At 33.0% G+C, this 100130-nt stretch carries 100 protein-coding genes, 1 tRNA gene, 3 pseudogenes and 1 CRISPR repeat array (1 of these 105 cut by a window edge); of the genes and pseudogenes, 18 read left to right on the top strand and 86 right to left on the bottom strand.

The features are described 5' to 3' along the window. From ACTHPI_RS03150 to treR, 4 genes are all read right to left on the bottom strand, one after another. A partial coding sequence (locus ACTHPI_RS03150) for a YSIRK-type signal peptide-containing protein (RefSeq protein ID WP_445352726.1) occupies window positions 1–2866 on the bottom strand: 2866 nt, incomplete at its 3' end. A gap of 244 nt (window positions 2867–3110) precedes the next feature. Continuing rightward, window positions 3111–14978, bottom strand: a complete 11868-nt coding sequence (locus tag ACTHPI_RS03145) for a mucin-binding protein (protein ID WP_445352725.1) — start codon at window positions 14976–14978, stop codon at window positions 3111–3113. Between the two features lie 199 nt (window positions 14979–15177). After that, window positions 15178–16842, bottom strand: a complete 1665-nt coding sequence (gene treC, locus ACTHPI_RS03140) for an alpha,alpha-phosphotrehalase (protein WP_445352724.1) — start codon at window positions 16840–16842, stop codon at window positions 15178–15180. Between the two features lie 10 nt (window positions 16843–16852). Then, window positions 16853–17578: a trehalose operon repressor gene (gene treR, locus ACTHPI_RS03135; RefSeq protein ID WP_445352723.1), complete on the bottom strand. Its 726-nt coding sequence runs from the start codon at window positions 17576–17578 to the stop codon at window positions 16853–16855. Window positions 17579–17765: 187 nt separating this feature from the next. Here treR and ACTHPI_RS03130 point away from each other — a divergent pair, with 187 nt between their 5' ends. Then, window positions 17766–19694, top strand: a complete 1929-nt coding sequence (locus ACTHPI_RS03130) for a glucose PTS transporter subunit IIA (RefSeq protein WP_445352722.1) — start codon at window positions 17766–17768, stop codon at window positions 19692–19694. Between the two features lie 262 nt (window positions 19695–19956). Here the strand turns inward: ACTHPI_RS03130 and ACTHPI_RS03125 are convergent, their stop codons facing one another. The 57 genes and pseudogenes from ACTHPI_RS03125 to ACTHPI_RS02845 form a co-directional block, all read right to left on the bottom strand. Continuing rightward, entirely contained in the window at window positions 19957–20481 is a 525-nt protein-coding gene (locus tag ACTHPI_RS03125) for a DUF2335 domain-containing protein (RefSeq protein ID WP_445352721.1), read from the bottom strand. Then, complete coding sequence (locus ACTHPI_RS03120; RefSeq protein WP_445352720.1) at window positions 20465–20665, bottom strand: hypothetical protein; 201 nt, start codon at window positions 20663–20665, stop codon at window positions 20465–20467. The genes ACTHPI_RS03125 and ACTHPI_RS03120 overlap by 17 nt, the downstream gene beginning before the upstream one ends. Before the next feature lie 1135 nt (window positions 20666–21800). Further along, entirely contained in the window at window positions 21801–22688 is an 888-nt protein-coding gene (locus ACTHPI_RS03115; protein WP_445352719.1) for a GH25 family lysozyme, read from the bottom strand. Window positions 22689–22690: 2 nt separating this feature from the next. Next, complete coding sequence (locus ACTHPI_RS03110; RefSeq protein ID WP_445352718.1) at window positions 22691–23035, bottom strand: phage holin; 345 nt, start codon at window positions 23033–23035, stop codon at window positions 22691–22693. Further along, window positions 23028–23300: a hypothetical protein gene (locus ACTHPI_RS03105; protein WP_445352717.1), complete on the bottom strand. Its 273-nt coding sequence runs from the start codon at window positions 23298–23300 to the stop codon at window positions 23028–23030. Before ACTHPI_RS03105 ends, ACTHPI_RS03110 begins: the two co-directional genes overlap by 8 nt. Before the next feature lie 6 nt (window positions 23301–23306). Then, window positions 23307–23714: a hypothetical protein gene (locus ACTHPI_RS03100; RefSeq protein WP_445352716.1), complete on the bottom strand. Its 408-nt coding sequence runs from the start codon at window positions 23712–23714 to the stop codon at window positions 23307–23309. A gap of 1 nt (window position 23715) precedes the next feature. Next, on the bottom strand, window positions 23716–25533 hold the full coding sequence (locus ACTHPI_RS03095; RefSeq protein WP_445352715.1) for a hypothetical protein: 1818 nt from the start codon (window positions 25531–25533) through the stop codon (window positions 23716–23718). Continuing rightward, window positions 25534–26085: a putative phage tail protein gene (locus tag ACTHPI_RS03090; protein ID WP_445352714.1), complete on the bottom strand. Its 552-nt coding sequence runs from the start codon at window positions 26083–26085 to the stop codon at window positions 25534–25536. It abuts the gene before it with no gap. Next, window positions 26078–27229 carry a baseplate J/gp47 family protein gene (locus ACTHPI_RS03085; protein ID WP_445352713.1) on the bottom strand — a complete coding sequence of 384 codons (1152 nt, stop codon included), beginning with the start codon at window positions 27227–27229 and terminating at the stop codon, window positions 26078–26080. Before ACTHPI_RS03085 ends, ACTHPI_RS03090 begins: the two co-directional genes overlap by 8 nt. Further along, window positions 27216–27662 carry a DUF2634 domain-containing protein gene (locus ACTHPI_RS03080; protein ID WP_445352712.1) on the bottom strand — a complete coding sequence of 149 codons (447 nt, stop codon included), beginning with the start codon at window positions 27660–27662 and terminating at the stop codon, window positions 27216–27218. Before ACTHPI_RS03080 ends, ACTHPI_RS03085 begins: the two co-directional genes overlap by 14 nt. Then, the gene (locus ACTHPI_RS03075) at window positions 27662–27985 is read right to left on the bottom strand and encodes a DUF2577 family protein (protein ID WP_445352711.1); all 324 of its coding nucleotides are present in this window, start codon (window positions 27983–27985) and stop codon (window positions 27662–27664) included. The genes ACTHPI_RS03080 and ACTHPI_RS03075 overlap by 1 nt, the downstream gene beginning before the upstream one ends. After that, window positions 27964–29043 carry an XkdQ/YqbQ family protein gene (locus ACTHPI_RS03070; RefSeq protein ID WP_445352710.1) on the bottom strand — a complete coding sequence of 360 codons (1080 nt, stop codon included), beginning with the start codon at window positions 29041–29043 and terminating at the stop codon, window positions 27964–27966. Before ACTHPI_RS03070 ends, ACTHPI_RS03075 begins: the two co-directional genes overlap by 22 nt. Then, on the bottom strand, window positions 29040–29726 hold the full coding sequence (locus ACTHPI_RS03065) for a hypothetical protein (RefSeq protein WP_445352709.1): 687 nt from the start codon (window positions 29724–29726) through the stop codon (window positions 29040–29042). The genes ACTHPI_RS03070 and ACTHPI_RS03065 overlap by 4 nt, the downstream gene beginning before the upstream one ends. Before the next feature lie 12 nt (window positions 29727–29738). Continuing rightward, window positions 29739–33188, bottom strand: coding sequence for a tape measure protein (locus ACTHPI_RS03060; RefSeq protein WP_445352708.1), 3450 nt, complete (start codon window positions 33186–33188; stop codon window positions 29739–29741). A gap of 258 nt (window positions 33189–33446) precedes the next feature. Continuing rightward, window positions 33447–33869: a phage tail assembly chaperone gene (locus tag ACTHPI_RS03055; RefSeq protein ID WP_445352707.1), complete on the bottom strand. Its 423-nt coding sequence runs from the start codon at window positions 33867–33869 to the stop codon at window positions 33447–33449. A 14-nt stretch (window positions 33870–33883) separates the two neighbouring features. Further along, window positions 33884–34354 (bottom strand): phage tail tube protein, encoded by a 471-nt coding sequence (locus tag ACTHPI_RS03050; protein WP_445352706.1) that lies wholly within the window; start codon window positions 34352–34354, stop codon window positions 33884–33886. A gap of 11 nt (window positions 34355–34365) precedes the next feature. Next, window positions 34366–35727, bottom strand: a complete 1362-nt coding sequence (locus ACTHPI_RS03045) for a phage tail sheath family protein (RefSeq protein WP_445352705.1) — start codon at window positions 35725–35727, stop codon at window positions 34366–34368. Then, window positions 35728–35919 carry a hypothetical protein gene (locus tag ACTHPI_RS03040; RefSeq protein WP_445352704.1) on the bottom strand — a complete coding sequence of 64 codons (192 nt, stop codon included), beginning with the start codon at window positions 35917–35919 and terminating at the stop codon, window positions 35728–35730. Beyond that, window positions 35894–36313 (bottom strand): phage tail terminator family protein, encoded by a 420-nt coding sequence (locus tag ACTHPI_RS03035; protein WP_445352703.1) that lies wholly within the window; start codon window positions 36311–36313, stop codon window positions 35894–35896. Before ACTHPI_RS03035 ends, ACTHPI_RS03040 begins: the two co-directional genes overlap by 26 nt. Beyond that, window positions 36310–36744: an HK97 gp10 family phage protein gene (locus tag ACTHPI_RS03030; protein ID WP_445352702.1), complete on the bottom strand. Its 435-nt coding sequence runs from the start codon at window positions 36742–36744 to the stop codon at window positions 36310–36312. Before ACTHPI_RS03030 ends, ACTHPI_RS03035 begins: the two co-directional genes overlap by 4 nt. Beyond that, window positions 36741–37103 (bottom strand): hypothetical protein, encoded by a 363-nt coding sequence (locus tag ACTHPI_RS03025; RefSeq protein WP_445352701.1) that lies wholly within the window; start codon window positions 37101–37103, stop codon window positions 36741–36743. The genes ACTHPI_RS03030 and ACTHPI_RS03025 overlap by 4 nt, the downstream gene beginning before the upstream one ends. Beyond that, window positions 37100–37492, bottom strand: coding sequence for a hypothetical protein (locus tag ACTHPI_RS03020; RefSeq protein ID WP_445352700.1), 393 nt, complete (start codon window positions 37490–37492; stop codon window positions 37100–37102). Before ACTHPI_RS03020 ends, ACTHPI_RS03025 begins: the two co-directional genes overlap by 4 nt. Window positions 37493–37502: 10 nt before the next feature. Continuing rightward, a complete protein-coding gene (locus tag ACTHPI_RS03015; RefSeq protein WP_445352699.1) occupies window positions 37503–38549 on the bottom strand; it encodes a capsid protein in 1047 nt (348 codons plus the stop codon). Between the two features lie 14 nt (window positions 38550–38563). Beyond that, window positions 38564–39103, bottom strand: coding sequence for a phage scaffolding protein (locus ACTHPI_RS03010; protein WP_445352698.1), 540 nt, complete (start codon window positions 39101–39103; stop codon window positions 38564–38566). Window positions 39104–39201: 98 nt separating this feature from the next. Next, on the bottom strand, window positions 39202–39546 hold the full coding sequence (locus tag ACTHPI_RS03005) for a YjcQ family protein (RefSeq protein WP_445352697.1): 345 nt from the start codon (window positions 39544–39546) through the stop codon (window positions 39202–39204). Window positions 39547–39591: 45 nt separating this feature from the next. Further along, window positions 39592–39858, bottom strand: coding sequence for a hypothetical protein (locus ACTHPI_RS03000; protein ID WP_445352696.1), 267 nt, complete (start codon window positions 39856–39858; stop codon window positions 39592–39594). Then, window positions 39855–41351, bottom strand: coding sequence for a minor capsid protein (locus ACTHPI_RS02995; RefSeq protein WP_445352695.1), 1497 nt, complete (start codon window positions 41349–41351; stop codon window positions 39855–39857). Before ACTHPI_RS02995 ends, ACTHPI_RS03000 begins: the two co-directional genes overlap by 4 nt. Next, window positions 41344–42726 (bottom strand): phage portal protein, encoded by a 1383-nt coding sequence (locus tag ACTHPI_RS02990; protein ID WP_445352694.1) that lies wholly within the window; start codon window positions 42724–42726, stop codon window positions 41344–41346. Before ACTHPI_RS02990 ends, ACTHPI_RS02995 begins: the two co-directional genes overlap by 8 nt. Next, window positions 42717–43925 (bottom strand): PBSX family phage terminase large subunit, encoded by a 1209-nt coding sequence (locus ACTHPI_RS02985; protein WP_445352693.1) that lies wholly within the window; start codon window positions 43923–43925, stop codon window positions 42717–42719. Before ACTHPI_RS02985 ends, ACTHPI_RS02990 begins: the two co-directional genes overlap by 10 nt. Continuing rightward, window positions 43906–44427, bottom strand: a complete 522-nt coding sequence (locus ACTHPI_RS02980) for a terminase small subunit (protein ID WP_445352692.1) — start codon at window positions 44425–44427, stop codon at window positions 43906–43908. Before ACTHPI_RS02980 ends, ACTHPI_RS02985 begins: the two co-directional genes overlap by 20 nt. 32 nt (window positions 44428–44459) lie before the next feature. Next, window positions 44460–44530: transfer RNA gene (locus ACTHPI_RS02975), tRNA-Trp, on the bottom strand. Between the two features lie 298 nt (window positions 44531–44828). Beyond that, entirely contained in the window at window positions 44829–45236 is a 408-nt protein-coding gene (locus ACTHPI_RS02970; RefSeq protein WP_445352691.1) for a hypothetical protein, read from the bottom strand. Then, window positions 45217–45693, bottom strand: a complete 477-nt coding sequence (locus ACTHPI_RS02965) for a hypothetical protein (RefSeq protein WP_445352690.1) — start codon at window positions 45691–45693, stop codon at window positions 45217–45219. Before ACTHPI_RS02965 ends, ACTHPI_RS02970 begins: the two co-directional genes overlap by 20 nt. 1 nt (window position 45694) lies before the next feature. Beyond that, window positions 45695–46039, bottom strand: coding sequence for a VRR-NUC domain-containing protein (locus ACTHPI_RS02960; RefSeq protein ID WP_445352689.1), 345 nt, complete (start codon window positions 46037–46039; stop codon window positions 45695–45697). Continuing rightward, a complete protein-coding gene (locus tag ACTHPI_RS02955) occupies window positions 46029–46334 on the bottom strand; it encodes a hypothetical protein (RefSeq protein ID WP_445352688.1) in 306 nt (101 codons plus the stop codon). The genes ACTHPI_RS02960 and ACTHPI_RS02955 overlap by 11 nt, the downstream gene beginning before the upstream one ends. Window positions 46335–46572: 238 nt before the next feature. Continuing rightward, window positions 46573–46935, bottom strand: a complete 363-nt coding sequence (locus tag ACTHPI_RS02950; RefSeq protein ID WP_445352687.1) for a helix-turn-helix domain-containing protein — start codon at window positions 46933–46935, stop codon at window positions 46573–46575. A 456-nt stretch (window positions 46936–47391) separates the two neighbouring features. Further along, a pseudogene (locus ACTHPI_RS02945) lies at window positions 47392–49780 on the bottom strand (phage/plasmid primase, P4 family). Window positions 49781–49798: 18 nt separating this feature from the next. Next, entirely contained in the window at window positions 49799–50323 is a 525-nt protein-coding gene (locus tag ACTHPI_RS02940; protein ID WP_445352686.1) for a DUF669 domain-containing protein, read from the bottom strand. Between the two features lie 20 nt (window positions 50324–50343). After that, a complete protein-coding gene (locus ACTHPI_RS02935; RefSeq protein ID WP_445352685.1) occupies window positions 50344–51702 on the bottom strand; it encodes a DEAD/DEAH box helicase family protein in 1359 nt (452 codons plus the stop codon). Further along, on the bottom strand, window positions 51695–51949 hold the full coding sequence (locus ACTHPI_RS02930) for a hypothetical protein (protein WP_445352684.1): 255 nt from the start codon (window positions 51947–51949) through the stop codon (window positions 51695–51697). Before ACTHPI_RS02930 ends, ACTHPI_RS02935 begins: the two co-directional genes overlap by 8 nt. Beyond that, the gene (locus tag ACTHPI_RS02925) at window positions 51936–52637 is read right to left on the bottom strand and encodes an AAA family ATPase (RefSeq protein WP_445352683.1); all 702 of its coding nucleotides are present in this window, start codon (window positions 52635–52637) and stop codon (window positions 51936–51938) included. The genes ACTHPI_RS02930 and ACTHPI_RS02925 overlap by 14 nt, the downstream gene beginning before the upstream one ends. A gap of 3 nt (window positions 52638–52640) precedes the next feature. Continuing rightward, window positions 52641–52892 (bottom strand): hypothetical protein, encoded by a 252-nt coding sequence (locus ACTHPI_RS02920; RefSeq protein WP_445352682.1) that lies wholly within the window; start codon window positions 52890–52892, stop codon window positions 52641–52643. Next, on the bottom strand, window positions 52885–53046 hold the full coding sequence (locus tag ACTHPI_RS02915) for a hypothetical protein (RefSeq protein ID WP_445352681.1): 162 nt from the start codon (window positions 53044–53046) through the stop codon (window positions 52885–52887). The genes ACTHPI_RS02920 and ACTHPI_RS02915 overlap by 8 nt, the downstream gene beginning before the upstream one ends. After that, complete coding sequence (locus tag ACTHPI_RS02910; RefSeq protein WP_445352680.1) at window positions 53036–53329, bottom strand: hypothetical protein; 294 nt, start codon at window positions 53327–53329, stop codon at window positions 53036–53038. The genes ACTHPI_RS02915 and ACTHPI_RS02910 overlap by 11 nt, the downstream gene beginning before the upstream one ends. Before the next feature lie 165 nt (window positions 53330–53494). Beyond that, entirely contained in the window at window positions 53495–53749 is a 255-nt protein-coding gene (locus ACTHPI_RS02905; protein WP_445352679.1) for a hypothetical protein, read from the bottom strand. Window positions 53750–53759: 10 nt separating this feature from the next. Beyond that, window positions 53760–54053 (bottom strand): hypothetical protein, encoded by a 294-nt coding sequence (locus tag ACTHPI_RS02900; RefSeq protein WP_445352678.1) that lies wholly within the window; start codon window positions 54051–54053, stop codon window positions 53760–53762. After that, on the bottom strand, window positions 54050–54277 hold the full coding sequence (locus tag ACTHPI_RS02895; protein ID WP_445352677.1) for a hypothetical protein: 228 nt from the start codon (window positions 54275–54277) through the stop codon (window positions 54050–54052). The genes ACTHPI_RS02900 and ACTHPI_RS02895 overlap by 4 nt, the downstream gene beginning before the upstream one ends. Beyond that, window positions 54274–54789: a nucleotide modification associated domain-containing protein gene (locus tag ACTHPI_RS02890; RefSeq protein ID WP_445352676.1), complete on the bottom strand. Its 516-nt coding sequence runs from the start codon at window positions 54787–54789 to the stop codon at window positions 54274–54276. Before ACTHPI_RS02890 ends, ACTHPI_RS02895 begins: the two co-directional genes overlap by 4 nt. A 64-nt stretch (window positions 54790–54853) precedes the next feature. Then, window positions 54854–55045, bottom strand: a complete 192-nt coding sequence (locus ACTHPI_RS02885; protein WP_445352675.1) for a hypothetical protein — start codon at window positions 55043–55045, stop codon at window positions 54854–54856. Next, window positions 55039–55308, bottom strand: coding sequence for a hypothetical protein (locus ACTHPI_RS02880; protein WP_445352674.1), 270 nt, complete (start codon window positions 55306–55308; stop codon window positions 55039–55041). The genes ACTHPI_RS02885 and ACTHPI_RS02880 overlap by 7 nt, the downstream gene beginning before the upstream one ends. Beyond that, window positions 55298–55717 carry a hypothetical protein gene (locus ACTHPI_RS02875; protein ID WP_445352673.1) on the bottom strand — a complete coding sequence of 140 codons (420 nt, stop codon included), beginning with the start codon at window positions 55715–55717 and terminating at the stop codon, window positions 55298–55300. The genes ACTHPI_RS02880 and ACTHPI_RS02875 overlap by 11 nt, the downstream gene beginning before the upstream one ends. A gap of 13 nt (window positions 55718–55730) precedes the next feature. Then, a complete protein-coding gene (locus ACTHPI_RS02870; RefSeq protein ID WP_445352672.1) occupies window positions 55731–55943 on the bottom strand; it encodes a hypothetical protein in 213 nt (70 codons plus the stop codon). Continuing rightward, window positions 55944–56234: a hypothetical protein gene (locus ACTHPI_RS02865; RefSeq protein ID WP_445352671.1), complete on the bottom strand. Its 291-nt coding sequence runs from the start codon at window positions 56232–56234 to the stop codon at window positions 55944–55946. Beyond that, on the bottom strand, window positions 56231–56539 hold the full coding sequence (locus tag ACTHPI_RS02860; protein ID WP_445352670.1) for a hypothetical protein: 309 nt from the start codon (window positions 56537–56539) through the stop codon (window positions 56231–56233). The genes ACTHPI_RS02865 and ACTHPI_RS02860 overlap by 4 nt, the downstream gene beginning before the upstream one ends. Next, complete coding sequence (locus tag ACTHPI_RS02855; protein ID WP_445352669.1) at window positions 56526–56816, bottom strand: hypothetical protein; 291 nt, start codon at window positions 56814–56816, stop codon at window positions 56526–56528. The genes ACTHPI_RS02860 and ACTHPI_RS02855 overlap by 14 nt, the downstream gene beginning before the upstream one ends. Next, a complete protein-coding gene (locus tag ACTHPI_RS02850; RefSeq protein WP_445352668.1) occupies window positions 56813–57541 on the bottom strand; it encodes an ORF6N domain-containing protein in 729 nt (242 codons plus the stop codon). Before ACTHPI_RS02850 ends, ACTHPI_RS02855 begins: the two co-directional genes overlap by 4 nt. A gap of 17 nt (window positions 57542–57558) precedes the next feature. Then, window positions 57559–57771: a helix-turn-helix domain-containing protein gene (locus tag ACTHPI_RS02845; protein WP_445352667.1), complete on the bottom strand. Its 213-nt coding sequence runs from the start codon at window positions 57769–57771 to the stop codon at window positions 57559–57561. A 331-nt stretch (window positions 57772–58102) separates the two neighbouring features. On the opposite strand from ACTHPI_RS02845, the gene ACTHPI_RS02840 reads away from it, so the two are divergent. The 4 genes from ACTHPI_RS02840 (at window position 58103) to ACTHPI_RS02825 (ending at window position 60802) form a co-directional block, all read left to right on the top strand. Continuing rightward, window positions 58103–58465: a helix-turn-helix domain-containing protein gene (locus tag ACTHPI_RS02840; RefSeq protein ID WP_445352666.1), complete on the top strand. Its 363-nt coding sequence runs from the start codon at window positions 58103–58105 to the stop codon at window positions 58463–58465. A 1-nt stretch (window position 58466) separates the two neighbouring features. Continuing rightward, window positions 58467–58898 (top strand): ImmA/IrrE family metallo-endopeptidase, encoded by a 432-nt coding sequence (locus ACTHPI_RS02835; RefSeq protein WP_445352665.1) that lies wholly within the window; start codon window positions 58467–58469, stop codon window positions 58896–58898. Between the two features lie 18 nt (window positions 58899–58916). Beyond that, window positions 58917–59540, top strand: a complete 624-nt coding sequence (locus ACTHPI_RS02830; RefSeq protein ID WP_445352664.1) for a DUF3862 domain-containing protein — start codon at window positions 58917–58919, stop codon at window positions 59538–59540. A gap of 116 nt (window positions 59541–59656) precedes the next feature. Next, complete coding sequence (locus tag ACTHPI_RS02825) at window positions 59657–60802, top strand: tyrosine-type recombinase/integrase (RefSeq protein WP_445352663.1); 1146 nt, start codon at window positions 59657–59659, stop codon at window positions 60800–60802. Between the two features lie 459 nt (window positions 60803–61261). Here ACTHPI_RS02825 and ACTHPI_RS02820 read toward each other — a convergent pair. Continuing rightward, window positions 61262–61875, bottom strand: a pseudogene (locus tag ACTHPI_RS02820) (NUDIX hydrolase). Between the two features lie 73 nt (window positions 61876–61948). After that, window positions 61949–63280 (bottom strand): FAD-dependent oxidoreductase, encoded by a 1332-nt coding sequence (locus tag ACTHPI_RS02815; RefSeq protein WP_445352662.1) that lies wholly within the window; start codon window positions 63278–63280, stop codon window positions 61949–61951. Window positions 63281–63467: 187 nt separating this feature from the next. Here ACTHPI_RS02815 and ACTHPI_RS02810 point away from each other — a divergent pair, with 187 nt between their 5' ends. After that, the gene (locus tag ACTHPI_RS02810; RefSeq protein WP_445352661.1) at window positions 63468–66116 is read left to right on the top strand and encodes a cation-translocating P-type ATPase; all 2649 of its coding nucleotides are present in this window, start codon (window positions 63468–63470) and stop codon (window positions 66114–66116) included. A 113-nt stretch (window positions 66117–66229) separates the two neighbouring features. Continuing rightward, window positions 66230–67099 carry an SPFH domain-containing protein gene (locus ACTHPI_RS02805; protein ID WP_445352660.1) on the top strand — a complete coding sequence of 290 codons (870 nt, stop codon included), beginning with the start codon at window positions 66230–66232 and terminating at the stop codon, window positions 67097–67099. 358 nt (window positions 67100–67457) lie between these two features. On the opposite strand, the gene ACTHPI_RS02800 is transcribed toward ACTHPI_RS02805, so the two are convergent. Continuing rightward, window positions 67458–68675, bottom strand: coding sequence for a DUF2075 domain-containing protein (locus ACTHPI_RS02800; RefSeq protein ID WP_445352659.1), 1218 nt, complete (start codon window positions 68673–68675; stop codon window positions 67458–67460). A 944-nt stretch (window positions 68676–69619) separates the two neighbouring features. Between ACTHPI_RS02800 and ACTHPI_RS02795 the strand changes: the two genes are divergently transcribed. Continuing rightward, a complete protein-coding gene (locus ACTHPI_RS02795; RefSeq protein ID WP_445352658.1) occupies window positions 69620–70195 on the top strand; it encodes a hypothetical protein in 576 nt (191 codons plus the stop codon). A gap of 318 nt (window positions 70196–70513) precedes the next feature. Further along, entirely contained in the window at window positions 70514–70657 is a 144-nt protein-coding gene (locus ACTHPI_RS02790) for a hypothetical protein (protein WP_445352657.1), read from the top strand. Between the two features lie 257 nt (window positions 70658–70914). Here ACTHPI_RS02790 and ACTHPI_RS02785 read toward each other — a convergent pair whose 3' ends face one another. The 9 genes from ACTHPI_RS02785 to ACTHPI_RS02745 form a co-directional block, all read right to left on the bottom strand. Continuing rightward, window positions 70915–72183: a hypothetical protein gene (locus ACTHPI_RS02785; protein WP_445352656.1), complete on the bottom strand. Its 1269-nt coding sequence runs from the start codon at window positions 72181–72183 to the stop codon at window positions 70915–70917. A 59-nt stretch (window positions 72184–72242) separates the two neighbouring features. Continuing rightward, a complete protein-coding gene (locus tag ACTHPI_RS02780; RefSeq protein WP_445352655.1) occupies window positions 72243–73295 on the bottom strand; it encodes a restriction endonuclease subunit S in 1053 nt (350 codons plus the stop codon). Beyond that, the gene (locus ACTHPI_RS02775) at window positions 73259–73531 is read right to left on the bottom strand and encodes a hypothetical protein (protein WP_445352654.1); all 273 of its coding nucleotides are present in this window, start codon (window positions 73529–73531) and stop codon (window positions 73259–73261) included. The genes ACTHPI_RS02780 and ACTHPI_RS02775 overlap by 37 nt, the downstream gene beginning before the upstream one ends. Next, a complete protein-coding gene (locus ACTHPI_RS02770) occupies window positions 73521–74978 on the bottom strand; it encodes an N-6 DNA methylase (protein ID WP_445352735.1) in 1458 nt (485 codons plus the stop codon). Before ACTHPI_RS02770 ends, ACTHPI_RS02775 begins: the two co-directional genes overlap by 11 nt. An 18-nt stretch (window positions 74979–74996) precedes the next feature. Then, window positions 74997–78218, bottom strand: a complete 3222-nt coding sequence (hsdR, locus tag ACTHPI_RS02765; protein WP_445352653.1) for a type I restriction-modification system endonuclease — start codon at window positions 78216–78218, stop codon at window positions 74997–74999. A 155-nt stretch (window positions 78219–78373) separates the two neighbouring features. Beyond that, window positions 78374–79333 (bottom strand): beta-galactosidase small subunit, encoded by a 960-nt coding sequence (locus ACTHPI_RS02760; protein ID WP_445352652.1) that lies wholly within the window; start codon window positions 79331–79333, stop codon window positions 78374–78376. Then, window positions 79317–81200, bottom strand: a complete 1884-nt coding sequence (locus ACTHPI_RS02755; RefSeq protein WP_445352651.1) for a glycoside hydrolase family 2 TIM barrel-domain containing protein — start codon at window positions 81198–81200, stop codon at window positions 79317–79319. The genes ACTHPI_RS02760 and ACTHPI_RS02755 overlap by 17 nt, the downstream gene beginning before the upstream one ends. A 132-nt stretch (window positions 81201–81332) precedes the next feature. After that, the gene (gene proC / locus ACTHPI_RS02750) at window positions 81333–82097 is read right to left on the bottom strand and encodes a pyrroline-5-carboxylate reductase (RefSeq protein WP_445352650.1); all 765 of its coding nucleotides are present in this window, start codon (window positions 82095–82097) and stop codon (window positions 81333–81335) included. Window positions 82098–82100: 3 nt separating this feature from the next. Then, window positions 82101–82550: a GNAT family N-acetyltransferase gene (locus tag ACTHPI_RS02745; protein WP_445352649.1), complete on the bottom strand. Its 450-nt coding sequence runs from the start codon at window positions 82548–82550 to the stop codon at window positions 82101–82103. A gap of 240 nt (window positions 82551–82790) precedes the next feature. On the opposite strand from ACTHPI_RS02745, the gene ACTHPI_RS02740 reads away from it, so the two are divergent. Further along, window positions 82791–83072, top strand: coding sequence for an HU family DNA-binding protein (locus ACTHPI_RS02740; RefSeq protein WP_445352648.1), 282 nt, complete (start codon window positions 82791–82793; stop codon window positions 83070–83072). Between the two features lie 77 nt (window positions 83073–83149). Here the strand turns inward: ACTHPI_RS02740 and ACTHPI_RS02735 are convergent, their stop codons facing one another. Then, the gene (locus ACTHPI_RS02735; protein ID WP_445352647.1) at window positions 83150–83389 is read right to left on the bottom strand and encodes a hypothetical protein; all 240 of its coding nucleotides are present in this window, start codon (window positions 83387–83389) and stop codon (window positions 83150–83152) included. Between the two features lie 232 nt (window positions 83390–83621). On the opposite strand from ACTHPI_RS02735, the gene ACTHPI_RS02730 reads away from it, so the two are divergent. Then, on the top strand, window positions 83622–84170 hold the full coding sequence (locus ACTHPI_RS02730; protein ID WP_445352646.1) for a TetR/AcrR family transcriptional regulator: 549 nt from the start codon (window positions 83622–83624) through the stop codon (window positions 84168–84170). 76 nt (window positions 84171–84246) lie between these two features. Further along, window positions 84247–84480 (top strand): hypothetical protein, encoded by a 234-nt coding sequence (locus tag ACTHPI_RS02725; RefSeq protein WP_445352645.1) that lies wholly within the window; start codon window positions 84247–84249, stop codon window positions 84478–84480. 52 nt (window positions 84481–84532) lie between these two features. On the opposite strand, the gene ACTHPI_RS02720 is transcribed toward ACTHPI_RS02725, so the two are convergent. Further along, window positions 84533–85090 (bottom strand): ECF transporter S component, encoded by a 558-nt coding sequence (locus ACTHPI_RS02720; protein ID WP_445352644.1) that lies wholly within the window; start codon window positions 85088–85090, stop codon window positions 84533–84535. Then, entirely contained in the window at window positions 85090–85911 is an 822-nt protein-coding gene (locus tag ACTHPI_RS02715; protein ID WP_445352643.1) for a pyridoxamine kinase, read from the bottom strand. The genes ACTHPI_RS02720 and ACTHPI_RS02715 overlap by 1 nt, the downstream gene beginning before the upstream one ends. Window positions 85912–86046: 135 nt before the next feature. Here ACTHPI_RS02715 and ACTHPI_RS02710 point away from each other — a divergent pair, with 135 nt between their 5' ends. Continuing rightward, window positions 86047–86850, top strand: a complete 804-nt coding sequence (locus tag ACTHPI_RS02710; protein ID WP_445352642.1) for an integrase — start codon at window positions 86047–86049, stop codon at window positions 86848–86850. Between the two features lie 157 nt (window positions 86851–87007). Next, entirely contained in the window at window positions 87008–88159 is a 1152-nt protein-coding gene (locus ACTHPI_RS02705; protein WP_445352734.1) for an MFS transporter, read from the top strand. Window positions 88160–88448: 289 nt separating this feature from the next. Here ACTHPI_RS02705 and ACTHPI_RS02700 read toward each other — a convergent pair whose 3' ends face one another. The 4 genes from ACTHPI_RS02700 to ACTHPI_RS02685 form a co-directional block, all read right to left on the bottom strand. Beyond that, window positions 88449–89117 carry an LPXTG cell wall anchor domain-containing protein gene (locus ACTHPI_RS02700; protein WP_445352641.1) on the bottom strand — a complete coding sequence of 223 codons (669 nt, stop codon included), beginning with the start codon at window positions 89115–89117 and terminating at the stop codon, window positions 88449–88451. Between the two features lie 119 nt (window positions 89118–89236). Continuing rightward, the gene (locus ACTHPI_RS02695) at window positions 89237–89530 is read right to left on the bottom strand and encodes a hypothetical protein (RefSeq protein ID WP_445352640.1); all 294 of its coding nucleotides are present in this window, start codon (window positions 89528–89530) and stop codon (window positions 89237–89239) included. Window positions 89531–89653: 123 nt separating this feature from the next. Further along, window positions 89654–90061 carry a hypothetical protein gene (locus tag ACTHPI_RS02690; RefSeq protein WP_445352639.1) on the bottom strand — a complete coding sequence of 136 codons (408 nt, stop codon included), beginning with the start codon at window positions 90059–90061 and terminating at the stop codon, window positions 89654–89656. A 140-nt stretch (window positions 90062–90201) separates the two neighbouring features. Continuing rightward, the gene (locus ACTHPI_RS02685) at window positions 90202–90813 is read right to left on the bottom strand and encodes a sugar O-acetyltransferase (protein WP_445352638.1); all 612 of its coding nucleotides are present in this window, start codon (window positions 90811–90813) and stop codon (window positions 90202–90204) included. A gap of 135 nt (window positions 90814–90948) precedes the next feature. Here ACTHPI_RS02685 and ACTHPI_RS02680 point away from each other — a divergent pair, with 135 nt between their 5' ends. After that, the gene (locus tag ACTHPI_RS02680; protein WP_445352637.1) at window positions 90949–91635 is read left to right on the top strand and encodes a hypothetical protein; all 687 of its coding nucleotides are present in this window, start codon (window positions 90949–90951) and stop codon (window positions 91633–91635) included. Between the two features lie 9 nt (window positions 91636–91644). Then, window positions 91645–92751, top strand: a complete 1107-nt coding sequence (locus ACTHPI_RS02675) for a glycosyltransferase (RefSeq protein ID WP_445352636.1) — start codon at window positions 91645–91647, stop codon at window positions 92749–92751. A gap of 31 nt (window positions 92752–92782) precedes the next feature. On the opposite strand, the gene ACTHPI_RS02670 is transcribed toward ACTHPI_RS02675, so the two are convergent. Continuing rightward, window positions 92783–93346: a hypothetical protein gene (locus ACTHPI_RS02670; protein WP_445352635.1), complete on the bottom strand. Its 564-nt coding sequence runs from the start codon at window positions 93344–93346 to the stop codon at window positions 92783–92785. A 224-nt stretch (window positions 93347–93570) separates the two neighbouring features. Between ACTHPI_RS02670 and ACTHPI_RS02665 the strand changes: the two genes are divergently transcribed. Both ACTHPI_RS02665 and ACTHPI_RS02660 read left to right on the top strand, forming a co-directional pair. Beyond that, entirely contained in the window at window positions 93571–94074 is a 504-nt protein-coding gene (locus ACTHPI_RS02665; RefSeq protein ID WP_445352634.1) for a hypothetical protein, read from the top strand. 107 nt (window positions 94075–94181) lie between these two features. Then, window positions 94182–94592 (top strand): hypothetical protein, encoded by a 411-nt coding sequence (locus ACTHPI_RS02660; protein WP_445352633.1) that lies wholly within the window; start codon window positions 94182–94184, stop codon window positions 94590–94592. Between the two features lie 219 nt (window positions 94593–94811). Next, a CRISPR array of direct repeats spans window positions 94812–96059; the repeat unit is 28 nt; unit sequence GGATCACCTCCACATACGTGGAGAATAC. Between the two features lie 13 nt (window positions 96060–96072). Here ACTHPI_RS02660 and cas2e read toward each other — a convergent pair. The 5 genes and pseudogenes from cas2e to cas7e all read right to left on the bottom strand — a co-directional run. Next, window positions 96073–96906 (bottom strand): annotated as a pseudogene (gene cas2e / locus ACTHPI_RS02655) (type I-E CRISPR-associated endoribonuclease Cas2e); the annotation flags it as partial. 3 nt (window positions 96907–96909) lie between these two features. Next, window positions 96910–97842, bottom strand: coding sequence for a type I-E CRISPR-associated endonuclease Cas1e (gene cas1e, locus ACTHPI_RS02650; protein ID WP_445352632.1), 933 nt, complete (start codon window positions 97840–97842; stop codon window positions 96910–96912). After that, on the bottom strand, window positions 97832–98488 hold the full coding sequence (gene cas6e, locus ACTHPI_RS02645; RefSeq protein WP_445352631.1) for a type I-E CRISPR-associated protein Cas6/Cse3/CasE: 657 nt from the start codon (window positions 98486–98488) through the stop codon (window positions 97832–97834). The genes cas1e and cas6e overlap by 11 nt, the downstream gene beginning before the upstream one ends. A 17-nt stretch (window positions 98489–98505) precedes the next feature. Next, window positions 98506–99231: a type I-E CRISPR-associated protein Cas5/CasD gene (gene cas5e, locus ACTHPI_RS02640; protein ID WP_445352733.1), complete on the bottom strand. Its 726-nt coding sequence runs from the start codon at window positions 99229–99231 to the stop codon at window positions 98506–98508. Beyond that, window positions 99212–100130, bottom strand: the 3' portion of a protein-coding gene (gene cas7e / locus ACTHPI_RS02635; protein WP_445352630.1) for a type I-E CRISPR-associated protein Cas7/Cse4/CasC. The gene runs 185 nt beyond the window's last position; the window shows 919 of its 1104 coding nt (coding positions 186–1104); the start codon falls outside the window, past its right edge; it ends in the stop codon at window positions 99212–99214. Before cas7e ends, cas5e begins: the two co-directional genes overlap by 20 nt.

Genomic DNA, 100130 nt, shown 5'->3' with positions numbered 1-100130 from the left:
AGGTTACAGTTTGAGGAGCCTTAGAGTAGGTTTGAGTAGAACCATTGCCTGGCTTGCCTTCTACATCTGAATCAGTAAAAATGTAGTGGAAGTTACGTTCTACTGTTTCAGTCTTGTGGATTGGTTGAGTTTCGTGACCGTAGTAAATGTTGTATACACGACTAGTACCAAGATCTTCTGGAGTAATCTTCCAACTTTCAACTTCAGAACCATCATCTGGAGTCTCAGCTGTCGCATTCAATCCACCAGTTGGAGCAGTGTAATGTTGAGCGGTTAAATCTGGTGAATTTTGAATTGCAAATCTAGTCTTACCATTTTCAACAGTCCAGCCATCACCAATATCACCGTTGTTATCAATAGTATAACTCTTACCATCATTAGTTACAGTACCATAGCCAATAAACTTACCGTTGCTATCAGTAATAGTACTACGAGTAAATGTGGCAGTTTCAGTTACAGGGTTAGAAACCTTAACATCACTCTTATCAATTACACTTTGAGGGATACGTTGTCCAGTTACCTTGTCGTAGTAGTTAATAGTACGAGTAACTGATTTTTCTTCAGTAGTAGCCTTGTAAGTAGGTGTAGTTGGTTTGGTAGTTTTGTACCAAACAGTTACTTCTACATTATTCGAATTATGATTTATATTTGGTACTTCTTTAACATTACCATTACCATCATTATATGAAGAATCTTCAACACGGGTAATCTTAAAATTATCAATTGCTGGAGAATTTACTGAATTAAAAGTACCATTATCACTATTAGTTCCTTTAAGAACCCAAGTATATGGGTCGCTTTGATTAGTGACTTCAGTTGTACCATCTGGACCAGTTACATACTTCCCAGTAGTTTCATCTAGGTATGCTGTACCTATAAAAGTTAAACTAGCATGGTAACTTTCATGAGCAGTATCACCTGGATTATAACCACTGCCATCATTTCCCTCATATTTGTAGTTAACTGTTTCAGTAACAGTCTTCCTAGTTGTTTGAGAGGTAATGATATGTTTAGGCGTATTCTTCTTATATAAAATAACTAAATTATCATTTGCAGGTGAACTACCGTTAGTAATGGCAGTATGGTTCTTATCATTTACATGATAATCTTCACCTACCATTAAAGTTTTTTGCCCTACTAGTTCTTGTTTAGGGTTAGCTGGCGTCCCATAATAAACCTTTACATATTGATTTCCTTTTTTATCAATATATTTACGCTCTACAGTAGTAATGGTTTTTCCATAAAGATAATCAGTCATCAATACCCCAATTTGGTATTTACCAACAACTGTACTACTTAAACTACCAGAATATGGTGCATTAATTTCATCTTTATTTTGTTGTACTACTGAAGAATTAGCATACTTACTCATTGCTTCTTCAGGAGAAACATAAGTATAGTCTGGAATATCAAGAACTGCATTTTTAATATTATAGCGCTGTGAAGAAAGACCTGTTTGACTATATTCAGGATGAACTTCTTTACCAGTATCTATATCAAGATAACGAATATGTTGAGTTACTTTGATTGGAGTGTGAGTAGCCCAAATTGCACCTTTACCGTCATCTGAATATAAGTCTTTTTCATAAAGTTCAGTAGATAAATTACCTATTAAGCCAGCAGAACTTTGATTGACACTATTAGGATCTGTTATACGGTAATTAACAATTGTACCTTCGTCCATCCAGTGACTATCAAGCATTCCTTTATAACCATCACCAGTACCATGTATTACTCCAGATGCTCCTTTGTCTTTTACATAGTAGTAAACATTGTCCCCTGGATTATCCCGATCTGTCCAAAAAGTGACGATTCCACCATGTGCCGTTTGAAATTGAGCAAATGTAATTAAATCTTTAGATACATTTTTTCCTGAAATCGTAGCTGGAGCGCCACTTGGAACAGCATACTTATAAACTGGATCAGTATAAGTAATACTTGGATTATCAGCATTAGCACTAGTTTGAACAGCTAATGAGGCTTTAAGTAATTGAGAAACTTGCTTTTGACTTAACTTTTGAACATCAATTTGATTATCTTTATTAGTTAAGCTATTTACAGTAGTTTTAAGTAAATTAGTTTCAGCAGTTGATAAGTTAGTTTTTTCAGTTTTTCCTTCCAAACCTGTTTTAAAAAGATCAACTTGCTTATCTGTTACTGTATTTTTATCCGAATTTATATTTTTCTTAGTTATATTACCAGCGGTTCCTTTAGATGAAAGAGTGTCTTCTGGCAATGCAGCTTTAGTTGTAGAAGTTGAATCCTTAGCAATTTGTATATCACTTTGATTTTGTTGTTCAACAGCTTTGGCTTTTTGCTTTTGTATTTCAAGCGCAGTTTGAGTATTTTGATTTACTTCATTATTATTTATAGTGTTTTTTGATACAGGATTATTACTTTTTTCAGTATCTGCAGCAACACTTTCTTGATTATTATTTAATTTTTCAGATTGTGGTGTATTTAGTGTTGTAGTATTTTTATTATTTTCAACATTATTACTTTTTTTGTTTACTTTTTTATTATCAGAATTTTTTTCAACAGTACCTGCTTCAACATTAATATTTTGATTTACATTAGCAGCATCAGAATCAGCAACTTGATTGTCGCTTTGAACTTGAACAACTGCCTTTTTAGCAATAGAAGTATCTACAGATGAATTTACTTTTTGACTATGACTTTCATCGGTAATATCCTTATCTTCATTGTTACTTGTATCAGCATGAACAGTTGCAGAGTTTGTACCCATCCATAAAGTTGTACCTAATAAAACAGAAGCAGCACCTACTGTCAGCTTCCTAATTCCAAAATGGGATTGGCGCTCAGCAGCCTCCTCCATTCTTTTAATATGATTATTTTTTGAAACCATATTCAGCCTCCAAAAATCTTAGTTTCCTTATTTTTCTATACTTTAATCATAACACTTTATCATGTTAAAAAACATGAAACAATAAAATTAGCAATGTCAACTAAACGCTATAATTTTAGCATGTTTACTTAAAAAATACTATTGTGAAACACTAAAAAAACAAGTTATCTATTAATCAATTTTTACTATTGATTTTCGATAACTTGTCTTTTTTTTAATTAAAATTTTTACTTTATTTTATCACTTATCTCTTTCTACGTTTTTTAACACCTGCAAGTCCTAACATGGTAAGTCCAGCTGCTGTCAATCCAATAGCTGTAGCTATTTCGCTTTGATTTTGGTTTGAACCAGTTTTTGGAAGAGTCTTTGTGTAATGAGCTTTACCATTTTTATCAATATAGCCAATAATCGTACCACTTGCAGAAATAATATCACCATTTGCATCTACATGTTCACCATGGGGTCCAATATTATTGTTCCAGCCATTTACACTTTGACCATGTGGTGCAACATTATTGCTCCATTGACCGTGAGGCCCGACATTATTCCAATAACCACTTTGAGAATGTGGTGCATTATTGTAATTATAATTATTCTTTGGAGTTGATGGTTTTGGTTTATTGTTTTCGTGGTGTTTCTTTGGTGGCTTCGGATTTTCTGGTTCATCAGAAGTATCATCCGGTTCATTTGGTTCATCCGGCTCATCTGGGGTTGTCTTCTTAGTATAAACAACTTCAGTATTTTTAGTCGGATTATCTGGTGTTACTGTACTTTGACTTGGTGTATAACCATCAATTGATGGTACTGGTTCATTTGGCTCTACCTTAGTTGGATCATTTGGATCATTTTCATATTGTGGAGTATCTGCTCCTGGAATTGGATTATGATCTGGATCTACTGGCACAATTTTACCAATCTTATGATAAATTACTACAACACTTGCATCAGGATCTTGTGGTGTTACGGTTTTACCACCTGCAGTCTTAATTTCTGCAACATAACCTTTAATTACTGGGACAGTAATTTTACCAAATGTGTAACTATTTTGATCTGGAACTCCATTAGTAATAGTAAATGTGTGAGTTTGAACATCTGCTTCTTTTAATGGAGTATTGTTATCACCATCTATAAAGGTTATTGTTTGTTTACCTATTACTGTAGTTACTGATGGCTCAGGTGTTGGTGTTACTGGAGTAACTGGAGTCTCATCTTTAGTATAAGTTACAGTGTAATGACGATTGATATTAGATTCGGTAGCTTTCACAGTATCTCCACCTACTACACTTTGATTTGGAGTATAGCCAGCAATAGTTGGTGAAGTAATCTTTTGATAAGTTTGAGAAGCTGGAGTCCAACCATTATCTTTAACAATCTTACCTGTTACTTTATCTATTACTAAGTGATGTTCAAAACTAACAGTTGTCACACTCTCTTTAGGAGTTTGACTACCGGCTCCTTGATAAGTAATAGTTTGAGTACCAGTCTTAGTCAAAGCATCTTTTCCAGTATCTTCTGGCCACTTAGGTCCATTTGGATCGTTAGGATTGATTGGTTGACCTGGTTGACCTGGATTATCTGGGTTTACAGGTACTAAATCATGTTCTACATAAATAGTTATCTTTTGTGGGCCCTTTGTAATTTTATCTGGAATTGTAACATCAGGATTAATTACTTTATAACCTTGATTTTCAAGATCAGTAATAACCTTGGTCTTGTCGTAATCAACTTTATCGCCAACTTTTTGTTCACCAGAGTCATAACCATACTTTGGAATATCAGTATTAGTTGTATTATCATGAACAATAATTATTATTTGACCCTTATCTTTTGGATTTGGAGTGTAAATAACTGTAGTATCTTTGCCCGGATTCTTTGGAGTTACTGTTGGTACTTCTGGAGTATAGCCTGGAATTGATGGTACTGGCTCATTTGGTGTTACTTTTGTAGGGTTATCTGGATTAGTTGGATATTGTGGAGTTGGAGCATTTGGAATCTTATTTCCTTCTGGGTCAACTGGAACAATATGACCATTTGGTTCATAAGTAACTACTACTTTATAACTCGTTTCATCATGAGTAATAGTTACAGCCTTAACTTCAGTATTATTATCATTACCATCTTTACTAATAGTAGTTACGTGGTAATTTTGAACAAATGGTACATTTTGACTATCAACAGTCTGAGCTGGACTCCAAGTAAGAGGAGTAATCCATTTACCAGTTACATTATCAATTACACCATGAGCTGTAAAGTGAACAGTTTGTTCTACCGGAGCATGAACTTCTTTACCTTCACTATTTACAAAAGTTATAGTTCTAGTAATATCTTTACTTATATTATCTTTTCCAGTATTATCTGGCCACTTAGGTCCATCTGGATCGTTAGGATTAATTGGTTGACCTGGTTTGCCTGGATTATCTGGATTTACTGGTGTTGTTCCATGTTCTACATAAATTACAACTTTTTGTGAACCCTTTGTAATTTCACTTGGAATTGTAACATCAGGATTAATTACTTTATAACCTTGATTTTCAAGATCAGTAATAACCTTAGTCTTATCATAATCAATTTTATCGCCAACTTTTTGTTCACCAGAGTCATAACCATACTTTGGAATGTCAGTATTAGTTGTATTGTCATGAACAACGACAATTATTTGACCCTTATCTTTTGGAATTGGAGTGTAAATAACGGTTGTGTCTTTACCAGGATTCTTTGGAGTTACTGTTGGTACTTCTGGAGTATAGCCTGGAATTGATGGTACTGGCTCATTTGGTGTTACTTTTGTAGGGTTATCTGGATTAGTTGGATATTGTGGAGTTGGAGCATTTGGGATCTTGTTTCCTTCTGGGTCAACTGGAACAATATGACCATTTGGCATATAAGTTACAGTTTCCTCTGCTTTAAGCTTATCAGGAGTAACTGTCAATCCACCAGCAATCTCTTTATCAGCATGGTACCCTTCAATTACTGGAGTAGCTACTGTACCAAATTTATGATCACTAGGTGTCCAGCCATTATCTTTAACAATCTTACCTGTTACCTTATCAATTACCATATCATGGTTAAACTCAGTAGTCTCTACATTATCTTTAGGTGTTTGACTGCCAGCACCTTCATAATGAATAATTTGTGTACCAGTCTTAATCAAGGCATCTTTTCCAGTATCATCTGGCCATTTTGGTCCATCTGGATCGTTTGGATTAATTGGTTGACCAGGCTGACCTGGATTATCTGGAGTTACAGGTATCAAACCATGTTCTACATAAATAGTTACTTTTTGTGTACCTTTAGTAATTTCACCTGGAATCGTGACATCTGGGTTGATTACTTTATAACCTTGATTTTCAAGGTTAGTAATAACTTTAGTCTTATCATAATCAACCTTATCGCCAACTTTTTGTTCACCAGAATCATATCCATACTGTGGAATATCAGTATTAGTTGTATTATCGTGAACAATAACTATTACTTGACCTTGATCATTTACATTTGGAGTATAAGGTACATGAGTATCTTTAGTTGGATTATCTGGAGTTATATTTGGAACATTTGGAGTGTAACCTGGAATTGATGGTACTGGTTCATTTGGAACTACCTTAGTTGGATCATTTGGATCATTCTTATAATTTGGTGTTGGTGCATCTGGAATATCTTTACCTTCTGGATCAACTGGAACGATTTTACCAATTTTAGCATAAACTACAGTTGCTACAACATCTGGATTTTCGTGAGTTGCAGTTAAACCACCTGCCACAAATTTTCCATCTTGATTAATGTAGCCACTAATAGCTACATAGCCATCAATTACTGGCACAGAAACTGTATCATAGGTATGAGTTTGTTCATTCCATTTACCTTGATCGATAATTGCTCCTGTTGTTTCATCTATAGTATCACCACTATAAACGAAAGTATAAGTTTGTTTATTTTGTTGATAAATTTCTTTACCACTTTCATCAACAAACTTGACAATCTGGCTGGATGGAACAGTTTGATTATTTTTAACGGTTGTACCATTCGGTGCATAAGTTACAATTACCTTATAACTGCTATCGGTATTTTTAATAGTAGCTGCTCCAACATTATTACCATCAGCATCCCTACTTACACTTACTACATGGTAACCCTTAATAGTTGGTGAAACTTGAGATGGAACTTCCTCACTAGTCTTATTCCAAGTCAATGGGGTAATCCATTTACCAGTTACTTTATCTAAAGTACCACTTTCAGTAAACTTGACTGTTTGTACAACAGGTGAAGCAATTGTTTTACCAGTATTATTAATGTAATCAATAGTACGAGTAATTGTCTTAGTTAAACTATCTTCTCCAGTATTATCTGGCCACTTTGGTCCATCTGGATCATTTGGATTAATTGGTTCACCTGGCTTGCCTGGGTTGTCCGGATTTACTGGAGTGGTTCCATGTTCTACATAAATTGTTACAGTCTGATTACCTTTGGCTATTTCATTTGGAATTGTCACATTTGGATTAATTACTCTATAACCTTTATTTTCAAGATCAGTGATTGTTGTAGCTTTATCATATGTAAACTTAGTTCCAACATCTTCACTACCACTTGATTTACCGTATTCTGGCAAGTCTTTGTTATCAGTTACATCATAAACAGTAACCGTAATTGATCCTTTATCTGTTGTAGGAGTTGGTGTTACTGGCTTAAATGGAACTTCTACATTCTTAGATGGATCATTTGGATTTGGATCCACTGGATCTCCTGGTTTTTCATTTGGATTTTCAGGAGTCCAAGTATCAGGAACATTAGGTACAATTCCTGTGTCTACCTTAGTTGGATCATCTGGATCAGTTGGGAAGCTTGGTGTATTAGTACCAGGAATATGGTTGCCTTCTGGATCAACTGGTACAATTTTACCATTTGGATAGTAAATGACTTCATCTTTAACATTTGGATCTTGAGGAGTTGCAGTTAGTCCACCAGCTTCTTTTTTATTTGCATGATAGTCTTGAACTACTGGAGTTGGTACTTTTTCAAACGTCGTATTATTTGGTGTCCAATCAGTAGTTGTAATAATTTTACCAGTTACATTGTCAAAAGTAATGGTCCTAGTAAATGCTTTATCTTTAGTGATTACTTTAGTAGTGTCAGGTCTAGAATTATCACTATAGTGATAAGTTATAGTTTGAGTAGCATTTTCTACTACATCACTTTCAGAAGTTCCAGCTGGATACTTTGGCCCATCAGGATTATCTGGATTTACTGGGTCTCCTGGATGACCAGGCTTATTTGGAGTAACTTCTGTTGTGGTGTGAACTAGATAAAGAATAAATTTTTGTTCAACTTTACTATCATTATCATAATTACCAAACTTAATCTCACTATAGGTCTTTGGATTGCTTTCTTGACCTGTATCTGAAACAAAACCATCTAACTTGTATCCCATAGTAATTAATTGATTTACATAAGCTTGAGAACCACTAAATGAAATTGGAGTATCAGACTTACCATTTGCATCATAAGTATTTAAAGTGATTAAATTCTTTGGATCATTTCTATCAATAATAGTAAGTTGAGCTGATTGATTTTCTTGAGTTGGAGTTGGTGGCGTTTCATTCTTAGAATATACAACCGTTACGACGCTATCATTATCAGCAGGAGTTACAACTTCTGCACCAACTGTAGGAATATTTACTGAGTCATAACCAACTTCTTTTGGAGCTTTTGACTTTACTGCATCAAATGTTGATGAAACTGGTGTCCACGCACGGTCTCCTTCATTTACACCAAGATCAGCTTTGCCATCATTATTTGTATCATAACCAAGTAACTTACCAGTTACTTTATCGACAATTGCAGTACGAGTAAAGGTGACTTCCTGCTTATAAGTATCTTTACCATCTGGAGCACCATCAACTTTGTCACCATTAGTATTTACATAGTTAATAGTACGAGTAATTGTCTTGTTCAATTGATTCTTATCAACGCCGTCTGGGTACTTCGGTCCATTAGGATCCTGCGGATTAATTGGATCAGTTGGTGTCTTTGGATTATTTGGCTGTACTGGAATAGTTTCATGACCATAGTAAACTATCACTTTACTATTTTCAGTAGCTCCTGTTACTGTTACTTTTGGAACTATCTTAATGTCAGGTGCAGTGTAGCCATAATTCTCCAAGTTCGGAGAAGTTACTTCTGTCCATTTTCCTGTATTCCATCCAGCTGGATTATTAGGATTAATAGTATAACTTTTACCATCTTCAGAAACAGTTCCATACCCAATAAAGTTACCATTACTATCGTTGATTCTATATCTAATAAGGTTTACAGTTTGAATTTGCGGTTTTGCTAAATTTTCTGGAATAGCAGTATTAGTTACGCTATCCATATAAGTAATATTACGAACTACTTCTTTTTCTTCTTTAGTTCCCTTATAAGTTACCGTAGGAGTTGTACCAGTATTACGATAAGTTACTGTAATATCGCTAAACTTGCTTGTTGGTAAAACGCTAGTTGCTGGAACAACTGGTATATCAACTGAATTAAATGGCTTGCCCTCTTTATCAAGAACACTTGCTGGCGACTTAGAATCTACCGCTTTAAATTCCGTGCTATATGGAATCCATGCACGACTTGAATCTTCAATGTCAACTTTGTCATCATTATTAATATCATATCCCAAAATCTTACCAGTTACCTTGTCAACAATTGCATGTTTAGTAAAGGTTGCTGTTTGTACATAGTCACTCTTACCATCAGGAGCTCCATCAACTGGAGTAGTTGTTCCATCACTGTTAACTCCAACATAATGAATTGTACGAGTTACAGTTTCTTCAAGATCTTGCTTCGTTAAGCCTTCTGGATACTTAGGCCCGTCTGGATCATCTGGATTAATTGGAACATTAGGATTTTCTGGATTATCTGGAGTTACCGGAATAGTTTCATGACCATAGTAAACATTAATGGTCTGATCTTTAGTAGAGGAATCAACAGTTACATGAGCAACTTCTTTAACATCAGGAGCTGTATAACCATATTTAGTTAAATCTGGTGAAACAACCTCACTCCAAGACTTATCATCAGTTGTCCAGCTATCATTTGGAGTAAAGGTCTTACCATCTTCAGAAATCTTACCGTATCCTACAACATTACCTTTATTATCTAATACAATTTGACGAGTAATTGTAGCATTTTGAACTACTGGGTTATCTTTAATTAAACTAGCAGGAATCGGCTCACCTGTTACTTTATCATAATAGTTAATAGTACGAGTTACTGTCTTTTCTTCTGGATTCTTACCGTAATGATAAGTAGTTCCTTCCTGTACTGGATTATAAACTACATTAACAGTTAAGTTGTTCACATCATTTGGTGCAGTAACTGTATACTCTTTAACACTACCGTCTCCTCCATCATAGCTTGCATTATCAACATGGTTGTAATTATAAGTAATACTATTGTAATCAATGGTTGGACGCTTTTGAGTTGCTGGGAAAGTATAGGTGTTGCCATCTTCACTTGAACCGCCGTCAACTTTATAAGTCCATGTTAATTTACCACCTTCATTAACAATATTGCCATTCTTGTCAAGGTTTACAAGTTTATTAGTTACTTTATCTCTAACGCCTTGTCCAATGAAGACTACATTTGAATTAATTGAATCGGCAATCTTAGTACCATTTTCATCAACATAGTTAATAATGCGATTTACTGTTTTTTCTAAATCTGCTTTAGTATAGCCAGCACCTGGATTATCTGGATTTACTGGAGCTGTAGCATGTACTAAGTAAATAGTAAAGTCTTGGCTCTTTTCTGGATCATTATCAAAAACAGGGAACTTAATACTATCAGCTGACGTACCAATTGAAGAGTTAGTTTCATCATTAATTGCACTGTCGAACTTATAACCATTATTAAGGAAAGTTTCTACAATACTTTGTTCACTTGGAAAGACAATTTGAGTTCCTGCATCCCCTTGATCAGTCAAACCAGAAACTAAAACTTTGTTTTCTGTCTTGTCAACAATCTTCAAATTAGCATGTTGAAGTGCTTGAGATTCTGGAGTATAAATAACATTTACTAATTGATCTTGTCCAGCAATTGGTGCTGAGAAGGTTACTGTTTCTTGACTTGGAGTATAACCGGAAACTTTTGGAGAATTTACTGGGGTAAAACTAGTCTTATCAGGAACAGATTTTTCAACTTCTCCAGTTACAGCGTCAACAGTATTAGTAAAGATAATGGTTTGCTTAGGACTATCGGCAGGAGCTTTAGTACCATCTGACATAATATAGTGAACTTGGGCAGTAGATGGAATTTTTTCTTCTTTTGTACCATGGACTAAGTAAATCTTAAACTTTTGAACATTGTCTTTGATATCATCAAAGTCTGGCAACTTCCAACTATCTTTACCATCTTGAATAGAAGTGCCTGGTTCACCATCTGTAACATTAAAGGCACTATTAAATACATATCCATTATTAATGTAAGCCTGAACTGTAGGATCTAATCCTTGGAAAGTAATTTGAGTTCCTGCAACACCATCGTCATTATTAAAGGTACCTAAAACCTTGTTTTCAGTTTTATCAATTACTTCAATAGTAGCTTTTTGAGCAGTTACTTCAGATGGAGTATTTGGTGTATAAGTTACAATAGTGTAAGGATTTTTACCATATTCTGTCTTTTCGCCGGGAACATTATCAAGAGATGGAGTGTAATCTTTGATAGGAGGTGTTGGAACATCCTTATATTGCTTAATATCAGTAGTCCAATCACCGTAAGTAGTTTCACCAGTTACTAAATCAGTAGTATCTGTCTTAGTCCAGTTAACTGTTTGAACGTTATCTTCCGGAGCTTTTGGCTTGTTTTCAGCATTTCCTTCAACTAAGTAGTGAACTGTTGATGTAGTTGTACCCTTTTCAACGTGTTCACTCTTGCCATGCTTTAGATAAATAGTGAAGTACTGAATTTCTGGCTTATTCCAGAAGTCACCATAAGAAACTGTGACATTCTTACCACTACCGCTTGAAATACTTGTACCTGTAATTTGGGCTGCAGTTGTTGCATCTTGAATTACATTTCCTTCTACAGCCTTAACAAATACATATCCAGAATTCAAATAAGAAGTAAGGGCTTGTTGTGAACCATCAATATTAGAATTATTTACAGTAAACTTAATTGGTTCACCTGCTTCACCATTATAGTTGGTAAAGTGGGTAAGCTCCTTATTATGCTCATCCATATCAACAATAGTTACACGTGCTTTTTGAATAGTTGGATCTGGATCATAGATAAAGGTTGCAGAGTGATTTTGAGAATTTGGTGTTACAGTAACTTCAACCGCACCATCTTTAACTGGAGTTGATTCACCATCATTGTAAACATACTTAAGTTTATAACCTGGAATTTCTTGCGGAATAAATTGTGCTAAAGTACCACTTTCTGGAGTCCAAGTTACATCTTCTTGACCAGTTAATAAGTCCTTAGTGCCAGTTTCTTTGAAGGTAACGGTTTGCGGAGCTTTAGAATAAGTCTTATCACTACCATTACCAGGTTTCCCTTCAACATCAGAGTCTGTGAAAATATAGTGGAAAATACGTTTAACAGTTTCTGTCTTATTAATTGGTTCAGTTTGGTGACCGTAATAAATATTATAAACACGGTTAGAATCTGTTGGCATTACAGTCCATGAAGGAACTTCGGAACCATTTTCGGTGCTAGAAGCTGTTGCATCAAGACCACCAGTTGGAGCAGTGTAATATTGAGAAGTTAAGTTTGGTGAAATAACTTCGCCTAAAGTGTTAGATTGAGTAGTCCAACCATCTGCAAACTTAGTGCTAGTTGGAACATACTTACCGTCTACAACTGTACCATATCCTACAAACTTATTATCTTGATCATATACCTTGCTTCTAGTAAAGGTTACATCACCTAATGTTGGGTTAGTAACGTTTGAACCAGCTTTTCTAATTACATCAGCAGGAATTGGTTGACCGGTTACTTTATCATAGTAATTAATAGTACGATGGATTACTTTTGATTCAGTTTCTGCATGATAAGTATCAATTGGAGTTGGAGGAGTTGGGGTTGACGGTGCGCGGTAAAAGAATACGAAGTCTTGGTGACCATCATGAGCACCATTTACACCGATGGCATCTTTATAATCATTAGGGCTTGTAATACGTGGAATTCCATACTCTCCTCCGAAGGGAGACTTTGAAGAAATATTTAACCCGCTAAGTCCATACCTATTTGGACCTTTAAATAATGGATCAGAGGATTTAAAATTCATTAAATATACATTTTGTATAATATATTTATCCGGTGTAAATTGGTCACCAGTGTTCAAAAGAAAAGTATTAAGATCCACACTTCCTTCATTATTTATTTGCTGAGTTATATAAACTAATAAGTAACCATAATCAGTAGATGACATTGTAATATCGCCTTTACGACTATTACTTACTGTTCCTGTTAAAGGTTCATTCCAAATATCACCTGCTTTAATCTCTAAACCATTATTAGTAGCAATAACTTTGTTAATTGCTGCATCAGAGATATTAGATGAAGTATATGTTTGATCATATATCTTATCACCTGTAGACTTAACATTTTCAGGTATTACACGATCATAAATCTTACCATCAAAGTTTATCTTATTAAGTGCAGCATCAGTAATATTATAATTACTACCTGAACTGGCATTTTTTGAAGTAAACTGCTTCATAATTTCTCCAGTATCAGCATTAATATATGTAATAGTTTGACTAGCTGTTCCTACAACAGGACTACCTTGAGCTGGCCAATTATTTTCTGGGGCATAATTAGCGGGTATTCCATCCATAGCCAAAGCATTAAATTTACCATGTCCACTCGTCGCTCTTACTTCACCAGCATAATAAACTTTTTTTGTTTTTAAGTCCGTATATTTAAATCTACTATATGTATATGCTCCAACGGTTAAACTTGACTGAAGTATATTATACTCCCCACCCTGATAACTACTTCCAGGAAGTACATCATTTGGATAAACAGTAAAGTTTCTTTTAGTAAGATGTCTTGAATCTCCATCTGGAGCTGCATCTGATAATGTAACTTGTAATTTACCATTTTTATAGAAGTATAAATTTTTACCTGGGTCATCTATATCAGTAGTGTAGTTAAAAGTAGAATTAGTTGCACCATCTTTAGCTATAGAATATTGTAATTGACCATTATATAAAGCGTTTGGATTTTGACTATAATGAAAATCAGGCGTAAAAGTATTCAAATCTACAGGCGTATCGCTTGAACTATCATCTTTAACAAATGAAGCATTGAATAATTTCTTTAATTGAGCTGCACTATATTTAGACAAATCAGCTTGCTTATTTGTTTGGTCATTTTTTGCAACAATAGCCTTAAGGATATTTAGTTCAGCTGGAGAAAGTTCACTTTTTTCTGTTATACCACTTTGTCCAGCTTTAGAGATATCATTTTTAGTATTCGAAATATTTTTACTAGATTGTGCTTTTTCTTCAATATTTGCTGCTTGTTTAGAAGTATCAGCAGTATTTAAAGCATCCCTTGTGGCACTTTTAGTAATTTTATTATTAATATCTTTATCTATATTAGTTTGATTTGTAGTATTTTGTTCAGCTTTTGCTGCTTTTTGCTTTTGAACTTGCAAAGCAGTATCATTAGCTTGTTTATTTGTTTGATTTAAATTTTGCTTTTGAGCAGAATTAGTAGTCTTAGCTGCAGCATTTTCTACTTTTTGAGTAGTATCAACATTAGCTGCAGCTTGCTTGTTACTAGGTGTCTTTGTTGTATTATTCGCTTTTTGATTTTGATCAACATTTTGCTTAGAAGTATTTTGGTTAGTTTGAGATGTTGAATTTTGTATAGTTTTATTATTAACTTCAACTACTGCTTTTTTAGGAGTAGTTGAATCTACGTTTTGACTATGGTTTTCATCAACAGATTTATCATTTTCATCCTTTGCATCAGCATGTGTAACATTTGCACTTGTACTCATCCATAAAGTTGTTCCTAAAAGAACGGAAACAGCTCCTATCGTTAATTTACGAATACCGAAGTGTGATTGACGATTAGAAGTTTCCTCCATTCTTTCAGCATAATTATTTTTTGAAACCATGTTTCAGCCTCCCATATTATATTCACTGGAGTAATAATTTTCTTATTTGACACCTTCATGGTAACACTTTCATTTAATAAACCATTAACAAAAGCACTTAATAGACAGCTGATTTGATAATAAATCGTATATTATATTTATAACTTTGATATTTGTAAATAAAAAATCAATGCCATTATATTGACATTGATTTTTTATCTTACTTAACTTTTATTGCCAGTGCTTCATATGGTCTAAGATTAATTTGCTTTGATAAAGATTCTAAGTGAGAATCATAATTAGATAATAACAATTCAACTTCCTTATTTTGATATTCTTCAGGCAAGTCTGCTACTGCATCTTTACCATAGAAATTAGTAAACACCAGTAGCTTTTCATCAGAATCTTCTAAATATCTTTCATAAGCAAAGATTTGTTTATCATCTTTCAAGAACATCTTAATATGTCCATCAGAAATTAGCTTTTCATCTTTACGAAGCTTAATTAGCTTTTGATAGTAATTAAAGATTTCACCACTTGTTAATTCTTTTTCAATATTAATTCTTTCTTCATCAGTTGGCTTAAGCCAAGGTGTTACATTACTAAAGCCAGCGTTTTTTTCGCTATTCCAATGCATCGGTACACGAGAATTATCACGAGACTTAGTTTTAATTATTTCAAATGCTTCACTTTCGCTCATTCCCTTAGCAGTCAATTCTTCAAAAGCGTTTTTACTTTCAATATCAACATAATCACGAATTGAAGAATAATTAGGATCAATCATTCCAATTTCTTCACCCATATATATGTAAGGGGTCCCACGCATTAAGTGAGTAGCAGTTGCTAGCATTTCGGCAGATTTTTCACGAAATTTACCCGTATCGCCAAAACGATTTAATGCCCAAGGCTGGTCATGATTATTCCAAAAGAGGGCATTCCAACCGCCACCTTTATCCATCTTTTCTTGCCATTCAGTAAATAGTTCTTTAAGCTTCATAAAATCAAATGGCATTTTTGACCATTTTTCTCCATTTTTATAGTCAACTTTTAAATGATGGAAAGTAAAGACCATAGATAATTCATGTTCATTTGGATTAGAATATTCAATCGAATTAGGAATTGTAGTTGAAGACATTTCTCCTACTGTTACACTATCTGGATCTTGACCAAAAGTTGCTTGATTCATTTCTTTCAAATATTGATGAACAATTGGAGTATCTGTATAAAGGCTCTTTTCTTGAACTGGGTCAGTTGAATCAACAAGTTTTTCATCCTTACCAGTAACATTAATAACGTCAAATCTAAAGCCCTTCACTCCCTTACTACGCCAAAAGTTAATTACTTTAAAGACTTCTTCACGTACTTCAGGATTATGCCAATCAAGATCAGCTTGACTTGGATCATATAAGTGCAAGTAATAATAATCTGTATCACCAAATTTAGCCCAAGCTGGTCCACCAAACTTACTTTGCCAATTAGTTGGCAGACTTCCATCTGGTTTAGCCTTTCTTAAATAGAAAAACTTCCGATACTTTTCATCCCCTGCCAATGCTTTTTTGAACCAAATATTGTCAGTAGAACAGTGATTAAACACCATATCTAACATTACACCGACGCCAATTTCTTTAAGCTTTTTAACTAATAATTCAAAATCAGCCATCGTTCCAAAGCGAGGATCAATTTCATAATAATTAGCTATATCATATCCGTTATCTTTTTGTGGTGATACAAAAAATGGATTGAACCAAATCATATCAACATTTAATTTCTTAATATAGTCAATTTTTTTAATGATTCCTGGAATATCTCCTACACCATCTCCATTTGAATCATAAAATGACTTGGGATAAATTTGATAAATTACTTTTTTGCCTAAATCGTTCATTATGTTCTCCTTAAAGTTGAATTTTTTGTCTTCTAGCAAAATCCACAAATTTAAATTTAGCTGGATTATGGAATGATAAAGTTAATTGGAACAATGTTGTATCATTTAAGAAATTATGACTAGCAACTAATACTGCAACATCATCAGGAATCTTCAGCTTATCTTGCAATTCGTTATTAACTTTTTCAACTGTAATTTCTTTAGTTGCATAAGAAATATTTAAACCTACTTTATTTTCTAAATAATCATAAATAGAACTTTCTGCAACTTCTTTTGGCAACTCCTCAATTGGCGGAGTAAACAAATAATCACAATCTAATACTTGTGGCTGATTATCAATTAAGCGTAAACGCTCAACATAAATTCCCGCTTGCTTTTCTTGATTGGGAAATTTCTCCTTAAAAAGACCTGGTAAATCTTCCATCTTATCTAATTTAAGGACTTGAGTTTTTGCATTCATACCTAAAGATTTATTAAGTTCAGAAAAACTTGTAATTCCTGATAAAGGAAAAGAGTACTTTTCTAAGTCCAAAACTATTGAACCTTTACCTTTTATTTTTTGAATCATTCCTAAAGAATTTAACTGCTCTAATGCCTTTCTAACAGTTTCTCTAGACGAGCCATATAAGGTCGTTAATTGACTCTCACTTGGTAAATATTCGCCTGGACAATACTGCTTGAAACGAATCTTTGATGCAATATCTTGTGCAATAAGATCAGATTTTGATTGAGTCATAATTGTTCCTTTCTAACTTGATTTCAGGTTTATTATATCTATCATGTATGGATATGTAAAGTAAAAAAATAATTCTAATTTATAAGCAATGTAAGCGATTATAAAATAATCATTGACAACTTGTCTAGACATGTTTATTATAATAATTGAATTAAATGAAAACGCTTAATAAAGGGGAGACAATAATATGCAGAGTAAAGAAGTAGCACTACTTGCCCCAGCAGATGGGACTGTAGTAGCTTTAGAAAAAACTAGCGATCCTATTTTTAGTAAAGGCGCGATGGGAGAAGGATTTGGTTTAACACCAAATGATAATAAAGTTGTAGCTCCAGTTGGTGGAACTATTTCGATGATTGCTGATACTAAGCACGCAATCGGAATTACCACAGAAGATGGGCTTGAAGTTTTAGTTCATATGGGAGTGGACACAGTTAGTCTTAAAGGAGAACCATTTAGTGTTTTAGTTGAAAATGGTCAAACAATTAAGCCTGGTCAAGATATTGCTAATATGGATATTGACTTTATTAAAAATAAAGGCTTAGATACAACTATCATGACATTGATCACTAACTCTTTTGATAAAATTTCAGGAATCGACTTAACTGAAGGAATAGCTAAAGCTGGTCAAGTCGTTGCTCATGCTTATCTTAAGAGTGAAGATACAGAAGACACTTCTGATAAAAAATTATCTTATGATGAACTTGCAACTTTTATTATTAAAAATGTTGGCGGTAAAGATAATATCAATAACTTAATTCACTGTATTACTAGATTACGTTTTTATTTAAAAGATGAATCTAAGGCTAATGATGAAGCTTTAAAGAATCAACGTGGAATTTTAGACGTAATGCACGCTGGAGGCCAATATCAAGTTGTAATTGGTAATGAAGTAACTAATGTCTTTGATGCAGTGATGAAGCAATTGCCAAATTTAGATTCAGATTCGGCTCCAGCTCCAGAAAATGATAATCGAAATCCTATTTCAAAAGCATTCGGTAACTTGATTGGTTTTATTACCGGTTCTATGAGTCCGGTAATTGGAGTAATTGCTGCTTCTGGTATTATCAAAGGACTTTTAGCTTTATTAACATTGCCACAGCTTGGTGCATTACTAAATGTTAAAAGTCCAATTTACATTACAGTCAGTGCCATGGCTGATGCAGCCTTTTTCTTCCTACCTGTTTTAGTAGGATTCAGTGCCGCTAAACGTCTTAATAGTGATCCAATGATTGCTGCAGTTATTGGTGGGTTCCTTACTTATCCGCAAATCATCACATGGGGGCAAGCTACTAAGAATATGTTTAGTATTGGAAGTTGGAATTTCCAATTTTTAAACTATAGCTATTCTATTTTCCCTATGATTTTAGCAGCATGGCTTGCAGCAAAATGTGAGCAATGGCTTAAAAAGATATTGCCAGCATATTTGCAAATGATCTTTACACCACTTATTACAATTTTAGCAGTTTCTACAATTACTTTAGTCATTACAGGTCCGGTAATTCAAGGTGCAGCTAATGGAATTGCTGTCTTTATTAACTGGCTCGTATCATCATCAGGCTGGGTTGGCGGTCTTGTTATTGGTGCATTTTACCAACTTCTTGTTATCTTTGGTCTTCATTGGGGTGTTGTACCACTTATTGCTCAACAAATTGCCGGTAGTGGTCAAAGTGCATTGAATGCTATCGTCTGCTCAACTATGGTAGCTCAAGGTGCAGCAGTTTTGGCAGTAGCTATCAAGTCAAAGAAAGCTGACATGAAAGAATTAGGTATCGCTGCGGCAATTAGTGCTTTTTGTGGAGTTACTGAACCAGCTATTTATGGTATTAACTTAAGATTTAAGAAAGTATTTGCATCAGGTTGTATCGGTTCAGCCTTTGGTGGCCTTGTAACAGGTCTTATGCATGGAACTATGTATGGTTTTACAGGTGGCCTTATCGGATTTTCAAGTTTCTTCAATCCACAACATCCAACTCAATTAAATAGCTTCTACGCATTCCTTATTTCAAGTGCAGTGTCAATTATTGTAGCCTTCATTGCGGTTTGGGTATGGGGTTACAACGACAACATGACCATGGGCAAGAAAGTTGAAAAGAAAAAGCGTCCTGGTAGTAAGTAAATCAAGCGTTTTATTAAATTTTAAAAAGTAAAATTTTACTTGTTGTGCAACTTTTGTGCAACAAAAATCTTACTTCAGAAATCAATTGATATAAAACCAAAAATTAAGATATTTTATTGATTAGTACAAATTTAGAATCACATTCCAAATATTTAATTGGAATGTGATTTTTTATACCTTTAATTAAGAAAAGTTATCACATACGTTTAAAATTAAAAAGCACTCTCCCAACTACATAATAAAAAGCCAGCTTACGCTGACTTTATTTGCTATTATCTTTATCTGTATCTTCTATGGTCTTATTAACAGAAATATCATTATTAGATGTTAGCTTATCAATATAATTAAAGAAATAGCCCACGAAAATCAAAAATGAACTTCCACCAAAAATCCCACCAATAATTTTATGATCATTCAAAATTAAATAAAATGAACCTAACATAAATATTAAACAAACAAGAGCTAATATTATCATCGATGCCCAGGCTAAATGACCACGTCTCTTTTGCCTTGCAGTTTCTAACTTACGTCTATGCTTAGATTCTTCTATCCCATTATCAATAATTTCTTTTGCAGCCCCATGGTCTAAAGCTTCATAACCTGCTAAAATTTTAGGATGAGGAATTGGACCACTATACATATCAATAGTTGCAATAATATTATTTTTTTCATCATTTGATAATGGGAGTTTCTTCACTTGATTGATTATTTCTTGATTATTTTTATCATCAATTTCTTTCTCAGTTTTCTCTGCTTCAGCAGGTAACTTCTTATCTTGATTTTTCAAAGGTAATTAATCCCCGCTTCATATCAGTTCCCACGTTTTTCCAATCTTCTGCAATAAATCCACCATAGTTAATTGGATGGCTTGTTTTTTTTACTTTTTTGGCTTTAGAACCAAACAATACTTTTGGGATTTCTGCAATGTTGTCTATAACAGCTTTTATACTTACATCAATAAACTTTTGCATAAAAATCCTCTCCTTTATAAATTTCCTGTTTTACAATTATAATAACGTATATTTACCTAAAATGATACTAAATAAAAAAACTTTAAGAAAAACTTTCAGTATCATTAATTTAAACTACTAAAAATTTTACGAAGTATAATTTTATATTGATAATAAATTAACTATTCCCCATTCATTAAAATAATAAAAATTATAGAGATTAATATTTATATTAAACACCAGTTTTAGGACAATTTGGGGACAAAAATTTTGGAAAAACGCAAAAATCAACGGAAAACATTGGACTAAATTCCAAAAACAAAAACTGCCTGAACCCTTGATATAAAGGCTAAGCAAGCAAAAAACGCCGACTAGAAAAGTCAGCGTTTTTTTCTGGAGTTATAAAATGATGGTTTAAATATAAATATTCATAAATACCGATAATACAAGGGATTTAAGCCATATCTTTGAATCTTATTTAGACCTTAGGACAATTTTAGGACAATAAAAATAATTTTATATTAATATTTTTCATCATAAAATCTAAAATATTATTTAATATAATCATATCTATTATGACTTGTTTCTTTTTAATCCACACTTATTATAGCATAGCGTATCATTTATATTTATTTTAAATTTTATACAGTTAATCCCTCTAGAGTGTAGTTAGGTGTAGTTACCTAAATTACACCCTTTAAACCTTGTTAAATCAACGTTCAAGCTTCAAAATGACACAGATTCACTACTTTAATCCCTATCTTTTCTATATATTTTTATATTATTTTATTTATTTACTATTTACTAAAAAGTAATTACATCAATTGGTATAAAAAGTGCCATAAATACTATTATATCAATGATAATAAGATTTTTAGTAACTACACTAATACCCCAAGTAGCTACACCTTTTATTACACCATAACTACACTCGTTAGCTGAAACACTTATTACTCAAGCACTTTTAAAACTACACCGTTTTTACTAGACCAATTCCCTATAAGAAGTGTGGACTAAAAAGAAAAAAGCAGCGCTGCAAACGTTGCAACACTGCTTAGACTTAATATTTATCAGGAGTGCGGAAGACCCGCGTGGAAGTTAATTATAACACAAAAATAGACCGCTTAGAGGGATGCACCTCCAAACGGTCTAAATTTTATTTACCAAATTCTTTGCCAGTCTTTAAATTTTTAACTGGTAAATAAGCATATTGCCCATTACTTCTAGGCTGTCTAATCCATCTGTAACCATCATGATCACTGTAAGCGTCGTATTTAACTACGCTACCTACCGGTAATGTGACTATAACGCTAGATTTATCTTTAGCGCCCCATCTTAAATTTAATCTTTGTGTGGTTTTAAAGGTACCATTCTTTTTGTGCCACGTATCACCCACAGAATCTACCCAAGAATCACTTTTAGCAGTTTTAGGTATAGTTATACTAGAATTACTTTTATTGTCTCCTAGAGCTATTTTTTGCCAACCTGAGCGAGAAACATTTACTACGTTTCTATCCATGTCGTCCCCTGTAAATTGCCATACCGTATAAGTAGACCACGGAGAAACATTAAAATTAGCACTAGGAAGCTTCCAAGAATACCAATTCATAGAAGCATACCAAGCTACCCATAAACCGCACATAGAAGCACAATTAGCTACTTGAGCAATTGCAGATTGCTGAACGTAAATCAGTGGATACACTCCACTAAGTGTGTGGTATCTCTGTACAAAACGCTTAACATAATTGTAGTCACCCCAACTAGAATTTTGCATTTCTTCCCAGTCTACAGCAGGAACAGCTTCTTTTGTATAGTTTTTAGTATTTTTATAAAAGTACTCTGCTTCATTTTCAGGATTACCGCCACCACAATAATGATAAAATCCTAATAATTTACCAGCTTTTTTAGCCGCCTGATAGTCTACATCGCAATTAGGGTTTACATACCCTGTACCTTGTGTGGCTTTAACCATAACAATATCAACATCTTTTAACATTGCATAACTTCTAGGCGAACCACTATAAACATCAACCATTTTAAGCATTCTTATTTTCCCCCCTGTTTTTCAGCTAATTTCATAGTAGTAACAGCTTTTTCAATTGCCCCAGAAATTTCTGCATCACTAGGAATAGGAAGTTTTGCATCTGCTAGAGCTGTTTTTACTTTTACCATTACATCTTTTTTCTTGTTTGCGCCCTTTTCATTATCATCTTTAAGATCATAAACAAAATTGGTAACCATTTTACCTAAAATATCAATTGTGAACGCTAAAGCATTACCTTCTTCTACCTGTTTATCAATCTTAGTCTTGTGGTTTTTAAACCAAAATACACCATAAGAAATAGCGATGGCAATTACCACCGCTGAAATATCTAAAATCAAACTATTCATTTCTATTTTTAATCTCCTGTCTCAAAAAATAAATTTCATCTTTCAGTTTACGGTTATCATCACGAAGATGATCTATTTCATCTTCATCTTCTAACCATTTTTTTCGATAAAATTCCACATCACTTTTCTTTTTATTTTCATTGTCTTTGGCTCTATCATCTTTATATTTGAGATACCACTGCCAAGCAGCGATTATGGCAGAAACTAAAGCTCCAAATGTACCACTAGTTAAGACAATGACCCAATCTCTCTCAATAGTAACCACTCCCTTTTATTTCTTACCTGCTCCAGTATCACTAGTTCGAACCATAGCAAACGCTAATAACAAATAGCCAAAATCTTCAATAGCTAATGCAAACATTCGCCCTGGCTCTGGTGTAATGATTCCATGAACTGTTTCCATAAAAGTTTCAAATCCTAGAAAAGCACATGCTGATATTAACCAAATCAAATTAGCTTTAACTGGTATTCTTTTTTGTAATCCAACATAAATTATTCCAAGTCCAGTAAACAATGCCCAAGTTCCTAAAAAGTCACTATTAGCTTCTTCTAAAGCATAAGGTGGCCAAAAAAAGAACCGGTCATTAAGAATTAAATCTATACCGATTCCAATTAAAACTAATCCTAAAATAATGTGCATTGGATTTTTACCAATGCGTTGAATCCATTTTTTAAGCATTCTATTGCACCTCTGTTCCTTCAAATTTGTACCATGTATTATTTCCTACATCTGTATTACGTATTAATTTACATCTGTAAAAACATTCAGGGTGCCATAAAGAACTTAAGGTTGCAATCATACCACCTGAAAAATTTTCGATTCTCAACACTGCTAATCCTTCAAATTTATAATCATTTGGAATATCTTGTGGTGAAGGTGGTAAATATGCTTGATTTATTAGGTACAATCCTGGAGTTGGTCCGTTTGAATTTGCTTCTGTCTTAGTTCGCAATCTATCTAAATGGTATTTCCTTCGTTTTTCATCACTCAAAATATGAATAGCATTGAAAATATCAGATTTTTTAGCCAAAGGAGTACCAATATTTTCCGAGCTTAAAGCATTTACCACTTTTTCGGAATCCATAAACATCATATTATTATCATAAGTTGCATCCCCAAAATCACCATAAATAGCTCCATTTTTTCCTAAAACCACTTTGGTTATATGTGCATCTACATTACCATTCACATCGGGATGTATATCATTAACAGTTTTTACTGTACCAAAAGTATTATTAGCTTCTTGTTTAGTGTAAACATCTAGCTGAACATTACCAATGTTGTCTGCCTTTTTTCCATTTACGCTTTTTACATTTCCAAATGATTGAATTTCAGATTTTCTTACCAATCTGTCACCAATGTTATCTGTAGTTAATCCTTTAAGCACATCATTGGGCTTTAAATATATTTTTTTATCCAGATATTGTACAGTTCCTAATGAAGCATATTCATAACTATTTTCACCCAAAACTACTTCATTAATGTGGGTATCAACGTTACCTGAATTATCAGGACTAATACCATTTACTGTTTTAATTTTTCCAGCTTCTTTAAGTTTAGCGTCTATTTCTTGGTCAGTATAAGTAGATCTATTTACAATATTTTTCCAATCACTCCAACCACCACTATTACGACCTGAATACCAAACTTTTTCTAAGTCGGTAGTAGTAAAGCATAATTGCCAACCATCACCAGAATTACCTAAACCGTCCCTTCTAAAAGTTTTAATAAAAGCATATTTATCAATACCTTGAGGCTTATTTCTTAAATTATTAAATTGTGCATCTGATAAATTAGTAAATCTAAAATTACCAGCAGGCAGCTCATGCACATCAGTAATATTAGCTGGAAAATCTTGCGTTATAGTATCAGTCACATCAACATTGCCATTGTTATCACGCTTAACACTATTCACCGATTGGATATATTTTTTATCTGCCTCTTCAATGTGCTTATTTAGGTCTACTTTTTTAGCGTAAGTATTTTCAGCTTCTTCTTTATGCTTATTTAAATCCGCCCATTTTACATATCCATTATAGTTAAACTTAACAGTAACATTTTCAGTAGAATTAATATCTAACAGTATATGAGCTGTAAAAGTATAAGTTAAATCATTATCTTTTCTAGCAGGAATAGTTTCTGTTTCATCAATAGTTCTGGTGTTTGTTACTAAAAACAGCTTTTCTTCCCCAGATTCATTATGTCCATATAGTCCAATTGCTGTAACTATTAAGTCATCTTTAAGAAGCTTTAAATTATCGAACTTTACATTAAATGAATAAGCATTTTCGTTATCATATACAGATTCAATTGAACCTTCATAAAGATTACCATTCAACTCTGTAAGTTTTCTTAAGTATTCACTATCTTTCCTAACATATTCTGCTCTATTAGTTGCAACCACTTTATCAATATAAAAAGTTCCGTTTGATTGAGCATGTTGTCGTAAAGCCTTCAACCCCACATCAGTTATTACAGGAGTATTATATTTCGACATCTACAATTCAATCCTTTCTGTTTTCATTACACATTCAGTTTCACTAACCATACCAGCACCAATATAGTAAGGTGTTTTTTTATTTATTTCTGGTAGTGCAATATAAATTTGTCGTCCCATATTAGCAGGTAGATAAATATTAAGTAAAAATTTTAGTCTATAAACCTGACCATCTTTTAAATCTTCATTTTTAGTATTAACCAAGGCAATTCGATTGGGGTAATCTACACTAAATATCGCTTTAATCCCCATCTTATTGAAAATATTCTGCATAAACCTAACTGTTATTGGCTGTGGCGGCATAAGCCTTAGTAGTACGTTTTCTTGCCTAGTTTTTAAATCTAGGCTTGGGTCTGGTTTAATTCCTACTTGATCTTCAAAAATAGAAATACCCTTAATATCAGTTTGAATTACAAACTCATTTAGTAGCGTTCTTCTTTCTTCATTAGAAAACTTACTTAAACTAAAACCTTGTGCTTTTAACAATTCTTCCATTTCATATACACCATCATAATAATCAGGCATGTAATTCAATAAATAATCTTTATCCATTTTCTAAGACCACCTCACCTAATACTGGTAATTGTGATTTTTCATTAGTAAAAACTAAGTTAATATCTTCATCTTTACCGTTCATTTCTGGCAAACTTGCGTTAACTACCCCATCCACAAGCATGATTGTAGATAATACTTTAGAACGATAAATAGTTTGTGAGTACCCTCTTCCCAATGTGGAGTTAATAGAAGACCAAGCTTGACGCTCTTTTTTAAAGTAATTTTCAAGCGCTGATTTAATTGCTGAACTTACTGCTTCAAAACTAACTTGACCATCTAAAACAATGTGGGCTGTGATGTTTACTCTTAAAACTTCAGGCGCTACTACACTAACTCTATGGTCAATTGGTGCTAATCCCACACCTAAACTTTCTGATTCTTCAGGATCAATTATTTCTTTAACTTTATGAGTCAATGTAGAACTAGCTGGCATTAAATCATTGTTTAAAATAACCAGTTTAACTGTTCCAGGTCCATTCCACACAGGATATACTTGCGCTGCTCCAATTTCACTAATTTTGCTACACATCTTTAAGTAATCTGCTACATTACCACCATAAGCAATCCAGTTATTAGAATTTAATAATCTTGCTCTTAAGTGTTCATCTGTTTCTACATCCCTAGCAGGAGCTGTAACTTCAATAATTTCAGCCCAACTTAAAGCATCATTTGGTGTTACTGGTAAAATCTGCCCTAAATAACTATTAGGTCCAGTACCTAAAATGTCTGCAGTCATTTCTCCAGTTAAATCATCATTAATCTTAGTTACTGTATAAAAAATAGGCGTTTCACCAATACTTGCGAATTGGTCGCCTACATTAACTGTATCAATTGGATTACCATCATCATCTAAAAACTTGGCTTTAACTTCTGTTTGAGTAGCAGGATAACGAGCAGTGCCATATTCCACAGCTCTATAATCCAAAAATTCATCTTGAGCTGTTTTTACATAAGTTTGCCTTACTATATTAGCCATTGCTAAAGATTGTTCTGCCATTGTCATTGCAGCAGGAGCAACCGCATCATAAATAATTGACCCCTCACGTTTATCAATGTTTTCAGGAACTCTATCTAGCATTTGATTCAAAAAATAATCATAATCTTTAGCTTCAAATTCCTGTGCTAACTCATTCGGTGTCATTGTCTACCTCCACTTCTTCATCAATGTTTACATCTCCATAAATAGTATTACATACGCCTTTTACTTGTAAGGTATGCTTATTAATTCTAGTTAATTCTTCAATTTCGACTTCTGTTACTCTGTCATCTTCCATTAACGCATCAATAATCATTTGTTCTGATTCAGTTTCAGCATAATCAAACGATTCACCAAACAACTCAGGTAAATCATTACCGTATTGATCATCATAAATAGGATAAACAAACCGTTCAGTTTTTAAAATCTTATCTGTAGCCTGAACCATTGCTTCAAAGTCATCACACTTACTTCTAATTCTTCCATTTTCAACTTTAAAAGTTAAAGTAGGGTCTGCTTCTTCTTCAGCGTCATCATCTTCTTCAAACTCGGCACCTTCCAGAACAGCACCAAAATCTAAATCCTCATCATTATTCACTAAAGTTCACCCTCTCTTTCCCATAAGTAAAATTTTTGACCACCATGTGAGCGAATCATAGTTACTTTATCGCCTTCTTTTAAAGAATTATCAAATTCATATTCAGCTTTACCATTGTATTCTGTGGTTTTAAGATTACCTTTTAATTTAAATTTTCCAATGTGCTTACCTAAAACAATAAAATTATCATCTAAAACCATTGAATTAGATAATTGAATTTGTAAAGGGCTAGTTGAAATAACAATTCCATATACCACATCGGCATAATCACTATCTGAACCACCTTGACTGTTAATTAATTCTAAGAGCCGTTCTCCTGCCATCCTAAACCTGCTTTCATTTGTATCTGACAGGTATAATTGTTATCAAAATTATGCACTGCCTTAATAATCGGACAATCTTTTAAGGTCTTCTTCATATCAGTAATTTTAATCGTTACTGCATTACCTGGAATTAAGTTTAAGTTACCAATGCAATCAATGGTTAATGTTTTATTAGCCATATTTTTTTGCCTTAAGGTGTCCCTAGCTTGCTTAAGCATTTGAGCTTGATTAGCTTTATCTTTAGCATTTACAATAACCTGCAAGTTTCCCCACTGTTGGGGACTTCTTCCAGCTGCAGAAGCCATAGTTCTGAAACTAGTATTAGCAGGTGTTTCTTTAGTAGATTTTGCTTTGGCTTTAGCAGTAGCTGACTTGGTTTTAGATTTTTTGCTGTCTTTTTTAATAACTTTTACTACATTAGCTGTGTTATTAATGTCAACACTATAAGTAAAGCCTGTCATTCCTGATTTACTACCTACATAAAACTTAAGCTTTCGGTTAGGTACTCTTCTTAATTCCACAGTGTCATATTTAGTAAATAAGAAATATTTATGATTAGTTGCGGTATAGGTCTTATCCATTGCACTTTTAAGCATGTCAAAATAAGTTTTTCCTTCACAAATTTCTGCAGCTACTTTATGTGTGGAATTTTTAACAACTCTATGCTTAATACCTGCTCTATTGCATACATCGTTAAATCTATCTGTAATAGTTCCTGTTTTAAATACTATTGAATCTTGATTCTTCAAGTACCGCATTGGATCATAGCAAGTAACACTAATCACATTGTCTTTTTTTACTTGATATTTCCATACATATCCGTAAAAGATTTTCTTTTTATCCCAACTAAAACTAATGATATCTCCAGTATAAGGAATTACTAAAGTAGGCTTTTCTACTAAATCAAAAGTTAATTCTCCAGCTGAAAAGTTCATATCAGTGGACCATTTAATATTTGAAGCTACATCCTTTAATTCATATTCTGTACCTTTAGGATTGATTTTACTTTCTCGGTAAAGATTACTTCTACGCTTTAAAAGTAATTTTGTAACTGTCATATTTTTTTCACATCCGATTTCTTTACCCAACCTTGAGGCAAACCACCTAAAGTAGCTACATGAATTGGATATGCACGCCCTGGTGCCATTAAACTAACTTTCATAGTGGTATTTTTTACATACATTCCAGGACCAGCTCCATAGGAATCACGGTGAAGCCTACCATTAACTTTAACTTTTGACCCCATCCCTACTTTACCTGCAGGACTTACACGACTTTTCTTATTCTTTTTACCTCTTCTTTTTGGATTTTTCTTCTTTTTATAGCCAAACTTACGATACTGCTTTAATTCTAAAGTGTAAGCATATTCATCTGCATAACCATTAACTAATCCATATTCAAAACTACTTATTGTCATAGTCATACTAATTTTTGTAGTACTTACAGTTAATTTCACTTTATGCTTCTTTTTCTGCATACTCTTTATTTTTGAAATATAAGTATCTGGCTTAGACATTTTTTTAGAAGCTAAATAGTGTGGTTTTCGTTTTGGAAACGTACTAGAAATCTGAACCGATACTAATTTAAGGTTCCCTGCAGTATTTACTTCACCTAAATTAACAATAGTCTGTGAATTATCATCAGTTTGATATTTTAGTTTAATATCCGCAGGGTTTACAGGTAACTGTATTTTCTTACCTGTAGAATTATCTTTTAAATAAAACTTCAATTTATAAGCCATATACCACACCTCCTAAATTAATGATTTATCTGCTTTTTTAAGAAGCAAGTCTTCAACCTCGCCTAATAACTGTTCAGCATCATAGTTAGCATTACCAGTACTATTGATTACAATTGCGCCTTCACTGATATTCAATTGCGTAGAATTATCATTCTGTGTAGATTGGTTATTAGTTTTAGCAACACTTGAGGTTGTAACATTGTTTGAAGTTACAGTATCACTACCAATCATTCTAGAACCCAAATCAGCATTAGAAATACCTAATGAAGCTTTAGTTCCATTCAATGTGTTTAACATATTCATTAGTTCTCTAACTATAGTTAAAGCATTGTCAAAACCATTAGTTACCAGATTCATAGAATTTGTAGCACTAATTGATGGCATATCTATACTTTTATCCATAGCAAGATTTACAGGATTAATTGTAGTTTGAATATCACTAGCCGCATCAACTACACCTTGAGCCATATTAGCTGAAGCTTCTGCAGCTGCACCTGCGTCACGATTAAGACCATTAATTAAACCTTGATCTACCCAACGTCCATATTGTCTAAACAATCTAGATGGAGAACCAATATGTAATACAGATTTAGCAGCACTTACTACACTACTTGCTACACTTTGGACAGCACTCACTGCAGCATCAATCATAGATGTAATACCATTAATCAAACCTTTAATTAATTGTTGTCCTACACTTACCAATGCTCCTGCAAAACTTTGAGCCGCACTAACAGCTGATTGAATACCATTACTTACTGCGCTTACTACTTGAGCCATCGCACTGGTAATTGCCGAAACCATCTGTGTTCCAGCTGATATAAAAGCACTAACTAAAGATAAAATTGCACTTGCTAATGAACTAAGAGCGCTAGCTGTCATCATTGCTGCAGCTGCAACTAGCATTAAGCCAACTGCTACTAATGTTAATGCTGTACCCAATAACATTAAGCCCATTGCTGCAAGCATTGCCATTGGTCCAATTAAGACTAATGCTACACTCAACAACAGCATTCCTACCGCTGCAATCATTGCTGTTGCCATAATCATTATTAACGCTACAGACATTAACATTAAACCTACTGCAGCTATCATTGCTGAAACAGCAATCATAGTTAAAGCTACACCCATCATGAGTAATCCGACAGCTGCAATTAATGACATAGGTCCTACCATTACTAAAGCTACGCCTAACAATAGCATTGCTACTGCTGCTACTAATCCTAATGCCATAATTAACATTAAGCCTACACTCATCATAATCAATCCTATTGAAGCGATAAGCGACATTGCACCTATAAGGACTAAAGCCACACCTAATAACAACATACCAACTGCTGCCACTAACGACATTGCAGCAACTAATACTAAACTAACACCTAGCATAAGCATCCCTATTGCAGCTACTAGACCTATTACAGCTACAAGAGTTAAACCAACTCCTAAAAGAATAATACCTACTGCAGCTACTATTGCACTAACTGCAACTAACGCTAAAGCTACTCCTAATAAAAATGCTCCAACCGCTGCAATCGTTAATCCCAATGCTAAAGCTACTAAACTAACAGCTAATAATATTATTCCAACTGCTCCTACAATTGCTGCTATACCAAATACGGCAATAGCTCCTGCTAACATTAAAATTGCTAATGCACTGCTACCACCATATTGAGCTAATACTGGTAATTGAGTTGCAAGTAAAGCCATACCAGCTGTGGCAATTCCTATTGCAAGCCCAATCATTAATAAAGCACCCGCAAACATTATGAATCCTATTGAAGCAACAATCATAGATGGCCCTAGCAACTTAACTACCACTGCTAAAATAGCTATTGCCGCAATCATTCCAAAGAATGTAGCAATTGCAGCACCACCTCCTGAAGCTAATTGAGTTGCAGAATCAGCTATCAACTTAAAGCCCACAGCAACTAATACAACTGCGCCACCTACCATAAGTAAAGCGGCTCCTAATTTCATAAATGCTCCTGCACTTTGTAAAATTCCACCAGTTTTTGGTGCTTCTGGTACTTCAGGAGTTTTAGGCGTCTTCGCATTCTTAAAACTAGAAAATAAATCTGCAACACCTTTAATCATCTGCATACCTTTATAAGCAGCTTTTAAAATCATAATTCCTATAGCTAAAGTTGTTATTGCTTTCGCTATTTTAGTAATCATATCAGGATTTAATTTGTTAAGAGCTTGTAAGCCACTAATAATAGCAGAAAATACCAATCCTTTTAATCCGCTTTTTAATATAATAAAAGAACTTGCTAAAAGGGTAATTGTTGTAGGATCTAATTCACCAATTGCTTGTGCTATACCACTTATAGCTTTAGCTGCACCACTTAAAGCATTTCCTGAAAGTTCACCTAATTGCTTAAAGAAGCTACCTCCGTTATCTCCTTCATGAAAAGCATTTGTTAAGTCCATTACAGCATTGGCAATATCCATAAACATTTCTGTAATAGAATCTCCTACACCAGTATTACTAAAACTTTCAAAAAAGCTTTCAAAACCAGCTTTTAAATTATCTAAAACAGGTTGAATATAATTAATAGCATTTACTAATCCATCACCAATTGCATTCCAATTGACATTACCTAAAGAATCAGTAAGACCACTAACCGCTTTTATACCCATTTGACTTAATTTTTGAAACTGTGGTTGTAAACCATTAGCTAATGTTTCTTTTAATCCATCAAATGCTTGATCCACAGTTTTATATTCTGTAGCCATTTTTGAAAAGTTAGCATTAGTACCAGTTTTTGCAACAGCATCTAAAAAGTCTTGGGTTTTAACTTTTCCATCTTGAATTTTAGTAATTAAGTCTTGCAAACTCATATTCATGCTTTTAGCTACAGCACTCATACCAGCTGGAGTTTGTTCAAGCATTAATTTAAAATCTTGCCATTGCACTGCTGGCTTCGCTGCCATTTGTGTAGCTTGTTCAGATAAAGTTTTCATAGCTTGTTGTGGATTATTAGCAGCTGCGGCTAATCCACCAAAGCCTTTAACAAGTCTACCCGTATTTTTTACACCAACAGCAGCTAATTGACTATAAGTAGAACTCATATCACTAGCACTATAAATGGTTTCTTGTGCAAACTTTTGCATACTTGCCTTAGCACTAGCAATTTGTGCAGGACTTTTACCAATTTGGTGCATATTACCTTCAAAAGTTTGCCATGATACTGAAGCTTCATTTAATTCATCTATCATAGAGTGAACACCATTAGAGGCTAGTCCCATAGCATTATTAATCATTCCACCTACTACTGTTCCACCTACTACAGATTTAAAAAATCCATCTGACTTTTTAGTAGCTCCTGAAAATACATCACTATTTAAAGCTGATTTTAATTTTTGAAAGCCTGATTGTCCCTTTGATAACCCATTACTTAATTTATCTAGTGCATTACTAAAAGCATCATTAATTTTAATTGTTGATTCTATCAGTGACATTCACTTAACCTCCTTCCTTAAAAAATATAAAAAAAGAAGGCAAAAGCCTTCAATTACTCTAACCTTTGAGTTAATGTCTAGCCCTTGCCTTTCTTTTTGCTTTTCTCTCTTCTTCTTTTTCATATTTTTGTCTTATCTCAATTGAAGCTACTACCAACGCTTGCTCTCGTCTAGTCATTTCACCCCACACTTTAGGGGTCCAATGATACTCATTAAGCACATAATGATAAATAGCAAAATCACCAATTGAGTTTTCAATTAGTTTTTTGCTTCTTCAACCAAGTCTTCACTATCTTCATTATTAAGACCTGAAACTTCCATAATTTTTTCAGATAATTCATTGTATTCACCCATAGTAAGCATAGCCTTAATTAATTTTTCAGGTGAACCAATAACTCCCCAACTCTTTTGAAGTTCGGCATTTTCTAAATCAGGAAAAACTACAGACTTAGCTAAAACTAAATCACCAAATAAATTTTGGTCAGTTTCTTGTGAATATTGATGAGTTCGCTTATTTAAAACTCTCTTAGTAGCTTGTTTACGCAATTCGCTACTTTCTTCAGCAGTCAAAGACTTAATCTTAAAAGGCGCCTTAAAACGCTTAAAATGTACTTCAATAGTTTCTGTTGATCTACCAACATTTTCCATCAAGAAATCATTTACACTATAATTTTCAGCCATTATTATTTTCTCCTTTAGTTCATACCTTTAAATTCTTGAATTAAGTTAACCCCTTCAAATGTAAAATCGGTTTCATATTCCATTACACCATCATCTGCTTCAAAATCTGCAATAGGAATATCATCAAGGTTAACATCCGTTAATTGTACTACCTGCTTACCAACACTAGAAGTAGGATCGTGAATGGTAAGGGTTAAAGTAAAGTATAAATCTCCACCATTTTGAGTATACGGAATACCATACTTAAGCCAGTTAGAATTAATCATGTATCCGCCTAAAGTACCAGTACCTTCAACAGATGTGGTTTTCTTGTGCTTCCAGTGAGTACCAAGTGTTTGAACATCTTCCTTATTCTTTTCAAGTTTTGCTGTAAGCTTATTACATTCAATCATCTTGATAATTTTACCGTTAATTTCCACTGTTACGGTTGCATCTTTAGTAGAAATGGTATCTCTACCATTTAAAAACGCATCTAAACTTGCCATTTATTTACCTCCTACTTAACAATTAAAGTCATGTAAAGCTTTTCCATTGCATCAACTGGTTCTACAGCTAAATCAACTACAATAGAATCACTATCATTACCCTTTTCCACACTAATATCATCATTAGTAAAGTTTTGAATAATGTTTCTTGCCTGTAAATCCATCAAGTAGGCAATTCTATTAGCCTTAAATAAATCACGACCATTAGTATTATTACCAACTTTACCTAAGAATGAATTTTCAAAGACTTCTTGAGTATTAGTACAAATATCATCAATTGTTCTAATAACACGGTTCTTGCTAAAGACCTTTGGTCTGTCAACTGTAAACTTAACAAGTGAGTTAATATCTTGCTCTACTACAACTCTTTGACCAGGACGAGTAGTAAACACAATCTTACCAGCGTTCAAGGCTGCAATAGTCTTTTCATTGTTAAGCTTAGGGTAAGCTTCAATAGCATCTGATACATCATAGTAAGTTAAAGCTGTACCTGCATCTGCTGCACTAGAAATACCAGCAAAAAATGCTGCAGCATTTGTGGTATTAACTCTAGTACCATCACCCTCAATAAAACCATTAGCTACCATTGATACACCTTCATAGTTATAGACAGGTGCAGTATCATTTACTGGGATTACAGCACGAACCTTCATACCTTGGTCTTCACGTAGTCTTTTAACTGATTCAACTAAAAGCTTATGAACATTAGAACTAATTTCCATACCTGCCGTAGTAACTACACTATAGTTTTCAGTTTCCATAGCATTATTAACCAAAGTAATTAAGTCAGCTTGGTTAGAAAAGCCATTAGATAAATTAAGTGTAATTGAACTAGTAGGAAGTTTTGAACCTTGCTGAAAGTTAGCAATTACATAATCATTATTAACAAATCCTTCAAGATTATCAGAAGAAATAACTTGTTGATCTACAATCGAATTATCAAATAATGTAGTAACTGTAGCTTTAGTTGGTTCTTGTCCTTCTTCTACTACTTCTGGTTCAATTGAAACCGAAATATCATTTCCTCTTTCACCAGGATATTTTGCTACAAACCCCCATGGAACTTTTTCAGAGTTAGCAGTAGCATTACGTCCACTTTTACTATTAGTATTAATAAATAATACAGTTTCAGCGCCTTTTAGTGCTTCTTTTAATGCAACTAAATCAGGGTCGTTTAAAGTAGTACCAAGTTCAGCTTTAAAATCGGAACTATTAGTTAAAGGAATTACCCCTTCACGTCCCCAACGTAAATTTACATTACTTACCATTAATAATCTTCCTAATGGTGAGTCACTAATAGGCTGTCCTGCACCTTTAACATTAATGTAAGCACCTGGACGACGCTTATTTTGAGTTTTCCAAGTTCCAGCCATTTAAATACCTCCTTTAAAATTATTAATTGCTTTTTTAGCTTCTTTTAACGTGTATTTCTTATCATCTTTCAAGACAATATTTAAAATATCACGATCTGAAATACTAAAAATTTTGCTTTCAACTAGATTTTGCTTAGTATATTCTGAAGCTTTAGTTTCAGTTGTCTTAGTTTTTGTCTTTTCCTTTGGCATTAATATCAGCCTTTCTTTGCATTACTATATTTTCAATCTTGTGCATTCTTATCCACACTTCAAAACTTAAAGTTAAAGTTTCATTCTGTGTGTCTACCCTTGTCTCACGTCTTCTAATCGTTGCATATTCTTCCAAACTACAAAAATTATCTAAAAGAAGCCCCTCGACACGTTCCATATCAGTGTTGGGAGCTTCGGGATTAGCAAAATATACAATTTGATAAGAATATTTACGATTCTGAACATCAAATAGTTCAGGCTTAGAATTAACCATTATTTTACTAATATAAAAAGATGGCACTTCAAAGCCACTTGATTGATTTTCAGTATAAATTGTGGAATCTGGGAAAATGCTTGCAAGTTTGTTAGCAATTCTTTCTGTAAGTGTAATCATTCTAATAAATCTCTAAAAGCCCATAGTCCGGGACTAATCAAATTAGGAAGTTGTGCTTCAATTTGACTCATTGACTTTTTCATAAAAAACTGACCAGGTACCCAACTAGCTACAAGACGTTTGCCAATTGCTGGCACATATCTTCCCGGCGTCTGTCTATGTCCTTCTTCAACAAATGAAGCATATTCCATATTATTGATAAGTTTAATAGTCCACGCTCTACCACCATAGCTAGGACCCTCTGCAGTCCAAGCACGACGCAAACCACCACTATCAACAGGAGTATTATTTTTTAAAACTTTTAAGGATTGAACACCAATGTTTTTACCTGTTTTTTCTAGTTCACGTTTTACATCGCCACCAGCTATTTTTCCTTTAACACGGTTTGCCCACGCTTGATATTCTGCATCATCAATAGAACCTAAATTCATGCTTTTTCATCCCTTGTTATCGCAATTTCTTGATGTGAATAATAACCAGTATAGCCTTTAGAAGACCGCTTATATTTTGTGGTATTACCATTCTGATCGGTAATATTAATTACACTACCTGCAGGTATGTTAATACCATTTTTAATAATAAGTTTTGCATCATAATTATCAGTATCATAAAAAGTTTGAGTTCCTGCACTTTGACTTTTTAAAATTACTTTACAAGGTTCATCTTCTACTAAAACTACAGGCTCATTATTTGTAACATTGTTACGTTTTACAGGTATAGTACCTATAATTGTAACTTTGTCAGTCCACAAAATAGGAACTACATTCTTTAAGCCTTCAAATAAACTCATAATTGTACCCGCCTAAAATAATTAAGCAAGTTAACATAATTATCAGTAATAGTATTAGCATTTTGAAGTGCTACATACGCTTCTGATGGAGTTCTAAAAGTAACAGATGTATCACCTTCAGTTAAAGAACCTACATTACTTGTTTTTTGCCCATATGGCACTAACAATTCATAAGTATTTAAAACTTGAATTGCTAAACTAACAAATGTGGGTTCAAGCTCTTCAGGTAATTCTTCTATAGGGATGTTAGTGTAAATTGATACATCAGTTATTACTTTAGTTAAGGTAAAATCAATTATTTCATCATAATTAGGGTTTTCATTAACATTAGGCATTAACAGCTTTACACTACTTAAAACATTTTCATAATTAGAATATTTAGGCTTCATAGCTAAACACCTACTTTACTAATTTAAGTAAATCATCTTTTGAAGCATTAGAATCAAAATCTACACCCTGTGCAGTTAAATAATCTGTAATTTCTTTCTTGGTGCTTGAGCTTGTGGGTTTTACAGGTACCTTTTCTTGATGGGTTTCTACACCTTTAGCTTTATCACCAACAACAAATTCAATACCTGCTGTCTTAGTTCTAAGAAGTAAAACATCATCATAAGAATTTTCGTAGTAAAGGTAGTTACCACTGTTTGCAGCTGAAGGTGCATCAAAACCTACAAAATTATACTTTTCAGGTGCAATTTGAACACCATTGTAAATAAGCATCATTTCAATTTGTTTAGCATCATCAACTAATGCAGAACCAGTTTCAAAGTTGTACTTAGTTTGCATTAAATCAGATGGAACAACCTTAATAGTTACATCATCAAGACTGTAAACAGTACGTTGAATATTATTAGGGTCATTCAAAACTAATGAACGGTTAATAGCGTCTGCACGCTTAAGCATTGCATTAGTCTTAGGTGTTACATAAAGAATACGGTTTTGTGATGGAATACGTGCTTCATCAAAGTTAACCATCATGTTATCAAATGCTTCAAGAATATTTTGTTCACTTAAAGTATCAGTAGCAATACCTTTACCACTATCTAAAGTTTCCTTTTGAGTGAACAATTTAGAAAACATTTCGCGGTCTTTTTCTGGCATCTTTTCTTGTAAATTGAATTGCTTAGTAATATTAGCAATTGAAACAACCGTATTAGTTTCATCTACATCTGATGGATCTACTAGAGTACTCCAGTATCGTTCATTAGTTAATTCGTAAGAATCCCAATCATTACTGTAGTTTGCTACAGGTTGTGTAATAGTTCTACGTGTTCTGTCCTTACGTCCTTCATCAATAGTAAGTTTAGGTAACTTAATATGCTTAGCTCCATCAAACTTAACTAATGAATTAGATGGTGAGTTCCATAAATCCACACTGAATAAATGACCATCATAAAAGCCTTCTTGTAAAGCTTGTTGATAGCTTTCTGCGTAATTAATTGCCATTGGTTAATTCTCCTTTACGATTTAAATACATCAATCATGGCTTGAGTTTGGTCAGTAGTAGCAGGTTTACCATTTGAAGGTTCATAATTTTGTTTAGTTCCTTCATTAAATAAGTAAGAATCAGATTGCTTAATAGTTTTAATTTGGTCATCTAAACCAGATAAATTACCATTATCATCAAGTTTTACACTATCCATGTTAAGGAGTGCTTTCACTGCTTTAACATTTCTTACATTATTAGCTGATAACTTACGATCAACGGCATTATTAAGCTTAGTTTGATTTAATTCATTAGTTAACTTTGTGGTATCGTTCTTATATTTACCTTGCAGCTCTTTAAATTGATTGCTTAAGTCTTCATTATCTTTAACTTGTGAACGTAAATTCTTTAAATCCTTATCACGTTCAGCAATCTGTGATTTAAAGTTTTCATTAGCTGTAGTTAAAGTTGATACCTCTTCTTTAACAGAATTAATATCTTTACCATTTAAATCCATAACTTGATTAATCTGCTCATCTGTCAGACCTAACTCTTTTAATTGATTTCTTTTCATTATTACAAGTCCTTTCACACGTTTTTACGAGTTCGCCTCTCAAATAAGGGTATAAAAAATAAGCAGTTTTACGACTTACTTAGGTCAAGATTGAATTGTTAGTGCATAAATTGAGCTAATAATTCAATCCAATCAGGTGCTTTACTAATAATTTCATTTACTTTGTTCATTTTTGAATTTTCTTCAAGGTATTCAATTCCTTTAGGCGTTATTTGAATATTAATCACTTTAATATCTTTCCCCGTTAAAGCGTTAATTATTTCTACACCTGAAATATATCCACACTCTGAAAGGGTAGCTAAAATATAAATCCAATATTCATGATTAATTGATGAACTAAGTTCATTTAATTCATCTTCAGTAATAAACTTACCGTGCTTTAAAGCTTCATAAAGGATTTTTAGCAATTTATAAGTTATTACAAAATAATCATCTTTTGCCATGCTTATTGTCCTCGTTTTTATAAAAAATAGCACTAGCTTAGTTTACTAGTGCCATTCTTCAGCTCCATCAGCATAATCCCATATTCTTTCTAGATTCAAGCCATCAGACGATAATTCCCCCTTTGAATCTAAAGAATCTCCAATATAATCTCCAAAAATATCAAAGACATAATCGTAATCTTGATTTGAATACATTGGATAAAATAATTTTCCATTCTCATGCAAAATTTTAGGAAGCAAAATATTATAAAGATCACTATATTTTTCTTTAATAAATTGAAAATCTTTGTTAGAAAAAACTAGACTTCTCATCTTTTTGTTTCCTTTCTAGGTACTACAGTAACAAGATTACCCTGCTTATTTAAGACAACATAGCCTTCATTAGTTATATATTTTGTTGAAATTTTTAAATACTTGGTTTTACCCTGTTTTAGCATTTCTTTGATTTCATCAATTGAAACACCTATACGTTTATGACCATTAGGGTCTTCTCTAACGCCAAAAATTCTATCTATTAAGTGATTTGAATAACTAATAACATCTTGATTATCTACTGTTTTTATACCAATTACTTCCTTATCAAGTTGCTTCATAGCATCAACATAATCATAAAAAGATACAACCGGTTCAACTGTGCCTTTTTCTCTAGCTTTGATATAAGCTTTCAGCGCTCTATTTTCTGTACCATTATTATACATTACTTTCTTAAATTCTTTAAATGATTTAGGAAAACCATGTTTGCCGTAATTCTCTGCTAAGAAATTATATCTCTTTCGGGTTGCTTCATCAGTGACAACTTTCTTCCATTCAGCAAAGGACATATTCTTAACCCAATTTCCTTTGCCAGTTTCAGGGTCACGAGCCCAACGACTTTCAATATCAGGCAGCCCCTCAATATAAGGAACTGTAGTACACCTACAATAAGGGTGCATTAACGGATAATTCTTGCCTTCCACGCGGTCTTTAGTGTTGAAAACTTTATAATCCAAATGACTACACTGATCACAAGTGCGACTTTCAAGAGTTGCTAAATATTGGTATTGGTCAATATCGCTATCTTCATAAAACTTAGCAGTAGCTTCTTCTGCAGCATGTCCCATTTCAGTAACAACTAATCTATGAATATTATTAGTTGAAACATCATAGAATCTATCACGAATATCTTTAACCACACGATTAGCTGAGTAACCCATTACAGTAGCTCGAAGCATTGTATCAGTTAACACATCAGGTAAAACTTTAGTGTAATTATTCCAAATACGTTCTGAAAAACTACTACCATTCCAAGGCTTATAAACAATATCTGCTAATTGCTGTTCATTAAAACGATTAAGTTTAACGGTTAACTGACCTTCTAGAACGTCTTTTACGTAATTATCCTGTAAATAAGTATCATCATACGTCTTAATTAGTTCATTACGCATTCTAATTTCTTCATTAACACTGTATTTTTTAGCAAATTCTGCCATTTGGTCGTGCAATTGCTGAAGTCTATAAATACGACTTCTGTAATATTCAGTATTAAGAATACGTTCATAACCACCAGCTTTTGCTTTAGCCTCAAACTCTTCTAAACTCATAGACCATCTATGATTATTAACACCATTTAAAACTTTAGAAGCTTGTTCTAATGTGGTGTTGTTTTCATCAATATATCTTTGAGTAAATTTAGCAGCTTCTTTTTCAAATTCATGTTCTAAGTCTTTAAGCCTTGAACGCATGGCGTCTTCATATTCTGCAGCTGAAACTAATCTTTGCTTTTTAGCGTAAAGCATTCGTTCACGCCAGTAGTCTTGATTATTCATCATTATCTACACTGTAAGGATCATTATTTAAAGTATCTTGTTTTTGATACTTAAGTTCCTGTTGCCAATCATCAACAATAGGATTGGCTTTAGCAATTGCTTCTTTAGAAGACCAGTTAGCAACTTGAGATAAAACTTGAGCTTTTGTTAAGTCATCTTCAATTCTTGTACGTTCCCAATTTTGTGAAATATAACGACTATTAGCGTCACTAATACCTAAATAGTTCATAATTGCTCTAGTCAATTCACTTAAAGCAGTTCTAAACTGACTTTCAGTAATTGAAGCCTTTAATTCCAAATGACTATAAAGCATTTTAATAGCCGCACCGCTTGCATTTGTAGAGTCGAATTTAGCAGGGTCCACACCTTGACCATGCAAGAAAATATTATCTCTAGTTATATCTAGCATTGCTTTTCTAGCTTCAGTAGGAATATCAATTTGTAATTTATCCACACCGCTCTTATCGCCAGAACCATTAGAATTAAACTTAACAGCCTTATCAACCTTTAAAGCGTGCATGAATTCTTTTAAATTGGTACCACCATAATTAGTAAGAACTAAAACAACTTCTTGAATATCATCTAAATCATTCAAGAAGCCGTTATAAATATCATCATAGGCATCAATTAAGCCTTTATATTTTAATAAATCAGGTTGCTTATATCTGTTCTTTGGAAACGCAATAAATGGAATGCGTCCAAAGTTATGTTTAAACGTATTAGAAATACCTGTTTCATATCCTGCAGTTAAATCATAGCTAGATATATTATTGTAAGGTTCTAATGTATTAGGGTCATTAATTGGATTTCTATAGAATCTTGCTTCCTTATCATTCCAATACTCATAAACTTTAAAATACTTACCAGAATCTTCATCAAGCTTTTCATAAACTCTAAGAAGTCCTAGTAATTTAGTATCTAAAGATGTGGAATAAATCGCTGTAATTTGATTAGGTGGAATAATGCCATAACGAAAATTATTACTGTCATCAATCCAATAATGTAACCATGCAACACCTGCATTAGCTGCATCAATCACTAAACGATTAAGCGTACTATTGAAATTGTCACCAAGCACATTAGTTATCTTGTTGTTTAGTGCTTTTTCACCCACATCAATTGAAGGAGCAACAGTAGCAATATAACCAGCTTCTTGATCTACTAAGAGTTGATGAAAATTAGAAGAAATACGATTATCTGCAGAACGCAACGGGTCATCTTTTCCTTCTTTATTAATCTTAGATTCACCATTAGTACGATTAACTATATCGTTCTTATTCATGTAATAACGTAAAGATTTTTCATAATTAGTATTAAAATTCGCACGACTTGTAGCAGTATTGCGAATGATTTTTTGAATGTCTTTTATTTCCAAGGAATGTAACCCCCTTTCGCTCTCTTTGTATAAATTGCATATCTCATCATATCCATCACATCATCATGTTCTTTTAAAGGTTCGCCAGTCTTTTCATTCCATACGTATTGATAAATTTCATCTAAAAACTTATTAATACCTTGCTTGTTAACAAAAAAGTGACCACTAGTCATTAATTTAGCTACACATTCCACACCTGCCAAAATGCGTTTATTAGCATTAATTGCATTAATACCATTAGCTTGAAATTCCGTAACATTATCAGGACGTGCAGAATCGCAATAAAAAAGGATATTCTTACCATATTCGGCTTGAATATCCTGCGCCACCTTAACCCAGTGGTCTATAAATTTATGCTTTCCTGTGTATTCTTTAATGAAATAAGTATTGCCTTGATCATCATCACCAAAAATACCTATTGAGTTTAAGTGTTCAAATCCCCAGTCAACACCACAATAATAATGTAGATTATCAGGAACATCACTTTCATCAATAAGCATTGTATCTTTGTTAAAATCTGAATAAACCAGACCCTCACCCATAACCCACAAACCTAAAATATCACGTTCATAAAACATCCCTTTAGGTGTAGCTGCTTTAAAAGCTTCCACATAGTCTTTAGGTAAGAATGTATTATCATCAATAGTAAAATGAAAGGTTTTAATTCTAGCGTCAGGATCTTTATTGTCAATGTATTCTGTTTTAAGCCAATGATTAGGATTATCAGGGTTTGTATCCGCAATAACTCTAGCCCCTTCAACAGAACAACGTGCAATGATTTCTTGAAAGACATCATAAACTGCTAAAGAAGCTTCATTTACATAAGCTCCGTAACTAGTCATACCTCTAATAGCACTCATACCTCTTAAACTTCCAGTATAAGCAGGAACAATATCCACACCGAATATATGATAATGTCCGTGACGGTCTGTTTTTAAGTCAATCCCAAATTGGGTTGAAATTGAACTAATAACATTGTTGTAAATAGTATTAGAAGAAAAGCCCGCTAAAATATATTGCGGGTGTGGGTCATGTTGCTGTTTAGCAAGTTTAGCCACTCTTCTGATTTCAAGGAGAAAAATATAATTGTCTACATAAGTTTTACCAGACCGTTTAGCCCCAGCTAAAATTAAATATTTCCAGTCATCATGCAAGTAAGAGTAAATAACAGATTCTTGTTTACTTGTTAGAATTTTCATCTTTATATACTCCACCAGTAACAGCGTCAAGCAATTGATTTAATTTAGCATTATCTTCACCTGTTAAATCTTTCATTGCCTTAACCTTAGCTTCGGTTAAATCAGCGTCAGCTTCTGTTTTGCGAATTTGTGCCAGTGATAAGCGATCACTAGGAAAACGTTTAAGAATTTCTTTACCTGCATTAATTCTATCTTTTGCTGAAACAGGAACGTTAGGAATCACGCCACCGGGCGTTGTAACGTATTCTGTTTCTTTACCCATTACTACCCTTGTCAGGTATTTTAAAACGTCTTCTGCACTTGCTATGCCCTCTTCATGCATTTTATCCATAGATTTATTAAGATAAGCCTGAACCTTTGGTTTTCTAAGTAGCTTCCAAGCTTCAGAACTAGCTACAGAATCGGTATTAGCTGAATAACCTGCATTTCTGTATGCTTGAGTTGCATTACCAGATTTTAAATACTCATCGCAGAATTTACGTTGTTTTACAGTTAACTTCATACATACTTAGTACCTCCTGAATAATATAAAAACAGATTAAGTAGGAATCGAACCCACATCAATGATTTTGGAGACCACTGTTCTACCATTGAACTATTAATCTATAAGCATTAAGAACTAGGGTAATGTTTGAATTTTAGTTCTTAATGCTAATAAAATGAACGAATTTCCACAACGACATTTTCAAAGTCAATTGAACGTTGCGCTTCACAATGAAACGCAAAAACCGCATAGGGAGTCGAACCCTACACGGCTAACTAATATTGTTAAGGCTTAGTTTCAAAAAAATAATCGTCAAGTAATAGTTGATTACAAGATGCTCACTAACATTTGTTTATTACTTGATAATACTATAATACCTTAAAAGTTGGGGTCAATTAGGACATCTTAAGGACATCTTTTTAATAAAGTCCCAGCTGATCTGCAACCTTATTAAAGAAATCAGTTCTTTTTCTGCTGCACTGTCTAGTTGAAAGATGAGTTTGATTAGCTACACCCTGCAGAGTTAATTGACCATTAAAGTACAGACCGTAAATAATCATCTGTGTTTCTAAATCGCTGCGGTTATAAACATCTTTGATTACATCATGATTACGTTTAATGGCATTAATGCGCTCATTATCGGCAATAGTAATAGCCATTTGTTCAACATGTTCATCTTTTTTATTTGAACGTCCCCCACCAACGTTTTCATCTACATCAGTAGAAACAGGATGCAGAATTTCATTTTCAGTTTCTTTGATGTATTTTTGAGTATTTGGGTACTCTTTTAAAATATGCTCCACAAATTTAAAGTTTGCTTTCTTCACTCTTATAACTCCTTATATCTGTATGTAACTTACGATAAAACTTATTTTCATTAACTAAATAAATGGCTCCTACAGAAATATCATCCCAAGAATAAACACCTTTAGTTAACTTTTGTCCTGCCACTCTAATGCCCCATTGTGTTTTTTTAGCACCTACATAAAAGGCGTAAGCCTTCTTAGAAGTACTATAAATGCCTTGATTATCATCATAATAAACAAATGATGGAAGCAGCGGAACATTTAAACGACTAGCCATTTCTTTGATTCGTTTATAACCCACACACATGTTTTTTAAACACCAGCGACAAGAATAGCCAGCTTTAAGAGCTTCCTCTAATCTTCTAGGATTGCCTACACTTGTTTGCAATTTAAGAAGCAAGGGATGATTTTCTGGTATTTTAGAAATTGAACCATATTCATCTTCAATTTTATGGATCAAGTCATAATTTAAAGTCATTTTATTTCTCCTGATAGCCATAACCAACAAGTCCACACTGTACTATTTTTAAAGCGTCTTCTGAACTGCGAGCAATCCCATGAATCACATTGTGCGATTTTAAAAATTCATGAAATCGTACTTGGTCTGCTCTTGGTTTTCCAGTTGCATTTTTTACTTCAATAAAGAACGTTTGGTTATCACTCCAGCGAATCCCAAATAAATCGGGAAAACCTTTAGGAAGCCCAGTAGTAAACCATCTACCATCTGGCAACTTTACACTACCAACATTCGCTCTAAAAACAGTGCATTTATTTTGTGATAAAACTACACGTATTTCATTTTGAATTTGATGTTCAGACTTCATAATAATTACTTAATGCCCTTGAAATAACTGTAGTCATTTCTTGACCAGATTTACTGCAATCAAGTAACAATTCTTCTAGCAGCACTTCACTTACTTCAATATCACTGTTGATAGTAATAGTTTTAATGTCTGGTTCTTTATGACCGCTAAAATCAATAGTAGCCATAAAGTTACCATTTTCATCTTCTTCTAAATCAGTTAAACGAATGTCATTAACTGATACTGATTTGTTATCTGTTTTGGCTTCAATTGCTCTAGCCAATTCAAATTTTAATTTTTCTGTTTCAATCCTCATAAAAACCACACCTTACATAATCCGAATGAAAAAACTAAACACGCTACAATACAAAAAACTAATGGTATTTCAGGATATTTAGTTTTTGAAACTACTTTTCCAAAAACTGACCAAACAGTTATAAAGTAAATCCAAGTTAAAGTTAGCCAAATAACTAAAAATAGTATTTTAAAAGACAAGCCTGTGTAAAAATCCATAAGCTAATACTCCAATTGATACAACCGCTGAAATAAAAACATTATTCGAACCTCTGCCCTCCACAAAGTGGACAGTAATTAGGAGCATCAAAGAAGAAAACCGTACCACAATCTAAACAGCGATTTATATAAGTTTTTTCTTCAAGACTTATCCCACAATAAGGACAGAAAACATAATGATCTTCTTCAAAGAAGTAATTACCACATTTCTTGCAGTAAGTCGCACCTTGTAAGTAAGGAACTGATACACCGTAAAAGTCTGCTAATGTGTTTAACAGACTATTACTTAAATTTCTTTTACCGTTTTCGTAATAACTTAAAGCCTGTTGTGTAATTCCTAATTTAAGTGCTAAATCTTTTTGATTTATCCCATTCTTTTTTCTTAGTTCTTTTAATCTGTTCATTTTTAACCTCAATTTACCCACCACTCACCCTTGCACATATTTTGTATTCAACTACATCTAATAAATAGATTATTTATGCAATCTCACTATTTGGTGTAATTACTAGTGTTATCCAAATTTAGTAACTACACCATTACTACACCGTACCTAATCCTTTGAGGGAGTAGGACTACAGCCAAAAGTAAATAATTTACTGGTGTAGTATTTTTTAGGACTAATTTCATCGCCTAAATCCTTGGGACAGTAAGACTACAGCTAGTAAATTTCTTTCTAGTGTAGTTACTTTTCTAGAAGTTTATATATAAAAAATATAAAAATAATATATAGAGTTTAGGGATTTACCTCGGATTTTGGCACTTTTTTGCTTTCAATCCCTTGGGGCTGTAAGTGTACAGGGTGTATTTATAGTAACTACACCTAATTGCACCACACAGACTTAAGCTATACCTAAATAGGTTACTTATTCCATTTCAAGCCGCCGTAATCATAAACACCTAGTTTTAACCCTTGATAGTAAATTCCTGCTTTAGTTCTTTTAGAAGGATAAAGCTCTTTTAGTCTTTGGCTAAACAGTCGTCTTGAAAGACGTTGTTCATCATTCTTTTCAGCCCATGATTTATAAGCTTCAAACAAACTACTAGCTTTTTCAGATAATTCGGGTACCTTAGTACACATTTCATCAATAAACTGCTCAACTACGTTCATTTCTTCACGATAACCTTCATTTTGCAGTTTCATGGCTTGAGGTAGTTCACCTAAACCATACTTTGAATAAAGAATTGCACCTTCAACGCACCAGTTAAGAATGCCACGAGCTTCTTCTAAAAGCTTTTCCTTTAAATCTTTATCAACTTTTTCTTTAGGAATCTGGACAGAAAACGGAATGATTTTAATACGCCTCCAAATACCATCATCAGTTCCCCTAATAACTGGCTTGTGGTTGGTAGCCATCCACAGCTTAAATTTAGGAATAAATTCGAACTCGTTACCATACATGTAACGCACAACTAATCTATCTCCACCTGTAATCTGTTTTAATATGCTTTCGTCTAATCTATCGCCTTCATTAGCTTCACTTGATACAACCATTCTTGCACCTTCTAAGCGGGCTAAATCTGAACGAGCGTCGTTATTTCTAGAATTAGCCATAATAGAGTTAACGTCCATTGTTTTAGCGTAAATTCCAAATACAGTTTGTAAAATCGTTAAAAATACAGATTTACCATTACGTCCCTTACCAATGCAGATATACATTTCTTGTTCACGGTTAGAACCCGTCAAGGAATAACCTACAAGACGCTGAACGTACTTTATTAGGTCTTGGTCATGATTAAAAATTTGGTCAATAAACTTAAGCCATCTAGGGCAATCGGCATTATCGGTATACTCAACCCCAGTTTCTTGAGAAAACATTAATTTTTCTTGATGATCGTGTAAGCTACCATCTCTTAAATCCACATAGCCACTAGGAGTATTTAAGTAAAAATCTTGTTTATCAAATTCACCGTGAATCACTGGTACATAGTGACGTAATTCTTTAGCCAAATTTTCTTTGGACGCATGATTTCTAGTTTTAGCGATAAATTTTAGAAACTTTTGTTTAGCTTTTTCTTTATCTTCTTCATCCCCAGCAAAAGGAACACTTTCAGTTTTCATTGCGTCTATCATCTTATCAATAGCTTTTTCTAAATAGCCTTTAGTGTCTCGTTCCCAAAAAGAATCGTTGTAGTAAAACCACACTTTATCAGTGTAAGAATACTTAAATTTGTCGCCGAAAAGCTGCATAAAACGCTTAGCATTCCCTGTATCGTCTTGGGTTTGAGTTAAAAGCTTTTCAGGCTCTTTAGCTTTAAGAAATGGCATATTAACGTGGTAATCATCTAAACCAGGTCTATAGACTAAAGGAGCTTCTTCAATAGCCTTGTTTAAAAGATTGTCACCATAAGTAGTGTTTTTTTCTTTGCGATCAAACTTTTCACGCATTAAATTAGACTGTCTAAAAATTGCATCCATTTTTGCATAATCTTTACCAGTCCAAAAAGCTAAATCATTAGCAAAAGCTAAATCTGCTTCACTGTGACTTGCATAAAACGGTTCCCAGCCACCTTGCATAAACGCCCTAAAACGAGCGCCGTTTTTAGAAGTTTCTGCCTTATCAATGATTTCACTGATAGATAAATTATTTTTATAAGGAACTGTAGAAGCTACCCTGGTAGTTTCATCTTTACCAAATACAAAATAATAAAGGGCTTTTAAGTTTGTTTCGTCTAAAGTTTCAATCTTGGTTTTACCAATTGTGTTAGCTGTAAGGGCGAAAAATCGCCCGCTTTCGTACATTTCAAAGTTACCCTTGCGTCTACGCTTGCCCGGAATTTTAAGTAACTAATGACCCTACTGTCAAATTACATGTCTTGCGTCTACGCTTGCCCGGAATTTTACCCTTAAAAATCGCATGAATTCCTTCATTAGATAAAGAAACTTCTAGGTAAGTCTGATTAGTAAGTTTTCTAACGATATTAACTAAATTATCAGGGTCATCATTACCATCAGAAAAACTATCTAAGTCATCTTTGATGTGGTCTACATCTAAACCCACATAACCATTAGCAAAATAGAAGGCTAAACCGTCTGCATCTTCAATCTCATTTAAAGCCTTAAGAGCCGTTTCAAAGTCAGACCAGGTAGATTCATCATTAGATTTACCAGCACCACCAGTGTTAGCATCAATTGGAATCTTGGTGTATTTATTACGTTCTGGTTGCCAAATCTTGCGGTAAACACCCCACTGATTTAGCTCTTTCATTTCATCAGGCACATTCGCCCGATATTGATTAATTTCTTGCATTACCGCACCCCTTAACAATTAAAATGGAATATCTTCATCTGTAATGGTATTATCAGTAGCTTCAAATGGATCTTCAGAAGATTGTTGTGTATCAGTTGGGTATTTTGTTTGTTCAAAATTCCAAGCAGCCATTGTATTTCTAGTTTCGGTCTTGCCCTTATAAGTGTTGTCTTCTACTTTGACATATACACGAACGTTTTTACCTCTAAGAGCATCAGCAAAATCATCAAAACTATCTAATGTCACATTGTCTGGAACTTTAGCAGCTTTTAAGTAGCGCATAAGGTTTTCTTGGTCATAAGCACCAGTCTTCTTGCGCTTCCACTCATTTTGAAAAAGCATACGGTTGTGATACTTACCATTAGTATCAGGCATTGCCTTATCTAAATCCTTACGGACTCTAAGTTTAAGTTCAATAAATTCAGTTCCACCTTTTGTAGCGTCTTGAGCCACATCTTCAATATTTACTTCATAAGTTCCTTCTGGAACTGGTGAGTAGTCGTTTTCCTTAATGTTTGAGTAATCAGTATGAATAAAAGCCATTTGTTTTTTCTCCTTAAAATTTATTTCTTGTGAAGCCAACCACGATTTTTCATTTGATAGTAAACCCAACCTGACTTATAGCCTTTGATTTTGGCATATTCCTTTAACTCTTCCACACTGTCTAAGTCAGCAGGCTTTTTAAGAGATAAATAGTTAATAGTTAGGTTGAAATCTTTATCAGTTACTTCATGTAATTGGGCTTCTTTGTTGTTTTTTTGTTCTTTCTTGTGAGTTTCTTCTTCAGTATCACTTAATGTATGACCACATATAGGACATTTAGAGCCATGTTTGTTAAAAGTTGCATAGCACCAAGGACAAGTTATCAAATCATTTGAACCTGCACTGTTTATGCGTTTACGGTCTTTTAATGACCAGTCACGTTTTTTATCAGGTAAGCCAAAACGGTTAACATTTCCTACTTGATCTATAATTACTGCAGTTTTATTTGGTTGGTATCTCATGCACCGCATAGATTGTTGAATGTAAACAACTAATGACTTAGTAGGTCTTAGTAAAACTACACATGAACAATCAGGCACATTGATTCCTTCACCGTACAAGTCGGCATTACATAAAACTTTTATTTTTCCATCACGGAATTTTTGCATAATGGTTTTACGTTCAGCTGCAGGTGTTTTAGCATCGGCATGTTCTGCAGGAATACCGCTATCTGTAAAAGCTTTAGCTACATGCTTGCTATATTCCACACTACTTGCATAAACAATGGTTTTGCCATTTTGTGCAAACTTACGCCAGCATTTGATAATATCGCCGTAAATAACGGTATTATTAAACTCTTCCATTGATTTACCAGTAAAATCGCCCATTGAATTAGATTTCAATTTAGACTTGTCACCTAACTGATAAGTGAAATACCGATACGGTGCTAAATAATGATTTTCAATCAGCCATTGAACCGATTTACCTACAATGATGTCATCATAAACATCATGCAGTCCTTTACCAGATAAACGCCACGGAGTGGCAGAAAATCCAAGCCTAGGCACATCACTATAGTAGCTGTAAATTTCTTTATAGCTTTTAGCTAATGAGTGATGGCTTTCATCTGTAATAATCAATGTGGGTTTAACAATCTTACCCAAACGATTTTTTATTTTTCCCACAGTGCTAATAGTTGTGTGGGTTAAATCAATACCATCATTAATGAATGTTTCTGCAATTTGTTCTACTAGTTCTTTTCTATGAACCATGAACAATACATGACCGCCTTTTTCTACAGCACTGCGGGCAATTTCTGCAATAATTACAGATTTACCAGAGCCTGCAGGACTAACTATTAGCGGTGCCTTATGTCCTTTTTCAAGTGATTTTCTTGCTTTAGTAACAAGTTCTTCTTGATAAAGACGCAGCTTATACATCTATATCACTACCAGTAATAGCTCTAAATACCTTATCTGCTCGTCGTGCTGTGTGATAATCTTCCATAAAATCATCTTTAACAGCATCAATCATGCCTAAAAGTGTTACAGAGTTACCGTATTTAGTGACACTTACAGTATTTTTAACTGGAAAACAAGCAAGTAACACATTATCAACTTCACCTGCTTTAACCTTTTCAGCTAAATCAGTTAATTTCTTTGCCAATTCTTCTTTATTCTTTGCCATCTGTCTTTTCCTCCACATCACCAAACTTAAATAAATCTTCAGCTTTACACCAAGTACGGTTGTCCATTCGGTTTTTAGCATAAATACCATCATTTCCTTGCAGGATAACCCCACGCTCACCAGACTTGGGCGATTGTACCAATCGCCCTACTACATCCATATGACCCATTAACCAGTCACGGGCTTTATCTCTCATACTTGGTGCATACTGGCTAAATTGCTGACCATTAAGCGCTGTAATCGGTCTTTGTTCTTCCCATGCAGTAGTTAAAATATTTAAGTCATAATTCAACATACTGGCAAAAAACCTAATCAGATAATGGCTGTATTCGTTATAGTGTTTAATTTGATTATCAAGACCGTTTTTAGATTCCTTAGCTTTTTCAACAAACCATAATTCTTGAAGACTTGTAACGTTATCAATAATTAAGTTGTTGTATTGGTCATGAATATAAACAAATTCTCTAGCAAAATCTGCTAAATCCTGTTGTACATTATTTGGATCTAAACTCCACACTGTTGAGGTTTGGTAAATATCAGTTAACCGCTTGTAAGACCCATCAAAGCTAAGCATCATAGTTTTACCAGTTAGATATTTACCCAAGTAAGTTTTACCAACCCCCGGTTTACCGTAAACAAGTACACGCCATGGCGCTTGTTTAACGTCTTTTATATTAATCATTGGCATAATTTAAATCTCCTTATTTAATGCTTTATCACGAACTTCTTTTTTAGCATCTTCAATCATCTGCCGTACAGCATAATTGAAGTGGTCTTGAACTGTAGAAGCTGAACGACCTAACAAGTCAATTTCTTGGCTAGAAAGCCAGTTCAAAGCTTTCTTATAAGTTCCCTTACTAAGAGCTTCATCAATAAATTTTTGCTTCCACTCATCAAAAGAAGTAAGTGTGGTATCAGACCATTCTCTAAAATCTTCAATCATCGCATTCATCCCATCCTTGATTTATGCAATTCTCTAAAGTTTCAGCATCAACTTCACTAGCCAAAGCATTAAAGAATCTATCCATTTTTTCAGGATCATTTGTGTGGTAAAGTTGCCACATTTCACTTACCACCATACCTTCATCAATCATCATTGTTTTCTACCTCATAGTTATCTTGAATGTAGAGTTTACAAGCTCTTTCTGAATCGTCTTCACAATCAAAGTAATCAAACAAGTAGCTTAAATCTCTTTCATCTAACTTCTTATGAAGAATCAGTGAAATAACTAGTTCTTCATAGTTTGAATAATCAGTAGGAACTAAAACACATTCTGCAGGTGGGTTAATCCACACTACTTCATTAGAGCCAGCATTGTTTGCTTTTTCGGCTGCATGAATTGCTAAAATTTCTCGTGTTTTATCAGTTTTTTCTTGCATTTCGTGTTACACTTTCTTTAGGGATTATATGTAAGTCGTCAAGCTTTACGGTTTGACGGCTTTTTTGTGTAGCTGTAAGCATTAGAAGCTAAAACAAGTGCATCTACTGTTTCTTTACTAAACTTAGAGTTCAAATTTCTTCACCTCCTTAAATTTATTTGTTAACTATTCGGTTTCACTATCACCACCTTCAGTTTTCCATTCTTGAACGAAAATAATTTTGTCAAACAAAATATAAACTTCTGATTCGGTTTTTCTTAACTCATCAATAGAAAAATTACCTTTATAAAAAGCCGAAGCATTTTGTAACCGTAAGCCTATAACTTTTCCTTCTTGTAAGCGTTCATCAACATAGTTATTAAAATCTTCTACACTCCATGTGGTTTCTGTCCATACATTAATGCCATCGTTTAAACCCAAAACTAAACCTTTAGCTATTTTTTATAATCCTCCACAGATTTTTTTCTTCATAAGCTAGAAGTTGTCGACTATCAAGTTTTAAAATAACTTTCTTACCTTTAACCAGCTTATATAAACCATCTACAAACTCAACTTTAGCTATATCAATAGTTAACGTATTGTAATCGTTAGTTATTTTCCAACCATGTTGTGTTAAAACACCAAAGTTAAAAGTAGCTAACCAAGATTTAATTGGTTGTGGTCCAAAGAACTTTAATGCGTTTTCTTGGGATTTGTTGAATCTAGCTGCTTCATAATCTTTCATTTTTTCAGCTCCACAATTATTTGTTTTTCAAACACATCAATGTTTTCTAGAAAACGATTCAAAGTATTATCTTCAAATGCAGCAACACCTGCAAACAATAAAGACATATATATTTCTCTTATACTCATTTTGTGAAAAGCTGCTAACTTTTTTAAAGATTCTTCAGCAATACCGTAGTTTTTGCTCATAATTGCTTTAACAAAAATCACTTCATAATCTTTCATTCTTCTTCATGCTCCTTTAAATACTTATATGAAAGAATACTGTAGCCTGCTAAATCCAAAAATGTATCAGCTAAACTTTCATCTTTCACATTTTGTTCACGACTAGCAGTTAAACTATCCAAACGGTTGAACTTGTCTTCTAATCTAACTACACTTGCTACCATTCCGAACTTATCAAGGGATTTAGTAAATGAATCACCATAATCTTTATTCTTAGCAAGCAATGTTTTAGCCAGTCCATCGGTATATTGCTTGAATGGATTTTCTTCACTATGCTTAAAATTTACAATTTGTTGTGATTTTACGAATGATTCATTTCTTAATGTATTTTTCAAATCTGAACGAAGTATGAAAAATGTAGACCATACCTGACCGTCTTTTAATGAAGCCAAATTGTAGCAAGTTCTACCATTGAAAGAACGAGCAATTACAACAAATGGTTCAACTTCACCATTACTAAACTGATAGTTGAAAACATCACCTGGTTGAAAATCCACAATTTCTTTTGTCATTTTTAGTCCTCCTCATAAACAGGGAATAAAACACGCTTCACATTGTCCCAGTGCCATTCTTTTGTCATAATCCTGCACCTGTTAAAATTTCTTGACTTACAAAAATTCCAAGTAGTAAGCCAATCATCACACCAACTAATGCAATCACTGCAACTGGAAGCCATTGCTTTTCATCTAAATGTTGTCTTAAAAGCTTGTTTTCATTTTGCAATCTTTGAATCTTTGTGGTTAAAATTGCTTTTTCTGGTTTTAACATTTTTTTGTTCTCCATTCTTCTATATAAAGCACCCCATCCAATGGAAGGACAATGTCACCTTTTTGCTTTTGGAATACACGATCGCTAATAGTGTAAAGAGCGTTTTCATCTACAGCTATTGCTTCCTGCAAAACTACACCTGGAACATTTTTGTAACCACCCTGTTCAATAATCCAATCTTCAAATTTCTTAGGTGTAAGAGTAGTTTCATGGAAAATCGCTGTATTACCTTTAATGTGGTAAATTAATCCTTTATGCATCATCTTCATCACCCCAGCTATGAATTTTGTCAGTAACATACTTATCCATGAACTTTTTAGCTGCAGGATCATAGATGTTAAATGTATGAATTGGTGGTTTAGGTCCAAATTCATCTTCTACTTCCTTTAAACCAGCTTCTGCACCTGCCAAGTCTTCAGTACTTAAGATTTCATCACGATTAAGTGAATAGTTTAAAGCGGCCATCACGCTTTCTTCATCATCTGGTAAATTGTCTTGAACAATAGTAGCTAAATCCACGTCTACTAACACACATACATCTACTACATGCCCTAAAAGTACAGGATGACCATTTAAGCCTTTAAATAAAACTCCAGGAAAATACATCCAGCCTTTTTTTAATGCAATTGGTACAAAAGTGATTTCACCTTTTTGTTTATACAGATTGCCCATTTTCAATTTCTCCTTAAATCAATCCAAAATATTTCTTCTTTGCTTGGTCTGAACGCCATTCAAGCCATTCTTCCCAACGGTCTTCTTTAATTAATGTTTTACGTTGACCGTCCATAATAACAGCATCTGAATAATCACTAACTAAGCATTCAAGACGGCGGTTATAGAATGTGGATTTTTTGTAATGATACTTAGCCATTACTTCTCTTGGCGTTAATAGCTTCATTTAAACCAGTCCTTTCTTGCTTTGCTTTTGACCTAAGCGATACATTTCCCACAAATCATTAGCTAGAATGTGGGTTCTGCGTTCAGTTCCACAGATTCCTGAACGGATGATTCTAATGAAATCATTCCCTAATAGAGCCTGAATATTTTTAAAATCATCACGAAAGTCAAACACATAATCAGGATTTTCAAAACCTTGGTTATATGCAATCTGTTTAGCTTCTTCATAAGCATCATAGATGTAAGAAGCTTTAAAGAAACCTGCACTTCTTAATGTATATTTACCTGTCATTGTTGGTCTCCTAAATCAATATCTTCGCCCTTTTTTGCTTTTTCTAATTTTTCACCTGTTAAATATTCAACACCTGCACGATCAAGCTTTCGAATTATCGCATCGTATTGATTTGTTGACATTACTCCACTAATCTTTTGAAAACCTTGAAATGGATCATAAATATCAGAATGAAAATAAATTTCTAATTCATAGCCTGCATCTTGTTGCACCCAACGATAAAGCGTTTGATCTCTATGCTTTCCATTTTTTCCTGCTTTTACAAATGGAGTATTTAATTTATATTCAAACTTAAAAGCACTCATCTTCTGCCTCCTCAATATGCAGTTCAACGTTGACCTTGTGAGCAATGTCATAACAGTTGTTAATTGCTTGAATTAATGTACTTAAAGCATTGTAGCGAAAAGTATTAGTAGACTGCGTGTCGCCCCTTTCTAAATCAAGAAGCCAATAGCTTTTATAGTCATCTTGAACAATCATTCCTAGAGTTAAACCGTCAAATCTATCTCCAAACTCGATTACATCACCAACATGCCAATTTTCCACATCTAATAGATTTTCTCTTTCATCAACAATCTTCATTGATTTAATTCCTTCCTTATGAGTCGATAACCTGCAGCCGTTGCATACCAGTTATAAGAAATATAAGCTCCACAATCTTGAGGCTCCCAGTATCCAAATTTATTTCTTTGACTAATAGGAGCTTTAAGACCTAACTTATTGGCTGTGTAGTCAATAATCGTCCAACTTATATGTAGTTCTCTTTCCATTTGAAATAATGAAAATCCTAATGGAACATCTACAATTTCACCTGTAATTTCTTCTGCAGCTTTAGAAATAAGATATTCTTTCATTTCTTCATTGCTGGTTAGGTTAGCTAATTGCATAAGCTTTTCATACTTAGTAGCTTCATGTTTAATTTCAGCTCTCATATTGAAATAGTTATCTACAATCTCGTTGTAAATATCCCAAGCCTTATCATCGTCCATGATTTTTAGAAGTTTGAGATAGCCACGCTCTGATAAGAGGTAGATGTGTTTAACTCTATTGTTAGTAATTAAGCCATTTTCTTTTGCAAATTTTCTAAATGCCTCTGAGGCATTTAGAAGATCAATCAAATCTAATCCAATAGTAAATTTATCAATATTACGGACAATTGATCGATTCAAAATAGATAACGCTTGTCCATGAATCTTTGCGATGTCAGGTACAAGCATTGCTTTCTTGCCTTTACCAAATCCACCTTCAATACCAGTAAATTGATAACCTGCAACATTTTCAGTACCTAAAACTTTAAGTTCGTTCATTTTTTATGTTCTCCCGTTCAGTTATTCATTCCTAAAACTTTATAAATCTTTTTTCTGATTTCAATAGATTTAGGATTAGTATTGCCTTTAATAGCTTGATTGACTTTAGAACGGGATTCATTAAGTAAATTAGCTAATTCTGCTTGAGTCATGCCTTTATCCATCAAAGCAATTTTTATTTCTCGTTCAACTTCTCTTTTGGCTTTTTCAAGCTTTTCTTCAATCGGCATATATTTCACCTCCTTTCATAATTTGAATATTTTTTAACATCACCTTCTTTTTTTATAATTTGTTTTGAAACTTGTTTAGAAAAATATTTAGAAAACTATTGACCTTTATTGGAATATTTACTAACATAAAAGTATAATAAATAAGCGTTAATACTAGTTTTTTTTATTTAAAAAAATAAATTTTCTAGCATCACTTGACGTTTTTCAATATTTTTTTAAATTTATTTCGTAACTTGATGACAAAACTATTATTGCGTAAATTTGCTAAAAATGCAAGCAATTTTAGCAAATTTTCTAAAATATTTTTGTCAAGTATTGGAGAAATCTTGATATGACAGTATTTGAAAGAACAAAAGAATTAGCTAAAAAACGTAAATTATCATTACGTGAAGTAAATGATAAAGCTAAATTAGGAACTAATTCTATTTATAAATGGAAAAGTAGCAAACCAAGCTTTGAAGCACTATCAGCTGTTGCAAAAGTATTAAATACTACAACTGATTACTTAAATGGTTTAACTAATGATCCTAATCCCAAAAACACCAATAGTAAAAATCTTACCTGGCAGGATTTAGGCATGAGCTATGGCGGTGAAGTTCCTGATGATTTTAAAACTTTAGTAGACTCTTTAGCAGAAGGATATTTTAAAGCACATCCTGAAGCAATAGACCCTAAATATAGAAAAGATAATTAAAATGAATACTGAAAGTCGTAAAAACTTTAACAAACTAATTATGTTTTTAATGAATTATTGTAATGATCATGGTATAGGTATAATCTATGATAATACATTACCGCCTTTAGCTCCTTCTAGAAGTTATACCATACCGGGTAAATTAGTTGCTATAAATGGTAATTGGTACAAGGAAACAGAGATTCCTTTTATTTTTGCTCATGAAATTGGACATGTAATAGAAAATCTTCCTCACTATTACCATGCTTCTAAGATTGCAGAATTACAGAGTGAATACTTTGCTAATGATTTTGCAATTAATTTATTACAAGAATATTGTTTTGAAGAAGATATATGGTTTGAAAGTATTTACGATTTTGCAAAATGTTTTGGTATTCCAAGAAAGCATTGGGATTTATTAGATAAATACCAAGAAGAAATAATTTTTTATTAACTACACGGAGGTATATTCATGATTAAGAAAACATTATTAGCAAGTACTTTAGTTGTGATTTCACTTGGTTTAGCTGCTTGTAGCAACTCTAAACCATCTACTGAAAATAAAACTACATCATCTGTTTCAAGTTCAAAGAAACAAAGTAGTTCTGAAACTATTTCATCAAATAAGGAATATAGAACTAAATTCGATAAAATTAAAGTTGGTGAACTTAGTCAAAATGGTACTGGTGGTTCAACTCTTAAAGAAGTAGAAGCTATGCTAGGCAAACCTGAAAGTACTACTTCTGCTAAGGTAGCTACTTATAAAGTAAAATCTGAAACTTGGAATAAAGATGGTGTAACAATCGTAGCCCAAACAATTGATAATAAAGTTGTTTCTAAAAATATTACAGGCTTCAAATGGAGTGAAAACCGTCCTGAAAACCTCACTTTAAAAGCATTTAACAGCTTAAAAGATGGTGAAAGCTACACTACCATTACTAATAAATTTGGCGAGCCTGACAGCCTAAATGAATCATTAATGTTAGGTAAAAAGAACACTGTAGCTACTTGGCTTACAGGCGTTAAAGGAACTAGTGCAGTTTTAACATTTGATAATGATAAATTAACTTCAAAAACACAAACTGACTTGAAATAGTTATCAACAAGTAAATAAAGAACCAATAATAGCTCTACAAGCCTTGCTGTAGAGCTATTATTTATCAACAGATAAAAAATATACTTAATATTATAATTTTCAGGAAGTGACAGGAATTGGTTAAATATTACACACCTCAAATTTCACGTTCAGCAAGCGGTAAATATCAATATGTTCAGCGCTATACTGATAGTAGCTTTAAAGGAATAAGACGAGCTACAATTACAATAATTAAAGATACTCCACAAACTAGACTTAAGGCAGATCAAATTGTTAAAAAGAAAATTCAACAAAAACTACAAAAAACAGGTTTAATTCAATCAGATATTTTAACTAAGAACGTTAAAGATACATTTTTAACTAATTATAAGAAGCGTGGTATCACTTATAACACTTATTTAAGCCGAAAAAATCAACTAGCTAAGTTCTCTAAATTGTTTGGAAACCAACCTATAAATACAATCACAACTGTACAACTTAATAATTATTTTAATGATTTACTTTATAAAAATAACTTTCACAATAAAACCGTTAGGTCTTATAAAGCTAGCTTATCCGCATTCTTTACTTACGCTAAAACATTTGGTTATATAAAAACTAATCCTATGAAAAATATAGAAATTTTTTATAAAGATGAAACACTTAAGCGTTATGAACGAATCCAGAACTTCTACTTAACTGATGAAGAAATGGCTTTGATTTTAAATGATTGTAAAAAACAAGAAAGACGTTATATTTACCATGACTTATTTTTATGGATGTATCTCACTGGAATGCGTATAGGAGAAGCCGCAGCTTTAAAATGTAAGGATATACAATACAATGAAGAAAATGGTATCTGGTATGCAGACATTAATGGTACTTTGCTTGCTAATGGAGAAAAGCAACCTTTCACTAAGACTATTAGTAGTATGCGAAAAGTGTCCTTACCTCCACAAGCTGTAGAAATTTATAAGAAGCGTAAAACTACTAAGAATAAATTTCTATTTTTAAATGATAATGGAAATCCCATTCATACAAATTCAGTTAATAAATTTTTAAATCGAGTACGTGAAAGAACCCACATCAAAAAAGATATTTCAAGCCATATATTTCGGCATACGCACGTATCTAAACTAGCTGAAGAAGGTTACAGCTTAGAAATGATTAGTGCTAGGGTTGGTCATACTAATTCGGATATTACTAGGCGCATTTATACTCACATTACTAAAAAATCTAAAAATAGTTTTGATAAAAAAATGAATAATTTTAAATTTAATTAACAGAAACAGTGATTTTAAATCACTGTTTTTTTAATCACACTTTTTAAATATCTTTTTTGAGATATATTATTGTCAAAAAATAATTTATAAATTTTTAGTGATTTAGGACAATTTTAGGACAAAAATTTTGGAAAAACGCAAAAATCAACGGAAAACATTGGACTAAATTCCAAAAACAAAAACTGTCTGAACCCTTGATATAAAGGCTAAGCACGCAAAAAAACGCCGACTAGAAAAGTCAGCGTTTTTTTCTGGAGTTATAAAATGATGCTACTGTTCCTGTTATAGAGATAGAAGCGAAACAGGAAAGTGCTTGGAGTTTGTAAGAAGAGGAAGAAAGGAGACCCCTCTTCCTGTTAATATATTAAACCGTTTTCACTATAAAAGCAAGAAAATTTTTAAAATAATAATTAATTATATATTTGTTTATAGTAAAAATAGATAATCAAAATATACATTTTATTCAAATTTAGTTTTCCAATTTGGATTATGAAACGCTTCAAAACACATTGCAATTTGTTCTTTAGTATTTCTTCCTTGTGATAATTTTGGCAACTTATCTAACGCAAAATAGTCACACGCATCTGTTTCATCATTAACTTCAAACTTACCACTAATTTCCTTACACAAGAAAAAGCATTTCATAATATTAGTTGCTAAAATTGGTTTATTATGTCGATTGCGATCTTGCAAAGCAATTAACTTTTCAACCTTTACAATTCTTCATGAGCTTCTTTGGCTGCATTTTCTGCAGGTGATAAATCATAATTGTTCCAACCTCCTGGTAGAGACCATTCTTGAGTTTTCTTTTCTCTAACCATTAAAATTTTGTCATCTTTAAAAATGGCCGCTCGTGTATCTATCTTTGGAGTTTGATAACCTTCATCCCCTGCAAATAAGGTCTCCACCTGCTCTTTTGGCAAGCCAGTTTTTGCAGTCATCATCTCAATTGCAATTTTACGAATTTCTTCATATCTTTCTTTATCAAAAATATCATGTCCATAATGAAGTCCAGCTTGAGCTAAACTTTGAAGTTCAGTTGCCCAGTCAGTAAATTGATCTCCTGTTTTCATTTTATGACCTTCTTTCTAAATTCATTATACAAAAAAGCGTCTTCAGAACGAAAACGCTTTTTTAAAATAAATATTACTTGAACAAATCGTTAAAACTTTCACTCATTGTTGGATGGGTATAGATTTGATCACGCAACATAGTGTATGGTAACTCAGCTTTCATTGCTAAAGAAATCATATTAATTAATTCATATGATTCAATACCATAGAGAGTTGCGCCTAAAATTTGGTCATTTTCTGGATTTACTAACGCCTTAAATAATCCTCGTGTATCTTTAGCTACGCGAGCTTTAGGAATCGCTGCAACAGGTAACTTAAATAATTTATATTCAATATCATTATTTTGAGCCTGTTTTTCATTTAATCCTACTTGTGATAATGCTGGGTCAAGAAATACACTGTATGGCACAATATTGCGACTTTCTAAAGTGTACTGGCCATTACCAAATAACTGACTCTTAATAATTCTAAAGTCATCAAGAGAAATATAAGTAAACTGCAATCCGCCCTTTACATCCCCAATTGCCCAAACATTAGGAACGTTGGTTTTAAGATATTTATCAACCTTGATAGCTCCACGATCCGTTAATTCAATATCAGTATTTGACAAGCCTAAACCTTCTGTATTTGGTTTTCTACCAGTAGCCGCTAAAATTCGTTGCCCTCTAGCACTCTTTTCTTCTCCATTTTTATTATAAATAACTTCAGCATATTCTTCATGGTCAACTACTTTTTCAATTTCTACACCAAGTTTAAACTTAACTCCTAAGTCTTCCATATCCTTTTTGACCATTTGCGCAATATCATCATCTTCACGCTTGATAAAATCACGATTATGGTCTAAAACTGTCACTTTTGAACCATATTTAGCAAACATTGCAGCAAACTCTAGCCCAATATAACCAGCTCCAATAATGACTAATTCTTTTGGCAAAGATTTTTGCTCCATAGCCGCAGTAGAATCAAGCAAAAACTTACTTTCCTTAAGCCCTAGAATCGGTAACATTATCGGTGTTGAACCAGTATTGATAAAAATTCGCTCACCCTGATACTCTTGACTATCTCCGCTTGGCAACGTAACTTCAATTGTATGATTACCAGTAAACTTTGCTACACCGTCAAGTACAGTAACTGTTTTTTCATCAGCAAGCATATGATAATTTTTATCACGTAAAAAAGCCGTCATTTCATTCTTGCCACTTACAGCATCAACAAAATCAACGCCATTTGCAGCTTCAATAATCATGCGTTTTGATGGCAAACATGCAATGTTGATGCAAGTTCCACCATACATCTTATTTGACTTTTCAATGACTAATACTTCTTCACCTTTTTGAGCTAGAAACTTAGCCAGTGTTTTACCACCTTTACCAAAGCCAACAATAATATTTTTTACTTTTTTCATAATTATTCCTCTTTAAAGTCAGTTAATTATAATTTGTTAAGTTGACTATATTCCTTTCTCATTGAAAAGTCATGTTTTTTGCTTAAGATTTTTTAAATTGATTTGCTATTTATTGACGTGGTGTCATCGATTAAGATATATTATTTATAACAAAAAATAAACAGAACTAAGGAGTGATATTTCACCTATGGAAAACAATAAACGCCCTCCGGCCTATATGACAAGCAGTACTGAAATTTTACAAAGATTAAAGACTACTAAAAGAGGGTTATCGACTCAAGAAAGTCAAAACCGACTTAAAAAATATGGCTCTAATAGCTTAACCTCTACTCCTCCAAAAACTATTTGGCAAATGCTAAAGGACCAAATATTTGATCCTATGATTTTAATTTTGCTTGGAGCTAGCATTTTTTCAGCTTTTCTCAATGAATGGATAGAAGCAATCGTTATTGCATTAATAATTATTTTCAATGCAATAATTGGCATTATTCAAGAGAAAAAGGCCCAGTCATCATTAGCTGCCTTAAAACAGATGAGTGCACCAACTGCATTAGTTATGCGAAATGGACAAGAACAAAAAATTCCTGCTCAAGATTTAGTGATTGGTGACATTGTTTTATTAACTAATGGGGATATAGTTCCTGCTGACTTAAGATTAATTGAAACGGCTAACTTGCAAGTTCAAGAAGCATCTTTGACAGGTGAATCTCTACCGATAAAAAAAGATGCGCAAGCAATTTTAACTAAAAATTGTCCTTTAGGTGACAGAACTAATATGGTTTATACTTCTTCTATTGTTACTTATGGTCGTGGAATTGGTGTAGTCACAGCTAGTGGAATGAATACCGAAATGGGTGCCATTGCTGGAATGCTTGATAGTGAAAGTGATATTGAAACTCCACTTAAACGTAAACTTGCATCCGTCGGAAAAACATTAACTATCATTGGTTTGATTATCTGTGCTTTTATTTTTTTACTGGGCGCATTATATGGAAAACCATTAGGACCACAATTTTTAGTAGCTATATCATTGGCGATTTCTATTATTCCAGAAGGATTACCAGCTACTGCGACAATCGTAATGGCTCTCGGAGTTAAACGAATGGCTAAAAAGAACGCTTTACTAAAAAAACTCCCAGCAGTTGAAACTCTAGGAAATACAACCGTAATTTGCTCTGACAAAACCGGCACCTTAACATTAAATAAAATGACCGTAGTTGAAGCAGCCCTAATAGGTGATATTAGTCAAACTAAAACTGTAAAAGCTAAAAAACTTTCTAATAAATATCATGAGTTAATGCTTGCTGGTATTTTATGTAATGATGCTAGTTTAGATAAGAATAATAAAGTCATCGGTGATCCAACTGAAGGTGCTCTTATTACTTTAGCTCAAAAACATAACTTAATTCAGAAAAGAGTTAAAGAAAATTATCCGCGACTTTTTGAACAACCTTTTGATTCAGAAAGAAAACGCATGACAACTTTACATCCGCAAAATGATGGTTATGTTGCATATACAAAAGGCGCCATTGATGAAATATTGCCAAGATGTAAATATGTTTTAACCGAATATGGCATTCGACCAATTAATAATTTTCAAAAAGAACAAATTTTAAAAACAGCTCATAAAATGTCAACTAATGCCTTACGGGTATTAGGATTTGCTAAAAGAAATTTCACTAATATTCCTGCCGAAAACTCGAATATTGAAACTAATCTAGTTTTTATGGGATTAGTCGGAATGATTGACCCACCCCGTGTTGAAGTAGCAAGCGCTATTCAAAAATGCCATACTGCAAAAATTGCTACAATTATGATTACTGGTGATCATCAAACAACTGCTGTTGCTATAGCTAGAGAATTAGGGATTTTTCAAGATGGAGACCATGTTATTACTGGTAGTCAGCTAAATAAAATGAGTGATCCTGAATTAGATAATATGGTTAAGGCAACTACGGTTTTTGCTAGAGTTTCCCCAGCAGACAAATTGCGTATTATTAAGAGTTTGCAAAGGAATGGCGAAATTGTTGCTATGACTGGAGATGGTGTTAATGACTCCCCTGCCTTAAAAGCAGCTGATATTGGAGTGGCAATGGGAGTTACAGGAACAGATGTAGCTAAAGAGGTGGCCGATATGGTATTGTTAGATGATAGTTTCACTACTATTGTGGATGCAGTTCAAGAAGGTCGTCGAGTATATCGTAATATTCAAAAGGTTATTCAATTCTTATTAGTTGGAAATATTGCAGAAATTACGACTTTGATAATTGCGACAATTTTCAATTGGGATGCACCCTTGCTCGCTATTCATATCCTTTGGGTCAACTTAGCTACAGCAACATTACCAACCTTGGCCTTAGGAGTTGATCCTGCAAGCAAAAATATTATGAAACATGCTCCTGTAAAAATTGGTACATTATTTGAAAAAGGCTTAGTAATTCGTGTAATTACTCAGGGACTCTTTGTAGCAATGATGACTTTAATTGCTTATGGAATTGGTGCTCAAACTAGCAATATAGCTGGTCAAACAATGGCTTTTTGTGTATTAGCTTTTTCACAAATGTTACGTGCATTCAATCAACACTCTACTACCGAATTGATTTGGCAAAGGTCAACTAAAATGAATTATTGGATTCTTGTTTCATTCATTATCTCTGCTATTTTTATTTCAACAATTTTACTACTGCCAAGTATGCAAACTACCTTCCATTTAACTGATTTAAGTAGTAATCAGTGGATAGTGGCAATTGGTTTGGCTCTGATGTCAATTATACAAGTAGAATTTAGTAAACTAATTAAAAACGCAAGTCGCAGTTTTAATGCGGATGTTGCATAATTATAGAAGTCTGGCAATTAATTGCCAGATTTTTTTATAGAAATTAATTGCATTTATAAAAAAATCTGTCATAATTATGAAAAATAATGTTAGCCGGAAAGGAAAATAACAAAATGCTTATTCCACTAATTATTACAATTTTAGTTATCCTTTACTTTTTTGCAGGGTTACGAATTGTACCTCAAAATTATGTTGGTTTAGTTGAAACACTGGGCAAATATTCCAAAACAGTAAAAGCGGGTTTAATCTTCATTTGGCCGATTTTTCAAAGAATTCGCAAAGTAAGCCTCGCCTTACAACCACTAGAAATATCTAAATATCGTATCATCACTAAAGATAATGCCGAAATTACCACTAGCCTTACATTGAACTATCTTGTAACTGATGCTTACAAATACTTCTACAACAATACTGATTCAGTAGAAAGTATGGTTCAGCTGATTCGTGGTCACTTACGCGACATTATTAGACGAATGGAATTAAATGAAGCTTTAGGCTCAACCAGTGAAATCAATACTCAGCTTTCTGAAGCAATTGGCGACTTAACTGATGTTTATGGAATTCGCGTAGTGCGTGTCAATGTCGATGAATTGTTACCAAGCCCTGAAATTCAAAAAGCAATGGATAAACAATTGACAGCTGATCGTGAAAAAACCGCTGCAATTGCTAAAGCTGAGGGGGAAGCTCGCAACATCGAACTAACTACTAAGGCTAAGAACGATGCTTTGGTTGCGACTGCCAAAGCAAATGCAGAAGCTGTTAAAACTCAAGCTGATGCGGAAGCCTATCGTATTGATAAATTACAAGAAAGCTTAGGTAAAGCTGGCGAAGGATACTTTAGAAATCAAAGTTTGGATAGTTTCAACAAATTAGCAAATGGCAATAACAACTTAGTTATTATGGATAAGGATGAGATGGCCACTTTAGGAAAAGTCCCAGCTGCTAAAAAGATTTGGGATGCAAATGAAAGTAAAGATGAATAAATAAAAACTCTTACGGTTTATTAGCTGTAAGAGTTTTTTATTTATCTAAAAATATCTTCCTGGCTAGTACCTTTATACCCATATGTACGCAAATTGGTTTAATCAAAAAAGCAAGAAACTAAGTTCTTGCTTAATATTTATTAATCATCTGCTTCTGAAATTGGCTTAATTGCATCGACGTAACCATTAACTTCAGACTTTATTAATTAAATATGACATTATTAAACCAATAATTCGTGGAAAATTAGGATTTACTTTATCATTATTTAGAGAATTTATTCAAGAAAATATGATGAATTAAATTGGGGTTAAAAAAACGTTCTAGAAGCTTAAAAATATTTTCTAGAACGGTTTTTAATTATTTTAATTTAGAATACATTTCATACAATGTTTTTCTTAAAAGAGGATCATGAGCATAAATATAAGTTCCATATACACCTCGCTTAAACAAAACATTTAATTGATTCATGAAAAGCTGCTTTTTAATCCCATTCAATTCCTTTTCTGATAAATCTTTTCTTCTTTTAAATGCTTCTGTATCAGTGAACTTATGAGTATCAACTTGCAAGTGATTAGTTCCAGGAATCTGGCTAATAGGCGGACTAATTATTATTCCTGTATAATTTAAATCAAACCCCTGACATGTATAAAAAGATCCAACTTCATTAATAGTTTGAGGAATTTCGGCCCATGGTTTAACTGTATAATTGTATTGATCCCAAGGCATTTTAAAATTACCTTCTTGAATGTAGTGTTTTTTACCATCTAAAGTAGAAGGATAGCCAGTTGCTGATAAGATTCTTGATAGCCCTACTTCAGAATTACGCTTAACAATTTCTTGTCTCATCTTTTCAGCATCATCAAAAATTCTAAAGTCATAATTTTGTCTGGCATTTTTGGGTAATGGCTTTATTTCTAATTTATCAGTAAAATTATTAAACCAATTAATCAATTCATCGCTTGCATTCATTCGGAATTGATGCGTTAAATAATAATCTTGATGTGAAAAATCATGTGTAATACTTTCTAACTTTTCTTTTGTCCAAAAAGTCTTAGTTCTCATAACTTGATGAGTATCAAAAACAAGAATAACAATTTTAGCTCTTCTAATTAATTCAACTAGCTGATTTTGGTAAGTAAAATTGTTATACGGATCTGATCTTGATAAAAGCAAATGTGCTTCGTCAACTAAAACAATATCAACTTTCGAATGCTTTTTATCTAAAGTATTAATCAAAGAAGTAGGCCGAGTAAAATCTTTCTTATATAAATTTGGAAGTTGTCCTGCAATCTCCTTATAAATTTTCAGAATTTCAGGGTGATTAACAACAAAGTAATTTTCCGAACCATACAATGTTGACTCTTTATCTTTTCGAGCAGCTGTTTGAATCTGATTAAACAAGTGTGATAATACAACACTTTTCCCTGTTCCTGCATCCCCATATATCGTAAAAACTGCCGGAAAATCTTGTCTTAAGTGCTGCTTAGAAAAAGTAATCACCTGATCTACTAGTTTGTCTTGTTCCGGTGTCAATTTTTTAAACGGTGATAAATTATTAACGGCTTCTATTTCCATTTGGTTTGAACCCTAACTTCTCTTTCATGATAAATTTCGATATAATTATTAACGCAGAAAAGTTAAATCAGCGGTGGTACTTTCTAATCCAGAATCTAACTGAAAGGAGGTACAGCTTTCATGATAAGCCTCATTTGGCTTGTCATAAATATCCTTGGTCTTTTGATAATTCTTCTTAGATTAGCTCGTTGCTTTTTTTAAGAAGCTAAAGATACGGTAGATTCTTTTACAGAATTACTAAAATCAATCAAGCAGACCATCGATACTTTCCATGATTTATGGAAAAAGTCGTAAGCAAAAAAGCCGTGTGATACTTTTGGCGAAGCGATCACGGCTCATTTGCTAATATATCGTTAAACCACCGCTCTTTTAGCGGCTCTGCATTAAGGTATCGCGCTGGCAGGCGTGATGCCTTTTTTGTTACGTTTATTATAACATCTCTGATAAAATTTGCGCAATAATTCTACAATTAGCTCGTTGCTTTTCTAAAGAAGCTAAAGATACTGTAAATTCTTTTACAGAATTACTAAAATCAATAATCTAGAAGAAAAAATTCTTGATCTGGAAGTTGAAGAAATTGCTAAAGAACGTATAAATCAACATTCCAATGCACAAGGATCTACCCCAGAAAAGATTTTTGGTCAAAGTTGGAATAATATTAAATTGGATAAAGATGATAGATGGGAATAATTTTAAACTTAAGAATCGAAAAATGAGATTAAGAATAGTTTTCGGTCAAAATCCTAAAACCAAAAATATAGAAATTATTGATATAATAGCAATTGGACATCGACGCCGATCCGAGGTGTACGATATTGCACTTAGCAGAATTAACAATCAATGGTAAATAAAAGCAAGAAGCTGGCTAACTTCTTGCTTTTTGCATATTTCAAAACTCAATTAATTGCTATAATTATGGTAGTTTTAATTTAGGAGGATTAACTGTGGAGAAAAAAATTATCATGGCATTGTCATCAGTGCTTCTTGCAAGTGGGATTGGTTTAGCTAATATTTCTAATAAAGTAGAAGCAGTAAGCAAATATTCTACTAAATATCATCGAGTAGTTATGACTAGAAATACATATTTTATGTCAAAACCCTATGTAGAAGAAGATTTAATTGATAAGGGTATTGATTTGCGAATAAGATGGGTACCAAAAAATAAGTATTTTCAAGCAAAAAATTCTGATATAGGAGCATCGAAAAAACTTATTATATATAAACACGGTAAAGATACTAGCTGGTTTAAAAATAAACTAGCTTCATCAAAGGGTGCTAAGCACTCTCTAAATTCCAGCTACTGGACTAAATATAGACGTGTTAAGGTCTTAAAAGCTACCACTTTTAAGCGATTTGATGCTCTAACCAGAAGATTTATTGGCGGATCAAAGACTTTTCATCGTGGAAACGTAATTAAAGTACGTGCTGCTGGTGAATTTCCTGGGTGGATGTTACCGGGAAGTGGTAGATATTATTGGGTAAGTGAAAAAGCTAATACAAAGTGGCTAAAAGAATATTAATACTAAAAAACTGCAGTTAAGTTTAATAACTAACTGCAGTTTTTTATATCAGTTTGAACCAATTTTCACAATTCAAACTGGAATGTTGCATAAGAGTAGCCAACTCTTTACAACTTAGTGCTCTAACAATAATGCAATAGCCATTTGCACTATAGATGGTAGGCACGATCTCAATAAATACTTACCTTTTACTACTAGTTTAGTATAACATGCTATAGGTAATATAGCTAGAATTTGATACAATATTTAAGGTGCATTTCTAGCATCCTTTAATTTCGATTTATGTTAGCCACATAAATCTAGAAGGGAGGTGGTAGTATGCACGATCTCCTTGAAGCTATAAAAGCTTTTTACTTACCTTTGCTTTTTATGTCATTCAGCGGCATTTTAAAGAGTGCTGCCGAATTAACAAAGCAAGTTAGATTGTTGATTCGCCAACATCAATCTAATAAAAAGAAATAATTTTCTTCAGTTGTAGGGTTTCTTACAACTGTTTTTTATTAACTAAAAAAGTTTTTATTTTATATAAAGTAGCTACATCTTCAAACCAGCCTTAAACATCTTCTGCAAAGAATCAGAATTTATAATTGGCAATGAACAAAACTGCCCTTCTATATATCTTCTAGCAAACGAGGCACCTTTCTCCCCTTATTCTTAGCATCCCTAATATTAAATACTGAGGTTAGAGTACTTACACCTGTATATTCCCCACTTAAGCTCTACTCAATTGCAGAAATATGTACATTCGATAAAAATATACGATCATATGCAACGATACTTTCAATTGGAACATCTAGCTTATACAAAATAAAGTTATAAATTAGATGTTTTAAAAACTTCACAGCGACTTCTTTTTCAGATATAGTTTTTAATAAATAGTCACTATTTTCTTTAACGTTATGAACATAGTAATCTCTAGTATCTATTAAGCATTGAAAATATAAACTTAATTTATCGTTATCTATGAACATATTAAATTCTGATTGTATCTCACTCGGTAGTTTTGCAAACCAAAACTCAAATTTACTAATTAGGTTTTGAATTTTATTTCCATTACTATATGTTTCACCTGCCATATAAAAATCTATTGAATTAACTAAGTTAACTAATACACTGTTAATATCTATCTTATTACTCTCTATATTTACTAGATAACTTCTTTTTAGGTTTTCTAATTTTTTATCATCTATATATAATTTACGGATTATACTTGGAAAACTATCTTTTAATATAGCAAAGTTAAAAAAAGAAGATGTAATCAATCCTTCTACTGCAGCTTTAGACATTATTTTTTCTATGTTTACATAATTATTTCCGGTATCATCTAAATATAGAACAGACAATATATTTGCGGATTGATTACTTATTAACGAAATAAATTGCTGAAATACTTTTATATATTTTCTAATCTCATTGATATTTTGTTTAACATTAAAAAGTAATCTTATTCCCAAATTCCTATTAACTAATAATTCCGTTCTATTTTTAATCTGATGCAACTCAGGACAAATATATATACTAATCTCATCGGTTTTACCCAGTAATATTTCTTTATAATCAGAATCTTCTATAGTCTTTAATTCAGGATATAAAATTCTCCCTAAAATATTTGTTTCTTCCATGTTCACTACTACAGATTTATATTTTTGGTTAGAACTAAATTGATTTTGTGAAAAATCAGAGTTAAAAGATAACAGTGTAACAGTTCTAAAATCTGGATTCCCATTATCTTCAGCTTTTTCAATATAATCATTTAATCTAATAAAAATATTTTTATTCAAAAATCCATAAATATTAGGTTTATTTAAGTCTAATTCTTCATTACCCTTCAATACAATAGTAATGGTAACAACACCGTTTTCACACTTTAAAGTGCCCACATATCCCTGTAAAATTTTTTCTTTATTTGAAGAATTACTAAAATATCCAATTGCTTCAAATTTATCTTTTGAAGTTACGTTAATCTTATTAAGTGCATTTTCATACATAGATTTACCTCCCATATTGAATATATTATCAACATTAACCTAAATTACTTAACAACTTACTAACCCTTTGAACTATTTTCCCTTGTTCTTTTAAGGGGGGGAATAGGTACAGCTAAGTCTTGTAAATCACTTTTTCTAATTGACGGAGAATTATCTCCTTTCATTAATTTTGTCATAGATGATATGACATAAGTAGATAAAACTAAATAAAAAATATAATTCTTATTTAATTTACTAAATGGTTTCAATACATAAAATCCTGTACTTCCAACTTTATAATTACTATTTTCAGGAACCATAGCAATATTTTTTAAGTATGGCCTTACTAAAGAAAACAGAATATCGTTTTCATCTAAAACTTGTCGTGCACGAGATGCAATTTTATCTTTTGAAATATCGATATATTTTTCATCAGTAATTTCAGGCAAACTTTTGCTCTTCTTAATCTTGCCTTCCTTAACCAGTTCTGCTTTTTCTGTCTTAATCTTCTCAAGCAATACACTTGCTGGTTCATCATCTGGATTCTGCTCAACCAGCTTCCCGCGCATTGCCAAATCCAGCACCTTAGAGCGCAATATCTTCTTAAATTTATCGTATTGTTGATTAGAAGATTCGACTTTGCGAAGCAAAGCGAAGAGCTCTGCTATTTTAGCAGCGATTCGACTTTGCTCTTTTAGCGGTGGAAGAGGAATTAAAAGTTTAGTTAATTTTTTTAAATAAATTCCTTTTTGAGTAGTACCTTTAGCATTATTATTAATTTGAATATTAAACATTGGAGATTCAACAACATTTAATAGATAATAATTTACAATCATAGGCTTTAAAATTGCTAAACTTCTTTGAGCAGTAAATTGCTTATCAGTCTCCACAACTGTCGCAGCTCCTAAAGTACCTACTACAGTTAAAAGTACATCTCCTCTTCTAATCTCTGTTCGTTTATCTTCTTTTTCAAATTGTTCATCTGTTACAAATCTATTTGATAGAGAGAAATCTATTTTATTATTTTTTATATTTATTGCTGAAATAACCTGCTTGCCTTCTCCTGAATTAGGTGGTGGATTATGAGTCCCATCAGTTACCTTTTTACATACCTCCCCCCTAATCTCACCCATTCCCAACTATCAGGAATATCAAAGGGCTTCTCAGTATCAGTAATTTCAGGCAAAGCTTTACTCTTCTTAATCTTACCTTCTTTAACCAGCTCTGCTTTTTCTGCCTTAATTTTCTCTAAGAGTACACTAGCTGGTTCATCTGTTGGATCTTGCTTGACGAGTTTTCCTCGCATTGCCAAGTCTAGTATCTTTTCTCTTAATGCTTGTGCATCGAACTCCAAGCTATTAGTCTTCATCATCAATCCCCTTTAACGCTTCATTAAGCTGCTCAATTGCATCCCTAATCTCTCTCGACTTCTCATCCATACCCTTTAAGATCTTACCAAGTGACAATTGCACCTTCTCTTCTTCATCACTCATCCAAGAAATATCTAAACTGGTATTTGGACGCTTCAAAATTTCATCAATCGTAAACTTACGCCAGCGACCATTCGGATTCTTCTCCTTGTCCCAAGTCTCTACACGCTTAGTTCGATCATCTACACAGAATAGTTTTTCAAAATCGGCAAAGTCCTTCTTATTAAGCGGATTTCTCTTACCAAATGATCGCATCTGGTGACGCATGTCATAGATCCAGACATCTTTAGTATTACCTTTATCTTCTTTTCCACGTGTAAAGAACAAGACGTTAGTTTGTACACCTTGAGCATAGAAGATTCCAGTAGGCAATCTCAAGATAGTATGCAAGTTGCACTTCTCCATTAAGTCACGTCTAATTTCTTCGCCTTTTCCATCAGCAAACAACACATTATCAGGCACCACAACTGCAGCACGTGCTTTGCCATCATGCTTAAGTGAATTATAGATAATTTGCAAGAAGTTAAGTTGTTTATTAGAAGTTGGGAAAGTCAAGTCTTCACGACCGCTACTAGTATCAGCGCCTTTTTTAGTACCAAATGGCGGATTAGTTAAGACAACATCGAAGTTCTTCATCCACATTCCATTAGCTGATAAAGAATCTCCTTGGCGCAAATCTCCATCCATTTTATGCAAGTATTCATTCATCATAGCTAAACGGTGGGTGTTTGGAACAAGCTCCATCCCTGTGAAGGCATCATGAACTTGGAAGTCATGTTCATCATTATCTAAGTGTCTATAATCATCATACTTATCCTTCAAATATTGATCTGCACTTACCATAAAGCCAAAAGTTCCGGCTGCCGGGTCATTCATTCTCTCGCCTAATTCTGGCTTAGTCATTCTCACCATCATATTGATAAGAGGACGTGGCGTGAAGTATTGGCCAGCTCCTGACTTGACCTCACTGGCATTTTTCTCCATTAAGCCTTCATACATTTCCCCAAGGCCTTCTTCACGTGCTTCAAACCAGTCAAGTTCATCAATATCATGAATAATTTTTTCTAAGTTCTTAGGCTTATCAAGTGAAGTTGAAGCATTGGCATAGATGGTGTTGATTTTAGGATTATCTACAACATTTGGATTACCCAAGTCAATTAGCATTTGACGATAGAAGTCCATCAAGTCGCGACCTTCATGCTTGATAAGATTATTCCAGCGATATTTTTCCGGAATTTGGTTTTCTAGATTTTCATCTGCTTCATCTACCATCTTCAAGAATAGAATATAAGTAAGTTCAGTGATGTAGTCTTGATAACTTACCCCATCATCACGCAGAACATTACATTCATTCCATAACTTTTGTACAATTTCTTGCGTTGTCATTGCCATTATTTTTCTCTCCTACACATATAAGTTTTCATTTAAAGTAACAATAATTTGGTCTATATTTTCATCGAAAATCTTCTTCATTCGACGATATCCACCATTAGTCTTAAAGTAACTCATTCCATCAAAGATGGTTTTTGCATCTGGACCTAGCAGATCATTACTTAAGAGTTCATTTTCAATATTTGTGAGCCACTTCTCTTGTTTAGGGTTCCAATCAGTCATTCCCCTAACTTTTTGCATGGCATTATGAATACGCACAGCATGGTCAACTAATTCTGAACCATTAGCAGCATTTCTAATAAAGCTAATAATATCAGCTGTAGTTTGACGATGTTCTTCTTCTTTCCATGCATCCCTCAATTGATTAATATTGAAGCCCTCTTCTTCTAGTTGCAGTTTGACCTGTTTTAATTCATCTAAAGTAAGCTTGGCTGGATCATTAACAATTAAGTAAATTCCCTCTACATTTAAATGATCTTGAATATATTTAGCGAAATTATCTAGATAAGCCTTTGAATTTTCACTATTGCCATAATTGCGACTTGCCCCTACAAATTCATCTTCTTCATTAGAAATAATCTTTTTAGCGCCATTTAGTAGATTCATTTTATCCAGAATTTCTAAATTATTCCATTGTTCCATGAACTTGTCTTTTGACAATTTACTCAAGCTTCTAGCCCAGTTCTCAATTGAATGAATTTGAGTTAATTGTTCAAACTTTTTCTTATTCTTATTATTCATGCGCTTAATTTTACGCTCAACAGCTCCTGCCATATCAGTTTGATAAGGAGTAGTGTTATCTTGAACTTCGAAGAAGTCTTTTTTATGTTTCATAAAGTAATGCACATTATGGCCCGGATCTTTAACTACCGGTTTCATATTTGTAACCTTATTCATTGCCTCATAAATACCAACTGCATCATAGATATGGAAGATAGATTTATTAATTTCAGGACACAATCTTGTAGCTCTTCCCAGCATCTGCTCATAGAGGATACGAAATTTTACTCTACGTAAGAACACCAGATTAGTAATTTTAGGCACATCCACCCCAGTAGTCAAGAGATCAACAGTGACTGCAATATTTGGATATTGCTCATTTTTAAAGCGACGAATTTCATAATCTGGATGTCTAAGTGAACCGGTAATTTTTTCAATGGCATCATCGTCTACTGGATTTCCTGCATCTTTAAATGCCTTTTTAAGTAAGCCCACAATCATATCAGCATGGGCATCATTTGCTGCAAAAATCAATGTCTTTCCTTGACTGCTGTCATTAGGATCTAGATATTGCTTAGCAAGTTGTTCACATACTACTTTATTGAAGCTTTCATTAATAACTTGCTTATTAAAGTCACTCACATCAAAGTCCATATCATCCGGAAGCTTTTCCGTAGCAATTGTTTGCTCAGCTTCATTGTAGACACTTACACTAGCATTCTTTTTGAAATGGATTCCTTCTTGAGAAAGTTTGGTTTTAATCACAGTTGGAGCATCATGGTCGACCAAGTAGCCATCAATAACTGCTTGTTGATAGCTGTAAGTATAGACTGGCTGACCAAAGATTTCTGTTGTTTGTAAAGCTGGCGTAGCTGTCATTCCTAAGGCAGTTGCATCAAAATAATCAACTACTCGACGATACTGGCTGACATAATCATCTTGATTGTAAAACTTATACTCGTTATCATTTAAATCTTTATCTTCAGCATATCCACGGTGAGCTTCATCAACAATAATAAAATCATATTGACCAACAGTCGGCTTATCTTTTTCATCTTCATTAAAGAAAAGTCGCTTAATCATCCCTTGCACAGTTGCAATCTGAATTTTAGTAGTTGCTTCCGGCATTTTGTCGTTTAGCTCTTTTAAGCCATAAATCTCAGCAATTGTATTAGCACCTATTTTATTATCTTTAATTGCACCAGCCGTTTGTTCACCAAGAGAGCGTCTATCCACCAAGTATAGAATGCGGCGCACACGTTTATGAAGTAATAAGCGATACATTAAGGCAATTGCAGTTCTGGTTTTACCAGTACCTGTTGCCATTGAAAGTAAAATACGCCTTTGTCCTTTAGCAACAGCTGCTTCAATTGCCTTAACTGCTTCAACTTGGTAATCACGTTTATCAATAAAGTGAGGAAAATCTTCATCCTTAGCTAATTTTTGATCTGCGTCTTCTTTACTAGTTGCAGTAAGTTTTAATTTTAAATCATCTGGTGAATGGAAACTTTCTAAAGCATAACTACTTTCCTTAGGATTACGTGCATCCCAAAACCAAATTCCAGATTTTTCTTGATATTGTTTCAAGTATGGTCGTCCATTAGCTGTATAAATAAAAGGCACCTGATATTGACCCATATTTTCATTAACTAATGTGTAAGCTGTACTAAAAGTAACTTCACGCGAATATTCCTTAGGTTGAGCTAGTTGACCAGCAATATCTTCATCCCAGCGTTTTGCTTCAACAATTCCATAGAATTCTAAATCCCGGAACAAAGCATAGTCAGCACGCTGGCCATTTGGTAAAACCCACTCAGCAATAGCCATATTACGTCCTTTTTCAGGCAAAGTTTTTTTAGTTTGATTATTTAAATTAACACTGTCAGCTTCCCAGCCCGCTTCTTTTAGTTGCTCATCAATTAGCTGCCTAGTTTCTGCTTCTGATAAGTGATGCTTTTTAGCATAATTAACATTAACTTTATGACGTCTTTCTTGCTCTTCAGGTGTAATAACCACCTTTATCTTCTGCGCTTCTGCTTGCATCTTTTCAATTTGCTCAGTCAGACGCTTAATTTCTTCGGCTTGGTTTTGAATAATTTTTCGATTATCTTTTGGAATCTGATAGTCTTTTAATTTATCTTGAGAATAAGCTTCCAAAAACCACTGCCAAACTTTAAATGCCAACTTATCTACTTTAAGTGCCATAGCAGGTGTTGCAACAAACTGGTCATCATGGGTAGCTTTGTTTCTGTTTAAACGCAAGATGTTCAATGCTCCCAATATCGCAGCCGGATAATCATTATTAGAACGGGCAAGCTTTTCAATACGTTCTTTTTGATTCAATTTCCAGTCAACAATTTTATCTAAGTGCATGATTTCTTTAACTAATTGTTCACCAAAAGTTCCAAAAACAGTTAGACTGCTGCGAGCATCTGAGTAGATCAAGCTTTCTGCACTAGTAGCAAGCTTAGCATATTTTTCGTAATCAATATCTGCTGTCACAAAATTTGACATACTTTTTCACCTTTTTATTTAAAATTCTCCATAGTATCTTTATTATAGCAAGATTGGCAAATTGACAAAAATTATTTTCGATAAATAAATACCTGTAGTCCACTTAAAAAATGACTACAGGTATTTTAATTATATATTATAAATAAAAGTATTAATTATTTTTTATTTATTATAAATGAAAATTCAATGTCTTTATCACTAGGGATGTGATACTTTTCTTCAACATCTGCACCCCAACTATCAATTCCGCCAACTCCGCGAACTTTACCAGCAATTAATAAGACAGTTCTACGTGCAAGAGGCAACTCTTCAATGTGAGTTGCATTTTCAAGTTCTTCTGAAGTATATGGCAAACAGCTAAAATTAAATGATTTATCTGCTTGACTTATCTGCAAACTAAAGGGTTCTGCAGAATGATCGGCATTATTTTGTGTATTAGTTCTTGTAATAGTTAAATTTTCTGTTTGCATATGCATTCCATTTTCTTGAGGAACTAAGTATTTTGTAACAGGAAGTCCTTCAATATGATAATTACCATGTTTAGCCCCCGCCATTCGATCTGGATAAGTTTCACCAGACAAACCAGTATACTCAAATCCAGTTGCCTTAGTTGGCATAATAAAACGCATCCCTAAAACTGGTAGCTCTGGCAAATCACTTTTACCAAAATAGTGCATAGTTACTTTAATTTCACCACCATTACTTACTTCATACGCAATTTTAACTTGAGTACTTGGAATCGTTAAGGTTTCATAAGTATAAATTATCTTAACTTTATCAGCATACTCATTATTTGAAAATTTATTCGTATCTGGCGCAATCGGTAATTTTTCAAAATGATGGTCATCAACTGTTAAATCGATTCCAATACATTTTTGAAACATGTCTGCACCAAGCCACTGAACGGACTTAATATTAAATCCGCTTCCGCGATCATTATCAGTAGTTGCTCTCCAAAAACTTGGTGTAGGTACGCGATAGAGCCATTCTTTTCCAGCTAAGTTTAATGACTCCAATCCTCCTCGATCATAACTAAATACATAAGAAAAGTCTTCACCTTCAACGCCAAGACTTGCGTCACCGTAAACTATATGTAAATTATTTGTGTAAGCCATAGTAATATCTTACCTCCTGCATCGCTGGTTTTGGCGTTCTATCTGCGAACATTAAGCCATCTCCTGAAAATTCATAATCTGAATGACGATCATCAAAGTCGCCGCCATATCGAAGTACTTTTTTACCACTAACAGGGTCTGTAACTAGAAGTGCCTGATCGATAAAATCCCAAATAAAACCTCCAAAGTATTGTGGATATTTATCAAGTAATTCAATATATGAATTCATACCACCATCTGAATTACCCATGTCGTGCATGTACTCACATTCCATGAATGGTTTATCAGGATTATTTTGCAAATATTCTTCAACTTCTTTTGGAGGCATATACATACGACTTTCAACATCTGAAATGCGGTCGCGATAACTTGGTCTATGACATACTCCTTCATAATGAGTTAAGCGGCTATCATCATGACTCTTGTAAAACTCATTCATTGCTGCAATATCATCACCAGCATAAGCTTCATTACCTAGCGACCAGAATAAGATAGCTGTATGATTTTTAAAAGTTTCATAATTGGTTCTAGCTCGATCAACTACTGCTTCTTTCCATTGAGGTAAATCCCCTGGAACATTATATGAAGGCTCAACTTGCCCCATTTTCTGCCAAGTTGCGTGCGATTCTAAATTATTTTCTGCCATCACATAAATTCCAGCTTCATCACATATATAGTACCAAGGGATTTGATTAGGATAGTGACATGTACGAACAGCATTAATATTATTTTCTTTAAAAGTTTTAATATCATTTACCATATCTTGTTGAGTAATGGCACGTCCACGTTCACAATTCCACTCATGTCGGTTAACACCATTAATTATTAAACGCTTGCCATTTAATAAAACTACATGATTTTTGTTGATTTCAATTTTTCTAAAGCCAAATTTATATGGAACAAGTTCTATTAAATTACCATCTGTATCTCTTACTTCTATTAAAAGTTGATATAAATATGGATGATGGTTGTCCCATAAATGAATATCCTTAAAGCTCTTATTTAATACTTCAACTTTTTCACTAAGTTCTTGAGTTTCATCAAGTAAACTTTCACCATCTTCGTTTAATACCCGAACGCGAACTATACCTTCTGCTTCTTCATTAAACTGCAATTTAGCATTAAATTTACCATCTTTAAAACCATCATCAACTTGCGGACGAATATCTAAATCAATCAAATGTCCTTCTGGAATCGCAAGTAAATTAACATCTCTAAAAATTCCGGAAAAACGAAACATATCTTGATCTTCAAGCCAAGAGGCTGTTGAATGCTTAAAAACTTCAACAACTAATTCATTTCCTTCATCTTCAACATATGGAGTTAAGTCAAACTCTGAAGGAGTGAAACTATCTTCAGCATACCCTACAAAATGTCCATTAAGCCAAAGATACATTGCTCTTTCTACTCCATCAAATTGAATGTGAATTGGCATTTTGCGTATATTTTTATTTAAGTCAAACTTTTTGAAATAAATTCCTACTGTGTTGTCTTTACCACGACTAAACGAGCCCTCCTCAACTTCTTCTGGACTTAGGGCATAAGCAGGTCGTCTAAAAATTTTTCCTTCCCAAGGAATCAAAGTGTTAATATATTGAATTTGACTATAATTATTAAGTTCAATTTCACTTGGAACTTCTATTTTATTAGTTGAATACTGGTAATTTTTTTGATAAAAATCTTTTGGTACTTCAATTGGGTTTTGATAAAATTCAAAGTTCCATTTACCATTTAAACTTTGTTTATAACTTGTAGCGTTATTTTGCCATTCAGCATAATTTTTATAATATTGATGGTCACTGTGAGCTGGCAATTGATTAACCCTAAATACTTCAGGGTCATCAAGCCATTTAATATTTGCTTTCATAGCTTTCTCCTATTCGTTTTCTTCCTCATCATCAATTATAGCGCTTTCATTATAAATATTATAGTCATTTTAGTAAAAAATTTACTAAAAGCAATAAAACACTTGCAATAAATACAAGTGTTTTAGTTAAAATTAGTTTTGATTAGCTTGATTAACCGCATCAATTACTGAATAACGAAAACCATTTTTTTCAAGGGCCACAACACCTTTAATGGTGGTTCCTCCAGGTGAACAAACTTGAGTACGTAATTCACTTGGAGATTTTTTAGATTTTAGAGCTAAATTTGCACTTCCCTTAATCATACTTGCTGCTAACTTAGTTGCAGTAGAACTATCTAATCCGTTCAATACTCCTGCTTCATTAAGTGCTTCAATAAATACATCGACAAAGGCAGGTCCGCAGCCACCAATTGTTCCTACAATGCTTAATTTATCTTCTGCAACTTCTATTACATCTCCTAATTCGCTTAACACAGCAATAATCTTATTTTTATCATTATCCAAGATACTTGAAGGCGTATATAAGCCTATTGTTCCTTCTTTTACTGAAACTGGAGTATTAGGGATGATTCGTGCAATTACTTTATTAGGTAAAGCCTGCGTTAATTCTTGATAACTAATACCAGCAGCTGCAGAAATAAATATTGAATTTAAACTTCGCATTTGTTGTGCTACTTCTAAAGTTACACTTGCTGGTAGTGTTAATATTACTAAATCAGGTTTTGAATTTACTAATTCAGCAATAGAATTTACTAACTTGAAATTAAGCTCTTTTGATAATTTTTCTACTCTTGGATTTTTATGATTTTCTGCAATAAGTTCATTGTTAGGGTTTTTGCTTAGACCTTCTATCATTGCACTTCCCATATGACCTATACCAACAATAGCTATTTTCATTTTTTACCTCAATTCTTTCTTATAATAGACCATATCCTTTAACTGTACACCAGCTTCAAAAATAGGATGGTCATAATTTTTAATAAAGAAATCCTTTATCCTGTGAGAATACTTAAAGCCACACTTTTTATAAAATGGGACTGTTAGTGGACTATCACCAGTTCCAACTTGAATAAAGGAATATTTACCAATATTATTTTTAATAATAAAATCTATTATTACTTTACCATATCCTCTACCCTGAAATTCAGGCTTGATAGCAATATTTTTAATTTCGAGAGTTTTATTTTTATTATCACTAATCACGCATTCACCTACTACCTCTCCATTATCTTTTAAAACATACATTTTCCCTTTATTCAAATACTTATCAATCATATCTTCTTGTTCATCAGCAAGTAGCAACAAATCAAGATATTGTTTTTTATTATGTTTTATTTCTTCAATCTGCATTTTTAAATCCTATCTATTTATTATTAAGTTTATCATTATAATGATAATTTCTGATAAATCTTCTTAAAATAATAAATTTTTAATGCATCTTTGGCAAAAAAGAGGTAAACTTACTTAAGTATTATTTTTTGACGAAACCCTATTCTATCAATACTTCAACTATGTTAGAATAAGGTAGCTAAGGAATTTGGACTTTTAGCCACTTTCCGAATATTGTCAAAGCAGAAAGAGGTATTTTAAATGGCAACTATTAACAAAGCAGAATTGACTAAGCAAGTTGCAACAGCAGCTGACATGAAGAAGACTGAAGCTGATGCAGCTATCAACGCTGTTTTCAGTGCTATCGAAAAAGCACTTGCAAATGGTGAAAAGGTACAACTTATCGGCTTCGGTTCATTTGAAGTTCGTGAACGTGCTGCTCGTAAGGGTCGTAACCCACAAACTGGTGCAGAAATTACTATTCCTGCAACTAAGGTTCCTGCATTCAAGCCAGGTAAGGCTTTGAAGGATGCCGTTAAATAAGATTGATTTAACATCTTAAAAAATAAAAACTCACAAGGGAAATTATCCTCTTGTGAGTTTTTATTTACTTAATTTTTTTACTTAGCAATGGTAACGCGTGGATAGTCATTGTTTTCAGTAGAATCACTACCAGTAGCAACAGATGTCTTCTTAGAACTATCACTGTCAGAATCTGATGTAGACATGTCTAAAGTAAGATCTGTTTCATCATCATTATTATTGTTTGACTTAACTTTGTCATAAACAAGTTTACCAATTGCACAAGCAGCACCAAGAGCAAATGCTCCGATACCAACAATCGCCATAGCTTTCTTCATAATAAGATACACCTCTTTTTCAAAATCTAACTCTTACTTTTATTATAGGAGAAATACTTACAAGTTGCACAGAATAAGCCTTACTAAAGTTCAATATTAACTTTTAGTATTATGAAAATTAGTTTATTTGTATTATATTCATTTATTTTTATAATTAGTTGAAAAATATCCTCAATAAAGTTATTATAAATATATAACAGATGTTTTTTAAAGGAGATCAAAAAGAGAGTAAATGAAAGAAATAAAAAATAATACGGAAGAACTTTTGATAGCTGGGGCAATTGCCTACATTTCTAAATATGGCTATCAAAATCTTTCTGTTCGCAAGTTTACTAAAGAAATCAATATGACAACAGGTGCTTTTTATAAGCATTTTAAGGACAAACAAGAACTATATAATACTATATTAAAAATCTTATCAGAAAATTTTATTGAAAAGTTACCCGATATGAGTGGTAAAAGTTCACTTGATCAACTTATTGAACTTTCTCAATATTTTATTAGTCAAGCAGAAAAAAATCCTAATATAATTACTTTTATCCTCTTTACCGAATCAAATGCTTCTTATGTATTTGGATCAAGTATTGATAGTTGTAGTTTAAGAGTTAAATTTCTTGATTTAGCTAAAAACTTAAATCACTCCAGTCTATCTGATGAAGACTTCTTTTTACAAATTTGGTCCTTTATCCAAGGTTATCTTCTACTAGTCAAGAACCGTTTAGCAAAGTATGATCCTAAACTTGTAGAAAGAACTTTATTGCAACTAGTAAAAGAAAAATAATTAGCTATATTTGAACATTTTTGATGCAATATGAACTATAATAAGAAGTGTAAAATATTGCAAATGAGGTGTTATTATGAAAAAAGTTATCGCATTTAGTGCCGGTTTGTTAGCTGGTGGTCTTGCAGGTATCGTTGCTAAAAAAGCAATTAAGAAGACCAAGGCAGAAGCTGCAGAAGACGAAGAAACTCCTGCTGTAAGAATTTATGAAAATTTAGAGAATGATCCTAAAGAACAAGAAGAATTTGCAGATGTTTCTAATGTAAAAGCTGACGCAATTAATCATGGATATGTTCCAGTAAAATATTAATATTAAAAAAATCCTGAAATTCATTTCAATATGAGTTTCAGGATTTTTAGTATTATCTTGCACGTCTTAATACTTTACTAGATACTTCAGTTAATGCAAAATAAAGTAATGGTGTACAAATCGCTGTTGTGATAGAGTTGATTACAGTTGCAGGTAAACTCAAAAATGAAGCAATATAGGCTACTTTTAAAGTTGTACCAACCATTAAAGCTCCAATAATTGATACACAATAAGTCGTCAGAATTTTTGTTAAACCTGCTACAATTCCAAGAATGATAATATTTTTCTTTGTATCTTGATAATTCATTAAACGAAAAATTCCACTCAAAACACTCGCTACCACTACTACTTCTAGCATTGTAAGCCAAGAGGTTGCTGCATAGCCATTAAGAATATCAAAGCTGCCTAACCCAATAATTCCAGCCAGCATTCCTTTTCTATAACCTAAATAAAGAATAGCAACTGCTGTTAAAGTATTACCAAAATGAATAAAAGGTCTTCCAACAAGTGCTGGAATTGGAATTCGCAATACCCAAACGCCTAAATAAATTAAAGCAGCAAACATTCCCGTAATAATAACATTTTGCAAAGAATTCTTATTATCTCTCATTATTTTTTACATTCCTCCATTAAATAACTTAAACCAGCAGCATAATTTGGTCCAAATCTTCTATCTTGATCATTAGGCGTATTTTTAATTGCAATTTTAACAAACTCTCCAGCTATTTGAGCAGATTCTTTTAATCCTTTTTTTGCTAAAACTCCAGCTAAAAAACTACTAGCAAACATGTCACCTGTACCAAAAAATGAACCTGATAATTTATCTTCTAAAATACTCCAAGCTCTTTTATCTTCTACTCCAACTATTCCTATTTTGTTATTTAGCGGAATCCCTGTAATAATTACTTTAGATAAGGCAAATTTTTCAATTAATTCTTCTGCTAATTCTCTTGCTTGGGCTAAATCTACGTTATCTAAGGAAATTTTTTTATTCAATAAATACATCGCTTCTGTTAAATTAGGAGTCAATATTGTTGCTTGTTTAACTAACTGCCGCATTTTTTCTACATATTCATTATTCATTCCGCTATACAACTTACCATGGTCACCCATCACTGGATCAATTAAAATAAACTGATTATCTACAACTTCTAATTCATTAAGCCAAAAGTCAATTGCCCCTCCACCTAAATATCCTAAATAAATTGCAGAAAAGTCAATTCCTGCGTCATGCCAGTGATTCGTGATTTTTTTCATTTCCTCGCTTAAATCTAAATAAGTATTATTGCCAAATCCACCAGTATGAGTTGATAAAATAGCTGTCGGCAACAAGCCAACTTGATAACCACATGCAGCTAAAATTGGTAAAGCTACTTCTGATGATACTTGTCCTACACAAGATAGATCTTGACTAATTAACACGCTTTTCATTTATTCACCAACTTATTATTCTTAATAATGTTTTTTATTAATTAATTATACGTTACAAAGAATTTTAGTACAATTTCATTTATCTATAGTATACTTAATGCAGTAACAACTTATTAAAAAACGAGGTGCATAAAAGTGACATATCCATACAAGAAGAACTTTCATAATTATTGTAAAACTGAAAAAAAGTTAACTGATGCTTCAATCGCATTAACAGAAAAATCAGCCGATACTTTTTGGAATTATTATATCAATAGTATAGATAATCCTGATATTAATAAAGTTACTGAAACGGATTTACGAAACTTTTTTAATTCTTTAGAGACAGAACTTCATTTCAAGAAAAATACAATTAATAAATACGTTAGTCATATTAAAGCTTACTTTACTTATCTTTATAGTCATCATTTAATTGATAATTATCCTGTTGTAATGATTAGTGGTCGTTATTGGAATCGCCAGCATGATGTAGTGATAAATTGGATGAATAAACTTCCAGAAATTGCCCAAATTGATGGCTTAAATCCAATCACTATTAAGTTTATGCTTGCAACTGCGCTAGGATATAAACCTGATGAAATATTGCGCTTGCGTTTTAACACAGTAATCCAACAACTTAATAATGATGTGCTAATCGACTATATTGGGACTCATTGTGACTTTTCTCATGAAGATAATCCTTATCTAATTTCCAAAAAAAATGGTGGCTTTTATGCATCTGACTTCAACTTAGCACGTACTATTGAACCAGATCGTGAAGTGTTAGGAATACAATTAACTTTACAAAGTTTACGTTTAAGCTATGTTTATTCAAAATTAAGTGACAAAACTAAAACAGATGAAGAATTGAAACAAATTTTACGTATTAATCAAAAGTCACTTTTATACTATCGTAAAAATCTACTATTATACGTACATACTCATGAATTTAAACTTTAAATTTTCGCAAAACTTTCTTTATACTTTTTTAATCCATCGTTCGTATTGACTTCTGGCATAATATCTTTCGTAGGAAATTTAGAAAGTAGGAACAGAAGTGAATCACAAAAACTCATTTATTCCTTGGTGGATTTTTATTGTTTGTTGTTTTATTTCGATGATTGGTTTTGGACTTTTAGTTAATACTATTGGTTTGTTTTTTGGACCTGTCAGTGAATATTTTAAAGTAGGTCGAGCAAATGTTGCTCTAATGACTACTTTCCAAAATGCAGCAGCTGCAATTACACTTTTATTTGCTGGAAAAATAATGGAAAAAGTTAACTTACGTTGGCTTTTAACTGCCTGTTTTGCATTAATTGCAATTAGTATGGGAAGTTTGGCTTTTGCTAACACATTAATACATTTTTATATTGCATGGACAATTATTGGAGTTTGTCAGCCAATTGCAATCACCTTATCAATTCCAGTATTACTCAGTAAATGGTTTAATGAAAAACTCGGAACCGTAATGGGAATTTCATTAGGTTTGTCCGCATTTGGGGGAACAATTTTTAACCCAATTATTGCAAGTATCATTACTAAATTCGGCTGGCGTGGAGGCTTTATTGGTGAAGCGCTGCTAATTGCCCTAATTTTAGTTCCTTTGGTAATTTCAATTAAACCAAAACCAGATGATTCTCATCCTGCATACGGAAAAATCACTAAAAATGAAACTAGCAAGAGCTTGGCTGGAATAAACTTAAAAGCTGCTCTAAAAACTCCAGTTTTTTATGCATTAGCTTTTGCCATGTTAGCTCTTCAATTTGTTTCTGGAAGTGTTCAACATATTTCAGGACATATTACCAATATCGGAATTTCTCCAATTACTGCAGCTACTGTTGTATCAGGAGTTATGATTGGTGCAGCTGTTGGTAAAATTTCAATTGGATATTTATTAGATAAATTTAATACTCGCTTAGTCTTACTTATTTATAGCATTATGGGTGTAATTGGATGGAGTGGTTTAATCGGATTTAAAGAAAGTTCAATGCTTATCCTTTCAGCTTTTATCTTAGGATTAGGTCAAGGAGTATGCTTAGTAGCTCTTCCTTACATTATTCGACAAGAATTCGGTGAAAAAGACTATAGCAACATCCTGTCAGTCATTAATATGTTAGGAGCCTTTGCTATGTCAGCATCTGTATATTTAGTTGGTCTTTTCTTTGATCAAACAGGCTCATATAACTTAGGATGGATAATTAATGCAACTGCTTATATATTAAGCTTTATAGTTATGTTTTTAACTGTAAAAAAAACTAATAGTAACTAAAAAAGTAACCTTAGCTCATTACAAAGAGTTAAGGTTACTTTTTTACTTTTGAATAAAAACAGGAGTTAAGCTGATTGCCTAACTCCTATTTTCTTATGTATGATTATTACCATACCATAAAGCCATAAGCTAACTAATTAATAGGACACTACTCCCATTAATTTCAACATTAGCTTTATCCTTTTCCACCATCATCATAGCCTTCGTGTGTATTATGATGCCCCACACAGGGCAATTTCATTATACCAAACTTCGCAAAATATTGCAGAATTTTTTCAAACTTTTTATGCTAATTTTTGCGTTTTTTAATTCCTAATAATCCTACACTGCTCAAAAGCATTGTAGTTCCCACTATTATACTTTTATTGTTATTTTCTCCAGCTGCAGGTAACATTTTATATTCAGTCTCATTTGTCCTTATAGTTGCTTTTTGAGCATGTTGTGAAGTTTGTGCAGAAGAAAATTCTTTATTATTAAATTTCTTAGAAATTGTATTATTAGAATAACTACTTAGTCTTTCAGAATTTGATATTTGACTATTAACTTTTTTAGCAGACTTTTGTGTAGATTTTTTAGCCTTACTTGTCTTTTGAGCGTGTGGTCTTACAACTCCATTACTACTTTGGTTACCCGATGTTTCATCATAATCATTATCTTGAGCCTTAGTTAGTGGAGGAGCTGGTTCCCACACAACATCTTCATCTTTTTTATTAGAAGTCATTTGATCAGAAGATATTGAATTATTATCTTGCTCACTATCCTGTAGTTTATTAGATTCCACAATTACCTTATCTACTTTACTAGCATTTGAAGATTCTGTGACTGCATGATCCTCATTAGACAATTTTGGAGCTGTATCAATCTCATCTGCTAAAACATTATTGGTAAAAAAGAAACTTCCAATCATTGTCGATGTAATCCCTACTATTGCACCTTGATATACTCTGTTTATTTTCATATTTCTATATCCTTACATTATGTTTTCTTTCTAAAAATAATAATAACAAATGTTATTATTATTTCAAGTATAAATATAGAAAAACTGGTATTTTCTATAAAAATACCAGTTAATATTTTTTATTTTTCTTTTAGACCATTAAGTCCTATCATTTTCAAAGCTGGATCTGCTTCATAGTCTTGACTGCTGTCTTGAGTTAAAACACCATCCGTTTTAACTACTACTTTATTAATGTGTTTAACAGAGTTCTTTTTTACATGGTGATTTGAGTTAGTATACTCATCTACGGAGTTAGACTTAGTATTTTCTTTAGCCTCTACTTTATCTTTCCCCATATTTGCAATTAGCATTCCTGCCAATACTGATGTTAGTCCAAATGTCAAATTACGAATAATTTGATTGTTTTTAGCCATCTGCTCTACCTTCCTGTTATGCTTTCTGTAAATGTTTTTATCTATACATATAATATCATTAACACTTAACATATTCAAAAGAATATATAAAAAAGGATATTTCTTTCGAAATATCCATATATATCACTTTCTATCATTCTGTTTTTTCACCCCGGCCAAACCAATATTACTTAATTTAGCGGCAGTCTCATCAATTAATTCGCTGCTAGTATCATGTGTAGGCTGGGGACGCTTTTTATGCTGATGGTAATGGACATCCCCCTTTTGACTCACACTTCCTACAACCTGACGGTGAATGTCACCTGCAAGCCCAATATCATGTAAGGTATATTGTTTATGAACATTCAAATGTCCTGGACGAGGTTGTTGAGAATTATTTTGAAATCCTTGATTAGAATTGTCTTCTCTTGAAGAATGAGGAGGTTCCTGTTTAGATTCAGGTTCTACCTTAGGTGCATGACCAGTAATTACAGCTAAAAATTTTTGCAAACCTTTTTTAATAGAATTGCCTTTATTTTTAAATAATTTCAATCGTTTACCTACTCACTAGAATATATATTTTAGATAGCTCCCTTATAAACTATCCCTACATATTGTATGATACCATAAAGCGGAATGAGTGAGTTAGTCAAGCATTTAAAATATTTTAAAGATTTTATTTAAATGTTATTTTAGAAAGGCCAGTTTTTTATCCTATCACTTTCACTAAGTTGACGGACAACTTTTGCCGGTACACCTAGTGCTAAAGAGTTATCTGGAATATTGTGAGTAACGACAGCTCCTGCGCCAATGACACAATTATTACCAATTTCAACTCCTACACAAACAGTTACATTACTTGCAAACCAACAATTATCTCCAATTGTTATTGGTGCCCCGTATTCATAATGTCCTACAGTTCCATCAGCAAGTATACGGTCATTTCTTTGTTCTGGTAAAAGTGGATGTAGAGGCGTTGCTAAAGTAACATTCGGTCCAAACATAACATTATTTCCAATTTTCACAGGACAAGTATCTAAAATTGTTAAATTAAAATTTGAATAAAAATTATCTCCTACTTCTGTGAATACACCATAGTCAATTTGAATAGATCCTTGTAAATAAGTACCATTTCCATGTTCTCCTAATAGCTCATCAATAATAGCATCTCGCGCTTTTTTATCAGTATCAGGAATAGCATTATATTCTTGGCATAAACGATGAGCCTTATGCGAAATTTTACCTTGTTCTTTAGTAGGAATATAAGGTTTACCTGCTAACATGTTTTTCATATTTTTGTCCATTAAATCTCCTCTTTCTATATCATCTATTAGAAATCGCTTCCATAATTATACCATAACCTTAAAAAATTACTTATTATGTCAATTTTAGTTATAATTAAGTTGAAGAATATAATACTTTTTAATCGAGTTGATAATATGAAGATAGAAATACCTAATTTTAAATTTATAAAAAATAGTTGGAACTTTAACCATTTACAAGATGGAATTGTGTTGTATGACGAAATTCAAGAAATTATTAAAATCTACCATGCACATGATTATTCTGATGCATATCGCAGACTGCGCAATGAACAAGAATCTGTTCTTAATGAACTTTATAATGTGGAACCACTTTTAAAAGGATATGGCAAAAAACCATACATTACATGGAACGAATGGAAAACTTGGCCTTCTTATAAAAAGATTGAGGCGTTAAGAAGAATTCGTAATTTGAACTACCCCAATAAAGTATTAGATTTCATGACATATACTCGTTATTGGGGCAATGATGCAACGCATGGACATCGTTTTGAAAAATTAACAAAAAATAAACAAAAAGAAATGGTATTATTAGGCTTAAACCACTTTCACGATGTTTTAACTTATTTAACTAATATTTATGATCATCAAACTAATCCCTATACTACTGATGAAATGCGAATTATTCCTCATGAAGGAAAAGACTATGAATTTCGACTTAGCCGCAAAAAGAATAAAAATCCTGAAATAAAAACTAACCTTGAATCCAAACCCATACCATCATCTAATAAGCAAAATTATATACTTATCTGTCTAGTTATTATCATAATTTTATTAGTGTTAATTTTTATTTTTAAATTATGAGGCAGTAAAATGAAAATTTTAATTGTTATTGATGATTACTTTAACAAAAGTAATGGAATGTGCATTTCTACCCAACGATTTGCCCAAGAATTTATAAAACTGGGGCACGAAGTAAGAATTGTATCTTGTGCAATTGGTGGAACACCAGATTATCAATTACCTGAATTAACAATTCCATTTTTCAAAAAAATTATTGCTAAAGAAGGTTTTCATTTGGCATTACCCAAAAAGAAAGTCCTCCAAAATGCTGTTGATTGGGCTGATATCGTAGCTGTTGAAACTCCTTTTCCTGTTTCATGGGAATCTGCTAAACTTGCCCGTAAGGTTAACAAACCTGTTTACGGAACCTTTCACATTTTTCCTGGAAACATCACAGAAACATTACATATCAATAATCGCTTTTTTAATTCATTTTTTATGTGGTTTTTTCGTGATATTTCATTTCGTAACTGTCTCGCTTTACAGTGTCCTACCGCAAAAGTTAAACGACAACTAAAAAAATATCACTTTAAACAAAAACTCTATGTAATTTCTAACGGTATCAGTGAATCATTTATTGAAAATCCCCACAAAAAAGAAGTCGGTCATCCCTTTACAATTCTTTGTATTGGACGCTATTCTCGAGAAAAACACCAAGAGGTCTTACTCACTGCATTAAGCAAAATTTCAACCACTAATAATATTCACGTAATTTTAGCTGGTAAGGGACCTTTAGAAAAGAAATTTCGTAAATTGGCCAATTCATTAACAGTAAAAGTTACGATGAAATTTTATACTCCTCAACAACTAAGGCATGTCATTGCCCATAGTGACTTAATTGTTCACTGCGCAGACGTTGAAGTAGAGGGAATGGCTTGCATGGAAGCATTTGCTGGTGGATGTGTTCCTATTATTGCAGACAGTCCACTTTCTTCTACTGTTAGTTATGCTTTAAGCCCTATGAATAAATTTCCAGCAGGAAATAGTACAATATTAGCTCAAAAAATTAATTATTGGATTACCCATCCTAAAGAATTAAAAATTTATCGAAAGAAATATCGTGATTTTTCTAAAAACTTAACTGTAAAAAATTCTGCACAAAAGGCTATTTTAATGATGAAAGATATTTCTAAGTAAAAAGACAGCTATAAAAGCTGCCTTTTTATTTTTAAAGATCTTGTTGAATATCTTTAAAAACTGCTTCACTTACAAATGGTCGAATTGCTTTAAAATTATTATCCATAATATTTTTCCGAACTTCACTTGCACTTACAGTTTGTCCATTTACTTCTAAATCTGGAATTGTTATTACTTCAATATCTGGTCCCAATTCATGAGCCAAACTTACATTATCAAAGTGATTATCCATTGATAAAAACTTTTTACCTACATATACACGACTAATGTTTAGTTTAGGTGCGAATTGATCTTTAAAAAATTCAATACTTACACTAAAATCTGGAATTAAATCTTTACCACTTATAACTTTAACATTGTTATATCTAGCAAGGTCACTTTCAGCAAAACCAACACGTTGTTCTTGCGTGAACATTGCCTTATCATTAGCAGCAATTATACAGTAGATAAGGTCATTTTCTTGTTGTGCGATTTCAAATAACTTTCCTTGACCCAATGTAAATGGATCACTATTAGTTAAGATTGCAGCAATTCTTTTATTATTTTGATCTGGAATTGTTGGAATTTGCTCTAAATATTGATTAATATCTTCCATTTTTAATCTCTTTTCTAAAATTACAACAGTTTGATTAACTTTATTATAGTTTAGATTTGCTTACTTCTCTAGAATTTGTATTATACTTACACAATTTTGAATGAAAAATTAATCCTAATATCTAATTTATGTTGTCTTTTAATACAAAATTTAAATATCCCACCATTTCTTCATTAACTATCTTATACTTATAATACGAATATATTTTAGATAAGGATAAAATCATGAAAAAGTTTACTAAATTAATATTTTTACCATTTATATTGATAATTTTATTATCTGCTTGCTCTAAACCCTCTACCAAAAAGAAGACCACTAGTAAATTACAAATTTATCCAGTTAAAGTTACTAATATTCATGGACATCGCGGCGATATTATCATTTCTGGAACAAGTAAAGCTCCAAATAACTCTCAAATTGTTGTCAAACAAACTCAAGACTCCGGCGCATTTATGAACCATGCATATTCTTCTCACATTGGTAATGCAAAAGCCGCTAAGGTTAAAAACGGACAATTTAAAGTTCTTATTCCTAGTGCTGAACTTTCTTCAATCAGTAACGGAAATCTAAAAGCTGGTGACAACTATTCTTTAATAATAATGGCTATTGATGGAACTAATAAACGAATCGGTGTTGTCACTAATAAAAAGTTAATTAAGCAAATTGAAAACTCTAAAATTGCTCCTTATAAGTTTAAACTTACCAATAAAATGACCTTTAACCATTAAAAATGTTTCACATTTATTACATCTAATTAAAATTTCATTACGTCCTTTATTTTTGCATTTGTATATGACAAAATAGTATATAGCAAAAATTTGAAAGGACTACCGGAATGCAAATAATTACTAAGATGATCAATGTAACACTCAATTCTGATCTAGTTTTTGCTGTAAAAAAACGACTAGCAAAAATTGGTTTGAGTCAAGGAGGATTTATTAATGGTTTTATTCATTTTTTAGCAAATAATCATATCTTGCCATTTAAGAGATTAACTAAGACAGAAGAAGAAACTGCACAAAAAATTGCAACTCTTACTGCTTTAGAAAATAATGTTTGCGAATATGATAAAAAGAAAAAAATTCAAAAATCAGTAAATGATACTGCATACATGAAAGCTAAGGAAGTACTTTCTGCAGTTAAATTGTCTATGTCACGCGCAATCAGAATGCTTTATGAAAAGTTCGTTTTATCTGGTGAGATGCCATACCAATTTATCTTAACTACTCCCGACCCAGTATACTAATAAAGCCCTCTTGCTTTTAAGAGGGCTTTTATTATGCAGTTTTTAATTATTTGTCTCCATATATATGGAGAATACGCGTGTGTTGTCATATCTGCTTTACGAGCGAGAGGATTACCTCCACGTACGTGGAGAATACCAATTGCTGAGTCTAGCTTAAATCCTGCTATTAGGATTACCTCCACGTACGTGGAATCAGTAACGTAGCTCAAAAAGTCTTGAGGATTACCTCCACATACGTAGAGAATACTCAATCAAAAGTTAATCAACATTCAATCATCAAGGATCACCTCCACATACGTGGAGAATACGGTAAGTCATCAACGTTAACTGCTGGTCGACTAGGATCACCTCCACATACGTGGAGAATACCAGTTAAAAGCAGATTAACTAAAAAAAATCATAGGATCACCTCCACATACGTGGAGAATACTAGCTTGTTCCCAATCTGAAATAAAACCCTTAGGGATCACCTCCACATACGTGGAGAATACAAAAGCTTATTAGACTAGCCTTTATCGACGATAGGATCACCTCCACATACGTGGAGAATACTCATGGTCAAGACCATTAATGGCATCAAATTCAGGATCACCTCCACATACGTGGAGAATACCAATGAAAACGTTAGCTGGTGACGGAGGAGATAGGATCACCTCCACATACGTGGAGAATACATAAAATGCATGACGCTTCGTTTTCTTTAAATAGGATCACCTCCACATACGTGGAGAATACTGTTTTGACTGATGGCAATGAAACATACAGCGGGGATCACCTCCACATACGTGGAGAATACCCTTAACTTTCTATAATTATTATAGGCTATAAAGGATCACCTCCACATACGTGGAGAATACGTTACTGCCTGTGAAACTGATGCGTTTAAAACAGGATCACCTCCACATACGTGGAGAATACTTTTCAATCATTACAACATCAGCTTTTAATAAGGGATCACCTCCACATACGTGGAGAATACTCGGTTTGCGAACTGATTAACGTGTTAGTATTAGGATCACCTCCACATACGTGGAGAATACCATGTCAGTTGATTGCTTTTTTATTTAAGCGTAGGATCACCTCCACATACGTGGAGAATACCTTAACAAAAGTTAATAGCTCTAAGCAAGTTAAGGATCACCTCCACATACGTGGAGAATACCAAACTTCAAACCGAATCAGATAAAATTGACTAGGATCACCTCCACATACGTGGAGAATACTTTACGCTTTTTAGCCTTTGATTCGATGATCAAGGATCACCTCCACATACGTGGAGAATACTTTGTATGTAAAACAAAATGAAAGACGCAGATGGGATCACCTCCACATACGTGGAGAATACAATCTGAAATAAAACCCTTAGTTTGCATGTCAGGGATCACCTCCACATACGTGGAGAATACCTGATGAAGTTAAAGCAAGTGGTGGTTTGACTGGGATCACCTCCACATACGTGGAGAATACACTCGTATGTAGCAATCGCATCACTGAGACTATTATGTGCAGCATGATTAACAATCTTATATTCTTTAAGTACAGTTCCTAATCTATAATTATCTAAAAATAAATTAGTATCTTTTACTATAGGCATTAAATCTAATGTCACATTTGTAAGCGTAGGTAGGTCAAGTTTTTGAAAATTATTTCTTAAAAACTGCATATCAAACTGTACATTATATCCTACAATTACTGCACTTTTAACAAAGGAGTTTAATTGAATAAGTGCTTCTTCCAATGATACACCCTTTTTATTCAATAGAGCATTATCTATGTTAGTTAGTTTATAAATTTTTGGTGGAATTTCTTCACTAACTTTTATTAATTTATAAAAAGTAAAACGTTTTCCATCAATTTCTTTTACTGCTCCAATAGAAATTATTTTATTCTTTTCAGGATTTAATCCTGTTGTTTCAATATCAAGAGTAACAGTTTTCGTATTTAATGCCTTAGTTAAACCTTTTTGATGAACATGAGAAAATACTCTAGCTTTATGCATTTTAGCTGCATTACTAAAACCATGCTTAACTTTAGTATCAACGGAATTTAAATGTTTTAACAATGGAATACCATCAAAATCTGCAATTTCATAATCTAGTCTGGTAGTTCTAAACGTATATCCTAATTCATTATTGGTATTATAAACCATTGTCGCGACACCAACACCAATATTTTTGTTAATTCTTTGCCATAATCTGTCTCTTATTTTAGCACTGAAGTTTCCAACATAAACTCCAGTCTGGATTTCTTGACACCATTTAGTTAAATCGCCGCGAAGAGACGCTGGAACTTTAGATAAAGTAACTACGATCATAGATTATTGCCTTTCTTTATATTGGACACCGTACTTTTGCAGCCCTTTTTTATTATCCCATAGACCAAACAATTCACCTTTAGTATCGTCATTAATGTCAAATAAATATTTTAAATCAGCTACCATTTTAGATAAGAGTTTTCCATCTTTAAACGCATCCCTCATAGCCAACCTAGTATGCTGTTCAATATCTCTTTTACCATACTTTGCAATTACTTCAAAAGCAATTGGAATTGAATAATCTGCTTTATATAAATCTGCAAAATCATATATAAAGGCAAGATCATGTCCTGTATGAATAAAACCTAAACCTGGCGAAATGCCCAATGCAGCCACAACACTGTAACATAATCCATATAAAGCTTGATGAGCTACAGTTAAGGCCTGATTTATCGGCGTCTGACTTTGAAATTCATCAACTTTATATTCTCTTCGGGACCATTTAACGTTATTTTTTGAAGATTCATGTTGATAAACTTTTCTAATTCTGGATCCTTCTTTACCTCGAAGTTGCTCCATAGTTAAATGAGAAAAATCTTCATTTGGAAATCTAATTCCATACATTTTTCTAGCAACGGATATTCTAGACCTTTCATTTGAGACTAATTTAGCCTGTCTTTCGAGAAAACGTGACGAATGGTTTAATGCTCTGCCATGAGCATACTGTCGTACACCCCATTCTCCTGTCCAAACTACTGATAATCCAGAATCTCCCATTAATTCAATCGCCCGATGCGTAATTGTAGTTCCTGGTCCCACCATCAATACACTAACTAAAGCAACAGGTATATAAACTGTTCCCTGACTATCATGAACTTCTATTGCACTATTATGTTTATCAATATCTGCGTGATCCACATAAATAAAAGTTATTCTATCACTAACTCTACCTAATTCATTAAGTTCGGGTTTATCAGCTCCTATATTATTGTTCATTATTTGCCTTGAAAGGAATTACTGTTATTAAGCCCATTCCATAGGCCTTTTCTCTACCAATTCCTTTCGTTAATGCAGTTTTAAACTTATCTAAATCTGTAACTTTTAAAATACCTTCAAATGTTACACGACTCAATTTTACGCGTCTATTTTTCCGTAGAATTGGCCAATCACGAGCAACTATATCTACAGAAATAGTTGATTGCTCAGAATCAGTTAAAATTTTAAAACCATGTTTTTCAGAACGATCAATCAACCAATTCAACTGTTGATCAATAGTAATATGAGGAACTATTCTTGAACCTTTTTCATCTACTATTCTATAAGTCGGATTAGCTGTTAATTTAAATTTCCATGTACTATTAGAAGTAATACTATCTAAATAATGGTCATAGTTCTTAGTTTCAGCAGTATTTTCAACGCCATATTTTTCTAATTTTTGTAAGTCTGGTTTTTCTTCACTTAAAACTAAAAGGTATTTTTTATCACCTAATTTATCAATTCGCCACAAGTGTCTAGGTCGATCGCCATCACTATATTTTTCAGGAAAACTTTGTTCAACCCAATTATGATATGCACCTAAATGAGTTAGATCTTTAATTTTTAATCTGTTACGACTATCAATTTGAACTCTTGATAAATACATTTAAATCCTCCCTTCCTTTAAACAAATTTCCAAATATCAAAATCATTAGTTACATTTGACTTATCATCAATTGTAATATTTGGATTATTAATTTCTATAATTTCACTCGCTACATATCGGTATTTATATTCTCGATTTTGAGGATTTAGCGAAACGATTAAATCTTTTTCAGAAAAACTTCTTTTATCTGGTAATAAATCTGCATCAGCAAAAATTTTTGTTTTAAACTTTGCCTCCTTAAATTTGTTTTTAAACCACTCAGATGCTCGCCAATCCATTTTTTCTAAAACTTTTACTGGAGTTTCATCAAAAGTCTGTAGTTGTAAAACACCAGCAGGTGGATTGGACCTTCTTCCTAAATACAATTGAAACTTTGGCCTTTGTAAAGCTTCATAAATAGAATTTATAGTTTTATCATCTCCACCAACTGCAACCATAAATACAGCATCTTGTAAGTAACTTCTATAAGTAAGTTTTCGAGCAGTTTTACTAGAGCTTTTATTATATTCTACCGTTTGAAAATCTTGCATCATTGAACCAGACTGTTCGATTCTAACAGCATATTTTAAATCATTTAATTTAATAATATGTTTAGTATCATCTCTACGATATCCTAATGCAGCTGCAATCATTCCAATAACTGCACTTTTAGATGGATGAGGATAACTTGTTCTAATATTAAAGTTCGCTTCATTACCATATGATTGAAGTGGAGAAGTTAACTTAATCGTTAATGTTTTCATCATTTAACCTCTGACTAATGCTTTGTGCTACTTTTTCAATTAAATCATTTATATTGTCAGCCTGATTTGCAACTTTAGATTCTTTATTAGTCAAAGCAAGATTTAACAATGGTTTACCAATCATATCTTCCACTGATTCATTTTCCTCTTCTAACTTATTAATAGATTTTTTAATATATCCACCTTTAGTTTTAACTGGTTCTTCAAAAGCTGTCACTAAGTTTACAGGAGTATCATCTCTTAAATTAATCATGACATATTGAGGAATAGTCTTATTGGCAAAAGTATTTTCCTTACCAGTAGGCATTGTTAAAATAAAGTCTTTGATAAATAATCTAATTCCTTCAAGAGTCAATTTTTTATCACCTAAGTTATGGAAAAGTTCATTAATATTAACATTAGCATATCTATACAGAGTTGAAGAATTATATTCAAGAGTACCTATCATTGCAGAACCTGATTGATCTTCATCTTTTGCATCATCCACTGCAGTATAATAGTCAAATTCTGGTATGATTTCATGAGTTGAAATAGCATGTGCAACTTGACTTGACGCATCAACATTCAATTCTGGATTATCTGCCATCATTCTTCCAAATAAGGCTAAATCTAAGGACTGATCTTCCATCAAGTTCTTTTTTATTTCTTTAGCTGTTGCTTTATCAAACTCATCAACACTCAAAGCGTATTTAGCAATTTTTTCAAGTTGACCTTCACTAATCAAAACAAGGGCACCAGTGATAGGTTCTTTTGTATTTTTATCCTTTGTAAGTTTAATACCAGCTGCTTTAAACACTTCTTGAACTTTCTTCATTGCTGCTTCTTCATCCAAGTTACCAAGTTCTACAAGTTTCTTAGCAAGTAACATTGGAGCTCTCTTAGTTCTGAAACTATTAAGC

The organism is Lactobacillus sp. PSON, from assembly GCF_052615405.1.
Note: the sequence above shows the minus strand (reverse complement) of the source record. Positions and strands in the feature narration are given on the sequence as shown.

Bases quoted from the DNA above. Each gene is read 5' to 3' on its own strand.
- ACTHPI_RS03145 (WP_445352725.1), bottom strand. From the start codon at position 14,978: ATGGTTTCAAAAAATAATTATGCTGAAAGAATGGAGGAAACTTCTAAT.
- treC (WP_445352724.1), bottom strand. From the start codon at position 16,842: ATGAACGATTTAGGCAAAAAAGTAATTTATCAAATTTATCCCAAGTCA.
- treR (WP_445352723.1), bottom strand. From the start codon at position 17,578: ATGACTCAATCAAAATCTGATCTTATTGCACAAGATATTGCATCAAAG.
- ACTHPI_RS03130 (WP_445352722.1), top strand. From the start codon at position 17,766: ATGCAGAGTAAAGAAGTAGCACTACTTGCCCCAGCAGATGGGACTGTA.
- ACTHPI_RS03120 (WP_445352720.1), bottom strand. From the start codon at position 20,665: ATGCAAAAGTTTATTGATGTAAGTATAAAAGCTGTTATAGACAACATT.
- ACTHPI_RS03115 (WP_445352719.1), bottom strand. From the start codon at position 22,688: ATGCTTAAAATGGTTGATGTTTATAGTGGTTCGCCTAGAAGTTATGCA.
- ACTHPI_RS03110 (WP_445352718.1), bottom strand. From the start codon at position 23,035: ATGAATAGTTTGATTTTAGATATTTCAGCGGTGGTAATTGCCATCGCT.
- ACTHPI_RS03100 (WP_445352716.1), bottom strand. From the start codon at position 23,714: ATGCTTAAAAAATGGATTCAACGCATTGGTAAAAATCCAATGCACATT.
- ACTHPI_RS03095 (WP_445352715.1), bottom strand. From the start codon at position 25,533: ATGTCGAAATATAATACTCCTGTAATAACTGATGTGGGGTTGAAGGCT.
- ACTHPI_RS03090 (WP_445352714.1), bottom strand. From the start codon at position 26,085: ATGGATAAAGATTATTTATTGAATTACATGCCTGATTATTATGATGGT.
- ACTHPI_RS03085 (WP_445352713.1), bottom strand. From the start codon at position 27,229: ATGACACCGAATGAGTTAGCACAGGAATTTGAAGCTAAAGATTATGAT.
- ACTHPI_RS03075 (WP_445352711.1), bottom strand. From the start codon at position 27,985: ATGGCAGGAGAACGGCTCTTAGAATTAATTAACAGTCAAGGTGGTTCA.
- ACTHPI_RS03070 (WP_445352710.1), bottom strand. From the start codon at position 29,043: ATGACAGTTACAAAATTACTTTTAAAGCGTAGAAGTAATCTTTACCGA.
- ACTHPI_RS03065 (WP_445352709.1), bottom strand. From the start codon at position 29,726: ATGGCTTATAAATTGAAGTTTTATTTAAAAGATAATTCTACAGGTAAG.
- ACTHPI_RS03060 (WP_445352708.1), bottom strand. From the start codon at position 33,188: ATGTCACTGATAGAATCAACAATTAAAATTAATGATGCTTTTAGTAAT.
- ACTHPI_RS03055 (WP_445352707.1), bottom strand. From the start codon at position 33,869: ATGGCTGAAAATTATAGTGTAAATGATTTCTTGATGGAAAATGTTGGT.
- ACTHPI_RS03050 (WP_445352706.1), bottom strand. From the start codon at position 34,354: ATGGCAAGTTTAGATGCGTTTTTAAATGGTAGAGATACCATTTCTACT.
- ACTHPI_RS03045 (WP_445352705.1), bottom strand. From the start codon at position 35,727: ATGGCTGGAACTTGGAAAACTCAAAATAAGCGTCGTCCAGGTGCTTAC.
- ACTHPI_RS03040 (WP_445352704.1), bottom strand. From the start codon at position 35,919: ATGCCAAAGGAAAAGACAAAAACTAAGACAACTGAAACTAAAGCTTCA.
- ACTHPI_RS03035 (WP_445352703.1), bottom strand. From the start codon at position 36,313: ATGATTACACTTACAGAAAGAATTGCTAACAAACTTGCAAGCATTTTC.
- ACTHPI_RS03030 (WP_445352702.1), bottom strand. From the start codon at position 36,744: ATGAATTTAGGTTCTATTGATGATGCAGAATATCAAGCGTGGGCAAAC.
- ACTHPI_RS03025 (WP_445352701.1), bottom strand. From the start codon at position 37,103: ATGAGTTTATTTGAAGGCTTAAAGAATGTAGTTCCTATTTTGTGGACT.
- ACTHPI_RS03020 (WP_445352700.1), bottom strand. From the start codon at position 37,492: ATGAAGCCTAAATATTCTAATTATGAAAATGTTTTAAGTAGTGTAAAG.
- ACTHPI_RS03015 (WP_445352699.1), bottom strand. From the start codon at position 38,549: ATGGCAATTAATTACGCAGAAAGCTATCAACAAGCTTTACAAGAAGGC.
- ACTHPI_RS03010 (WP_445352698.1), bottom strand. From the start codon at position 39,103: ATGAAAAGAAATCAATTAAAAGAGTTAGGTCTGACAGATGAGCAGATT.
- ACTHPI_RS03005 (WP_445352697.1), bottom strand. From the start codon at position 39,546: ATGGCAAAAGATGATTATTTTGTAATAACTTATAAATTGCTAAAAATC.
- ACTHPI_RS03000 (WP_445352696.1), bottom strand. From the start codon at position 39,858: ATGAGAAGTCTAGTTTTTTCTAACAAAGATTTTCAATTTATTAAAGAA.
- ACTHPI_RS02995 (WP_445352695.1), bottom strand. From the start codon at position 41,351: ATGAATAATCAAGACTACTGGCGTGAACGAATGCTTTACGCTAAAAAG.
- ACTHPI_RS02985 (WP_445352693.1), bottom strand. From the start codon at position 43,925: ATGAAAATTCTAACAAGTAAACAAGAATCTGTTATTTACTCTTACTTG.
- ACTHPI_RS02980 (WP_445352692.1), bottom strand. From the start codon at position 44,427: ATGAAGTTAACTGTAAAACAACGTAAATTCTGCGATGAGTATTTAAAA.
- ACTHPI_RS02965 (WP_445352690.1), bottom strand. From the start codon at position 45,693: ATGACTTTAAATTATGACTTGATCCATAAAATTGAAGATGAATATGGT.
- ACTHPI_RS02960 (WP_445352689.1), bottom strand. From the start codon at position 46,039: ATGAAGTCTGAACATCAAATTCAAAATGAAATACGTGTAGTTTTATCA.
- ACTHPI_RS02955 (WP_445352688.1), bottom strand. From the start codon at position 46,334: ATGAGGATTGAAACAGAAAAATTAAAATTTGAATTGGCTAGAGCAATT.
- ACTHPI_RS02950 (WP_445352687.1), bottom strand. From the start codon at position 46,935: ATGAACAGATTAAAAGAACTAAGAAAAAAGAATGGGATAAATCAAAAA.
- ACTHPI_RS02940 (WP_445352686.1), bottom strand. From the start codon at position 50,323: ATGGCTTTTATTCATACTGATTACTCAAACATTAAGGAAAACGACTAC.
- ACTHPI_RS02935 (WP_445352685.1), bottom strand. From the start codon at position 51,702: ATGTATAAGCTGCGTCTTTATCAAGAAGAACTTGTTACTAAAGCAAGA.
- ACTHPI_RS02930 (WP_445352684.1), bottom strand. From the start codon at position 51,949: ATGGCAAAGAATAAAGAAGAATTGGCAAAGAAATTAACTGATTTAGCT.
- ACTHPI_RS02925 (WP_445352683.1), bottom strand. From the start codon at position 52,637: ATGCCAATGATTAATATAAAAGACGTTAAACAAGCGCCATGGCGTGTA.
- ACTHPI_RS02920 (WP_445352682.1), bottom strand. From the start codon at position 52,892: ATGATTGAAGATTTTAGAGAATGGTCTGATACCACACTTACTTCTTTT.
- ACTHPI_RS02915 (WP_445352681.1), bottom strand. From the start codon at position 53,046: ATGATGATTGATGAAGGTATGGTGGTAAGTGAAATGTGGCAACTTTAC.
- ACTHPI_RS02910 (WP_445352680.1), bottom strand. From the start codon at position 53,329: ATGCAAGAAAAAACTGATAAAACACGAGAAATTTTAGCAATTCATGCA.
- ACTHPI_RS02900 (WP_445352678.1), bottom strand. From the start codon at position 54,053: ATGAAAGATTATGAAGCAGCTAGATTCAACAAATCCCAAGAAAACGCA.
- ACTHPI_RS02895 (WP_445352677.1), bottom strand. From the start codon at position 54,277: ATGAAAGATTATGAAGTGATTTTTGTTAAAGCAATTATGAGCAAAAAC.
- ACTHPI_RS02890 (WP_445352676.1), bottom strand. From the start codon at position 54,789: ATGACAAAAGAAATTGTGGATTTTCAACCAGGTGATGTTTTCAACTAT.
- ACTHPI_RS02885 (WP_445352675.1), bottom strand. From the start codon at position 55,045: ATGTTAAAACCAGAAAAAGCAATTTTAACCACAAAGATTCAAAGATTG.
- ACTHPI_RS02880 (WP_445352674.1), bottom strand. From the start codon at position 55,308: ATGATGCATAAAGGATTAATTTACCACATTAAAGGTAATACAGCGATT.
- ACTHPI_RS02875 (WP_445352673.1), bottom strand. From the start codon at position 55,717: ATGGGCAATCTGTATAAACAAAAAGGTGAAATCACTTTTGTACCAATT.
- ACTHPI_RS02870 (WP_445352672.1), bottom strand. From the start codon at position 55,943: ATGAAGCTATTAACGCCAAGAGAAGTAATGGCTAAGTATCATTACAAA.
- ACTHPI_RS02865 (WP_445352671.1), bottom strand. From the start codon at position 56,234: ATGACAGGTAAATATACATTAAGAAGTGCAGGTTTCTTTAAAGCTTCT.
- ACTHPI_RS02860 (WP_445352670.1), bottom strand. From the start codon at position 56,539: ATGAGTGCTTTTAAGTTTGAATATAAATTAAATACTCCATTTGTAAAA.
- ACTHPI_RS02855 (WP_445352669.1), bottom strand. From the start codon at position 56,816: ATGAAGATTGTTGATGAAAGAGAAAATCTATTAGATGTGGAAAATTGG.
- ACTHPI_RS02850 (WP_445352668.1), bottom strand. From the start codon at position 57,541: ATGAACGAACTTAAAGTTTTAGGTACTGAAAATGTTGCAGGTTATCAA.
- ACTHPI_RS02845 (WP_445352667.1), bottom strand. From the start codon at position 57,771: ATGCCGATTGAAGAAAAGCTTGAAAAAGCCAAAAGAGAAGTTGAACGA.
- ACTHPI_RS02840 (WP_445352666.1), top strand. From the start codon at position 58,103: ATGACAGTATTTGAAAGAACAAAAGAATTAGCTAAAAAACGTAAATTA.
- ACTHPI_RS02835 (WP_445352665.1), top strand. From the start codon at position 58,467: ATGAATACTGAAAGTCGTAAAAACTTTAACAAACTAATTATGTTTTTA.
- ACTHPI_RS02830 (WP_445352664.1), top strand. From the start codon at position 58,917: ATGATTAAGAAAACATTATTAGCAAGTACTTTAGTTGTGATTTCACTT.
- ACTHPI_RS02815 (WP_445352662.1), bottom strand. From the start codon at position 63,280: ATGAAAAAAGTAAAAAATATTATTGTTGGCTTTGGTAAAGGTGGTAAA.
- ACTHPI_RS02810 (WP_445352661.1), top strand. From the start codon at position 63,468: ATGGAAAACAATAAACGCCCTCCGGCCTATATGACAAGCAGTACTGAA.
- ACTHPI_RS02805 (WP_445352660.1), top strand. From the start codon at position 66,230: ATGCTTATTCCACTAATTATTACAATTTTAGTTATCCTTTACTTTTTT.
- ACTHPI_RS02800 (WP_445352659.1), bottom strand. From the start codon at position 68,675: ATGGAAATAGAAGCCGTTAATAATTTATCACCGTTTAAAAAATTGACA.
- ACTHPI_RS02790 (WP_445352657.1), top strand. From the start codon at position 70,514: ATGCACGATCTCCTTGAAGCTATAAAAGCTTTTTACTTACCTTTGCTT.
- ACTHPI_RS02785 (WP_445352656.1), bottom strand. From the start codon at position 72,183: ATGTATGAAAATGCACTTAATAAGATTAACGTAACTTCAAAAGATAAA.
- ACTHPI_RS02780 (WP_445352655.1), bottom strand. From the start codon at position 73,295: ATGGGTGAGATTAGGGGGGAGGTATGTAAAAAGGTAACTGATGGGACT.
- ACTHPI_RS02775 (WP_445352654.1), bottom strand. From the start codon at position 73,531: ATGAAGACTAATAGCTTGGAGTTCGATGCACAAGCATTAAGAGAAAAG.
- ACTHPI_RS02770 (WP_445352735.1), bottom strand. From the start codon at position 74,978: ATGACAACGCAAGAAATTGTACAAAAGTTATGGAATGAATGTAATGTT.
- hsdR (WP_445352653.1), bottom strand. From the start codon at position 78,218: ATGTCAAATTTTGTGACAGCAGATATTGATTACGAAAAATATGCTAAG.
- ACTHPI_RS02760 (WP_445352652.1), bottom strand. From the start codon at position 79,333: ATGGCTTACACAAATAATTTACATATAGTTTACGGTGACGCAAGTCTT.
- ACTHPI_RS02755 (WP_445352651.1), bottom strand. From the start codon at position 81,200: ATGAAAGCAAATATTAAATGGCTTGATGACCCTGAAGTATTTAGGGTT.
- proC (WP_445352650.1), bottom strand. From the start codon at position 82,097: ATGAAAATAGCTATTGTTGGTATAGGTCATATGGGAAGTGCAATGATA.
- ACTHPI_RS02745 (WP_445352649.1), bottom strand. From the start codon at position 82,550: ATGCAGATTGAAGAAATAAAACATAATAAAAAACAATATCTTGATTTG.
- ACTHPI_RS02740 (WP_445352648.1), top strand. From the start codon at position 82,791: ATGGCAACTATTAACAAAGCAGAATTGACTAAGCAAGTTGCAACAGCA.
- ACTHPI_RS02735 (WP_445352647.1), bottom strand. From the start codon at position 83,389: ATGAAGAAAGCTATGGCGATTGTTGGTATCGGAGCATTTGCTCTTGGT.
- ACTHPI_RS02730 (WP_445352646.1), top strand. From the start codon at position 83,622: ATGAAAGAAATAAAAAATAATACGGAAGAACTTTTGATAGCTGGGGCA.
- ACTHPI_RS02725 (WP_445352645.1), top strand. From the start codon at position 84,247: ATGAAAAAAGTTATCGCATTTAGTGCCGGTTTGTTAGCTGGTGGTCTT.
- ACTHPI_RS02720 (WP_445352644.1), bottom strand. From the start codon at position 85,090: ATGAGAGATAATAAGAATTCTTTGCAAAATGTTATTATTACGGGAATG.
- ACTHPI_RS02715 (WP_445352643.1), bottom strand. From the start codon at position 85,911: ATGAAAAGCGTGTTAATTAGTCAAGATCTATCTTGTGTAGGACAAGTA.
- ACTHPI_RS02705 (WP_445352734.1), top strand. From the start codon at position 87,008: ATGATTGGTTTTGGACTTTTAGTTAATACTATTGGTTTGTTTTTTGGA.
- ACTHPI_RS02700 (WP_445352641.1), bottom strand. From the start codon at position 89,117: ATGAAAATAAACAGAGTATATCAAGGTGCAATAGTAGGGATTACATCG.
- ACTHPI_RS02695 (WP_445352640.1), bottom strand. From the start codon at position 89,530: ATGGCTAAAAACAATCAAATTATTCGTAATTTGACATTTGGACTAACA.
- ACTHPI_RS02685 (WP_445352638.1), bottom strand. From the start codon at position 90,813: ATGGACAAAAATATGAAAAACATGTTAGCAGGTAAACCTTATATTCCT.
- ACTHPI_RS02680 (WP_445352637.1), top strand. From the start codon at position 90,949: ATGAAGATAGAAATACCTAATTTTAAATTTATAAAAAATAGTTGGAAC.
- ACTHPI_RS02675 (WP_445352636.1), top strand. From the start codon at position 91,645: ATGAAAATTTTAATTGTTATTGATGATTACTTTAACAAAAGTAATGGA.
- ACTHPI_RS02670 (WP_445352635.1), bottom strand. From the start codon at position 93,346: ATGGAAGATATTAATCAATATTTAGAGCAAATTCCAACAATTCCAGAT.
- ACTHPI_RS02665 (WP_445352634.1), top strand. From the start codon at position 93,571: ATGAAAAAGTTTACTAAATTAATATTTTTACCATTTATATTGATAATT.
- ACTHPI_RS02660 (WP_445352633.1), top strand. From the start codon at position 94,182: ATGCAAATAATTACTAAGATGATCAATGTAACACTCAATTCTGATCTA.
- cas1e (WP_445352632.1), bottom strand. From the start codon at position 97,842: ATGAACAATAATATAGGAGCTGATAAACCCGAACTTAATGAATTAGGT.
- cas6e (WP_445352631.1), bottom strand. From the start codon at position 98,488: ATGTATTTATCAAGAGTTCAAATTGATAGTCGTAACAGATTAAAAATT.
- cas5e (WP_445352733.1), bottom strand. From the start codon at position 99,231: ATGAAAACATTAACGATTAAGTTAACTTCTCCACTTCAATCATATGGT.